Origin of the sequence: Paenibacillus sp. XY044 (assembly GCF_002257645.1) — a bacterium.
In the GTDB taxonomy this organism is placed as follows: Bacteria; Bacillota; Bacilli; order Paenibacillales; family Paenibacillaceae; genus Paenibacillus_AQ.
Window position 1 is genome coordinate 854,489 of the sequence record NZ_NQMO01000002.1, and the last position, 115,343, is coordinate 969,831.

At 54.8% G+C, this 115,343-nt stretch carries 105 protein-coding genes, 2 tRNA genes, 1 pseudogene and 2 riboswitches (2 of these 110 running past the window's edge); of the genes and pseudogenes, 67 read left to right on the forward strand and 41 right to left on the reverse strand.

Annotated elements, in window-relative coordinates; all coding sequences use genetic code 11:
* From uxaC to CJP46_RS12365, 4 genes are all read right to left on the reverse strand, one after another.
* On the reverse strand, positions 1–1,290 hold the 5' portion of the coding sequence (uxaC, locus tag CJP46_RS12350) for a glucuronate isomerase (protein WP_094595877.1). The gene continues 132 nt to the left of window position 1, outside the view; 1,290 of the gene's 1,422 nt are visible here — the first part of the coding sequence; the start codon lies at positions 1,288–1,290; its stop codon lies off the left edge, out of view.
* Between the two features lie 52 nt (positions 1,291–1,342).
* Positions 1,343–2,830: a UxaA family hydrolase gene (locus CJP46_RS12355; protein ID WP_094595878.1), complete on the reverse strand. Its 1,488-nt coding sequence runs from the start codon at positions 2,828–2,830 to the stop codon at positions 1,343–1,345.
* Between the two features lie 11 nt (positions 2,831–2,841).
* A complete protein-coding gene (locus tag CJP46_RS12360; protein WP_094595879.1) occupies positions 2,842–4,251 on the reverse strand; it encodes a tagaturonate reductase in 1,410 nt (469 codons plus the stop codon).
* Between the two features lie 103 nt (positions 4,252–4,354).
* Positions 4,355–5,368: a LacI family DNA-binding transcriptional regulator gene (locus CJP46_RS12365; RefSeq protein WP_094595880.1), complete on the reverse strand. Its 1,014-nt coding sequence runs from the start codon at positions 5,366–5,368 to the stop codon at positions 4,355–4,357.
* 160 nt (positions 5,369–5,528) lie between these two features.
* On the opposite strand from CJP46_RS12365, the gene CJP46_RS12370 reads away from it, so the two are divergent.
* Positions 5,529–7,772, forward strand: coding sequence for a helix-turn-helix domain-containing protein (locus CJP46_RS12370; RefSeq protein ID WP_094595881.1), 2,244 nt, complete (start codon positions 5,529–5,531; stop codon positions 7,770–7,772).
* A gap of 64 nt (positions 7,773–7,836) precedes the next feature.
* On the opposite strand, the gene CJP46_RS12375 is transcribed toward CJP46_RS12370, so the two are convergent.
* Positions 7,837–8,727, reverse strand: a complete 891-nt coding sequence (locus CJP46_RS12375; protein WP_094595882.1) for a carbohydrate ABC transporter permease — start codon at positions 8,725–8,727, stop codon at positions 7,837–7,839.
* Between the two features lie 316 nt (positions 8,728–9,043).
* Here CJP46_RS12375 and CJP46_RS12380 point away from each other — a divergent pair, with 316 nt between their 5' ends.
* The 7 genes from CJP46_RS12380 (at position 9,044) to CJP46_RS12410 (ending at position 17,726) form a co-directional block, all read left to right on the forward strand.
* A complete protein-coding gene (locus CJP46_RS12380) occupies positions 9,044–9,985 on the forward strand; it encodes an ABC transporter permease (RefSeq protein ID WP_094596157.1) in 942 nt (313 codons plus the stop codon).
* Positions 9,986–10,041: 56 nt separating this feature from the next.
* Positions 10,042–11,571: an extracellular solute-binding protein gene (locus CJP46_RS12385; RefSeq protein WP_094595883.1), complete on the forward strand. Its 1,530-nt coding sequence runs from the start codon at positions 10,042–10,044 to the stop codon at positions 11,569–11,571.
* A 135-nt stretch (positions 11,572–11,706) separates the two neighbouring features.
* A complete protein-coding gene (locus CJP46_RS12390) occupies positions 11,707–12,852 on the forward strand; it encodes a glycoside hydrolase family 88/105 protein (RefSeq protein WP_094595884.1) in 1,146 nt (381 codons plus the stop codon).
* Complete coding sequence (locus CJP46_RS12395; RefSeq protein WP_094595885.1) at positions 12,849–14,219, forward strand: glycoside hydrolase family 28 protein; 1,371 nt, start codon at positions 12,849–12,851, stop codon at positions 14,217–14,219. The genes CJP46_RS12390 and CJP46_RS12395 overlap by 4 nt, the downstream gene beginning before the upstream one ends.
* Positions 14,220–14,223: 4 nt before the next feature.
* Positions 14,224–15,114, forward strand: coding sequence for a dienelactone hydrolase family protein (locus CJP46_RS12400; protein WP_094595886.1), 891 nt, complete (start codon positions 14,224–14,226; stop codon positions 15,112–15,114).
* A 36-nt stretch (positions 15,115–15,150) separates the two neighbouring features.
* Positions 15,151–16,134: a pectinesterase family protein gene (locus CJP46_RS12405; protein WP_094595887.1), complete on the forward strand. Its 984-nt coding sequence runs from the start codon at positions 15,151–15,153 to the stop codon at positions 16,132–16,134.
* The gene (locus CJP46_RS12410; protein ID WP_094595888.1) at positions 16,131–17,726 is read left to right on the forward strand and encodes a glycoside hydrolase family 43 protein; all 1,596 of its coding nucleotides are present in this window, start codon (positions 16,131–16,133) and stop codon (positions 17,724–17,726) included. The genes CJP46_RS12405 and CJP46_RS12410 overlap by 4 nt, the downstream gene beginning before the upstream one ends.
* 76 nt (positions 17,727–17,802) lie before the next feature.
* On the opposite strand, the gene CJP46_RS12415 is transcribed toward CJP46_RS12410, so the two are convergent.
* From CJP46_RS12415 to CJP46_RS12450, 8 genes are all read right to left on the reverse strand, one after another.
* Positions 17,803–18,912 (reverse strand): Ger(x)C family spore germination protein, encoded by a 1,110-nt coding sequence (locus CJP46_RS12415; RefSeq protein WP_094595889.1) that lies wholly within the window; start codon positions 18,910–18,912, stop codon positions 17,803–17,805.
* Positions 18,909–20,012, reverse strand: coding sequence for a GerAB/ArcD/ProY family transporter (locus CJP46_RS12420; protein WP_094595890.1), 1,104 nt, complete (start codon positions 20,010–20,012; stop codon positions 18,909–18,911). Before CJP46_RS12420 ends, CJP46_RS12415 begins: the two co-directional genes overlap by 4 nt.
* Positions 20,009–21,463 (reverse strand): spore germination protein, encoded by a 1,455-nt coding sequence (locus tag CJP46_RS12425; RefSeq protein WP_094595891.1) that lies wholly within the window; start codon positions 21,461–21,463, stop codon positions 20,009–20,011. The genes CJP46_RS12420 and CJP46_RS12425 overlap by 4 nt, the downstream gene beginning before the upstream one ends.
* Positions 21,464–21,547: 84 nt before the next feature.
* On the reverse strand, positions 21,548–22,537 hold the full coding sequence (locus tag CJP46_RS12430) for a helix-turn-helix transcriptional regulator (RefSeq protein ID WP_094595892.1): 990 nt from the start codon (positions 22,535–22,537) through the stop codon (positions 21,548–21,550).
* 70 nt (positions 22,538–22,607) lie between these two features.
* Positions 22,608–23,105 (reverse strand): DinB family protein, encoded by a 498-nt coding sequence (locus CJP46_RS12435; RefSeq protein WP_094595893.1) that lies wholly within the window; start codon positions 23,103–23,105, stop codon positions 22,608–22,610.
* A gap of 150 nt (positions 23,106–23,255) precedes the next feature.
* On the reverse strand, positions 23,256–24,374 hold the full coding sequence (locus tag CJP46_RS12440) for a winged helix-turn-helix domain-containing protein (protein WP_094595894.1): 1,119 nt from the start codon (positions 24,372–24,374) through the stop codon (positions 23,256–23,258).
* Positions 24,375–24,683: 309 nt separating this feature from the next.
* On the reverse strand, positions 24,684–26,045 hold the full coding sequence (locus CJP46_RS12445) for a sensor histidine kinase (protein WP_094596159.1): 1,362 nt from the start codon (positions 26,043–26,045) through the stop codon (positions 24,684–24,686).
* Positions 26,035–26,724, reverse strand: coding sequence for a response regulator (locus tag CJP46_RS12450; RefSeq protein ID WP_094596158.1), 690 nt, complete (start codon positions 26,722–26,724; stop codon positions 26,035–26,037). Before CJP46_RS12450 ends, CJP46_RS12445 begins: the two co-directional genes overlap by 11 nt.
* A 326-nt stretch (positions 26,725–27,050) precedes the next feature.
* On the opposite strand from CJP46_RS12450, the gene CJP46_RS12455 reads away from it, so the two are divergent.
* From CJP46_RS12455 to CJP46_RS12500, 10 genes are all read left to right on the forward strand, one after another.
* Complete coding sequence (locus CJP46_RS12455) at positions 27,051–27,269, forward strand: DUF5957 family protein (RefSeq protein WP_094595895.1); 219 nt, start codon at positions 27,051–27,053, stop codon at positions 27,267–27,269.
* Positions 27,256–27,654: a DUF6220 domain-containing protein gene (locus CJP46_RS12460; RefSeq protein ID WP_094595896.1), complete on the forward strand. Its 399-nt coding sequence runs from the start codon at positions 27,256–27,258 to the stop codon at positions 27,652–27,654. The genes CJP46_RS12455 and CJP46_RS12460 overlap by 14 nt, the downstream gene beginning before the upstream one ends.
* Positions 27,655–27,755: 101 nt before the next feature.
* Entirely contained in the window at positions 27,756–28,658 is a 903-nt protein-coding gene (locus tag CJP46_RS12465; protein ID WP_094595897.1) for a LysR family transcriptional regulator, read from the forward strand.
* 178 nt (positions 28,659–28,836) lie between these two features.
* Entirely contained in the window at positions 28,837–29,631 is a 795-nt protein-coding gene (locus tag CJP46_RS12470; RefSeq protein WP_094595898.1) for a DUF2935 domain-containing protein, read from the forward strand.
* Positions 29,632–29,863: 232 nt separating this feature from the next.
* The gene (locus CJP46_RS12475) at positions 29,864–30,976 is read left to right on the forward strand and encodes a Gfo/Idh/MocA family protein (RefSeq protein ID WP_094595899.1); all 1,113 of its coding nucleotides are present in this window, start codon (positions 29,864–29,866) and stop codon (positions 30,974–30,976) included.
* A 52-nt stretch (positions 30,977–31,028) separates the two neighbouring features.
* On the forward strand, positions 31,029–31,781 hold the full coding sequence (locus tag CJP46_RS12480; protein ID WP_094595900.1) for a sugar phosphate isomerase/epimerase family protein: 753 nt from the start codon (positions 31,029–31,031) through the stop codon (positions 31,779–31,781).
* Between the two features lie 93 nt (positions 31,782–31,874).
* Positions 31,875–32,810 (forward strand): AraC family transcriptional regulator, encoded by a 936-nt coding sequence (locus tag CJP46_RS12485; RefSeq protein WP_094595901.1) that lies wholly within the window; start codon positions 31,875–31,877, stop codon positions 32,808–32,810.
* A gap of 33 nt (positions 32,811–32,843) precedes the next feature.
* Complete coding sequence (locus tag CJP46_RS12490; RefSeq protein WP_094595902.1) at positions 32,844–33,899, forward strand: oxidoreductase; 1,056 nt, start codon at positions 32,844–32,846, stop codon at positions 33,897–33,899.
* 27 nt (positions 33,900–33,926) lie between these two features.
* Entirely contained in the window at positions 33,927–34,751 is an 825-nt protein-coding gene (locus CJP46_RS12495) for a sugar phosphate isomerase/epimerase family protein (RefSeq protein WP_179281139.1), read from the forward strand.
* Positions 34,751–36,130 (forward strand): MATE family efflux transporter, encoded by a 1,380-nt coding sequence (locus CJP46_RS12500; protein WP_094595904.1) that lies wholly within the window; start codon positions 34,751–34,753, stop codon positions 36,128–36,130. The genes CJP46_RS12495 and CJP46_RS12500 overlap by 1 nt, the downstream gene beginning before the upstream one ends.
* Before the next feature lie 48 nt (positions 36,131–36,178).
* Here CJP46_RS12500 and CJP46_RS12505 read toward each other — a convergent pair whose 3' ends face one another.
* A complete protein-coding gene (locus tag CJP46_RS12505) occupies positions 36,179–36,835 on the reverse strand; it encodes a hypothetical protein (RefSeq protein WP_143812968.1) in 657 nt (218 codons plus the stop codon).
* Between the two features lie 466 nt (positions 36,836–37,301).
* A riboswitch (cyclic di-AMP (ydaO/yuaA leader) is annotated at positions 37,302–37,488 on the forward strand.
* An 87-nt stretch (positions 37,489–37,575) separates the two neighbouring features.
* Positions 37,576–37,739, forward strand: a riboswitch (cyclic di-AMP (ydaO/yuaA leader).
* Between the two features lie 187 nt (positions 37,740–37,926).
* Here CJP46_RS12505 and CJP46_RS12510 point away from each other — a divergent pair.
* From CJP46_RS12510 to CJP46_RS12520, 3 genes are all read left to right on the forward strand, one after another.
* Positions 37,927–38,742 carry an alpha/beta fold hydrolase gene (locus CJP46_RS12510; RefSeq protein ID WP_094595906.1) on the forward strand — a complete coding sequence of 272 codons (816 nt, stop codon included), beginning with the start codon at positions 37,927–37,929 and terminating at the stop codon, positions 38,740–38,742.
* A 178-nt stretch (positions 38,743–38,920) separates the two neighbouring features.
* The gene (gene csaA, locus CJP46_RS12515; protein ID WP_094595907.1) at positions 38,921–39,250 is read left to right on the forward strand and encodes a chaperone CsaA; all 330 of its coding nucleotides are present in this window, start codon (positions 38,921–38,923) and stop codon (positions 39,248–39,250) included.
* A 30-nt stretch (positions 39,251–39,280) separates the two neighbouring features.
* Positions 39,281–39,793, forward strand: a complete 513-nt coding sequence (locus tag CJP46_RS12520; RefSeq protein WP_094595908.1) for a DinB family protein — start codon at positions 39,281–39,283, stop codon at positions 39,791–39,793.
* A 64-nt stretch (positions 39,794–39,857) separates the two neighbouring features.
* On the opposite strand, the gene CJP46_RS12525 is transcribed toward CJP46_RS12520, so the two are convergent.
* Positions 39,858–40,736 (reverse strand): LysR family transcriptional regulator, encoded by an 879-nt coding sequence (locus tag CJP46_RS12525; protein ID WP_094595909.1) that lies wholly within the window; start codon positions 40,734–40,736, stop codon positions 39,858–39,860.
* A gap of 150 nt (positions 40,737–40,886) precedes the next feature.
* On the opposite strand from CJP46_RS12525, the gene CJP46_RS12530 reads away from it, so the two are divergent.
* Positions 40,887–42,128 carry an MFS transporter gene (locus tag CJP46_RS12530; protein ID WP_179281140.1) on the forward strand — a complete coding sequence of 414 codons (1,242 nt, stop codon included), beginning with the start codon at positions 40,887–40,889 and terminating at the stop codon, positions 42,126–42,128.
* A gap of 73 nt (positions 42,129–42,201) precedes the next feature.
* On the opposite strand, the gene CJP46_RS12535 is transcribed toward CJP46_RS12530, so the two are convergent.
* Positions 42,202–42,540, reverse strand: a complete 339-nt coding sequence (locus CJP46_RS12535; RefSeq protein ID WP_094596160.1) for a VOC family protein — start codon at positions 42,538–42,540, stop codon at positions 42,202–42,204.
* Positions 42,541–42,689: 149 nt separating this feature from the next.
* Here CJP46_RS12535 and CJP46_RS12540 point away from each other — a divergent pair, with 149 nt between their 5' ends.
* Positions 42,690–43,151: a GNAT family N-acetyltransferase gene (locus tag CJP46_RS12540; protein ID WP_094595911.1), complete on the forward strand. Its 462-nt coding sequence runs from the start codon at positions 42,690–42,692 to the stop codon at positions 43,149–43,151.
* Between the two features lie 479 nt (positions 43,152–43,630).
* Positions 43,631–44,653, forward strand: a complete 1,023-nt coding sequence (locus tag CJP46_RS12545) for a methyltransferase domain-containing protein (protein WP_094595912.1) — start codon at positions 43,631–43,633, stop codon at positions 44,651–44,653.
* A gap of 75 nt (positions 44,654–44,728) precedes the next feature.
* Here the strand turns inward: CJP46_RS12545 and CJP46_RS12550 are convergent, their stop codons facing one another.
* Positions 44,729–45,619: a LysR family transcriptional regulator gene (locus CJP46_RS12550; protein ID WP_094595913.1), complete on the reverse strand. Its 891-nt coding sequence runs from the start codon at positions 45,617–45,619 to the stop codon at positions 44,729–44,731.
* Between the two features lie 145 nt (positions 45,620–45,764).
* Between CJP46_RS12550 and CJP46_RS12555 the strand changes: the two genes are divergently transcribed.
* A complete protein-coding gene (locus CJP46_RS12555; protein WP_094595914.1) occupies positions 45,765–46,427 on the forward strand; it encodes an O-methyltransferase in 663 nt (220 codons plus the stop codon).
* Between the two features lie 4 nt (positions 46,428–46,431).
* Here CJP46_RS12555 and CJP46_RS12560 read toward each other — a convergent pair whose 3' ends face one another.
* The gene (locus CJP46_RS12560) at positions 46,432–47,034 is read right to left on the reverse strand and encodes a TetR/AcrR family transcriptional regulator (RefSeq protein ID WP_094595915.1); all 603 of its coding nucleotides are present in this window, start codon (positions 47,032–47,034) and stop codon (positions 46,432–46,434) included.
* Positions 47,035–47,246: 212 nt separating this feature from the next.
* Positions 47,247–47,990: an SDR family NAD(P)-dependent oxidoreductase gene (locus tag CJP46_RS12565; protein ID WP_094595916.1), complete on the reverse strand. Its 744-nt coding sequence runs from the start codon at positions 47,988–47,990 to the stop codon at positions 47,247–47,249.
* A 313-nt stretch (positions 47,991–48,303) separates the two neighbouring features.
* Between CJP46_RS12565 and CJP46_RS12570 the strand changes: the two genes are divergently transcribed.
* Positions 48,304–50,139, forward strand: coding sequence for an Ig-like domain-containing protein (locus CJP46_RS12570; RefSeq protein WP_094595917.1), 1,836 nt, complete (start codon positions 48,304–48,306; stop codon positions 50,137–50,139).
* 195 nt (positions 50,140–50,334) lie between these two features.
* Here CJP46_RS12570 and CJP46_RS12575 read toward each other — a convergent pair whose 3' ends face one another.
* Positions 50,335–51,084 (reverse strand): MerR family transcriptional regulator, encoded by a 750-nt coding sequence (locus CJP46_RS12575; protein WP_094595918.1) that lies wholly within the window; start codon positions 51,082–51,084, stop codon positions 50,335–50,337.
* Positions 51,085–51,238: 154 nt separating this feature from the next.
* Here CJP46_RS12575 and CJP46_RS12580 point away from each other — a divergent pair, with 154 nt between their 5' ends.
* Positions 51,239–52,468: an MFS transporter gene (locus CJP46_RS12580; protein ID WP_094595919.1), complete on the forward strand. Its 1,230-nt coding sequence runs from the start codon at positions 51,239–51,241 to the stop codon at positions 52,466–52,468.
* A 33-nt stretch (positions 52,469–52,501) separates the two neighbouring features.
* Here the strand turns inward: CJP46_RS12580 and CJP46_RS12585 are convergent, their stop codons facing one another.
* Entirely contained in the window at positions 52,502–52,966 is a 465-nt protein-coding gene (locus CJP46_RS12585; protein WP_094595920.1) for a MarR family winged helix-turn-helix transcriptional regulator, read from the reverse strand.
* A gap of 130 nt (positions 52,967–53,096) precedes the next feature.
* Between CJP46_RS12585 and CJP46_RS12590 the strand changes: the two genes are divergently transcribed.
* The 12 genes from CJP46_RS12590 (at position 53,097) to CJP46_RS12645 (ending at position 65,769) form a co-directional block, all read left to right on the forward strand.
* Entirely contained in the window at positions 53,097–54,176 is a 1,080-nt protein-coding gene (locus tag CJP46_RS12590; protein ID WP_094595921.1) for a glycoside hydrolase family 113 protein, read from the forward strand.
* Positions 54,177–54,388: 212 nt separating this feature from the next.
* Positions 54,389–54,736, forward strand: coding sequence for a winged helix-turn-helix transcriptional regulator (locus tag CJP46_RS12595; protein WP_256992309.1), 348 nt, complete (start codon positions 54,389–54,391; stop codon positions 54,734–54,736).
* 132 nt (positions 54,737–54,868) lie between these two features.
* Entirely contained in the window at positions 54,869–55,636 is a 768-nt protein-coding gene (locus tag CJP46_RS12600) for a MerR family transcriptional regulator (RefSeq protein WP_094595922.1), read from the forward strand.
* 194 nt (positions 55,637–55,830) lie between these two features.
* Positions 55,831–56,196: a GntR family transcriptional regulator gene (locus tag CJP46_RS12605; RefSeq protein WP_094595923.1), complete on the forward strand. Its 366-nt coding sequence runs from the start codon at positions 55,831–55,833 to the stop codon at positions 56,194–56,196.
* Positions 56,197–56,198: 2 nt separating this feature from the next.
* Positions 56,199–57,095, forward strand: coding sequence for an ABC transporter ATP-binding protein (locus CJP46_RS12610; protein WP_094595924.1), 897 nt, complete (start codon positions 56,199–56,201; stop codon positions 57,093–57,095).
* Positions 57,092–57,778, forward strand: coding sequence for a hypothetical protein (locus CJP46_RS12615; RefSeq protein WP_094595925.1), 687 nt, complete (start codon positions 57,092–57,094; stop codon positions 57,776–57,778). Before CJP46_RS12610 ends, CJP46_RS12615 begins: the two co-directional genes overlap by 4 nt.
* Before the next feature lie 336 nt (positions 57,779–58,114).
* Positions 58,115–59,119, forward strand: a complete 1,005-nt coding sequence (locus CJP46_RS12620) for a LacI family DNA-binding transcriptional regulator (RefSeq protein WP_143812970.1) — start codon at positions 58,115–58,117, stop codon at positions 59,117–59,119.
* Between the two features lie 245 nt (positions 59,120–59,364).
* Positions 59,365–60,777, forward strand: coding sequence for an ABC transporter substrate-binding protein (locus tag CJP46_RS12625; RefSeq protein ID WP_094595926.1), 1,413 nt, complete (start codon positions 59,365–59,367; stop codon positions 60,775–60,777).
* 146 nt (positions 60,778–60,923) lie between these two features.
* Complete coding sequence (locus CJP46_RS12630; RefSeq protein WP_094595927.1) at positions 60,924–62,006, forward strand: carbohydrate ABC transporter permease; 1,083 nt, start codon at positions 60,924–60,926, stop codon at positions 62,004–62,006.
* Between the two features lies 1 nt (position 62,007).
* Complete coding sequence (locus tag CJP46_RS12635; RefSeq protein ID WP_094595928.1) at positions 62,008–63,099, forward strand: carbohydrate ABC transporter permease; 1,092 nt, start codon at positions 62,008–62,010, stop codon at positions 63,097–63,099.
* A gap of 66 nt (positions 63,100–63,165) precedes the next feature.
* Positions 63,166–65,505, forward strand: a complete 2,340-nt coding sequence (locus tag CJP46_RS12640) for a glycoside hydrolase family 65 protein (RefSeq protein ID WP_094595929.1) — start codon at positions 63,166–63,168, stop codon at positions 65,503–65,505.
* Between the two features lie 180 nt (positions 65,506–65,685).
* Positions 65,686–65,769, forward strand: a tRNA-Leu gene (locus CJP46_RS12645).
* 238 nt (positions 65,770–66,007) lie between these two features.
* Here the strand turns inward: CJP46_RS12645 and CJP46_RS12650 are convergent.
* Positions 66,008–66,937, reverse strand: a complete 930-nt coding sequence (locus tag CJP46_RS12650; protein WP_094595930.1) for an AraC family transcriptional regulator — start codon at positions 66,935–66,937, stop codon at positions 66,008–66,010.
* Positions 66,938–67,096: 159 nt separating this feature from the next.
* On the opposite strand from CJP46_RS12650, the gene CJP46_RS12655 reads away from it, so the two are divergent.
* Entirely contained in the window at positions 67,097–68,281 is a 1,185-nt protein-coding gene (locus CJP46_RS12655; RefSeq protein ID WP_094595931.1) for an MFS transporter, read from the forward strand.
* Positions 68,282–68,353: 72 nt separating this feature from the next.
* Here CJP46_RS12655 and CJP46_RS12660 read toward each other — a convergent pair whose 3' ends face one another.
* Positions 68,354–69,043 (reverse strand): TetR/AcrR family transcriptional regulator, encoded by a 690-nt coding sequence (locus CJP46_RS12660; protein WP_094595932.1) that lies wholly within the window; start codon positions 69,041–69,043, stop codon positions 68,354–68,356.
* Positions 69,044–69,200: 157 nt separating this feature from the next.
* On the opposite strand from CJP46_RS12660, the gene CJP46_RS12665 reads away from it, so the two are divergent.
* Positions 69,201–70,553, forward strand: a complete 1,353-nt coding sequence (locus CJP46_RS12665) for an MATE family efflux transporter (RefSeq protein WP_094595933.1) — start codon at positions 69,201–69,203, stop codon at positions 70,551–70,553.
* Between the two features lie 102 nt (positions 70,554–70,655).
* Here the strand turns inward: CJP46_RS12665 and CJP46_RS12670 are convergent.
* From CJP46_RS12670 to CJP46_RS12695, 6 genes are all read right to left on the reverse strand, one after another.
* Positions 70,656–70,732, reverse strand: a tRNA-Pro gene (locus CJP46_RS12670).
* Positions 70,733–70,934: 202 nt separating this feature from the next.
* Positions 70,935–73,016 (reverse strand): LTA synthase family protein, encoded by a 2,082-nt coding sequence (locus CJP46_RS12675; RefSeq protein ID WP_256992310.1) that lies wholly within the window; start codon positions 73,014–73,016, stop codon positions 70,935–70,937.
* Positions 73,017–73,474: 458 nt separating this feature from the next.
* Positions 73,475–74,416 carry a metal ABC transporter substrate-binding protein gene (locus CJP46_RS12680; RefSeq protein WP_094595934.1) on the reverse strand — a complete coding sequence of 314 codons (942 nt, stop codon included), beginning with the start codon at positions 74,414–74,416 and terminating at the stop codon, positions 73,475–73,477.
* Between the two features lie 73 nt (positions 74,417–74,489).
* Positions 74,490–75,353 (reverse strand): metal ABC transporter permease, encoded by an 864-nt coding sequence (locus tag CJP46_RS12685; protein WP_094595935.1) that lies wholly within the window; start codon positions 75,351–75,353, stop codon positions 74,490–74,492.
* Positions 75,353–76,111, reverse strand: a complete 759-nt coding sequence (locus CJP46_RS12690) for a metal ABC transporter ATP-binding protein (RefSeq protein ID WP_094595936.1) — start codon at positions 76,109–76,111, stop codon at positions 75,353–75,355. Before CJP46_RS12690 ends, CJP46_RS12685 begins: the two co-directional genes overlap by 1 nt.
* 251 nt (positions 76,112–76,362) lie before the next feature.
* On the reverse strand, positions 76,363–77,271 hold the full coding sequence (locus CJP46_RS12695) for a LysR family transcriptional regulator (protein WP_179281141.1): 909 nt from the start codon (positions 77,269–77,271) through the stop codon (positions 76,363–76,365).
* A 197-nt stretch (positions 77,272–77,468) separates the two neighbouring features.
* On the opposite strand from CJP46_RS12695, the gene CJP46_RS12700 reads away from it, so the two are divergent.
* The 4 genes from CJP46_RS12700 (at position 77,469) to pstB (ending at position 81,118) form a co-directional block, all read left to right on the forward strand.
* On the forward strand, positions 77,469–78,410 hold the full coding sequence (locus CJP46_RS12700) for a phosphate ABC transporter substrate-binding protein PstS family protein (protein ID WP_094595938.1): 942 nt from the start codon (positions 77,469–77,471) through the stop codon (positions 78,408–78,410).
* A gap of 172 nt (positions 78,411–78,582) precedes the next feature.
* Positions 78,583–79,449: a phosphate ABC transporter permease subunit PstC gene (pstC, locus tag CJP46_RS12705; RefSeq protein WP_373557981.1), complete on the forward strand. Its 867-nt coding sequence runs from the start codon at positions 78,583–78,585 to the stop codon at positions 79,447–79,449.
* Positions 79,446–80,342, forward strand: a complete 897-nt coding sequence (pstA, locus tag CJP46_RS12710; RefSeq protein ID WP_094595940.1) for a phosphate ABC transporter permease PstA — start codon at positions 79,446–79,448, stop codon at positions 80,340–80,342. The genes pstC and pstA overlap by 4 nt, the downstream gene beginning before the upstream one ends.
* A 5-nt stretch (positions 80,343–80,347) precedes the next feature.
* On the forward strand, positions 80,348–81,118 hold the full coding sequence (gene pstB / locus CJP46_RS12715; protein WP_094595941.1) for a phosphate ABC transporter ATP-binding protein PstB: 771 nt from the start codon (positions 80,348–80,350) through the stop codon (positions 81,116–81,118).
* A 228-nt stretch (positions 81,119–81,346) separates the two neighbouring features.
* Here pstB and CJP46_RS12720 read toward each other — a convergent pair whose 3' ends face one another.
* From CJP46_RS12720 to CJP46_RS12740, 5 genes are all read right to left on the reverse strand, one after another.
* The gene (locus CJP46_RS12720) at positions 81,347–81,769 is read right to left on the reverse strand and encodes a universal stress protein (protein WP_094595942.1); all 423 of its coding nucleotides are present in this window, start codon (positions 81,767–81,769) and stop codon (positions 81,347–81,349) included.
* Between the two features lie 12 nt (positions 81,770–81,781).
* The gene (locus CJP46_RS12725) at positions 81,782–82,999 is read right to left on the reverse strand and encodes an MFS transporter (protein ID WP_094595943.1); all 1,218 of its coding nucleotides are present in this window, start codon (positions 82,997–82,999) and stop codon (positions 81,782–81,784) included.
* A gap of 107 nt (positions 83,000–83,106) precedes the next feature.
* Positions 83,107–83,553, reverse strand: coding sequence for a MerR family transcriptional regulator (locus CJP46_RS12730; protein WP_094595944.1), 447 nt, complete (start codon positions 83,551–83,553; stop codon positions 83,107–83,109).
* Between the two features lie 420 nt (positions 83,554–83,973).
* The gene (locus tag CJP46_RS12735) at positions 83,974–86,130 is read right to left on the reverse strand and encodes an ATP-dependent Clp protease ATP-binding subunit (protein ID WP_094595945.1); all 2,157 of its coding nucleotides are present in this window, start codon (positions 86,128–86,130) and stop codon (positions 83,974–83,976) included.
* Positions 86,131–86,574: 444 nt separating this feature from the next.
* Complete coding sequence (locus CJP46_RS12740) at positions 86,575–87,168, reverse strand: helix-turn-helix domain-containing protein (RefSeq protein ID WP_094595946.1); 594 nt, start codon at positions 87,166–87,168, stop codon at positions 86,575–86,577.
* A gap of 313 nt (positions 87,169–87,481) precedes the next feature.
* On the opposite strand from CJP46_RS12740, the gene CJP46_RS12745 reads away from it, so the two are divergent.
* The 7 genes from CJP46_RS12745 (at position 87,482) to racE (ending at position 92,152) form a co-directional block, all read left to right on the forward strand.
* Positions 87,482–88,642 (forward strand): polysaccharide deacetylase family protein, encoded by a 1,161-nt coding sequence (locus CJP46_RS12745; protein WP_094595947.1) that lies wholly within the window; start codon positions 87,482–87,484, stop codon positions 88,640–88,642.
* A gap of 117 nt (positions 88,643–88,759) precedes the next feature.
* Complete coding sequence (locus tag CJP46_RS12750) at positions 88,760–89,176, forward strand: phage holin family protein (RefSeq protein ID WP_094595948.1); 417 nt, start codon at positions 88,760–88,762, stop codon at positions 89,174–89,176.
* Positions 89,177–89,264: 88 nt separating this feature from the next.
* Positions 89,265–89,552: a Dabb family protein gene (locus CJP46_RS12755; RefSeq protein ID WP_094595949.1), complete on the forward strand. Its 288-nt coding sequence runs from the start codon at positions 89,265–89,267 to the stop codon at positions 89,550–89,552.
* Between the two features lie 155 nt (positions 89,553–89,707).
* Positions 89,708–90,133, forward strand: coding sequence for a DUF86 domain-containing protein (locus CJP46_RS12760; protein ID WP_094595950.1), 426 nt, complete (start codon positions 89,708–89,710; stop codon positions 90,131–90,133).
* A gap of 189 nt (positions 90,134–90,322) precedes the next feature.
* Positions 90,323–90,790 carry a hypothetical protein gene (locus CJP46_RS12765; protein WP_094595951.1) on the forward strand — a complete coding sequence of 156 codons (468 nt, stop codon included), beginning with the start codon at positions 90,323–90,325 and terminating at the stop codon, positions 90,788–90,790.
* A gap of 3 nt (positions 90,791–90,793) precedes the next feature.
* A complete protein-coding gene (locus CJP46_RS12770; protein WP_094595952.1) occupies positions 90,794–91,129 on the forward strand; it encodes a YtxH domain-containing protein in 336 nt (111 codons plus the stop codon).
* 210 nt (positions 91,130–91,339) lie between these two features.
* Positions 91,340–92,152 (forward strand): glutamate racemase, encoded by an 813-nt coding sequence (gene racE, locus CJP46_RS12775; RefSeq protein ID WP_094596163.1) that lies wholly within the window; start codon positions 91,340–91,342, stop codon positions 92,150–92,152.
* Between the two features lie 116 nt (positions 92,153–92,268).
* Here the strand turns inward: racE and CJP46_RS12780 are convergent, their stop codons facing one another.
* A complete protein-coding gene (locus CJP46_RS12780) occupies positions 92,269–92,826 on the reverse strand; it encodes a DEAD/DEAH box helicase family protein (RefSeq protein ID WP_094595953.1) in 558 nt (185 codons plus the stop codon).
* A 134-nt stretch (positions 92,827–92,960) separates the two neighbouring features.
* Positions 92,961–93,417 (reverse strand): annotated as a pseudogene (locus CJP46_RS37100) (hypothetical protein); the annotation flags it as partial.
* Between the two features lie 153 nt (positions 93,418–93,570).
* Between CJP46_RS37100 and CJP46_RS12790 the strand changes: the two are divergent.
* The 5 genes from CJP46_RS12790 (at position 93,571) to CJP46_RS12810 (ending at position 97,122) form a co-directional block, all read left to right on the forward strand.
* Positions 93,571–94,770 (forward strand): M14 family metallopeptidase, encoded by a 1,200-nt coding sequence (locus tag CJP46_RS12790; RefSeq protein ID WP_094595954.1) that lies wholly within the window; start codon positions 93,571–93,573, stop codon positions 94,768–94,770.
* Positions 94,771–94,934: 164 nt separating this feature from the next.
* Positions 94,935–95,216, forward strand: a complete 282-nt coding sequence (locus CJP46_RS12795) for a hypothetical protein (protein ID WP_094595955.1) — start codon at positions 94,935–94,937, stop codon at positions 95,214–95,216.
* 174 nt (positions 95,217–95,390) lie between these two features.
* Positions 95,391–95,693, forward strand: a complete 303-nt coding sequence (locus tag CJP46_RS12800) for an iron-sulfur cluster assembly accessory protein (protein WP_094595956.1) — start codon at positions 95,391–95,393, stop codon at positions 95,691–95,693.
* 135 nt (positions 95,694–95,828) lie between these two features.
* Complete coding sequence (locus CJP46_RS12805) at positions 95,829–96,110, forward strand: hypothetical protein (protein WP_094595957.1); 282 nt, start codon at positions 95,829–95,831, stop codon at positions 96,108–96,110.
* Positions 96,111–96,297: 187 nt separating this feature from the next.
* Positions 96,298–97,122, forward strand: coding sequence for an aldo/keto reductase (locus CJP46_RS12810; RefSeq protein ID WP_094595958.1), 825 nt, complete (start codon positions 96,298–96,300; stop codon positions 97,120–97,122).
* 91 nt (positions 97,123–97,213) lie between these two features.
* Here the strand turns inward: CJP46_RS12810 and CJP46_RS12815 are convergent, their stop codons facing one another.
* On the reverse strand, positions 97,214–99,187 hold the full coding sequence (locus CJP46_RS12815) for an LTA synthase family protein (RefSeq protein WP_094596164.1): 1,974 nt from the start codon (positions 99,185–99,187) through the stop codon (positions 97,214–97,216).
* Between the two features lie 121 nt (positions 99,188–99,308).
* On the reverse strand, positions 99,309–100,448 hold the full coding sequence (locus CJP46_RS12820) for a THUMP domain-containing class I SAM-dependent RNA methyltransferase (RefSeq protein WP_094595959.1): 1,140 nt from the start codon (positions 100,446–100,448) through the stop codon (positions 99,309–99,311).
* Between the two features lie 339 nt (positions 100,449–100,787).
* On the opposite strand from CJP46_RS12820, the gene CJP46_RS12825 reads away from it, so the two are divergent.
* Positions 100,788–101,384: an O-methyltransferase gene (locus CJP46_RS12825; RefSeq protein WP_256992337.1), complete on the forward strand. Its 597-nt coding sequence runs from the start codon at positions 100,788–100,790 to the stop codon at positions 101,382–101,384.
* 50 nt (positions 101,385–101,434) lie between these two features.
* On the opposite strand, the gene CJP46_RS12830 is transcribed toward CJP46_RS12825, so the two are convergent.
* Both CJP46_RS12830 and CJP46_RS12835 read right to left on the reverse strand, forming a co-directional pair.
* The gene (locus CJP46_RS12830; RefSeq protein WP_094595960.1) at positions 101,435–102,700 is read right to left on the reverse strand and encodes an asparaginase; all 1,266 of its coding nucleotides are present in this window, start codon (positions 102,698–102,700) and stop codon (positions 101,435–101,437) included.
* A 450-nt stretch (positions 102,701–103,150) separates the two neighbouring features.
* On the reverse strand, positions 103,151–104,362 hold the full coding sequence (locus CJP46_RS12835; RefSeq protein WP_094595961.1) for an MFS transporter: 1,212 nt from the start codon (positions 104,360–104,362) through the stop codon (positions 103,151–103,153).
* Positions 104,363–104,572: 210 nt separating this feature from the next.
* On the opposite strand from CJP46_RS12835, the gene hemE reads away from it, so the two are divergent.
* The 9 genes from hemE (at position 104,573) to CJP46_RS12880 (ending at position 115,235) form a co-directional block, all read left to right on the forward strand.
* The gene (hemE, locus tag CJP46_RS12840; RefSeq protein ID WP_094595962.1) at positions 104,573–105,613 is read left to right on the forward strand and encodes a uroporphyrinogen decarboxylase; all 1,041 of its coding nucleotides are present in this window, start codon (positions 104,573–104,575) and stop codon (positions 105,611–105,613) included.
* A gap of 52 nt (positions 105,614–105,665) precedes the next feature.
* Positions 105,666–106,616, forward strand: a complete 951-nt coding sequence (hemH, locus tag CJP46_RS12845; RefSeq protein WP_094595963.1) for a ferrochelatase — start codon at positions 105,666–105,668, stop codon at positions 106,614–106,616.
* Positions 106,617–106,769: 153 nt separating this feature from the next.
* On the forward strand, positions 106,770–108,248 hold the full coding sequence (locus CJP46_RS12850; protein WP_094595964.1) for a CapA family protein: 1,479 nt from the start codon (positions 106,770–106,772) through the stop codon (positions 108,246–108,248).
* 29 nt (positions 108,249–108,277) lie between these two features.
* Entirely contained in the window at positions 108,278–109,006 is a 729-nt protein-coding gene (locus CJP46_RS12855; RefSeq protein WP_094595965.1) for a glycerophosphodiester phosphodiesterase, read from the forward strand.
* Positions 109,007–109,075: 69 nt separating this feature from the next.
* The gene (locus tag CJP46_RS12860) at positions 109,076–109,699 is read left to right on the forward strand and encodes a fumarylacetoacetate hydrolase family protein (protein WP_094595966.1); all 624 of its coding nucleotides are present in this window, start codon (positions 109,076–109,078) and stop codon (positions 109,697–109,699) included.
* A gap of 6 nt (positions 109,700–109,705) precedes the next feature.
* Positions 109,706–110,515, forward strand: coding sequence for a DUF92 domain-containing protein (locus tag CJP46_RS12865; RefSeq protein WP_094595967.1), 810 nt, complete (start codon positions 109,706–109,708; stop codon positions 110,513–110,515).
* Between the two features lie 187 nt (positions 110,516–110,702).
* Entirely contained in the window at positions 110,703–112,649 is a 1,947-nt protein-coding gene (locus CJP46_RS12870) for an ABC-F family ATP-binding cassette domain-containing protein (RefSeq protein ID WP_094595968.1), read from the forward strand.
* Between the two features lie 196 nt (positions 112,650–112,845).
* Positions 112,846–113,241 carry a BlaI/MecI/CopY family transcriptional regulator gene (locus CJP46_RS12875; protein WP_373557991.1) on the forward strand — a complete coding sequence of 132 codons (396 nt, stop codon included), beginning with the start codon at positions 112,846–112,848 and terminating at the stop codon, positions 113,239–113,241.
* Between the two features lie 2 nt (positions 113,242–113,243).
* Positions 113,244–115,235, forward strand: a complete 1,992-nt coding sequence (locus tag CJP46_RS12880) for a M56 family metallopeptidase (RefSeq protein ID WP_094595969.1) — start codon at positions 113,244–113,246, stop codon at positions 115,233–115,235.
* Positions 115,236–115,336: 101 nt separating this feature from the next.
* Here the strand turns inward: CJP46_RS12880 and CJP46_RS12885 are convergent, their stop codons facing one another.
* On the reverse strand, positions 115,337–115,343 hold the 3' portion of the coding sequence (locus CJP46_RS12885; protein WP_094595970.1) for a M42 family metallopeptidase. Its footprint extends 1,031 nt past the window's final position; the window shows 7 of its 1,038 coding nt (coding positions 1,032–1,038); the start codon falls outside the window, past its right edge; it ends in the stop codon at positions 115,337–115,339.

Below are 115,343 nucleotides of genomic sequence, written 5' to 3' on the forward strand. Positions count from 1 at the left end.
CTCGCCAATCAGCTCGCACAGCACGCGGCGGAAGTATTCGTGCCGGGTATAGGAGAGGAAGCTGCGGGAGTCGGTCAGCATGCCGACGAAATTGGCCAGCAGGCTGTTGTCAGCGAGCAGGGTGAGCTGATGGCGCATGCCGCTGCGCGTGTCGTTGTACCACCATCCGGAACCGAGCTGCAATTTGCCGGCCGTATCCTTTTGATAGCAGCCCATCAGGGTCAGCAGGACGGGATAATCGTTCGGGTTGAGCGAGTACAGAATCGTCTTCGGCAGACCCTGGCCGCATTCGGCACGGTCGAGCAGCCGGGACAGCGGGCCGGCCAGCGGCAGGTCGTTCAGGGCGTCATAACCCGTGTCAGGCCCGAGACGCTTGAACATCGGCGTATTGTTGTTGCGGAAGGCATGGATATGCAGCTGCATCGTCCAATTTTTGCTGTAGTACAGCCCGATGAGCGCACTCAGCAGTTCCGTTCGGTAGACGGTGATTTCTTCCAGGGAGAGCGTCCCGCCCTTCAGTCTCTTCGCGAAAATCCGCTCTAGCTCTTCCGCACTGCCCTCCTGGTAACGCAGCACGTCGATCGCATGGTCCGAAAGGCGGCAGTCCTGCTCATGGAAAAAGTCGATCCGCTGCTTCAGGGCGTCCACCAGTTCGGCATACTTCGTCACCTGCTGACCTGATGCTTGAGCAAGGCGCTCCAGCCAATCGGTAAAGCCGGGAGCGTCGATATTCAGCGCTTTATCGGGGCGGAAGGCCGGGAACACGCGGAAGCCGGTGTCCTCTTTCTTCAGCAGCTGATGGTATTCCAGCGAATCGGCCGGATCATCGGTCGTGCAGACGACCTTGACGTCCGCGTTTTTGATGATGTTCCGCCGCCGGAAGTCGTCCGTGGCCAGCTTGGCATTCACCTGCTCCCAAATCCGCGGGGCGGATTCCTCGTTCAGGAGTTCGGTAATGCCGAAGAAGCGGCGCAGCTCCAGATGCGTCCAGCTGTACAGCGGATTGCCGACCGTTTTCGGGACGGTCCGGGCCCATGCCAGAAACTTGTCATAGTCGGAGGCGTCGCCGGTAATATGCGATTCCGGGATGCCGTTCGCCCGCATCAGCCGCCATTTGTAATGGTCGCCGGCGAGCCAGGCTTCGGTCAGGTTGCGGAAGTTCTGGTTGTCATAGATTTCCTTGGGATCGAGGTGGCAGTGATAGTCGATGATCGGCATGTCTTTGGCATGCTGATGAAACAGCTTGCGGGCGGTATCGGTCGTCAGCAGAAAATCGTCGTTTAAAAACATGGTCCACAGCTCCTTTGGATGAAATCGAAATGGATTTAATAGTCCAGTGATATCACAGGGTAACCCCGGTTTTAAAAATGGCCAGCTCCCGTACGTCATTTTGTTCGTTGCGCGTTTGTTGGCCGCTGGCTACCTGGATCAGGTATGCGATGAATTCCTCCAGTACCTCCTGCATCGGACGGTCGAGCAGCGAGCCGGCGTTAAAATCCATCCAGTGCTTTTTCTTGTTGTAGAGATCGTGGTTGGTCGCGATTTTGACGGTTGGGACGAAGCTGCCGAACGGCGTGCCCCGTCCGGTAGTGAACAGCACGAGCTGGCAGTCCGAGGCGGCGAGTGCAGAGGATGCGACAAGATCGTTGCCCGGGGCCTGCAGCAGGCTGAGGCCTTTCTTGCGCAGCTTCTCGCCGTACTGAAGCACGTCGACGACCGGGGCCGTGCCGGCCTTCTGCGTACAGCCGAGCGATTTGTCCTCCAGCGTACTGATGCCGCCGGCCTTGTTGCCGGGAGAAGGATTCTCGTATACCGGTTCCCCGTAGGACATGAAATACTGCTTGAAATCGTTGATCAGCGAGGTGATGCTATCGAAGACCTCGCGGCTCTCGGCACGGGCCATCAGCATGCGCTCGGCGCCGAACATTTCCGGCACCTCGGTCAGGATCGTGGATCCGCCCTGCGAGATGAGAAAATCGGAGAAGGCGCCGAGCAGCGGGTTGGCCGTGATGCCTGAGAAGCCGTCGGAGCCGCCGCATTTGAGGCCGACATTCAGCTCGCTGAGCGGAATCGGCTCGCGCTTGTCGAGACTTGCGGCCTCATACAGCTCTTCGAGGAGGGCCATGCCGGCTTCGACCTCGTCGCCGACCTCCTGCGCCACGAGGAATTTGACGCGGGATTCGTCGTAGTCTCCAAGCAGTTCGCGGAACTCGGTGACGATGTTGTTCTCGCACCCGAGACCGAACACGAGCACGCCGCCGGCATTGGGATGATGGACCGCGTCCATCAGGATGCTGCGGGTCTGGCGGTGGTCGTCGCCCAGCTGCGAGCAGCCGTACGGGTGCTTCAGGATCGTAACGTTGTCGAAGGGACCGAGATCCGGGTGAACGGCCTTGAATTCCTGCAGGATCAGCTCGGCTACGCCGTTCACGCAGCCGACGGTCGGGACGATGTACAGGTCGTTGCGGATCCCTGCCTTGCCATTAGCCCGCCGGTATCCTTCGAAGGTCATCCCTAGGTTCGGGTAGGAAATCGGGTGGAGGTCCGGTTGGTATTCGTATTCTTCCTCACCGTCCAGATTGGTCCGGAGATTGTGCGTATGCACCCAATCGCCCGGGGCGATCGCGGAAATCGCATGGCCGATCGGATACCCGTATTTGATGATCATTTCGCCCGGTTGAATCGCTGTCAGGGCGATTTTGTGGCCCTGCGGAATTTCCTGGGCGGACACGACCTTCACGCCGTCCATTTCCAGCGGTTCTCCGGCTTGAATCGGCCGAAGGGCAACGGCGACGCTGTCCCGCGGGTTCAGTTTCATCAATGATTTCATGTCAATCCTCCTCAGGTCAGTTGATGGAGCGAGGCCCGGATGCCTTCGCGTTCCAGCAGGCCGATATGCTCCCTAAGCAGTGCTTCAAGGCCCGGAATCGCCGATAAATCCATGCCCCACAGCCGTTCTTCCTTCAGGATGCCGGCAACGAACGTGTCCGGGTTGATCCAGTTCCGATCGAATGCCTCCAGCACTTCCGGCACATCGCGACGGGAGACCTGGTCGCCGCGGTAGGTAAGGAGGAGCGCGGCGAAGGAGAGCACGAGCAGGCGGGGAAGCTTCCCCTGTGCCTGCTGGTAACGAATCAGCACCGGCAGCAGGCGCGCCGCGAATTTCGAAATGCTGTTCAGCGAAATCGATGCCAGCTCGTGCCGGATCAGCGGATTGTTGAACCGCTCGCGGATGGCCGCCGCATATTCGAGCAGTTCGGCCCGCGGCAGCTTCAGAACCGGAAGGATCTCGTCTTCCATCAGTTCCTGGACGAAGCGGCCCAAATCGCTATCCTTCATCACGTCCTCGACCGTTTCAAGCCCGGCCAGGAGCCCCAGGGGCACCATGGCCGTATGAGGGCCGTTGAGAAGGTGAACCTTCCGCTCACGGTAAGGCGACAGGTCATCCGTGACGACGACGTTCAGCCCGGCTTCGGCAAGCGGGAGCTTCTCCCGCAGCCACGCCGGCCCTTCGATCACCCACAAAAGATAAGGCTCGGCGCTGACCATGAACGGGTCTTCATAGCCGAGCTTCTGCTCCAGATCGTCCGCCTGGTCCCGCGGGTAACCCGGGACGATCCGGTCCACCAGGCAGGAGCAGAACGTATTAGCTTCCGTGACCCAGGCGGCAAACGAATCGCCCAGCTGCCAGTCGGCGGCATGCTGCAGCACAAAGCGGCGCAGCTTCTCGCCGCTGTTCTCGATCAGCTCGCAAGGGAGGATAACAAAGCCTTCCTTGCCGAGCTGAAACCGTCTGTAGAGCAGCTCCGTCAATTTGGCGGGAAAGCTGGAATGGGGAGCGTCCTCCCGGCGCAGACCGGCCTCATAAACAATACCGGCCTCGGTCGTGTTGGAGGTGATGAACTCGAGTTCATCCTGTTCCGCCAGTTTCAAGTAGGCCTCATAATCTGTATAGGGATTGATGACCCGGCTTACGGTGGAGATGACCTCGCTTGAGTTGACCAACTGCCCTTGAAGCCGTCCTTTAAGCAGCACGGTATACAAGCCGTCCTGCTCCATGAGCGAGGTGCTCTTGCCGTGTGCGGTCGGCTGCACGATGACGGCGCTTCCGTTAAATAATCCCTTTAAATTCATCTGCTGCATCTGCCAGTTCACGAAAGCCCGCATAAAGTTGCCGCCGCCAAACTGGATCATGCGCTCGGGCAAGGCGGGCAGATCCGGAAACAGGCTGCGGGAAAGACTTGGTGTCATACGTATTTCAAACCTCCTTTAGAGATAATGAACATAATGCACACGTTAACATTTTGAAGCGAAAAAAACATATTTGAAATGCCACCCTCAAAAAAACAAGGCATTACAGCTGCCCTTCATTCGAAACAGCCGCAACGCTTTGCCGCACGATCAGCTCCGTTTGGACAAACAGCTGTTCCGGTGCCGAGTCAGGCTGCTCAAGCCGCTCGATCAGCTTGGTGGTGCCGAGCTTGCTGATATCGGCGATCGGTTTGCGGATCGTAGTCAGCGGGGGATACGTATACTGCGAAAACAAAATATCGTCGAACCCGATCAACGACAGTTGGCCGGGAAGGGCGACGCCCCTAGCATAGCAGGCGTTCAGCGCGCCGATGGCCATATCGTCGTTTGAGCAGAAGACCAGGGTCGGCGGATCGGGCAGGGAGAGCAGCGAGATCATGGCGTTATAGCCACTTTCGACCCCGTAATCCCCGGCAGTGAAATAGTCCGGAACCAGCGGGAGGCGGTGGGCGATCAGACTGTCCATGAATCCCTGCTTCCGTTCCGTTGTCGATTTGAAGCCGGCCTTGCCTTCGATGATGGCGATCTTCCGGTGGCCGAGGCTGATGCCGTAATCCAATGCTTCCCGGACGCCTTCGCGGTCATTGGCGACCACGTTCAGAATGCCGGGGTCATCCAGCTGGCGGTTCAGAACGACGAAGGGGATGCCGGTCTGCTTCAAGTGATAAATGAAAGCATTGTCGGCTTCGCTCTGGCTCATGACCAGCACGCCGTCGAAACGCCTTGGCGTAATCGCATCATAGTGCCGGATGCTGTCGATCCCGTGGACCGTGAGGCTGTAGTTCTCGTCGAGCACCTGATGAATGCCCTTGATTGCGTCCACGAGAAAGCTGGCCGAAGTTCCCTGGTCGATGCTGGAGAAGAACAGGCCGATCGTGTAGGACTTCTTCATGACCAAGCTCTTGGCGCTGTAATTGGGAATGTAGTTCAGTTCGGCGGCTATGCGTTCGATGCGGTCGCGAGTTTCCTTCTTGATGAGCGGATTGCCGTTCAGCGCCCTGGAAACGGTCGTGTGCGATACCCCTGCGACGCGCGCGATGTCTTTAATCGTAATCATAATACCTCGTGACATGAAATATTTGTTAACGGTTTCAGTTTAAGTTCAGAAAGGGTTCAAGTCAATACGATTCCGAAAAAATGCACACGTTAATCATATTGTCATCCTTATCATGAAAACGCTATAATTGGAAACAAGAACGGGCTAAAGGAGCATCACAATGAAAAAAGGCCGCATGTTTTATAAAACGTTTATTCCCATTCTGGTCCTCGGAATCGGTCTCGTCGTCAGTTTCGGCAGCTATATTTATGTCAATACGACCCATTCGGTGATCGACCGGGTCGCGGGCAGCAAGCAGAGCTTTATTACCCAGACCAAAAATTCGCTCGAACAGAAAATTCAGACCATTGAATACGCCTTTAATACATACAGCACGACGAGCTCGTTTGATGCCGTCGTAAAAAGGCAGATCACGGAACAGGATTTCGAGGAATACCGAAACGTCAATACACAGCTGAACTATATCGCTACGATGGGCCTGGAAGGGACCGAGTATTCACTCATCAGCCTGGTGCAGAATTGGCAGATTACGAGCGGAAAGCTGTCCTATCTGACGGATACCGACCGCCGCAAATTGTATGAGGCATACATCGATAACAAAGACAAAGGGCTGTTCTGGATTAAAACGGATGACGGCATCCGTTTCGTGAACACGCTGCCGGTCTTTTCCAAGCAAAAGCAGGCGATTGCCCTGTCGGACATTTCCCGGTCCACGCTCGACCGGATCCTGAAGACCGAGGACAATGCGCCGGTCATCATTTTAAACAAACAGGGAGAGCTGATGTACGAAACCGATCCCGGCAAGCAGTTGCTGTCCGATGACCAGCTTGGGCACATCGTTCAGTCAGCCGGGGAAGAGCATCGGGCCGGGAGGTTGAAGGTGACCGCTTCCGGACGCCAGTCGGCCGAGGCGATCTATGCCAAATCCAGCTACAATAATTGGATCTATGTGACACTGCTGGACCAGAAGGAAATTTCCGGCGCGCTCAAGACGACCAAATACGGAATCATGCTGATGGTGGCCGTCATTACGCTGCTCATTATCGTGGTGGCCTACGGCATCTCCGTTTATTTCACGAAGCCGATCCGCCAAATCCAGCGCAGCCTGCCGCGCAGCTCCCATTTGCCTTATAAGAACGAAATCGAAGGTATCCTTCATTCCATCGATACGATCGTCACCGAGAAGGAAAACCTGGAAAGCATGATGGAGGCCGAGCTTCCGCAGTTGGAAACGCAGATGATCCTGAACCTGTTCCGGAACCGCGTGTCCCCGGAGGAACTGGAACGGATGCTGCCGCGGTTCGGCTATCCGGAACTTACGCAGCCCTCGTTCGTCGCGATGCTGATTCAGATGGACAGTTACGGCGGCCGGGAGGCGTCGGACCGGGATATGCTGCTGCTCGCCATCAACAAAATGGTCGAGGAAGTCGTGCCGAAGGAAGGGCGGATGCTGCCCATTATTTTAAACGACAACACCCAGGCAACCATCCTCACATTCACGGACCAGGAGGAACAGGAAATCCGCAGGCAGGTGCTTTCTTATTCGAAAACGATTATGATGACGGCGCGTGATTATTTGAACTGCTCCGTCAGCTTCGGCATCAGCAAGACGTACCGGCATCTGTGGGAGAGCAAGGAAGCGTGCGAAATGAGCAAGCAGGCGCTCCGGCACCGGCTCAATTTGGGAAAAGAGTCGATCATTTTCTATGAAGACATCGAGACGGTCGTCTCTGGACCGGTGCTGCTGCATTATCCGACGGAGCTGGAAACCCAACTGTTCGACGCGATCCGGCTGGGCGACGAGGAGCAGGTCCCCCGGGCGCTGTATCCGCTGCTGGCCGAAATGATGAAGAAGAACAAAAACTCGATGAATTTCGAAGTGGCCCTAGTGCGTTTCGTCAACAATCTGATCCAGCTGGAACAGCTCCTCGGCGTGGAGGTGCTGCTGACGCAGGACAATCACGCGCTGTACCACCGTCTGCTCGATATCCGCAACCCGGAAGAGATCGAGCGGATCCTCGTGGAAGAGGTCATCTCACCGATGGTGCGCAGCATGAAGGAGAAGACCAACCGCCAGTTCCGTTCCCTCGCCGAGAAGATCGCCACGATCGTCCGCACGGAGTACGACCAGGAATTGTCCCTGGAGTGGATCGGCGACCGGCTTCATTATAATCCGAACTATTTAAGCAGCATTTTTAAAAAGGAGTTTGGCATGACGTTCAGCGAGTACCTGATGAATTACCGGCTGGAGATGGCCAAGAGATGGCTGGTCGAAACGGACATGACCATCAAGGAAATCGCCGAGCGGCTCCAGTATCACAATCCGCAGAACTTCATCCGGTCCTTCCGCAAGAAGGAGCTCGTGACGCCGGGAAATTACCGCAAAGTCAAACAGGCTCAATAAAAAACACAAGTCTTGCTATTCCGTCCAGCCTGCTGATGAGCGGAATGCAAGACTTTGCCGTGCGTTACCCTTTGACCGAGCCGAGCAGTGCCCCTTTGACAAAATGCTTCTGCACGAACGGATACGCGGCCAGCATCGGTACGGTCGCGATGACGATCACCGCCATTTTGATGGTCTGCGCGGGAGGAATGACGTCCACCGACGTGCCTTCGGCCTGCATGCCGCTGGAGACGATCACGATCTGGCGGAGCAGCACCTGAATCGGCCACTTGGTCGAATCCGTCATGTACAGGATCGCATTCATATAGGTGTTCCAATAAGCTACCGCATAGAACAGCGAGATAGTGGCGATGGATGGCAGGGCGAGCGGAAGCATGATTTTGAAGAAAACGCCGAAATCGTTGCATCCGTCAATTTTGGACGATTCCTCCAGTGCTTCCGGTAGTGCCTGGAAAAAGTTTCTCATAATAATCAGGTTAAACGCGTTAATGGCAACCGGCAGGATGAGCGACCAGTAGGAGTCGATCAGGCCGAGGCTCTTGACGATCAGGAAAGTCGGGATCATGCCGCCGCTGAACAGCATGGAGAACACGACGATGAAATTGACGACACCCCTGCCGTAAAGATATCTCCTGGACAGGCCATAGGCCATGAGCGCCGTCAGGAACATGCTGACGATCGTGCCCACTGCGGTAATCCCTACCGACACCCCCAACCCTTTAAAAATCGTAGGCGTCGATAAAATGTACTTATAGGCATCGAGGGAGAACGTCGTCGGAAACAAAATGAATTTTTTGGCCACGACTTCCTGAGTGGAAGCGAAGGAGCTCGCAATCACGTTTACAAAAGGCAGCAGGCAAATGAGGGCAATCAGAATGAGCAGGAGGCTGTTTACAACGGTAAACAGGCGGCTGCCGAAAGACTCTTTTCTACGCAAAGATGTGGATGGTGTCATACGCGGGTATCCTCCTTGTAATCGTTTACAGTTAGACTGTACCAAGCGTGCCGGGTTACGTATATAATCAGCTCCTGAGGTGTTGTCCGGTAAGGGGGAGAACGGGGAATCCGCGGCTGTCTGCCGGATAATCATCAGCTTAAATCCGTAATCATCATCTGAGATGCGGAAGGCGAAAATGGCGCCGTTATGCGGTTTGTCAGGCGGTGTCAATGAAATGATTATGTACGGAATACCCGAAACGGCCTAAGCTGGAGTCGTAACAGGAAACGCTTACAAGGAGGTCGACCTGGTGAAGGACACAAACACGGCCGTCATGAACATGAATGTCAAACCGGCCAGGAAGGTACGGACGGAAAGCGCTCTGGACCGTATCAAACGTCACAAGCTGCTGTACCTGATGATTTTGCCCGGCGTGTTGTATTTCATCATCTTTAAGTATCTGCCGATGGGTGGTCTCGTCATTGCCTTTCAGGATTACCAGCCGTTTAAGGGGATCACGGGCAGCCCTTGGGTCGGAATGAAGCACTTTGTCCGCTTGTTCACAGAACCGACGTTCCTCATGCTGCTGCGCAACACGCTGGTTCTGTTTGCACTCAACATTGTGATCTTCTTTCCGCTTCCCATTATATTGGCGCTGATGCTGAATGAAGTCAGGCACCGGATGTTCAAAAACTGGGTGCAGACGATCATCTACATTCCGCACTTCATGTCTTGGGTCATCATCGTCTCCATTACCTACGTATTCCTCACCGTGGACGGAGGCGTGCTGAACGAGCTGATCGCCAGGCTGGGCGGGCACAAAATCAGCTTCCTCACCGCTCCCGAATGGCTGCGCACCGTGTACATCGGGCAGATCATCTGGAAGGAGCTCGGCTGGTCCACCATTATTTATCTGTCTGCGATCACAGTGGTGGACACCCAGCTGTACGAAGCAGCCGAAATGGACGGAGCCGGACGGTTTCGCAAAACGTGGCACGTGACGCTGCCGGCAATTCGCCCGGTCATCATCACCCTGCTCATTCTCAAGATCGGCAGCACGCTTGATCTGGGATTCGAGCATATGTACCTGCTGCTCAATTCTCTGAACCGCGAGGTGGCCGAAATTTTCGACACCTACATTTATACGGCGGGACTGAAGAACGGGCAGCTGAGCTTCAGTACAACGGTAGGTTTGTTCAAAGGCTTGGTGGGGCTTGTCCTGGTCATGGCCTCCAACAGGCTGGCGAAGAAGTTCGGCGAGGACGGCGTGTACTAATCAGGCACGGCAGTGTGGGATCAATCCAAAGGATAATAGAAAAGGGGAAATGGTACATGAAACCAATGGTAAGCAAGATGGCTGCTTTTACGCTGGTCTGCGGGCTGCTGCTCTCGGCCTGCGGCGGGGGAGGCGGCAAGGGGGAAACGGCCCAGGGCTCGGGAGGCGGCGCTGCGGCAAGTGATGAAAAAACATCGATTACGTGGCTGAACATTTTGCACACGGCGTCGCCGCCGACCGATACGGTACTGGACAAGATTGAGGAGAAGACCGGGGCGGATATCAAGTTCTCTTGGATTCCGGATGCTTCCAAGGAAGAACGCATCAATACGTCGCTGGCGTCCGATTCCCTGGCGGACATCGTCACGCTCACCATTCTCGACAATTCATCCGTGCGCAACGCCCTCAAATCCGGCATGTTCTGGGAGGTCGAACCGTACCTGGACGAGTTCCCGAACCTGGCGAAAATTTCGCAGGATACACGGAGATCGGCATCGATCGACGGCAAGCTGTACGGCGTCCCTTTCCAGAAGGATCTCGCCCGCAACGGTGTCGTCATCCGCAAGGACTGGCTGGATAAGCTTGGGCTGGAAGTTCCGAAAACGACCGATGAGCTGATGAACGTCGCCAAGGCGTTCACCGAGCAGGATCCGGACGGCAACGGACAGAAGGATACGACGGGCTTCATGGACCGGAGCGATCTGATCTACGGCGCCTTCAAGACGCTCAGCTCCTACTTCGGCACGCCGAATAACTGGCAGGTGACGGATGACGGGAAAATGATCCCCGAATTCGAAAGCGATGGGTACGTCAAAACGATGGATTACATGAAGACATTGTACGAAAAGGGATACATCAACCAAGACTTCGCGGTAACAGCCAAGACCGACCAGCAGCAAAAATTCGCCCAAGGTAAAGCGGGAATTTACGTCGGCGCCCTGTTTGACGGGAAGAATCTTTTGAATATGGCCAAAGGCATTCAGGATAACATGCAGCTCGCTTTGGACAACAACATCACCTCTACAGGCAATGACAGCGACCGCGCTATTTGGGCGGCGAATAACGGAATTGGAGGACTGCTTGCCTTCCCGAAATCCGAAGTGAAGGATGAGGCGGAGCTGAAGCGGGTCCTGAAATTCGTCAACGATCTGATGGATGACGACACTTACGCCCTCATGACTTACGGGATCGAAGGCGTCCATTATACGGTGGATGCAAATGACGCGGTTACGATTACCAACACTGACTTGTGGCAGCAGGAAGTGCAGCCGTTTGCCTCTTCCCGTCCGAGCGAAACGGGCTACAAAATCCACGACGCAGATCCGCTGAAGGCTGAGGCCGACAAGCTGATCAAGGAAAATGCCAATTACGGGGTGCTGAACCCGGCATACTCCCTGGAATCCGAAACGTTCACGACGCAGGGCTCCGAGCTGCAAAAGATCATCACCGATGCGACCTACAAATACATTCTCGGGAAAATCAATCTGGACGAATTCAAAGCTGCGGTTGAAAACTGGAAGAAATCCGGCGGCAGCAAAATTATCGAGGAATACGAGACCGCCTACAAGGCTACTCAGCAAAAATAACGGCTGAGCCCGACGGAGACGGTACCAGGTCCTATCCCGCCTGCATGGGGGTTAGGACTGTGTTTTTTTCATCACGGCAGGGTACCAAAAACAATCCCCCGGCGAAACCGGGAATTTTATCCGAGGAGGATCAGCATGCAGACATTCAACGCGGCGCAGCGCATGGCCGAGTCCATGATGGCGCGGACGCCGAAGCTGTACGAGAGTAAGGGATATCAGGGCAAGTGGTCGTATGATTACGGCGTGGTGCTCAAGGGCTTCGAGCTGCTCTGGAAGCAGACCGAAGACCGCCGGTATTGGGAGTATATCCGGAACAACATGGACCATTTTATTCAGGAAGACGGGAGCATCCGCGGATACCGCCCCGAGGAATACAACATCGACCATATCAACAACGGCAAGCTGCTGTTCACCCTGTACCGGGAAACGGGGGAGGAAAAATACAAGACCGCCGCCGGGCTGCTGAGATCTCAGCTGGCTTCCCATCCCCGGACGTCGGAAGGGGCATTCTGGCATAAGGAAATTTATCCATATCAAATTTGGCTGGACGGTCTGTACATGGGCTCGCCTTTCTATTTGGAATATTTGCTGACGTTTGAAGACGGGGCGGGACTGGACGACGTGACGAAGCAGTTCAAGCTGTGCGAGCTCCATACGAAGGACGAGGCCACCGGGCTTTTATATCACGCCTGGGACGAGAAGAAAGTTCAGCCGTGGTGCGACCCGGCTACCGGTTTATCTCCGAATTTCTGGGGCCGTTCCCTTGGCTGGTTCGTCATGGCGCTGGCGGACTGCCTGGAGCTGCTGCCGGGCAGCCATCCGGATTATCCGGAGCTCAAGCGCATCCTGCGCGATACGCTGCTTGCGCTGAGATCCTATCAGGATCCAAGCAGCGGCGTCTGGTACCAGGTGGTAAATGAGGGCGGGCGCAAGGGTAATTATTTAGAAGCCTCGGCTTCCAGCATGATCACTTATGCCATCGCGAAAGGGCTGCGCCTCGGCGTGCTTGCGCCGCAAGAATGGCAGGACAGCTTAGACAGGGCGTACCGGGGACTGCTGGAGGAGTTTGTGTTGGAGACGAAGGAAGGCTGGCTGAACCTGAACAAAAACTGCCAGGTGGCCGGACTGGGCGGAGCCGACCTGCGCGACGGCACGTATGCTTATTACATCAGCGAGCCGATCATCACCAACGACCAGAAGGGACTGGGGGCGTTTCTGCAGGCTTGCGGTGAATACGAGGCCAGGATTCCGGCCGCTGCGGCGAAAGGGGAACAGCCATGAGCGTATACTGCATCACCGAGTTCGGGGCAGTGCCCGGCGGCGCCGAACCGGCGACCCGGGCGATCGCCGCGGCGATCGAGGCGGCTGACGCCGCGGGCGGCGGGACGGTGTTTGTTCCCGCCGGCATGTTCCTGACCGGGGCGATTATTCTGCGCAGCAACATCGAGCTGCGGCTGGACCCGGGAGCGGTCTTGTCCTTCAGCACCGATCCGGCGGATTATCCGGTCGTGACCTCCCGCTGGGAAGGTGTGCTCCGGGAGGTGCACGCCTCTTGCGTATTCGGACACGGGCTGAAGAACGTGTCCATTACCGGCAGCGGCACGCTGGATGGCAACGGCCAGCCCTGGTGGGACAAGATGCGGGGCCGTCCGGAGGAGCTGACCCATCCCCGGCCTAAGCTGATCAGCCTCGACCGCTGCACCCGGGTGACGATTCGTGACGTCACGCTGATCAACTCCCCGAGCTGGACGGTCAATCCGATTCTCTGCGACAACGTGACGATCGACAACGTCTCGATTTACAATCCTGCGGATTCGCCGAATACCGACGGCATCGACCCGGAATCGTGCAGGAACGTGCGGATCAGCGGCTGCCACATCGACGTCGGCGATGACTGCATCGCCATCAAGGCAGGCACGGAGGATACGGATGAGCGGGTCTCGTGCGAGAACATCACGATCACGAACTGCACGATGATTCATGGCCATGGCGGCGTCGTGCTCGGCAGCGAAATGAGCGGGGATATCCGGAACGTCGTGATCAGCAATTGCATTTTTAAGCACACCGACCGCGGCATCCGGCTGAAATCTCGGCGGGGTCGCGGAGGAACGGTGGAGGATATCCGCGTCAGCGGCATCGTCATGGAGGAAGTCATCTGCCCGTTCATCCTGAACCTGTATTATTTTTGCGGACCGCGGGGCAAGGACAAATACGTCTGGGATAAGCGGCCTTACCCGGTCACCCGGGAAACGCCGACATTCCGGCGGATCCACTTTTCGAATGTTACCGCAAGGAACGTACATGCGGCGGCAGGGTTTATCTATGGTCTTGCGGAAAGGTATATTTCGGAATTAACGTTTGCCGATATCGACATTTCCATGGCGGAAAACCCGGTTCCGGGGCGCCCGGCCATGATGTCCGGCATCCGGGATATGAAGGCGCGCGGCTTTTATTTAGGCAATGTGAGGGACATTCGGTTTGATCGGGTCACGGTTGGCGGCCATGAAGGGCCTGCATTCTACGTCGAGAACGGGGAAGATGTGGAATGGCAGCAGTGCCGGTCGAAGGATACGAAGGTGCCGGAACAGCTTGTAAAACAGGTAAGCGTGGTTCCGCAGGAGGAGGATCTCAGCGAAGAGGAGGTTTAAAAAAATGATGAGGGAACGGCTGGAAAAGCTGCTGGGCGATCTGCCGGAGGACCGGCCTATACAGGCGGAGCTGTTGATGCAGGAAGAGACAGACGGGTACCGGCTGGAGACGCTGCTGCTGGATTTAAACGGACTAGAGCGGGTGCCCGCTTATGTCGCATTGCCTGCAAAAGGGGAGGGGCCCTACCCACTCGTCGTATTCAATCACTCGCATGGCGGCAATTACGCGAACGGCCGCAGGGAGCTGATCGGCGGCAGCTCGTATTTGCAGCAGCCTTCTTTTGCCAGAACGCTGACCGGCATGGGCTATGCCGTCTGCTGCATCGACATGTGGGGCTTCCATGAGCGGTCGGGCAAGACGGAGAGTGAAATCGTCAAGGAAATGCTGTGGCAGGGACGCGTTATGTGGGGCATGATGCTGTACGACAACCGCCGGATGCTGGATTATATGTGCTCCAGGGAAGATATCGACGCCTCGAGGGTCGCGACCCTCGGCATGTCCATGGGAGGGATGATGGCCTGGTGGCTGGCGGCGCTGGACGAGCGGGTCAAGGTGACCGTGGACATTTGCGGACAGGTTGACGCGCATACCTTAATGACGAAGCGCGGACTGGATCACCACGGCTTCTATTATTACGTTCCGGGCTTGCTGAAGCACTTCACGACGCTGGAAATCCAAGCCATGATCGCACCGCGCCCAAGAATGAGCCTGACCGGTCGCAGCGATCGGCTGACCCCGGAAGAAGGCGTCGTACTGCTGGCCGAGGGCCTGCGGGAGGTGTACCGGGCTGCAGGACAGGAAGAGCATTGGCAGACGGTCATGACCGGCGGCGGCCATATGGAGACGGCCGAGATGCGGGCCCGCTGGCAGCGCTTTTTGGCGGAACACCTGTAAGGAATGACCGCAGCCCGAAACGAAAGGGGGAAGGTCATGATTGTAGGAAAGCTGGATTACTGCGATTACTCGACGATTCAGGCGGCCGTGGACGCCCTGGAGAGGCAGCATCCGCAGCGGCCGGAAACCCTGTACATCCTGTCGGGTGTCTATGAAGAAGCGGTACGGATTTACCGGTCCGACCTGGCCGTGATCGGCATCGGATATGTGGAAATCACGAAGGGCCGGTATGCCAAGGAACTGGATTCAGACGGGAATGAGATTGGCACGTTTGCGACGCCGACGCTGTTCCTGGGCGGCCGGCGGCTGCTGATCGAGAATTTGGTCGTGACCAATTCGGCCGGACAGGGCGAAGACATCGGACAGGCCGTCGCGGTCTCCGCGCACTGCGACGAAACGGTGTTCCGCTATTGCACCTTTAAGGGGCATCAGGACACGCTGTTTACCGGTTCGCTTCCGTCCGCGCCGAAAGATGGCGGTGTGTTTGGGGGGATCCCGCTCCGGGAGCATCACCGCGAGTACCGCCAGGTCTACGAATACTGCCGCATCGAAGGCACGGTGGATTTTATATTCGGCGGGGCGGCCGCCTTCTTTAACCGCTGCGAAATCCGCAGCCTTCGCCATGCGGGCGGACATGCCGGTTACATTACCGCGGCTTCCACCCCTGAGGGGCAGGAATACGGGTACGTCTTTAATCTATGTTATTTGACGGCGGAGCCTGGCGTGTCGGGGGTATACCTGGGGAGGCCGTGGCGCGAATACGCGCGCACCGACTTTGTGGACTGCCGGATGGGTGAACATATCGACCCGGTGGGCTGGGACGACTGGAACGATCCGAACCGGCGGCTGACGGTCAGGTACCGGGAATTCGGCACCCGAACCGCCCCGTCCGTCCCAACGCCTGCAGGACAACGGGCGGAATGGGCGGTGTATCAGAAAACGCTGGACGGGGCTCCGCGGAAGGATCAGATATTGGCCGGAACGGACTTTTGGAAACGAAAAGGAGAGGGAAGCGCATGACCATATCCACCCAAACGGGAACCATCCAAAACCCGGTGCTGCCGGGCTTTAATCCGGATCCCTGCATCGTGCAGGCCAAGGACACTTACTATATCGCGGTGTCTTCCTTCGAGTGGCTGCCTGGCATAAGGGTATATGCCTCCAAGGACTTGGCCGTATGGGAGCACTGCACCGACGTGCTGACCGATCAGGTCGACCTGCGGGGAAATCCGAAAAACTGCAGCATCTGGGCTCCGCAGCTCAGTTACCATGACGGATTGTTTTACCTCATTTATACCGATGTAAAGAGCACCAAGCGCCCGTTCAAGGACGTTCACAATTATTTGATAACGGCGCCTTCGATTCACGGGCCATGGTCTGAGCCGGTCTATCTGAACAGCAGCGGATTCGACCCGAGTCTGTATCATGACGAAGACGGACGGAAATGGCTCCTGAACGAAATTTGGGATTATCGCATTCCGGAGGGGAATAAATCGAGCGGCATCGTCATTCAGCAGTATGATCCGCAGCAGCAAAGGCTCGTAGGCGACCCGTTCAAGCTGTTTGACGGCACGGATCTAAAGAAGACGGAAGCGCCGCATATTTATAAACAGCAAGGCTATTACTATCTGATTACGGCCGAAGGCGGCACCGGGAGCGGCCACGCCGTTACGGTAGCCCGTTCCCGCAGCCTGATGGGCCCTTATGAAGTGGACCCCCGTAATCCGATGCTGACCTCCAGGGACAACCCTGAACTGCCGCTGCAGTGTGCCGGTCACGGCAGCCTGATCCAGACGCCGCAAGGGGAATGGTACATGGCCCATTTGTGCACCCGTCCGATTGAAGGACAGTACGCGCTCCTTGGCCGGGAAACGGCATTGCAGCAGGTGTACTGGGACGAGGAAGGATGGCTTCGCCTGACCGCCGGGGGGAACTCTCCGCAGATGGAGGTCCCGCGTCCGAAAGGGATTACGCCTGCAGAGGCTCAATCGGCCCCTGAAAAGAGCTTGTTTGAGGATTCCTTTGACGGACCGGAGCTGGCGAGAGCCTGGAATACGCTGCGCATACCGGCGGCTGAATCCTGGTGCTCGTTGGCAGAGCGGGCGGGGCATCTCCGTCTCCATGCCGGAGAATCGCCGCAAAGCTTGTTTCACCATCATATTCTGGCCGTCCGGCAGAGAGATGTCCGTTTCAGGGCCGAGACTTCGCTGGAGTTTGAACCCGCAAGCTATTTGCAGATGGCCGGTCTGATGCTTTATTTAAACGATGAAAATTATTTATACGCTTATGTGACGCAGGATGAAGAACAAGGCAAGGTGATCCGGCTCATGCGCTGCGCGGACGATGTGTTCACCGTTGCTCCGGACATGGCTGCGGCCGGTGACGGGGAAGCCGTTCAATTGGCTGTGGAAGTCCATGGAATCCGCGGACGGTTTTACTTCCGGTTCGGCCCGGGGCAGGACTGGGTCCCATTGTTTGAAGAACAGGACATCCGCTTCCTCTGCGGCGGCTTTACCGGCAACTTTGTCGGCATTGCCGTCCATGATATGCAGACTTTTGGAGGAAGCTATGCAGACTTTTCCCATTTTCGCTATACCGGGATGGATGCATAGAAGAGAACCGGGTACGATCGGCAATGATGAAAAAAGGGGGCTGCTTCTCTAGGGAAGCAACCCCCTTTTTAGTTCCCTATTCATCTTTGGACGGATTAATGAACGGCCTGCGTCTCAACTGAAGACCCGTGTTTTTCAGCTCGGAGTCCAGCTTGAATTCCAGGGTCGCTCCCGAGTAAAGCTTCGGCCACCGGTTGTATTGGTCAGGCGGAATCTTCCCTCTGTAGCGGTTGCCAAGACCGAAAATATCGGATTCCTTCTCCTGGGTCAACCGGAACACCTTGTTTGCCCGCTGCTCGATGAGCCGGTTAATGGAGGCTTCCAGATGTTTCGCCTTAATATCGATCCCGCGGGCGGAATCCATCAGGGTCATCGTGAGCTTGGCATGAATGCGGATGACGGGCTTGCCGTTCTTCATGTCGGTGTCTATGTTGGCGCTGGAATCCAAAATTTTAAGATTCATTTTCTCCGCGGTCTCGATTTCGAAAGGCGACATCTTGCCGGAAATGATTTCGTAGATCAGGGTTTCCTCCGGCGAAATCATGCCGAGCATGGTGTCATGCTTGAAATAGGCGTTGCCCGCAACCCGGAATAAGGTATCGGAATCCGCAGCCAATACAGGCACGAGGCATTCTTCGAGCGGGTTGTAGTATCCTTTGAAAATTTCCCATAACGATACGACATTTTTCTGTGAGGTTCCGCCGGCGTAGCGTTCAAAGAACAGTTTGGTATAGGTGCCCGAGAGTTCGCCTGTCGGGTTGGAACGTTCAAATATCGACTTCATGCCGCCTGTTGTAACCGCGATTAACGTATCCAGAGGAACGGTGCGGTCCCTGATGGTGAACTCCAAATAAGGCATGAATCCTTTTTTCGCTAACGCTTGATCCAGAAAGATCGACTGGTTCTGCGACATATCCAGACTTTTGGGCAGCCTTAACCGAAGCTGGTCTATGGCTTCGATCACGGTGCCGCCCTCCTGCCTGATGACGAAAAAATCTTTATGGGCTCCGTCCTGCGACTGGGGGAGGGGGAACCTCATCCAGACCTGTACCCGGTCGCTGCCGGCCGGCTCAATACCGATAGCGGTCACGAGGAGCCGGTTGTCGATATCTTTGACATCCCAGCAGCCGGGGAGGAAGAGAAGCATACATAAAATGGCCAGATATCGGGCTGCGCGTCTACTCATCGGCGTGCCCTAATCTTGTTTGAAATCAAGGACATGGCCAGTACGGCAAGTGGAAAGCAATACATTAAGTAAAGCCGAAGAACCGTGTCCCACTCCACAGCTCTTTCGATCCATTCCCATGAAGGAATGAGCCGGATGGCGGTGTATGCCGTGATTCCTGACAGCAAATACAGCCATTTCTCGTTCCATTGTGGAAATACCGCCCGGATTGCCGTAACGATGCAGTTCATGATCAGAGCAAGCATTAAAAACAGATAAAGGATGGAGCTTACGATAAATACGGCGGTTAAATTTTCGATCAACAGCCAGTAATAGCTTACCGAGTCCATTTTGCTGATATAAGGGAGCGTCAAAATTCTTGTCATTTCCGGGCTGAACGTCAGCGCCGGCTGATAGACGGAAGCGGCCAGCAATGGCAAAAAGCAGAGCGCTGCCACGGTATACGGTCTCCACAGCTTCTTCGGATTTTTGGCGTATCTGCCGCTAGCCGCGTAGTAAAGATAGCCTGCCCAGACGAAGGAAGTCGTGTAGAACTTTGAGCTGGTCAGAAAGTCGCCGTTGGTATGGAGCCACGGTTTACCCAGATTAAAATTGAGATCCCCGAAGCCGAGCAATACAAGCCCAACGGACAAGGGAAAGCTTACGAGCAGAAAAATGACGGAAGCGCGGATGATCGAACCGATCCCTCCGAATGCCAGAAAGACGCCAATAAAGATCATCCCGTCCAAAAACCATTGCGGCGTGCTATGAAGGATCGTCATGGAGATGATCTCGCTGTGAGCCCGGACGACGATCACCATGGCACTCCACATAAACCAGAGCAGCGGAAGGATAAAGAGAATGACCCCCGGCCATCCCAGAACGCGCTTCGTAATCGTATATGCGTCTTCTCCCTGATGCAGAGCCAGCACTCGGCTGAACAGCCAGGCGCCCAGCACTCCGAGCAGCATCCAGGTCAGGATCGGAATCCAGTAGCTCTGGGTGGTCGATTGGAGTACAAGCCAAGGATACACATGGGAGGAGATCGCTCCGAATACCATCATCTGAACGACACAGTATTGGGGCATGGAAATGTTCAGTTCCTCGTTTGAATGCTTCATCTTCTCGTCCCTCTTCCGAAGGTAATCCAGTAAGTGAGCGAAAAGTGGCGGGATCCGCCGATCAGGCCGAGGCTCATGGACCGGATTCGGGCACCAGGCCCGATAGGGGTCAGATAGGAAACGCCGAACGAATTGATGCGTGAAAGATAGATGACGAGAATGCCAAGGCAGACGAAAATGCCGAGAACACCGATGATACTTGCCCCGGCCAGTATGAAGTATTTTAGTATTCGCTGAACCAGTCCCATTTGATAATCCACGACGATAAAATTGGTCAGCGCCGTCGTCGCGACAATGATCACCAGAAGATTGCTCACGATATTCGCTTGAATGATCGCCTGTCCCAGCACCACCCCGCCAACCATCGTGACGGTGGAGCTGATCGACCTGGGCAGGCGAATGCCGGCCTCCACGATGCAATCGAGAAGGAACAGCATGATCAGGGACTCGATCCATACGGGATAGGGCACGCCTTCCCGACTGCCTGCGGCAGCCAGGCTGATTTCCAGGCGGTTGAGGTCAATGTTCACCGAAGTGATGGCCACATAGAAGGCGGGCAGAAATAAATTGATCATTAAGGCGATGAACCGCAGCCACCTTAAAAATAATGCGATCAAGGGCGTCATGTATTGATCTTCGGGGGATTCCCAGAAATCAAAGAAAGACCCCGGGGCTATGATCGAAAACGGCGTTCCGTCCATCACGACGATAATTTTTCCGTTTAATAGGGAGGCCGTTACCCGGTCGGGGCGTTCCGTTGTGACGGCGGCAGGGAAAAGTCGGGAGGATCCGGGGTTCATTAACCGCAGCAATTCTCCGGAGTCCTGGATTCCTTCCTCTTGGATGGCGTTGATTTGGCCGCATGTGTATTGGACGAGGCCCGGATCGGTTATCCCGTCCAGATAAAGCACGCCCACCTTCGTGTTGGTCACTTCACCGACGCTGGTCTCCCAAATTTTCAAACGGGAGGTCTGCATCCGTTGGCGAATGAGGGCGATATTGGTTTGATAGTTCTCGATAAAACCGTACATCGGACCTTGAATCACGTTCTCCGTTTGCGGTTGCTGGAGTCCCCGCTTCTGCGGGTTTCCCGTTTCCAGGATCAGGCCGTTGGCGGATTCCGCACCGCACAGCACCGTCTTGCCGCCGCATATCGCTTTTTCGCAAGCGGAAAAATCACCAGCCGAATAGCTGGTGCCGTAGTAGCTCTGAAGCGTGGTCAGAAGTCCGTCCTGCGGCTGCCGGCCAATATTGAACTTTAAATGATCGGAGCCGGCAAGCGTCGTGAAGTACAGCAAATACAGCTTGCCGGAGTCCGATCCGCTGATGCAGAGGGCCTGAAAGTCGGCCGCATGCTGAAAAGCCTCTTGAAGCCGGGGGAGAAGGAATTCAGATTCAGAGGATGTATGGTTGAGCTGCTGAAGCATCGATGTGTCTTTGCCTGGTTCCACGGGTTAATCATCCTTTGCATGCCACTTTGCCTTCAAGTCCCCCTAATTATTCCAATTTGTGCTTCGAATTATGCAGGAAGCAGCTTATTCCGAAGGCAGTCCCGACAGCATGGACCCGTAGTGCTCCGCGATTCCCCGGCTGATTTCTGCCATGCGCACCACCAGGGATTCCGGCTCGGCGATGGTCAGCGCTTTTCCGTAGGGAAGAAGAAAGTAGGGGACGTATGAATGCAGGGAGGAGGGATCAAGCCGGTATACCGCCTCCCCTGGGCTTCGCTCAATCAGTGCATGACCGAGCAGCCAGTGCTGCTTCAGCTCGTTCAGGACATGATCGTGAGCCTGGATCCGAACCGTGACCAAGGAAGGATCGCCAGCCGGGTCAGGCAGCAGCTGTTCCAGCAGAACGTCCTTGGCCGAAAAGTTCTCGGGGCGCTCAAAACGCTGATCCGTCACGTCCAGGCTCACAATCCGGTCGACCCGGAAGTTTCGCAATTCCTTGCGGAGATGGCAGTATCCGGTGGTGTACCATTGTCCCTTCCAGTGGATGATGCTGTAAGGATCGAACTCCCGTACCGACCCGGTTTCGAGATCTCCATTGGAGCCGTACACCATCCGGAGGGTCTGCCTTTGTCCGGCGGCTTCCTCGAGGCATTGCAGCCGTCCTTTTTGTTCGGCGTCGATAGGCGGCTGAAGGACGGACAGCCCGCTGCTGTGGCGCTCAATCTGCGTGAGCTGCTTCTCGTTCGTATACCGTTTCAGCTTGTCCACGGCTCTGCCCAGCGCATCGGTATGAGGATACCCCGCTTCTTGGGCAAACACCGACGCATGGACGAGGGCCTTCTGTTCCTCCGCATCGAACACAAGCGGCGAGTCGGCAAAGGTTCCAAGGATCTGGAACCCGCCGTTCGGGCCGGAGTCGGCAATGATCGGGACACCGCTTGCGCAGAGCGAATCAATACACCGGTACACCGTGCGGACATGGATCTCCAACTCATCGGCGAGCTGCTGTGCCGTCATTCTCTTGCCGGACCGGAGCATCCAGAGGATCGAAAGCATGTTATCGGCTTTGGACATTGGAGCAATCCTTTCTGAAAGAAAGTTTCCCGGGAAAACGATCCAGGGTATCAGCTCCATTGTATCGCGTCTAGGCGAGCGGTTCCATTCCTTGTTCCACCCATGAATCGTAAGTCGGACCATACAAATCCGGCAGCCTCAATCCCGCCTGCCGCATCAGGACGGTCATCTGTCCGCGGTGGTGGGCTTGATGCATCATGGTAAAGCGCAAAGAACCTCCGTTGCTCCACTCCTGGCCGGCGATAGTTTGCGTTTCCAGAAGCTTGGCGTCCGTCCATTGCGTCTCAACCGCTTCGAGAATGGCCCGGCTGATCCGCTCATACTGACCGGCAAGCGCGGCGGCCGATTGTTTCACTTCGTCACTGTTTTCGGGTCCGTCAAACGCCAGCCCGAGCGATGTCATATAATGAACGGATTCCACGAGATGCCATGCCAGCCCGCCCAGGGTCCGGTGCTTGTCCGTTATTGCCTGCCCGAGTGATTCATCGGTCAGTGCGTTCATGATCTTTTGGGTCATTTCCGCTTCGGTTGTCCATTCCGCAGCAAAATCTTTAATGTTTGTAAACATAATGCATACCTCCATTTTTTTTGGTCTTGTTCGGTCTAATGGCAGTATACATAAAAATCACTGACAGATTCGGTCAGTGATTTTTGATTAACCAAAAAACAAGGAGATCGCCATGGTCCATGACCTCAATAAGAGGAGGGATGGCAACACTCATCCAGCGTAAACGGCAATGTTTAACGAGGGAAATGACTGCTTCAGGACGTTAACTTGCTGCTCGATCTGCTCCCGTTGAAAAGTGGTTCTAAACAAGTCGGGCTCTGGGGTGAAGGTGATGCTGGTTCCCGTTTCGCTGGTCCTTCCGATCATAAGCGGCTCGCTTCTTGGAATGCCGTGCCGGTATTCCTGCCGGTGGATGCTCCCATCCCGGCGGATTTCCACCTGAAGCGAATCCGATAGCGCATTCACCACCGCCACCGTGATTCCTTTTTTGGCTCCGGGGGCCATGAAGGACAGCTCTGGGCTCTTAAAAAGATCCAGCTTGGTCATGACGGACTGCACGGCCGGCTGTCCAGTTTTGGTAAGCAATCCGACAGGAATGCCTCTGCCGTTATCGGCAACGGTAACGCTGTGGTCGCCATGAAGAAATATGCTGAGTTCCGTGCAGTAGCCGGCTTCATGCTCCAGGATGGAGTTGCGCACCACTTCCCAGAGGAGCAGATGAGGGTCGTATCCATTATCGCCCACCGCCCCCAAGTATAAGTGCGCTTCGTCCCGGGCTTCAGTCAAGTCGATATAATCGCTGGTATCGATTAATCCGGACATGGCGGCGAGCAGAAGCAGTACCGGCAGACGGCGGTGGGAGGGGATGGAATAGCGCCCGCCGCGCTCTTCCTGGACAAGCAGGTCCGCGCCGGTCAATGCTTTCAGATGGTGGTACAGCTGTCCGGTTGTTCCCATACCCAGCCTTTCTACCAGTTCCGTGCCGGACAGCGGTTCATTCCAAACTTCGAGCAGGATGTCAAGCCGCTGCTTGTGCCCGAGCGCCGAAAGAACCTTGGCGGTTAGGGACTCGGACAGTCCGAACAAATCGGATGATTGTTTCTCTTGCGGTTCCCACCGGATAAGTTGACCACCATTTCGGAAATAACCAGCATAATACACGGCGCAGTCAGCACTTTCCGGTGAAGGGGCGTCTATCACTGCAGCGAGGTTATTTCTTTCCTCTTTTGGCCTTATTCCGCTGACCCCCTCGCTGCTCCGAATCAACTCTTCAAGCGCTGCCAACCTGGCGGAAACGGAGTCCAATTCTGCTCCAAAGTCCCTACTCACAATAACTTCACTCTCCTTGGTTCTATAAAGTGATACGTAAAGATAAAACGCACAATAGGAAGTTTGTGATTATGAATTTACGTAATTACGTGTTTACATATATTATATCATAAGCCTTTTGGATGTATATGGGAAATCATAAAAAAACGCCTCCGCGAAAAGCCGATCAACTTCCCAAGAAAGTTCAAATGGCTTTTCGAGACGCGCAGTTATTCGAAAGAGAGGTGTCTTTGTCTTTTATATCCTCCCATCGAAAAGGTAACTCACCCCCAAATCACCTAACGAAAAAGGAAAGTTTCGATCGTTTAATCACAGCCGGTCTTCCCTGTCATAAGGCAGCCGGACCCTAAACGTCGTCCCCGTGCCAGGCGAGCTTTCGGCATCGATGGTGCCTTGATGGGCGGCGACGAATTCCTTGGCGATGGCGAGCCCAAGCCCCATCCCGCCGCTGTGCCGGGAGCGGGAAGCATCGGCCCGGTAGAAGCGGTCGAAGAGGTTCGGAAGATGCTTGGCATCGATGCCGGTACCGCTGTCCTTCACCGCAATCTCCAGCCATGGCCGCCCGTTTGCATCCTGTACCTCCGACAGGATTACCCGGATCGACCCGCCGTGCGGCGTATGCTGAATGGCGTTGGTCAGCAGGTTGAGAAAGACCTGGGTGATCCGGCCGGGATCGACCATGATCATCGTGGAGCCGGCTTGGCTGGTCAGCGTCATGGAAATGCCGGCATCCTGCGCGCGAGGCATGAGGCGTTCGAGCGTCTGCTCCAGCAGGGTACGAATGTCCGTCCTGCTGAACTCAAACGACAGCTTGCCCGCCTCGGCCAGCGAGAGCTGATGCAGATCGTCCACGAGCCGGGTGAGCCGGATCAATTCATCCTGCAGCGGAAGCAGGTGCTCGGGTTCAACCGCTTCGCCTTGCTGCTGCAGCATCTCCATCTTTCCCCTCATGATGGAGAGGGGAGTTCGCAGCTCATGCGCGACGTCGGCCACGAGATTGCGCCTTGCTTCCTCGGCCCGGCCCAGCTGCAGCGACATCCGGTTGAAGGCGGAAGCGACCTCGCCGTACTCATCTTTGGTCGTGACCGGGACCTGCACCCCATGCCGGCCTTCCTTAATCTGTTCGATTGCCGAAACCAGCCGACGAAGGGGGGAGGTAAGCCGGCGGGAGATCCAATATGCAGCCAGCAGGGCATCAACAATGAACACCACCGCGCTAACGATCAGCAGGAAGCCGACGCCGTGCGAAATGCCCAGCTTCACCTTGGAGATCACGCTGATCTCCGAGTCGTAGTAGCGGAAAGATCCGATGACCCGCCCGTCCGCCTCAATACGGTATTCTGCCCCGAGCCCCCTGATCAAGGGCTCGGCCGCACTGCCGTAGATGGCCAGCTTCCTGTCGTGGTCGTCGTACAGGATCAGGCTGGCGTCTTGAACCCCGTGCAGTAAGTCGCTGGGGGCGAGCTTCTCAACGCCGTTCCAGGAACCGCCGTGCTGCTCATAATAATCGGCGAGCGTGCGCGACAGGGCGCTGATGTGCTCTTGGTTGGAGGACGGCGTCAGCTCGCCCAGCAGCCCGCGCACGACGGCGCTTGTAATCAGCATAAACGTCAGGCTCATGACCACAATAAACGCGGCCATAGCCCAAAATATTTTTCGGCTAACGTTCACGGCGGTCACCGAAACGGTATCCGAATCCGTACACGGTCGTAATAAACACCGGGTCGGACGGATCGTCCTCGATCTTTTTGCGGATTCGGCTAATATGGGCGTCCGCGGTTCGCTCGTCGTTCAGCAGGTCGTCATCGACCGCAGCCAGCAGCTGCAGGCGGCTGTATACAATACCCGGCCGTGAAGCCAGGGTGGCGAGCATTTTGAACTCGGTCGGGGTCAGCTGGACCTCATCTCCGCGTTTCCACACCCGGCACTGCGCCTCGGATATCGTCAAGTCTCCCCGCACAATCCGGTCGTCCGGAGCTTCGTCTCCGTGGATTCTTCGGAGGACTGAACGAATCCGCGCGACCAGCTCACGAAGGGAAAAGGGCTTCGTCAAATAATCGTCGGCGCCGACCTCCAGCCCGATGATTTTATCTGTTTCATCCACTCTGGCGGTCAGCATGATGATTCCGAGCTTCGGCAGCTTCCGCAGCTCCCGGCACACGTCAATGCCGCTCATTCCCGGCATCATCCAGTCGAGGACGACCAGGGACGGCTTACGTTCGGCCGCGATCCGCAGCGCTTCACGCCCGGATAAGGCTGTGATCGTTTCGTATCCTTCCTGCTGGAGAAAGGGCTCCATAAAGGCCAGCACTTCCTTTTCATCATCGACAAGCAGCAGAGTATGCGTCATGTGTTCATTCTCCTTTTTCTCAAGCAGCCTCAGGCCATTCCAACCCATTCCGGCTTGTAGTCCCCCTCATTATATACCGCAACTCCCGGCTGCGGGGACAATTCACCAAAGCCGTAAAGGACCGTAACAAGTTCGCAACATTTGGCCTGGAAACCCCGGCGATCCCGTAATTAGGCTGGCAAAAGTCCGGATGTATTTTCTTCAGAGCGGCAAGAAACCTTCACAGGTTCACAACATGTCATTGCTACAATGAACTCCAGATGGCAAAACACGGGATTCACCGCAAACAAACGCAATTTGAGCGTAATCGAACGGAGGAGAGGGCGATGCTGAATCAGCACCATGTGATCAAAGTACTGCTGGCTGCGGTCGGCGGCGGTGCCTGTGGCATCTTTCTGTCAACCATTATTGCCGCTCTTGGTTATCTGATCCATGACCGGCCGGCCGGGACGCCTTATCTTCCGCTGATCTTGGCTGCGGTGTTTGCGGGGATCGCCGCGTTTACGTCCGATTATAAGGGAGGAAATCCACATGACAAGCATTGATCATAACTCATCTCAACATAAAATTTCAGGGGGCAGACGGATATCCCGAGGCATTTTTCTGGGCCTGTCCTGGATTTTGGTCGCCTGCATCACGGTTCAGGTGTACATCGCAGGATCAGCCGTGTTCCAGAATCCGGTAAACTGGCGACTCCATGAAAACTTTGTTCATTTCTTTGGTTTTGCCCCACTCCTGATGATCGTTTTCGCAATTACGGGAAAATGCTTTAAAGGCAGCGCGTGGCTCAGCTTAGCCTTGTTCGTCCTGATTGACATGCAGTACATGACGGCGCATGTGCCTGCGCTGGGCGCGATGCATCCGGTCATGGCCCTCGTGCTTATCCTGCTGTCGCTGTACACTGCGCTGCGCAGCACGCGGCGGCAATAACGAGGATTGTATGCCCCGAACAGTTGTGGAGGGGACCGGAGCCCGGGTATACTTTGAAATAAGTTCGCGATCACACGTTTTTCAAAGAGAGGGCTGTAGCATTGACCTTACAACAGTTAAAATACGTCATCGAAGTCGCCAACCGCGGGTCCATGAACGAAGCGGCCAAACGGCTGTTTATTTCGCAGCCAAGTCTGTCGAACGCGATCAAGGATCTCGAGGAAGAGCTGAACATTACGATTTTTGAACGGACGAACAAAGGGATTACCCTGTCCAAAGAAGGCGCCGAATTTCTCGGCTATGCCCGCCAGGTGACCGAGCAGGCGGAGCTGCTGGAGAGCCGATATTTGAACGCCAAGCCGTCGCCGCAGCATTTTTCCGTATCGACCCAGCACTATGCGTTTGCCGTCAATGCGTTTGTTCATTTGGTGAACGAGTACGGGCAGGATGAATATGAGCTGGCGCTGAGAGAAACGAAAACCCATGAAATCATCCAGGATGTCAAAAGCCAGCGGAGCGAAATCGGCATTCTGTATCTCAATGAATTCAACAGCAAGGTCATCAACCGGCTGCTGAAGGACGCCAATTTGAAATTTACGAGCCTGTTTACGGCCCGGCCTCATATTTTTATCAGCATCCATAACCCGCTCGCCAAGCAGTCCATCGTGACGATCGACCAGCTGAAGGACTATCCCTACCTGTCCTTTGAGCAGGGGGAGTACAACTCCTTTCACTTTTCCGAGGAAATCCTGAGTACACTGACGCATCCGAAAAGCATCGTGGTCAACGACCGTGCCACGCTGTTCAACCTGCTGATCGGACTGAACGGCTATACGATCTCAACCGGCGTTCTCAGCGCCGACCTGAACGGAAATGAGATCATCCCCGTGCCGCTCGACTGCGACGAGACGATCAATGTGGGCTGGATCTGCCATCAGAACGCGGCGTTGTCCAAGCTGGCCCTGGAGTACATTGAAGCGCTGCACCAGGCGACCTCCGATTGAACTGGATTTGGATGTAAGGACGGTGTGATGAGACGTCGTCCCAGAGATCAGTTTCATCCAGCCACCCTTGCCGCTCGATGCGGTGAGGGTGGCTTTTTTTTCTGACGCATAAGTTCGGCGCCCCACCTCATATATTGTCCAGTGACGGATGGTTACTGATGGGAGGGATCAGCCTTCGATGAACGAAGAGGCGCGCTTTGAGCACAGGTTTTGGCTGCAGGTTTTGGGGGATCATGCACGGTTTATTTACAACGGTCTGTCTTCCAAGGAGGTCAAGGACGTACAGACGGCGGCTTCGTTCGTTCAATGGTTCGACCGGCTTCTGGGGCAGGCGCGCTCGTTATCTGAGGGACAGCCGCTCACGGAGCTGAACGAGCAGGCGAACCAGGCGGTGCACGAGCTGCGGACGTTCAAGCTGGATCTTCTCGACCGGGTGCTGCAGCGCAAGGTGGTGATCGGATTATCGCCGACGTTTATCAACCATATGTTGAACGAGCTGGAGGAATATGAGCGAATTCTCGCCGAGCTGCTGAAGGGAAATCCGGTTCCCCGCTATCACCCGCTGCATCACGATCTGCTGTGGCTGCCTGATGCGGCCTTTCACTCGGCGGCGATCGCTTCGGATCTGGACGGAGTTGAGCGGAGGCTGATCCAGAGGAGCAAGGAATTCGAGCAGCATTTCAACGAATTTTATTTGAAGGCGCTTGAACTCGTAGGGTATTTGCGTACGCTGCGGACGACATATCCGGCCGTGAAAAAGTTCCACAGCGACGTGGACCTGGAAATGTCGGCGTTCATGAACTTTCTGCTGGAGGTTGAGGAGCTGGACATCAGCGCCGAGCTGTTGAGCCGGCTGAACCGGCTCGTGCCGGACCATATGTTCCGGGAAGAATGCTATTATTTGCAGAAGCTGTCCCAATTCGGCGAGGTGCCGCGGCCCGATTGCGACCCGGCAAAGCCGAGGGTGGAGTAACGCGCCCGGGATTGAAAATAAGCCTGCTTCAGTATGCCTCTTTGCCGTTCGGCTTCGTCCTGGGCGGCGGGAGGTTTTTTCCTGCTGGGAACTTACCGGCTTGATCCGGACGGCCGTGGATAATATCAAATAAATCCAGTTTATTTGCGCTGCAGTCCATTGAGTTCAACCGGGCGATGCGTGATAATGAGGGCACAAGATCACTACCAAACGAAAAGAGGTTGATGTATTCGTGCGTAAAATCAAGGTTGGCGTCATCGGAACCGGCATGATCAGTACCGTATATTTGAAAAATCTGACAGGCATGCTCGACAACATCGTCGAGGTCAAAGCCGTAGCGGATATGGTTCCGGAGCTCGCGCAGAAAAAAGCGGAAGAGTTCGGCGTTCCGAACGTGTACACGGTGGAGGAGCTGCTGGCCGATCCGGAAATTGAAATCGTTCTCAATTTGACGGCCCCCGCCGCGCATGCCCCGCTGAACCTGCGTGCCCTTCAGGCCGGGAAGCATGTGTACACGGAAAAGCCGTTTGCCCTTAACCGCGAGGATGCCGATGAGGTTCTGGCTCTGGCCGAATCGAAAAATCTGCTTGTCGGCTGCGCGCCGGACACCTTCCTCGGCGCCGGTATCCAGACTTGTATCAAGCTGATCAATGACGGATGGATCGGTACACCTTACGGTGCGAGCGCTACCATCATCATGGGGAACTCCGCGGGTGGCATGCATCCGAACTTCCGCAACTTCCTGAAGCTGGGCGGCGACCCGATCATGGATATGGGACCTTACTATCTGACGGCACTGATTGCGCTGCTCGGACCGGTGCAAAGAGTAACAGGATCCGCACGCCAGCTGCAGCAGGAGGTGGTAGTGGCCAACCCGAAATCCCCGGCATTCGGCCAGACAGTGCCCGTGGAGGCGCCGACGAACGTATCGGCGGTGCTCGACTTCCACAATGGCGCGGTGGCAACTCTGCAGGCGGCCAAGGAGGCGTTCGGCTATTCTCCGCGGCTGGAAGTGTACGGCACGGAAGGGATTCTGTACGTTCCGGATCCGAACTTCTTCGGTGGCGCCATATCCATCCAGCTCCCAAATGGGCAAACGAAGGAAATACCTCATTCCCATCCGTATGCCGAGGAAGGACGCGGCATGGGCGTGGCCGACATGGCATATGCGATCCAGTCGGGACGGCCGAACCGGGCAAGCGGCAGGCTGGCGCGCCATGTGCTGGACATCTCGCTCGGCATTTTCGAATCGTCCCAGCAGGAACGCCACATTCACCTGGAGTCCACGGTGGAACGTCCGGCTCCGCTGCCGCTCGGCTTGAAATACAACATGCTTGACCTGTAAACGCCGTACGCAGAATCTATTCCATTTCAAAACTAGAGAGGATGCATAGATCATGTCCAAATTTCCTGTCGCCGTACAACCTTATACGGTTCGTGAACAATTAAGCAAGGATTACATAGGCACGCTGGAGAAAATCGCCGCTATCGGCTATCAGGGCATTGAGCTCGGACGCCCGCCGGAAGGCATCACCGTGGCGGAACAGAAGGCGCTGCTCGATCGAATCGGACTCAAGGTCATCGGTACCCATGCCGGATTCGATACGTTTGACTTCAACCCGGACGACATCGCGGATTATCTTGAGGAAGTAGAAGGCGGTAAATTCGTGGCGCTGTCCCTGCGTTTTGCGTCCCGGGACGAGGTGCTGGCCAAGGCTGCCAAGCTGAACGAAGCGGGCGAGAAATTCCGCCGGCGCGGGGTTCAGCTGCTGTACCATAACCACGACTGGGAGTTCGCCAAATTCGACGGCGAATACGCGCTGGACATTTTGCTCCGCGAAACCGATCCTTCCTTGGTCCAGATGGAGCTGGATACGTATTGGGTTAAGCGGGGCGGCGAAGATCCGGTGTCGTACCTCGGCAAGCTTCAGAACCGGTGCCCGCTGCTCCATATCAAAGATGTGGAAGCCGGTGAGGAGCAGTTTTTCGCCGAAATCGGGGAAGGCATTCTCGATTTTAAAGCTATCGCCCAAACGGCACGGGAGGTAGGAACCGGTTGGCTCGTCGTCGAACAAGATCAGAGCCGGCGTGATCCGCTGGAGAGCCTGGCGATCAGCTACCGCAACCTGCAGGGGCTCGGACTAATCTAATATCGATTGTCATGTTAGTATTGACATCCAAAGGACCTGAAAAGGAACCGAAGCAAAGACTCCACTTCGTGGGGGATGAGGAAGGGAACTGCCATGAATACAACGGAAAGCCAATCCAGCCGGGCGGCCTCGCATCTTGTGAACCTCCCGAGGATCCATATCGTCGGGGACATCGTCAAGAAGCCCGGCACCTCCCTTGGTCCGCGGCGGATTCACGATTACGAACTGCTGTATTTTCCGGACGGGACGCGCAGCGTCTACAGGGTGGAAGGGCAGGCGTTCGTCTTGCAGGAACCAAGCTTTATCGTGACCAGGCCGGGTGAATACCACGCCTATGAATACGACCCGCAGCAGCCGGCGCGCCATCTGTTTATTCATTTCGGGTTTTCGGAAGATGCCGGGACGGAGGCTGCGCTTCCGCTTCTTTCGCCAGGCGGCCCGAGCTGTATTCCGCTGGACGAAGAACTTCCGGTCGGCATGATGAAGCAAATCATGCATATTGCCCATGCCCACACGGACCGGATGCAGAGCCGCGGGAGCTCGCTCCTGTGGTCGCTGCTGACGGAAATCAGCGGTCACCTGTACGATGAGCCGCTGACGACGCCGGCAAACCGGATTCCTCCACAAATCGTCAAGGCGCTCGACTATATCGACAAGCATTTGGGGGAGACCATTTCGGTGGAAATGCTGGCGAGGCGGATCGGCTGGTCGCATGAGCATTTCTCCAGGTCTTTTGTGCAGTATATGGGCCGCACGCCGCGCGATGCGATTATCCAAAGGCGGATCGAGCGCGCCTGCCAGCTTCTGTTGTACGAGGAACACAGCATCAAGGAGATCGCCTTTGCAGTCGGGTTTTCGGATGAAAATTATTTCAGCAGGGTGTTCAAGGCCGTGAAGGGTCTGACCGCCAGTCAGTACCGCAAAAAATATTACAATCCGATGTACCGGGATTTGGTTCCGGTCAAGGAGTCGGAATCGCTGTATCCGGTCAACCGGATTCTGTATAACATCGGGGCCGGCGAAGGCTAGACATTTGCCAGGCCCAAAAGGAGAATGATGCGAATGAAGGAGAAGGTGAGGACAGCGGTGATCGGATACGGGTTCGCCGCAAGGACGTTTCACTGCCCGGTCATCACGGCCGTAACGGAGCTGGAGCTGGCGATGATCGTCCAGCGAAGCGGCGATTCGTGCCTACAGGCTTACCCGTCCGTCCGAGCGGTACAGGACGTCCGGGAAGCCTATCAAGATCCGGACATCGACTTGATCGTCATTACGACGCCGAGCACGGCGCATTATTCGTTTGTCAAGGACGCCCTGTTGGCCGGCAAGCATGTCGTCGTGGAGAAGCCGTTTACGGCGACGACGGAGGAAGCGGACGAACTGATCGCGCTGGCCCAGGATAAGGGGCTCGTGCTCAGCGTGTTCCATAACCGCCGGTGGGACGGCGATTTTCTGACGCTGCAGGAGGTTGTCCGCCGCGGCCTGGTCGGCCGGATCACCGAAGCGGAGCTCCGCTGGGACCGCTTCAGCCCGAATGCCGATCCCAGCCGCTGGCGTGATGCAGGAGCCGAAGGGTCGGGGACGTTCTACGACCTGGGCGTTCACCTGATCGACCAGGCGCTGACGCTGTTCGGGCTTCCGGACAGCGTGCAGGCGGAGGTGCGGACGCAGCGGGAGAGAACGCTGGCCCCGGATTATTTTGACGTATCGATGGGGTATCCGGAAGGGCTGAAGGTGTCGATTAAATCGACCCTGCTGGCCCGAGATCCGGCTCCAAGATACCGGCTGTACGGGACGGCTGGCTCCTTCGTAAAATACGGGGAAGATCCCCAGGAGAACCTGCTCAGGGCCGGCAGGCTGCCCGGGTCGCCTGGATGGGGCGAAGAACCACCGGAGATGTGGGGAAGCCTCGTGGCCAGCCAAGACGGGCTGCAATTTACAGGGCAGCTGAAGACGATTCCCGGATGTTACGATGCCTATTACCGCAACGTCGCGGAAGCCATCAACGGTGTTTCGGAGCTTGGGGTGAAGCCGGAGCAGGCCCGGATGGCGATCCGTGTCATCGAGCTGGGCATGCAGAGCCATGCCGAGCAGAGAAGGGTACCTTTTACCCCTTAACTACTTATGGAAAGAAGGAGATCAAGCTTGTTTCCTTTCAAATTGTCATTGAATACATCAACACTTTTGCCTTACGGACTCGACGTCAAAGAGCAGGTCAGCGTAGCGGCGGAAGCAGGTTATGAGGGTATCGAGCTGTGGGTGCGGGATATTGAAGCTTACCTTGCGAAGGGCGGCAATCTGCAGGAGCTCAGACGGTATATCGAAGATCATGGGCTGAAAGTGGCGAATGCCATCGCTTTCTGGGCTTGGGCCGACCGTGACCCTGAAGCAAGAAAGCGCGGCTTCGATCAAGCGGAGAAGGAAATGGAAATGCTGGCGGAGCTGGGCTGTCTCGCGGCGGCGGCACCGCCCTTCGGACAGGTTGCGGACGTAACGCTGGACGATTTTGCCGCCTCCTTTGCCAAGCTGGCTGAATTGGCACGTAGAATCGGCATTGAGCCCTATCTTGAATTTTGGGGAAAAGCGGCCCGACTGAACGGTCTGAAGGATGCGATATACGTAGCTCAAGCCAGCGGGGTGGCGGAGGCCAAAATTTTGATCGACCCGTTCCACATGTACACCGGCGGCAGCGAGCTTCAGGACCTTGATGGCTTGTCCGGGAGCCGGATCGGCATCGTTCATGTGAACGATTATCCGGCGGCTCCGGCCCGCTCCGAGATCCAGGACGCCCAACGGGTATTCCCGGGAGACGGCATCGCCCCGTCCGGAGCGCTCGCCAGAACGCTGGCGGATGCGGGGTACGAGGGCTACCTGTCGCTGGAACTGTTTATGGACAGCTACGGCGGGGCGACCGCCCTGGAGACCGCGAAGCTTGGCATCGCGAAGATCCGGGAGGCTTACGGGCTGTAATGTCTAGATCCATCGCGGGAGACAACCCCGTAAGCAAGCTGTCGCTGCTTGCGATCACCTGGCCGATTTTTGTGGAATCGGCCCTTCAAATGTTTCTCAGGACATCGGACACGTTCATGCTGAGCAAGGTGTCCGACGGCGCGGTTGCGGCGGTCGGCGTCGCGAACCAGATCATCATGTTCGCGGTGCTGATGTTCAATTTCGTAGCGCTCGGCTCTGCGGTGGTCATCTCGCAGTATTTGGGTGCCCGCAGGCAGCATGAGATCGGCCGGCTGGCCGGGTCCTCGCTGGCGCTGAACTTCCTGTTCGGCCTGCTCGTGAGCATCATCGTTATGATGCTCAGCGGGCCGCTGCTGCGGATATTCGACCTTGACCCTTCCCTGTTCGGGCAGGCGAAGAAGTATTTGCTTATCGCCGGGGGCGCCCTGGTCATTCAGGCGCTGCTGACCGCCGTCACGGCCATGATCCAGTCTCATGGATTAACCCGGCAGACGATGGTCGTCACGATCGGCATGAACGTGCTGAACATATTCGGCAACTACCTGTTTATTTACGGTCCCGGGGGCTTTCCGAAGCTGGGCGTCGTCGGGGTGGCGATCTCGACCGCCTTTGCCCAGTGTGTCGGGCTGGCCGTCAACCTGGTGCTGCTCCGTAAGGCGGCGGGGGTCTACATCCGCTGGAACGACCTGTTCGTATGGAGCCGTGAGCATATCGAAAAGGTGCTCCGCGTCGGCGTGCCATCCTCGGCCGTTTCCTTGTCCTACTCCGCCAACCAGTTTGTGACCACAGCCTTTATTTCATCGCTTGGGGCGAGCGTGCTGGCAACGAAAATTTACACGCAGAACATCATGTTCTTCGTCATGATCCTGGCCGTCTCACTGGGCCGGGGCGGGCAGATTATCGTCGGGCAGCTGGTCGGCGCGGGCCAGAGGGAAGAGGCCTACAAGCAAGTGATCCGGAATCTGATCCGGAGCGAGCTGATCACCCTGGCGGCCGTCGCCGTGCTGACGCTGTTCCGGCAGCCGCTGATGAAGCTGTTCACGACCGACCCGGACATTATCGCGATGGGAGCGGCTTTGCTGCTGCTAAGCTTCCTGCTGGAGCCGGGACGCAATTTCAACGTCATCCTGGAACGGTCGCTGCAGGCCGCCGGGGATGCCCGGTCCGCGATGATCGTATCCATCACGGTGACCTGGCTCTTCAGCGTGCCGCTGACCTATCTGCTCGGCATCCATTGGGGATACGGACTGTACGGCATCTGGGCGGCCTTTATCGCCGACGAATGGCTGCGGGGCATCCTGCTCTGGGTTCGCTGGCGGAGCAAGGCCTGGCAGCGAAAGGCTCTGGTGCAGCTTCGCAGCGAAGAGCAAGCGCTGTAGCACTTCTAACCGGCTGCACAGGCAGCACAAAGAACCGCCACTCGGGTATTAACCGGGGTGGCGGTTCTTTGTGCTGACGCCGAACAGGGATAAATATGCCGAGGAGCGGCGGATCAAGGCGTGGGTATCCGTGGGGAAGTTCGGGCCGAGCAGCGGGAGACGGTTAACGGGTGCTTTCGCCCGGACTTCCGTTTCGGCGGCAGCCGTCTGGTTGAAAATCGCAAGCGACGTTCCTCCCCCGACGCGCAGCGATGCTGCGGCTCCTTCGGCAAAAGCCGTACGGTTCAGTTCAAGAAGGCCGGCATCAATAGCCTTTCCTTTGTCATCGGAGGTTGTGCGCGCGGAATGCTGCTCCAGGCGCGACCTGACATCCAGCAGTGCCATCAGCGCCAGTGAGTATTGGCTGTGGTCCGGCTGCTTCAGAATGTTCATGGTCGTCGCGGTGATGGCCTCTTCCAGCGTTAGGCCGCAAATATAGCGCAGGCAGCAGCCCCACCGTACCAGGTCGAAGGTTTGCTTTCCTATGCACATCAGGCCCTCGGCAAGCCCTTCCTCTCCCAGGTAAGACAGCTTCAAAATGCCGATACGGCAGTTTTCCAGCCAGCCCAGGCTGTCGTGCCGGTACCTTGGAAGATCGATTTCAAACAATTCGATGGTGGAAATCAAAGCCCGGTTCATCGTGACATCCTCCTTGACTGTGTTCATGGATGCTCCCTGCCGCTTTTTCTCGGATGGTTACGGCAAAATGGGGTTCCATACGTGTGTCCGATTGATAAACTATCCGCATCATACGTCCAAGGGATATCTCTTGGCAAGGAGACGCGGCGTTTTTTTTGGATTAAAACCAGCATCTTTCCAGCGCTATGTCCAAAACCCCGGCAAAAAGCTGCTTTTTTTCAGAATAGCGGCTTCGGCCATATTCAGGCATTATTTTCCTTTCCAAACGGGCGGGCCCAGGCATTTTGATGGTTTCCACCTCCAGTTAGCCAGCAAAGCTAAGGAAAGCTAAGGAAAGCGGTAGGAGAGGCCGTAAAACAATGATACTTATGGTTTAGGACCCGTTTTCCCATGAGTTCCACAGATAAAGCTGGGAATCGTATCGTTTCCCTGCTTTACAGTTCGCCGTCCCAGGCGTATATTCATTTCATCATCCAAACCAATCAGATTAGCGACTTGATAAACGCTGAATTTTCTGATGAAAAGCGGGGGAACCAATCGCAGTCCTCGTCCCAAGGATCTTTTCGCTGGGGCTTGCGGCTTGCAGGGGTGAATCGGAGGCAGGCAACGCCTGATTCCGTAGGGCTACTCTCACGGCCCGAATCCGTCAGCTAACCTCGTAAGCGTAGTTGAGAGCGGAGGAAACTGTGATTTGACGCAAAAACACAGGGTATCTGCTCTGTGTTTTTCTGTGCGCTCATTTTGAAGGATGAAGAATGTACATTGAATATGTCTATTCGCTGAATTTCCGCCGAAAGGGCGGAAAGCGGGGGAACCGGTCGTGACTGCAGCATCCGCTGCGGCCATATGGGGTGAATCTCAAATGTTTGAGTAGGGCTACTCTTGGGCCCGAATCCGTCAGCTAACCACGCAAGCGTTTAAGAGAGGCAGCTGTTATTCATGCAGATGGCAAGGCTTATTCGGCCTTGGATTTGGAAGCATGGAAGAGTGTCCTCTTTCCGGTGCTTCTTTTTTTTGTTGTTTAACAAGGAGAAGCATCCATTCCCTGGCGGGCGGCGCCCCGCCATTTTGCACAAATAGAGAAAACAGGTTATTTGGGAGAGAGGAGAACGGATGAAGTGCCCCAGATACAAGTAAACGGAACCACACTATATTATGAAATCCACGGCAGCGGTACGCCCATCGTGTTTATTCACGGGCATTTGTCGTCCCATCATATGTTTGAGCCTCAGGTCGAATATTTCAGCAAGCGGGCGAAAGTGATCGTGCTCGATCTCCGGGGATACGGCAATTCGGGGAAGCTTGACGTGGAGGTCGGGCACATTATGGAAACCCAATGCAGCGATTTGTGCGAGCTGCTGGATAAGCTGCATATTTCGCAGGCGACGCTTGTCGGCTGTTCCAGCGGAAGCGTGCTTGCCCAGACGTTTGCCGCCCTTCACCCTGAACGGGTCAGCGCGTTGGTGCTCGTAGACAGCTATTTTGCCGGGTGCTTCGGGAAAAAGAACCATTTGCTGAATATTTGCGAGGCGTGCAGTTGGCTGTCTTATTATTTGCCTGCGGAGTTTTTCCTCCGGTCGCTGCGGGTGACGTATAACCGGTGGAGACCGGTCTACAGCATCCTGCGCAAGGAGCTGTACCACAAGCGGCCGACAGAATCGATCAAGCAGCGCATGGAGCTGCTGCGCATGGAGATGCCGACTAATATGGCGCGGCTGCCGATGCCTGTGCTGTGCGTCGCGGGCAGCCAGAGCGAGTGGTTCGTCAAGCAAATGCAGCGGGCGGCCACCCTGTTCCGGCATGTGCAGCTGGCAACGATCGAGGATGCGATGTATCCGACCCATTTATGCCAGCCCCATGCATTCAACCGGATGCTGCTGGACTTTTTGATGGACCAGCATATATACCGGACCCGGGAAGCCTATGGAGGATAGGATCCCGTGCCCATGGGATTTTGACCCCCTAGAAAATACGTTATGGGAATCTGGGCTGCGGTGTGCAGCCTTTTTTTAGATGCTTGTGTCATTGACAGGCGGGATATAATGGAAAGATACATCAGATTCATGACATACTGCTTCGCACAAAACGATGGCAGGAGAAGGAGGAAACGTGGTGGCAACCATCGAAGATTTGATGAAGCTGGACATCCGCATCGGAACGGTGGTCAAGGCGGAGCCTTTTCCGGAGGCCCGCAAGCCGGCGATCAAGCTGAGCATTGACTTCGGAGAGCTTGGGGTAAAGCGTTCCTCGGCCCAGATTACGAGAAGGTATACCCCGGAGCAGCTGGTCGGCCGCCAGGTGGCCGCCGTCGTTAATTTCCCCGTGCGGCGGATTGCCGGATTTGAATCCGAGGTGCTGGTTCTCGGCGGAGTTCCGGAAGAGGGCGACGTGGTGCTGCTGGCGCCCGATGTGCCTGTCGGCAACGGCACGCCCATAGCGTGATCATTTTACAATACGAAAGGATGGTTACCGATGCTTTTGCGCCCAACGAAGGAAGACTACAACGAAGGTTTCGAGAAGTATGTCCGTCTGGTACCTGAGGGGAAACTCGAGGAGATTCTAAATGGTTCTTTGAACCGTACGACTGCGTTTTATGCCGCACTGACGGAAGAAAAGGGGAATTACCGCTATGCGCCGGGCAAATGGAGCCTGAAAGAGGTGCTCGGCCATATTACGGATAATGAGCGCATCATGAGTTACAGGCTGCTCCGCATCGCCAGGGGGGATACCACGCCTTTAAGCGGCTATGACGAGGAATTACTTATGGAAGGCGCCGCCTTCGACCGTTTCTCCATCACCGAGCTTCTCGGGGATTTCGCGACCGTTCGCCGCTCCACGCTGACGCTGCTGCGGAGCATTCCGGACGAGGCATGGACCCGCAGAGGTATCGTGAACGGTTATGAATCCACCGCCGCCGCTTGGGCATATATCCTGACCGGGCATGAAATCCACCATTATAACGTGATCCAGGAAAGATACATTTAACGAACTTCCCAGCACTCTTCGAAACTTTACCAATTGCAGCCATGCTGCGCGCCTCCTGCCCGCGCTATGATTTGAGGCTTTCCTCGGCTAGATGAATAAAAGCTTGCGCGGCATGGCCCAAATATTTATCCGCCCGGTAAATGATGCTCATTTCCCTGTAAGGCGGATCATCATGGATGGGCAGGAACCGCAGCTTCGGATCGCCGATGGCTTGGGTGAGCGTAGGCGTCTGAACGGTGACCCCCATGTTTTCCCTGACAAACCGGAAGAGCGAAGGGTTGGACGTCGTTTCCACGACGATATCCAGGTTGAAACCGTGCTTCCGGCAGTATTGCTCGACAAGCTCTCTTCCCCAGAACCCCTTCGGATACATGATGACAGGCAGGCCATTCAATTCGGTCAGGGATACCGAATCCCGGCCGGCCAGCTCGTGATCAGCAGATACCACCACGCCGTACTCCTCCCGGGGAAGGCTTCGGACTACCAGCCGGTTATCGTAAAGCGGCTTGAGCGAGATGCCGATATCGATCTCCGTACTGAGCACCAGCTGTGCTACATCGACGGCCGAGACGATCTTGAGCCGGATATTCGGATAGCGGTTGCGGAAATCGATGAACATCGGTGTCAGGCGGAAATCAAGCTCGGAAGGCAGCGTCCCGACGCCGAGCGTTCCGCCTTGATGGTGGCGAAGCTCGCCGATCTCCAGCATGGCGTTCTGCAAATTCTGAAATATTCCCCGTGCCTGCTTGAGCAGGACCGAGCCCGCGTCGGTCACCGCGATCCGTTTGCCGATCCGGTCAAACAGGGGCATGCCGACCTCTTCCTCCAGCGCCTTAATCTGCAGGCTTAAATTCGGCTGGGAGATGCCGAGCTTATCTGCGGCCTTCGTAAAATGCAGCTCCTCGCAAACGGCCACAAAATACTCCAGTTGTCTCAGTTCCACCTGATTTCCTCCATTTCATGAACGATATATCGAATGCCGTGTGACATGGGTTTATCATTTGTATAACAAATCATTATCATAATTTCAATATAATTGATAAATAATCCCTCTCCAATTAAGATGTGTTCAAATCGATCTGAGGGAGAGAGAATGATGAGAAAACCTTCCATGTTCATGATGGCTGTCGCCTTCATTTTGGCTTCTTTAAATTTGCGCCCCGCGCTGAATTCCATTTCGCCAATGCTGCAAGCCATCCAGCGGGATTTGGGCATGAGCGCATTGACGGCAAGCCTGCTTACATCCATTCCGGTGCTGTGCATGGGGATTTTTCCGGCCTTTGCGGTCAAGCTGGGCCAACGCGCCGGGCTGGAGCGCGTGATCGGCTGGTCGATTGCAGTCATCGGCATCGGTACGGTGCTGAGATGGTTTACCGGGTCGTCAGCGTATCTGCTTCTGACCGCCGTCTTGGCCGGACTCGGAATTGCTGCGGCAGGACCGCTGCTGTCCGGTTTCATTAAGCAGCACTTTCCCACAAAGGTGCCTGTAATGATTTCGCTCTATACGGTGTCTATGGCGGTCGGAGCTTCGCTTGCATCGGGATTATCCCTACCGCTGTCGGTCCGGACCCGCTCGTGGCACGAATCGCTGGCGGTATGGGCCGTCCTGGCAGCCGTTGCCCTGCCGGTATGGTGGTGGTCGGTACTCCGTCATACCCGGCGGCCCGTCGGAGAAGCGCGGTCGCAACGGACGATCGGGCTTCCCTGGAGCAGCAAGAAAGCTTGGGTTCTCACGCTGTCCTTCGGCCTGCTGGCCGTTCTGTTCTTCTCGGTCACGGCATGGCTGCCGCCGGTCGTGGAGCATATGGGATACGGCAAAGCTTATGCCGCGAACATGCTCGTCCTGTTTTCCCTGACGCAGATCCCCGTCGGCCTCCTGTTTCCGCATCTGCTCCGGCGTTTGCCTTCCCGCCGTTTCTGGCTGGCGCTGGGATCGCTATCGCTGGCTGCCGGTTTCCTGATGCTCTGGATGTCTGTGACGCCATGGCTTGCGGCGATTCTGATCGGCATCGGCCCCGGCGTGCTGTTCCCGGTCAATCTGATGATGCCGATCGAAGCGGTAAGCGATGCGCAGCAGGCAACAGCCTGGTCCGCCATGACCCAATCGGTCGGGTACGTGATCGGCGCGCTGGGGCCGATGCTTCTGGGCGTAATCCACGATGCTGCTGGCAGCTATACGCTGCTCATCCCGGTGCTGCTCGCCGTCACGCTGGTCATGGCGGGGGTTCAGCAGCTGGCTGCGAAGCCCAAAACGGCGGAGGCACTAAACAAGCCGCTGGGAAAGGAAAAGGAAAAGGAAAAGGAAAAGGAAACGGCCCTTCCCTTAGCAGAGTAAGAAAAGGGCCGCCTTAGGACGCCAGCAGCTGCATCAGCCTGCCGGCTGGCCGTTTAGATCCGGCCGGAGATGCTCAGCAGAGGACTTCGACCGTAAACCCGCCCGGCGCCTCGACGTAGAACGTATACCCGTGTGCATGCTGCGGAGGTTTGACGTCGTAGCCGTCATCCAGGAGTCTTTGGTTGATGCGGTCGACCTGCTCCTCGGTTTGCTGGGGGAAGCCGACGTGGAACGTTTTAGGGTACTGCACCTCGCGGCCCTTCATCAGCGTCAGGACAAACCCGTCATCGTCAAAGAGCACCGCGAAGTTGTCGCCGCGGGTCGCCCGGCATTCCAAACCGAAATACGTTTCCAGAAAGGCCTGTGATGCCGCCACATCGGTCACCGTTAAATTTAAATGATTGATTTTCATCATTGCCGCCGTCCTTTCAAAATGGGATGACTTCTCGGCTTACCCCTTTATTATATGACCTTTATGCAAGTGATAAGGTTTCGGTATAATGGGGGGTAAATAGGGTGACGTTTACGATAAAACCCCGTCACCTGGCAGGAGGCATCGCTATGGAAATTCAGCTTGAAAAGGTGACAAGGGAAAATTGGGAGGAGGCCATTTCCTTGCGGGTTGCAGAAGAACAGGCCGGCTTCACCCCGCCGGTCGCCGTGTCCCTGGCAAAAATATACGTAAAACCCGATGGGGACAACGTCGACTATATCCCCTTCGCTATATATGACGGGCCGCGAATGGTTGGATTTATGATGCACGCATGTGAAGAAAACACGGTGGATAGTTACTGGATCAACGGTTTTTTGATTGATGAACGCTACCAGGGCCGAGGATTCGGCCGGGCCGCCTTGATGGAGATGATCCGCTGGATCGTAAACCGGCGGGATCGCTGCCGGGAAATCCGCTTGACCGTCCATGGGGACAACAGTGTCGCCAAGCGTCTGTATGAGTCGGCAGGTTTTAAGCCAACCGGTACGGTATACGGGGAAGAGGAGGTATGGAGGCTGCCTGTTCGGTAATGGTTGGTGCTCCTGCCCGAGAAGTTAAACAGCTGCACAGGGATTGCGGAACCTGTTTTCGCCAGTTCTCTTGCGGCAGACGGCGGTCTGTAATATAATGGGGAAAATTTCGTACTTGATGGAGGTTTGAACGATGATGATGATGACCGTTTTCTTGACCATTCATTCAGTGAACTAAACTGAATAGCATGCCGGAAGCATGAGGTATCTACGCCAGAAAAGGGCTAGGTATATTTGACATGCAGCTTCCAGGGATGCAGTGAATGGCCATGAAACGGAATTCCTAAATCACGTTCTTATGCAGGCAGCCTTAGGGCAGTCTGTACCTTTGCATAGAAGACGCGAATGGACTTTGGTTCATTCGCGTCTTTTTTTGTTTCCGGGGCTCATGTGCACAGCACCTGAACCGACGCCGGAGCAAAAGCCGCGCTTTGCGGGCTTCATTCTATGCTTACCATCAATGACGAGGTGATCGATATATGCCACGCTACTTTTTTACCGTACTGCCCGGATTGGAAGAGATTCTCGCCGATGAGATGCAGGCTAAAATTTCCGGTGTACGCATTCGGAACAAGGTCAGGGGAAAGGTTTATTTTGACTCGGACTTGCCTGAGGAGCACTTCCAGGTGCTGCGGACCGCCGACAATCTGTATCGTTTCATCCACCGGTTCCCGGTGGGTCCCCATAAATTGCATCTGCACGATATCGAAAACGAAATCTCCCGTTTGGATTTATCCATGATTCTCTCAGCCTCCTCGGGAACGATCAGCTTCAAGGTCAATGCCAGCCGGACGGGAAACCATACCTACAGCAGGTTCGATGCGGCAGAGGCCGCGGAATTGGGAATCGTCCGGCGCAATCGTCTATACAGACAAGATCATAGCGGCGGGCATCAGCTCGAGTTTCGGTTAGATCTGGTACAGGAAGAGGCTGTCTTTGCCGTCAGGTTGACGGATTCCGCGTTCAGGTACCGGGGGAAGACGCGGGAATTTACCCCGGCCGCCCTGCGGCCGACCGTGGCGCATGCGCTCGTGTGGGCATCCCGTCCAGAGACGGACGACATCTTCGTTGATCCGTGCTGCGGATCAGGGACCGTGCTGTCCGAGCGCTGTGCGTATTCTCACGCCCGCATTCACGGCGGAGACCTCTCCGAGGAAGCCGTCAAAGCTGCCCGGGCGAACGTAGGCCACCCTTCCTGCGTGCATATTAAGCCATGGGATGCGCAGCGTCTGCCGCTGGATTCGGGATACGCTGGGAAAATAGTGACCAATCTTCCTTTTGGTAGGCAGATTTCGTCCATAGCATGTATTCCCGGATTGTATGAGGGAGTACTCAGAGAAATGAAGCGGGTGCTGAAACCGGGAGGGCTGGTGGTATGCTTAACCGATGCCGGGGCTCCTCTCCAAGCGGCTGCCGAGAAGGCCCAGCTCCGTTTGACCACTCTAGCCGCGCTCCGGTTGAAGGGGCTGCACCCGTCGATCTTTTTGCTGGAAAAAGATTAGTCCGTCCCTGGCGTGCAGTCGAAACGGGCTTGTGGCGAAGCCTGCTGGAATGCAGCAGTCCAAGAAAATGCCGCATTAAACCGGGCTGCTGCGGATCAGCTCGACTAGGTTCGCGGCAGCCGGAGACAGGGGTTCATCTTTGCGAGTGCAGATGGCGATGACGTTCGTCAAACTGACGTCATCCACATAGACCCGGCACAGTTCACCCCGAGCCACATATTCGCGTACGACCAATGAGGAGACAAAGTTGGCGCCATATCCGGCAATGACGGCGGTGATGGCCTCATGCAGGCCGTTAAACTGCAGCGCTACCTTGGGGGCGGGGGTGTTGTAAGTACGGCATAGTGCGAACAGCCGCTCTCGCGTGGAACTGCCTTCCTCGCGCATGACAAACGGCTCGCTCATCATCTCGGCGAGCGACAGGTGCCGGTTCGCAAATTTGTGATTCGGGGCGACGACGAACCAAAGTTCATCCTGGAACAGCTCCTCGGTCTGAATCGTGTCCGGATATTCTTCCGGCAGCCCGCCGTAGATCGCCAGATCGGCTTCGACGCTCAGAAGCTGCCGGAGCGCCCCGCTGGAGTTAGTGGTGGTAATGCTCATCTCGACCTGCTCGTACTGCTGTTTGAACCTTGCCAACCAGGTCGGGAGGAGAAAGTGCGCAGGCAGGTAGGTCGCCGCCAGACGGATATGTCCGGCCGTTCCCTGCCCGTAATCGCGGGCCAACTGCTCGATCTGCTGCTCGACGGCGAACAGCCTCTTGGCGAGCGCCGCGATTTTTTCCCCCGTATCGGTCAGCCGAATGCCCCTTCCATGCGGCGCAAGCAGCGTCAGGGACAGCTCTTTCTCGAATTTTTTGATCTGGGCGGTAATTGCGGGCTGGCTGATATTCAGCAGCTCGGAAGCCCGGGTCACGCTCCCGGTGGAAGCAATCACATGGAATAAGCGCAGGGCGTGCAGGTTCAAGGTCATCAGCTCCTAGTCAATTCATATCTTAAATGTATGAAAACCGGTGAAAGATATATTATTCATATCATTATAGACGATCTACAATAGAACCAGAAGCGCTTCTATTCTAAAGATTGCATCAAATGATGAGGAGTGATGGGGAATGAATCCTGTATGGGAACAAGTAGATGAGTATATTGTCGATCAGCTTTGCCCGAATGACCGCATTTTGGATGAAGTGATCGTTGCCAACCGGAAGGCGGATCTGCCGGAAATCGATGTGACGGCGAATCAGGGGAAATTTTTGCAGCTGCTTGTGCAGATCAAAGGGGCGAAACGAATTCTGGAAATCGGGACGCTGGGCGCCTACAGCACGATTTGGATGGCTGGAGGCTTGGCCCATGGCGGAAAGATCATCACGCTGGAGCTGAGTCCGCATCATGCCGAAGTCGCCAAGGCAAACATTGCCCGGGCAGGGCTGGAGCAAACGATTGAAGTGCGAACCGGGGACGCGCTTGAGCAGCTGGCCCAAATGGAGAAAGAGGAGGCGGAACCGTTCGACCTCATTTTTATCGATGCGGATAAGCCGAATAATCCGAACTATCTCCGCTGGGCGCTGCATTTTTCCCGGCCCGGAACGGTCATTGTCGGAGATAACGTCATTCGCAGCGGCGAAATCGTGGACCGGCACAGCACCGACCCGCGGGTACAGGGGGTCAGGTCGTTTTACGATATGCTCAGCGGGCATCCGAATATTTCGGCCACGGCGCTGCAGACGGTAGGGAGCAAGGGGTACGACGGGTTTATGATCGGCATCGTGAAATAGGTTGTTACTTATTCCACAGAATCGGGTTTTTGTATGGCCCGTGGAAGGAGATTTCGAGCAGTTTGGACGCCATGGTGACAGCGGAATATTTATAATTGCTGCGGACCCACCAGACGATGCTTTCCAAATACGCGCCTGTTGTATAGGAAATGACGAAGGACTTCTCCATTCGGAGCCCTTCTTCGGGCGGTTGGGATACGCGAATACCGTCTTCAACGTAATGCCTAATAATGTTTTTCACTTCCTGAATGAATAAGTCGTCCGGTTTATACACGAGCATGACTTCATAGGCAAGCTGGTTTTGAATGATATGCTCAAACAGGGCAACCATGTTCTCCGGCAGGTCCTCGGAACGCAGCTCTTCAATCCTTTTGGGATGGGTAATGGTCAAGGACTGCCTTAGATCGTTTAAAATCGCATTGTGCAGGTCGACACGCAAATCCAGGATATCTTTATACAATTTATAAAATGTAGGCCGAGTCACATGGGCTTCCTGACATATGCGCTGAATGGTGATGCTTTTTTCATTTTCTTTCAGCACTAACGACAAATAAGCCCGTTGTATTTTTTTCATCGAATGCACTTGTCTTGGATCTTTTCTTTCCACCCATATCACACCTATCTTTTGGTAACTCTATAGTAGCATAAAAAAGTCGATCAACGTATTATTCAAGGCAGCCGGACCGCATTTAACGGATGTTTATCTTGCGATATAAGGATGCCGAGTGACCAAATCAAACAGGGACTGTCTCAAAGGTTCGCACCATTTGAGAAGCAGTCCCTGTTTTTTTGCATGCATGGAAAAAATTCGCTCTCAGCTTATAGCGCCGTCCAGCCGCCATCGATCACGAGTTCCGCACCCGTCATAAATCTGGATTCGTCACTGGCCAGGAATACGACGCCATAAGCAACGTCTTCCGGCTCGCCCATGTAAGGAAGCTGGGTGTGCGCCTCATAATAAGGCATCGCGGATGCCATCGATGGAGCGGTCATCGGCGTGACAATGATGCCGGGATGTACGGAATTGACGCGGATGTGATCCTTTCCGTACTCGACGGCGGCTGATTTGGACAGCGCGCGCAGCGCCCCTTTTGCAGCCGTGTAAGGGCTTGATCCCGCCATGCCCACAATGCCGCCGATGGATGAAATATTAATGACCGAACCGCCACCGGCTTTTTTCATTTCGGGGATGCAGTATTTCATGCCAAGGACACAGCCGTTCAGATTGATATCCATGACCTTGTTCCATTCGTCCATGTCCATATCGGCCATGGTTTTGGGGCTTGCGACGCCGGCATTATTCACCAAAACATCCACTTTGCCGTATAGCTCAACCGTTCTCCCAACGATTGCCTTCCATTCCTCCTCCGAGGTTACGTTCTGCTTCAGCGCTACTGCTTCGCCGCCGTTTGCTTTAATTTCGGCGACGAGTTCATTCAGCTTCTCCTCGTTTAAGTCGGTTGCAACGACCTTTGCGCCTTCTTTGGCAAACAACTTCGCTTCGGCAGCACCCATTCCGTTTGCTGCTCCGGTGATGATCGCCACTTTGCCTTGTAATCTCATGCTGGATTGCCTCCCCCATATAAAGTGTAAACGAATGCTCCTCTTCGGGAATTTCGTTTACATTGTGTAAAATAGTTCATATAATTAATATCATACTTTCATGACGAATGCAATCGAGCTAAAAGCGGGCTCATTCCAACGGACTAGGTCCAGAGGGTCGCAGAGGACCTTGATCGACGAACGGAAAACCGTTCATACGGCACAGGGATTTATGAGCTTAGGGGGATACCCACCCGGATGATTTGAACCCATAATTAGAGCAGATTGAAATATTATGGAATTCGAATCAGACAAGACGTGAGGGGTGCACAATATGTCCAGATTTCTACTTCGTTTTACAAGCATGATGTTGGTTCTGTTTATTGTGATGCCGGGGGTAAAGGCGGGGGTGGTCCGCGCCGAAAGCGACAGTCAGACGCATATCGAATGGTCGCGGGAATACGGCAGCTGGTCTGCCGGTGAAGGGATCCTTCCCACTTCAGACGGCGGATACCTGGCTTTGGGAAGCTTTACGGAGGTCGTGCCTGCCGGAGAGTGGGACGATTATGTCCAAAAAGCCTATATCATGAAGCTCAGTTCGGAGGGAGACGTGAATTGGGAGCAAAGGCTGGACTACGGCGGTTCAGGCACCAATGAAGCGCTGTCCGCCATTGAAACCCGGGACGGCGGCTATCTCGTGTTCGGAACGTCCACCAATTCGGCTGGTGAACCGTACAGCCAGATGTACTTGGCCAAACTGAGTGCGGATGGAGGTCTGCAGTGGGACCGGGCCCAGGACGATCCTTATATTTACAGCACGCCGAAGGCAGCTGTGGAACTGGAGGACGGAAGCTTCGTAATCGGCGGCAAAGGCATCTCCAAGATGGGATACGAGTCCGCGTACGCGCTTAAGGTCGATGGGCAGGGACAGGAGCTCTGGTACAACAAATACCGTTACGCGGAGAGCCAGTATTTTGACGATTTGATTCCGGCGGTAGACGGCGGACTGATCGCGGTGGGGGCGGTGAATACCCCGGAATACGAGGCTGGGGATCCGGACGCGCTGCTGATCGTCAAATTGAATGAGGCAGGGGAGGAAGTCTGGTCCAAGCAAATCAGCGATCCCCACACGGACCGGGGGGCTTTTGCGGTCATTCCTGCTGGAGACTACGGTTACCTGATCGGCAGCCAGCGGCTGGTGGACCAGCAGCGCATCACGATTCTGACGAAGACGGATCTGAACGGGGAGCCGCAGTGGGAGAAAACGTTCAAGACGGAGGGCTCGGACTATGAGGTGTTTAACAATCTGATCTCCATGGGCGACGGTTACGCCCTGCTAGGGGGGCACTACTCGGGAAGCCCCTCGAACCGGAAGATCCAGTACGATGTGCTGACCGTGGACCAAGACGGTAACCTTTTGAACCGCCACTTGTTCAAGGAGGCTGCTTTATCCCGCTACGGCATCGGTGCCGCCGGGCCGGATGGAGCCGTCATCGTTCCCGGCACGGTGATGCGGGAGGAAACAACGAAATTCCAGCTGATCAAACTCGCCGCTTTTCAGGAGCAAGGACCTGCCGATGACCGCAAGCCGGCAAGCATTGCGTTCTCCGGCAAGGAGCTGAAGCTGAAAGAAGGGGCAACGGCTCCTTCCGTGCTTGAGGCGGTATACGAGGATGGAACACGCAGCGATCTGTCATCGGCGGCCGAGTACAAGACAGAAGATGCGTCCATTGCCGAGGCGGACCCATCCGGACGCGTAACCGGAGTCTCGCCGGGAGAAACCTACCTGCTGGCGGAATACCAGGGCCAGAGCGCCAGAATCAAGGTTCAGGTGCTGCCGAAGGACAGCGACGAATTCGATAAGGTCAAAGGGCGGCTTCAGCTGGATTCGGAAGAGTATTCTTTGGCCGCGGGAACGAAGATCGATATCCGTCTGACACTGGTGGACTACTTGACCGGCAAGGAAAAGGATGTGACCAAGGAGGCCAAGTTCCGCAGCGAAAACCCGGATATCGCCGATATTGATGCGAAAGGGAATTTGGTCGGGAAGCGGGCAGGGAACACGACGATATATGCTTTTTATAAAGGCAGTCACGTCATGGCAGACGTGCAGGTGATGCGCTCGGCCGGTTCGGGCCATAAGGATAACGAATCTGGCCAAAGTAAGTAGCAGCTGCCAGAGGGAGCGGGGATTCCCCCATTCATTCTTCTCCGCGTATGAACCCGGGGGAGAAACACAAAAAGACGGATCAGCTGCTGCTGGTCCGCCTTTTTGCGTCTTTCGGCTTTTATGCTTTCGGCTTTTATGTCTTACGCTCCTTATCGATGCGTGGTACCTGAAGTATGCACTAGGACAATGCGCTCGTTATGCGTTCCGGGCAAATGCCTCAGCTGCGGTGCGCAGGTAGTACGACAGTCCGGTTTGCTGGGACTCCAGCATGTTCCGGTGGAAATCGTCCTGCAGGAAAAACTGCGCCTGCGCGGCAAAGGCGTCCGGACCCGCGTCATGGCCGTGCTTCTTCAAGGTGTCCAGATGCGACGCAATCAGCTGCTGAATCTGATCGTCGTCGTACTTGACTCCGTCCTTCAGCGCATGCGCCATCCCGTTCATAAATCGCACCGCCTCCGCAGCCTGTTCGTTCATCTCGACCGGATCCACCGGGTTTTCCTCCAGCATGTCGTATCCGTAATTCTCCTGAACATGGCGGCTTTGCTCCGATAAAGCTGCTCTCCATTCCTCTTCGCTTTGAAACCCTTGGAACATATCTTTCGTATTCATCGCTTTTCCCTCCCGTGTATGTTGGATGGACTCATCCAGCGTATGGATGAGCCGCTCAAGTCGGCCCATGCGGCCCAGAAGCAGTTCCCTCTGACCGGACAAAATATCGGCCCTGCCCGGTTGATCCTCCAGCAGCTGCTTGATTTGCTCCAGCGGAAAATCGAGCTCCTTATAAAATAAAATGTGCTGCAGCCGCTCCAATTCTTCCATGCCGTACAACCGATATCCCGCCTCGGTAATTTCCCGTGGCATCAGCAGGCCGATCTTGTGGTAGTGATGCAGCGTCTTGATCGTGACATTCGACAGCTCCGATACTTCTTTGACGGTATACACCAGGTCATTTCCTCCTTTTGCGGTTAGTGTATAGTCTCCCCTAAGGTCAGAGTCAAGCGGGGAACTCGAAAAAAATATGCATTGACTCTCCCCTTGGAGGAGGCTGCATCATGGAAGCCGCACACGAGAAATCCAAACCAGGAAGGGAGTCAATGATATGTTTGCTTCGTTAAAGCTGTTACGTCATCCTTGGATTCGCATCATTCTGATTTCCAATCTGCTGACGCAAACCGGCATTTGGGTCCGGAATTTCGCGGTACTGCTCTATGTGGTCAGCAAGACCGGCGGCGACGCCTTCGCCGTCTCCATGATCTCGGTTGCCGAGTACGCTCCGATGTTGGTGTTTGCATTGGTCGGAGGCGTGTTCGCCGACCGCTGGCCGCCGCGCAAAACGCTGATCTGGTGCGATGCGCTCGCCGCCGTGTCCATCTGGATCGTCCTCGCGGCCATGAAATCGGGTACATGGGAGGCCGTATTTTTCCCGACCCTGATCTCTGCCGTACTGTCCCAATTATCGCAGCCTTCGGGGATGAGGCTGTTCCAAGAGCGGGCCGCGGCGGATTTGATCCAGCCGGCGATGTCCGTGCTTCAGACGATGTTTGCCGTGTTCATGGTGCTTGGCCCGGTTCTGGGAACATGGGTTTACCAAACCTTCGGCATCGGCGTATCTATGGGCTTGACCGGGACTGCTTTTCTGCTGTCGGCCGCCGTGCTGGGATGGATTCCTGCGGATTCCAAGGCCGAAGGCTGCGGAGGAAGAAAAGGAGCCTCGGTATTCCGGGAAATGAGGGACGGCATCCGTTATGTCGCTTCTAACCGCGTGCTGGGGTTGCTCAGTCTCTGTTTTGCGGCCGTGGGTCTGGGGATTGGCCTCATTTCGCCGCTAAGCGTCTTCATCGTGACCGAAAGGCTCGGTCTTCCCGCCGATCACCTGAAGTGGCTGTCCATTCCGTACGGCGTCGGCGAGATTGTTGGAGGAATCGCCGCATTTGTGCTGGCCAGCCGCATGGCACCCCAGACCATGCTGATGCTCGGCCTGATCGTCAATGCTGCCGGGATTGCCGTCACGGGATGGTCCGGCATGCTGTGGCTCACGATGCTGGCCCAGTTCGCCATCGCCCTGCTGCAGCCTGCAATATTCATCGGAAACCAAACGCTCGTCATGCAGCATACGGAACCGGAATACATCGGACGGGTGACCGGGATCCGCACGCCGCTGATGACCGGCGCCATGCTCGCGATGATGAGCCTGTCCGGCGTGCTCGCCGGGCACCTGCCGCTGGGAATCATCTACGGCTTGGCCGGGCTGTGCCTGTTCATCGGTCTGCTGACCGTGCTCCCGCTAAGCCGAAAACGGGAATCCATACCCGCCAGCCGCCCAGAGTAACGCATAAATGCTTGCTGATAAGGAAAGGTAAGGCTAATCCTGCTTGGCCGTATCCGGATCCAACCGACGCAGGATCCGGGTCATCTTCTCGAGGCAGAAGCCGAGGTCGCTCAGGTCCTCCTCGCTCAGCCGGTCCAGCTGATGGCTTAGCTCCCGGTGAAAGGACTCCCAACGGCTGCTGACGATTCGCCGGCCCTTCTCGGTCAGGGACAATCCGATCTGACGCTTATCCTGAGGGTCGGGATGCTTGGTGAGGCATTCCTTTTCTTCAAGCTTGGCGATCAGAGGCGTCAGCTGCTGCTTGGATATATGCATACTTTTGGCCAGAAGGCCCATCGAATAGCTAACCGGTTGATGATATAAAGCTTCCAAAACGTGATACTGCAGATGCGTCAGCTCAGGTAATGTTTTCCGCGCTGAGGGCATGTCAAAGCCGCGGTGCAGCAGCGGGATCAGTTGGATATAGGCTGCAGCGAGCCTGGAGTTGTCTGGATTCATGGCGCTTTCTCCTCATTCCTGTTTATTTGACGAATAGTAAATATTTATTTATATTATTCACATATTACTGTAATTAATCAATAATAATGGTAAATAAATATTAAATATATAGAACTAAGGAGGAGCGGAAATGATCCAAGGCTTAGCAAATGATCCGGGGGAACGCAGCAGTCGCGGTCTTCGCCGGAGGGGGATCAATTATGATGTCGGCACGTATACCCGGGGGGCGAATCAGCCCTCGTCGAGAGAACTTTTCGATCCGGAGATCGTCCGGAAGGAGATGGAGATCATCCAAAGCGAACTGCACTGCACCAGCATCCGCATATCGGGCAGAGATGTGGACAGGCTGGTGGCCGCCTCGGAATGCGCTCTCCATCAGGGGCTCGAGGTGTGGTTCTCCCCGGCTCTAATCGATGAGGATGAAGAAGCGATGCTCGACTATTACAGGGAATGCGCACTTGCGGCGGAGGCACTGCGGCGAATAGGGCCGGACGTCGTGTTTGTGGCCGGCTGCGAGCTGAGCCTGTTCATGAAAGGAATTCTGGACGGAGCAACGACCTTCGACCGGATCGGGGTGCTGATGAATCCTTGGCGGCTGCTTAAATATACGATCCGAAAAGGGTCTTTTCATAAGCGTCTGAACGCTTTTCTGAGCAAAGCCGTCAACGTGATCCGGGAGCATTTCCACGGACAAATCACCTATGCATCCGGTACATGGGAAAACGTGAATTGGTCACTCTTTGATATCGTTTCGGCGGATCATTACCGCGATGCGCATAACCATAAGCGCTACCGGGAGCAGCTGCGCGCTTATTTCAAGCATGGGAAACCGGTCGTGATCACGGAATTCGGGTGCTCTACCTATGAAGGGGCGCAGGACCGGGGAGGTTACGGCTGGAACGTCGTAGATCATAGGCAGTCGCCAAAACGGCTCGAGGACACCATCATAAGGGACGAACAGGTTCAGGTCCGATACATGCGGGAGCTTTGGGACATATTTCAGGAAGAGGGGGTGGATGGAGCCTTTTGGTTTACGTTTGTCATGCCAAGCTATCCATATGACGAAGAGCGTCTCTTTAACTTGGATACGGCGAGCTATAGCGTCGTGCGCACATTAAAACACGGCCAGACAGGGACGGCATATCCCGGAATGCCATGGGACACGAAGGCGTCTTTTGCGGCGCTGTCCGGGCTATATAAGCAGCCATAATGCGAAAAGCCCGCCTCGGCTGCCTTTTAATGCGATGGTGCTGCATAAACCGCACGGGCGGAGCGAGGCTCCATGACGGCAATGTCCGACAAGCGGTTCCATTCGCTCATTGACACGGGTGCACCAAAGCTATATATTCAGGGCAGCATCCTGCCGGCCAGGCGGGAAAACGACAGTACTGTTTTTCTAGAACACGAGGGAGGTGAAGCGGTTTGGAAGATCATGCTTTGAAATACGATCCCGAAGAGTCAAGCTCGAAAATTTGCGAGGTTCTGCAAATTCTGAAGACCAAATGGGCATTTCTCGTTCTGGATGAGCTGCTGAAGGGCCCGCAGCGGTTTAATCAGCTTCAGCGCAATGCGTCCGTGATCAAAACCCAGTCGCTGACGGATACGCTCCGGCATCTTGAACGGATGGGACTTGTGAACCGCAAGGTGTTCCCCACTGTCCCGGTGACCGTCGAGTATTCGCTGACGGAGAAGGGAGCCGATTTTCAGCTCGCCTTAAAGGAAATGGAGCGGTGGGTGGATAAATGGGGCGGACGGAACCCGGCTGAGTAATGGAATATGGATTTTGAATAGGTCTTATGTTATTTCAAGGGCTGTAGGTAAGCCCTTTTTGTTTTGTGCAAAATAGGGTTTGACATTGACGCAGCGTGAAGGTGTACAGTGAAATCGTCAGGAGGTGACCGCATGGAATACACCGTACAAAAGTTGGGACGGCTCGCGGGCGTCAGTACCCGGACCCTGCGGTACTATGACGAAATTGATCTTCTTAAGCCGGCAAGGATCAATTCGTCAGGGTACCGGATTTACGGGGAGAATGAAGTGAACAGGCTGCAGCAAATTTTATTTTTCAGGGAGCTGGACGTAAGCCTGGACCGCATTAAGGAGCTGATGTCCTCGCCTTCTTTTAACAGCAGCGACGCTTTGAAGGAACATCATGAGAAGCTTCTTGACAAACGCAGGCAGTTGGACCGGCTGATTGCGAACGTGGAACGAACGATTCAGTATCAGGAAGGGAGAATGACCATGACGGATCAGCAGAAATTCGAAGGCTTCAAACAACAATTGATCGACGGTAATGAGCGGAAATACGGCGAGGAAATCCGCGAGAAATACGGGGAGGCGGCCATTGAGCGTTCCAACGCCAAGGTGAAAAACATGACTAAGGAGCAGTACGAGGAGTTGTCCCGGCTGACCGACGAGGTGCTGTCCACGCTCGGGCAGGCCTATCAAACCGGAGATCCTGCCAGTGAGCTCGCCCAGAAGACGGCTGACCTGCACAAGCAGTGGCTGACGTACTACTGGAGCGATTACAGCAAACAGGCGCATGCCGGGCTGGCTCAAATGTATGTGGACGACGAGCGCTTCAAGGCTTACTATGACGCGAAGCAGCCGGGAGCGGCGGAGTTTTTGCGGGATGCGATTCTCGTTTATACAGGCATGAATAAGTCCTGACTGGGATGGACTGCGAAATGACGAAATTAAAAGAATCAAGTACGAAATAAGATCGCCGAAGCGGCCTGGGAGACCAGACGGAAGGCGGTCTTATTTTTTTTGAAAAATATGGATTCGCCCGTTGACAAGGAATGGGGTGATCTTATATAGTGAGGTTAGTTACTCGAGTAATTAACCAGTTAGGTGGTGAAGATATGGGGCCGATTATCGATGACGGCCGTCCGATCTTTATGCAAATTGCGGAGAAGATCGAGGATGACATCATTGGAGGCGGGCTGCCGGAAGAATCCCAGGTCCCGTCCACAAACCAGTTCGCATCCTTTTTTCAAATCAACCCGGCGACAGCCGCGAAGGGAGTCAATCTGCTGGTGGACCAAGGGATTTTGTATAAGAAGAGGGGGATCGGCATGTTCGTAGCGACAGGGGCGAAGGAGAAGCTCGTCGAGAAGAGGAAGGAACAGTTTTACGAGCAATACATCGTCACAATGATCCATGAAGCGAAGAAGCTCGGTATCACGATAGATCAATTGACCGATATGGTGCGGAGAGAGGATGAGTAGTTATGAACCGAATTGTAGAAGTCAATCGGCTTACCAAGGAATATGGCCGGGAAGCCGCAGTGAAGGATATCACCTTTGCGGTGGACGAAGGTAAAATCTACGGGCTGCTGGGAAGAAACGGGGCCGGCAAAACGACGATTATGCATATGCTTACCGCGCAGTTGTTCCCTTCCAGCGGCGAGCTGAAGGTGTTTGGAGAGAATCCGTATGAGAACAACCGTGTGTTGAGCCAACTCTGCTTCATCAAGGAGAGTCAGAGATACCCGGACAGCTACCGCGTCATCGATGTGCTGGAGGTGGCTGCGTCCATTTACCCGAACTGGGACCGGGCTTTTGCCTCGCAGCTGCTCGAGGATTTCCGGCTGCCGCTGAAGCGGAGAATGAAGAAGCTGTCGAGAGGGATGTTGTCCTCCGTCGGCATCATTATCGGGCTTGCGAGCCGGGCACCGCTGACGATCTTTGACGAGCCCTACCTGGGGCTGGATGCCGTTGCGCGCAGCCTGTTCTACGAACGATTGATGCAGGACTATGCGGAGAACCCGCGAACCATCATGCTGTCCACGCACTTAATCGACGAAGTAAGCAATATGCTGGAGCATGTACTTGTAATTGATCAGGGCCAGCTTCTGATCGACGAGGAAGCCGATGACCTCCGCGGCAAAGCGTATACGGTTCTTGGCCCTGCGGCGGCAGTCGAATCGTTCACGGCGGGTAAGAAGACGATTCATCGGGAATCGATTGGAGGCATGATGTCGGTAACGATGCTTGAGCGGCTGGATCCCGGGGAAAAACGCCGGGCAGAGGCACAGGGGCTGGAGATCATTCCGATATCGATGCAGCAGCTGATCGTGCATTTAACCCAAAGTAAGTCAAACGGAAAGGTGGCGGAATTTCAATGAACCGAACTGCAGGCGTCATGAAAATCCATTTGCGGGATAAGTGGGTATGGATGTACGTACCTTGGGTGGTCATGTTGTTCAGTTTCGCTGTGAATTTGGTGATTGGTGTTCTGACCAGAGGGGAGGAGCCGATCAATTCAGGCGGGGTCGTCACCATTTACGTGTATATGTTCGTCGCGATCCTGATCGTGCAGGCGCAGACGTTTCCGTTTGCGCTGGGACTTAATATAAGAAGGACCGATTACTTCGTGGGAACCACCGCGATGGCGCTGCTTGTCAGTGCAGTCTCATCCGTGCTTTTGCTCGGGCTGGGCACGATCGAACAATTAACGAATGCCTGGGGAGTGCAGCTTCATTATTTTCACCTGCCGTTTCTGAAAGAAGTTTCCCCTCTGGGCAGGCTCGGCATTTATTTTATCGTAATGACCCACATGTTCTTTATGGGCTTTGTCATCTCGAGCATTTTTCGCCGGTTTGGGCGCATCGGCATGTTCGTTTTCTTCATCGCCTTGATCGTTCTTTCCAGCATTGGCAGTTTCGCGATGACGTATTACGGCCTCTGGCTGGACTTCTTCCGCTGGATCGGAGTGCATTATATGAACCTGTTCCTGTGGATGATTCCGTTAACTTTGATATACGCGCTGTTGTCTTACTTGCTGCTTCGCAGAGCAACGGTATCCTGACAAGCAGAGTTTGGCCACGTCAATGCGCCTTGCATCCATGAAGCAAATATACTAATCCGGTGCCGGAGCATCCGCCGGGTCAGAAGTACAGTTTAAGTTCGGGATCGTTATTGACGGCATGCTGTTTGGCGCGAAATGCGAAAGAAGCCCCTAAGGGCTTTTTTTGTTGTGAGTTGTCGATTGGGATATTGGCAGGGAACACGAGAGCGCGGGAAGAGTAAAAACGTTTCGTTGAAAAAAAGGTAATGTAAGCGCTTAAAAAAAGTTATTGCCAACTCGAAATCCCCTTGCTATAATCGCCTTGAAAAGGTTTTCTAAAAAAGGAAGTTTGCCCACATGAAACCAACAATTAGAGATGTTGCCAAGATGGCCGGCGTCTCCATCAGCACGGTCTCGCGGGTCATGAACTCGCCCGAATCGGTGGTGGAGGCCAAGCGCTCGCGCGTGCTCGAGGCGATCGAGAAGCTCCAGTATCAGCCGAATGCCTTTGCAAGGGGACTGATCTACAGAAAATCCTTTACCCTCGGGCTGCTCATCCCGGATATCGAAAATATGTACTTTGCCGGGATCATCCGAGGGATGCAGGACGCCTGCGTCAAATTCGGGTACAGCCTGATGATCTGCAACACCGACCGTGACAAGGACCGTCTGCTGTCGTACATCGACGCCTTCCGCGAGAAGCAGGTGGACGGCATCGTCTTCGCCAGCGATATCCTACATCCGGAGTATTACGAGAAGCTCACAGCATGCCGCATCCCGTTCGTGCTGCTGTCCTCGCATTCGGACGAATTCGAAGTTCCGAGCGTTGAGGTCGACGACGAGGAGGCCGCTTATGAGGCCGTGAAGTTCCTTATTGAACTTGGCCACCGGGATATCGGCATGATCGGGTTCAACCATGTGAACTCGGTATCGGGACCGCCGCGGTACGAAGGCTTCGTCCGGGCTATGACGGAAGGCGGGCTCACCCAGAACATTGAGAAGGTAGCGTATGCGGAGCACCGGTTTGAGCAGGCCTACCATGCGTCTCACGAGCTATTTTCCGCCCACCCGGGAATTACGGCGGTATTCTGCGTGGCGGACGAATTCGCCATGGGGACGATCTCGTACCTGAAGGACCGCAACATTCTCGTGCCGGGTCAGGTATCGGTGATCGGGTTCGACAATCTGCGGATGGCGAATATGTTCATTCCGAAGCTGACGACGGTAGCCCAGCCGATTTACGAGCTCGGATACCGCGCCGCGGAGAAGCTTCATGAATTGCTTACGACCGGCACGGTGAAGGTCCAGAAAGAGATGATGAAGCATAAGCTGATCGTAAGGGAGTCATCCAGGCAGAGGTAAGCAGCTCTTTTTTTTTGGACGACGCTGAAAAGCTTTTCAGAGGAAGTTTTTCCTCCTGGATTTATGTAAGCGTTGTATTTAACGAATATGTTAATTTGCGTATGAATTGGATGTTTCAGGTTGATGGCGCATTAAACTCTGTGAAGGAGGTGAGGGGCCGCTAAGCTAGGAATCCCGTGTTGCATCCGTAACCTGAGTATGGAATCATGAATCGTTTCTAAATGAAGAAAAGGGGATGTGTCAGTATGAAAAAAACATCAAAGCCCAAATTATCGCTGCTGATGGTGCTGGGCCTGTCGTTTACGATGGTTATGAGCGCCTGCGGAAGCAGCAAGGACGCAGGTCCTTCGACAGAACCTGCCGGTACAGCGTCTAACAACGGAGGTTCAACAGCGACGACGACCGAGCCTGCGGCCACTCCGGGTTCGCCGCTGGAAGAGGCGCTGCAGGGCAAATATAAAGGCACCAAGGTCACGATGTTCGGGCCGTTCGTGGATGCGGACCAGAAAAAATTCGAAACCAGCATCAAAGACTTTGAGGATAAAACGGGCATCGATATTCAATATGAAGGCTCGAAGGAGTTTGAGGCGACCATCAACGTCCGCGTGGACGGCGGCAACGCGCCGGATATCGCCGACTTCCCGCAGCCGGGCCTGTTGGCCTCGATCGCTAAGACCGGCAAAGTCGTGGATCTGACCAACGTTCTGGATCAGGAGAAATTGAAGAAGAACTACAACCAAAGCTGGCTCGACATGGGAACGATGGACGGCAAGGACGGCAAAATCATGGCCGGCATCTGGAACCGCAGCAACGTGAAGAGCTTGGTCTGGTATCCGAAAAAGCAGTTTGAGGAAGCCGGCTACAAGGTTCCGGAAACCTGGGACGAAATGATGGCCCTGACCGAGCAAATCGCCAAGGACGGAGACCCGGCATGGGCGATCGGTATCGAGAGCGGTGCGGCGACCGGCTGGCCGGGAACCGACTGGATCGAAAATATCATGCTGCGCACGACGACGCCTGAAAACTACGACAAATGGGTCAAAGGCGAGCTGCCTTTCACTTCTCCTGAAGTAAAGAACGCATTTGAACTCATGTCCAAAATCTGGATGAACAAGGATTATGTCTATGGCGGCACCAAATCGATCGTGACGACCGCCTTTGGCGACGCGCCGAAGCCGATGTTCGAGAATCCTCCGAAAGCCTGGTTCAACCTGACGGGCAACTTCATCACCAGCTTCTTCCCTGAAACCGCGAAGGTCGACCAGGACTACGACTGGTTCTACCTGCCGCCGATCGATTCGCAATACGGCAAACCGGTGCTTGTGGCCGGAGACATCTACGCGATGTTTAACGACCGTCCGGAAGTCCGCGCGGTGATGGAATTTTTCACGACCGGCGAATCGATCAAGTCGTGGGTGCAGTCCGGCGGCGTGATCGCTCCGATGAACGACGCTTCGCTCGACTGGTACACGTCCGAGTCCGACCGCCGCATGGCAAAGCTGGTCCAGGATGCGACGACTCTCCGCTTTGACGGTTCCGACCTGATGCCGGGCAAAGTGGGCGCGGGCACGTTCTGGAAAGGCATGACGGACTATGTCAGCGGCACTGCGACGCTGGATGAGGCGCTGAAGCAAATCCAGGCCGGCTGGAACAACTGACGGGAGCACCAAGCTTTTGGCGGGTGGAAATGCAGAAATTGGGCTGCAAAAGAGGCTGATCGGGTTTTACGATCCGTCGGCCTCTCCTTTCCCCTGACCGTTGGGTGGGGATTGACCCATGAAGTCGTCTGTTTAGGAGGATACTTATGAATACACAAACGAAACGGGGATTCAGCACCAAGGCGCTGTTCATCTTTCTAGGCGTCCTGATCGCCAATATCGTCGTCAATGGCCTCATTTTCGTCTTTTTCCGGGATTCGACCCTGAACCCGCTGCTTACCGCAGTGCTGGCCGTTCTGTGGGGAGTTCTGGGCGTTTACTTGATTTACTATACGTTTACCTGGGCGGTGGAGAAGTTTCCCGACCAGATCAGCCGCAGGGTGCTCCCGTACGTGTTTGTCGGGCCGGCGGTTCTGGTGCTGGGCTGGCTGCTTGTGCTGCCGGCGCTACGCACGCTGTACCTGAGCTTTTTCAATGCGTCTTCTGATAAGTTCGTCGGTCTGGGCAACTATATCGCCATTTTCAGCGACCGGCTGCTCGCAACCGCGCTGCGCAACAACCTGCTGTGGGTTTTCGTCGGAACACTGGCGTGTGTCGCCTTTGGGCTGCTGATTGCCATTCTTGCAGACCGGAGCAGTTATGAGCGGATCGCAAAATCGATCATTTTTATGCCGATGGCCATTTCCTTCGTGGCGGCCGGCGTGATTTGGAAGTTTGTGTACTATTACCAGCCGGGCGATGAGCAAATCGGCCTTCTGAACGCGATCGTGATGGCGCTCGGCGGAGAGCCACAGGCTTGGGTCAGCATGCTGCAGCCATGGAACAACTTCTTCCTGATCATCATCCTCATCTGGATGCAGACGGGCTTCGCCATGGTCATCTTTTCAGCGGCGATCAAAGGCGTACCGGACGATATTCTGGAAGCGGCCCGCGTGGACGGAGCCGGCGAAATCCGCATTTTCTTCCGCATCATCATTCCGTTTATCTCGACGACGATTCTGACCGTGACGACGACGATCATCGTGTTCACCCTGAAAATTTTCGATGTGGTCATGGTCATGACGGGCGGACAGTACGGCACGGAAGTGGTAGCGACCCAGTTCTACCGGCAGTTCTTCATGTACCGGAATTTCGGCTACGGCTCGACGCTGGCCATCGTGCTCCTGATCGCCGTCCTGCCGGTCATCATCATCAATTTGCGCCAGTTCCGCAAGCAGGGGGGATTCTGAGATGGCAGGCAAAAAGAAGAGAAAAAGCAAAAAGTGGATCGTCAACATCGTGCTCGGCATCATCTGTTTCGTATGGCTGCTTCCGACGCTGGGACTGCTGATTTCATCCTTCCGGCCTGCCGCCGATATTTTGGAGACCGGATGGTGGAAGGTATTTCCGCATCAGGAGTGGAAAACGAAGGACACGATCCAGCTGTCCAAGGATGTCGACCTGCGCGGGCCGATCGAAGTGAACGGCAAGACGTATACGGACGACCAGCTTAAGAGCGGCGTCATGCAGGACGGAAAGCGCCTGACTTGGGAAAACCGCCGTGCCCGCGAAATCAGCGTGCAAGATCAGGGCTGGGTCGGCTCGTCCGAGCTGACACTCGATAACTATAAAAACGTGATCACCGGCAAGGAATACACGATGAAAAATGCCGACGGCAGCGAGACGAAAGAGAAAGGAACGGGCTTATCCCAGGCATTCTGGAATACGCTGACGATTGCGGTGCCGGCGACGGTCATTCCGGTCCTGATCGCTTCCTTCGCCGCCTACGCCTTTGCCTGGCTGCGGTTCCCGGGGCGCAAGACGCTGTTCGTCGTCATTATCGCGATGCTGGTCATTCCGATTCAGGTGGCGCTGATCCCCGTGCTGAAGGATTACACCTCGCTCGGCCTGAACGGCAGCTACCTCGGGATCTGGCTGGCGCATACGGCGTTCGGTTTGCCGCTGGTAACCTATTTTATGTATAACTTCATCAGCCAGCTGCCGAAGGACCTGTTCGAATCGGCCTTTATGGACGGGGCAAATCACTTCACGATTTTCAGCGGGCTGATCCTGCCGCTGTCGGTGCCGGCGCTTGCTTCCATCGGCATCTTCCAGTTCCTGTGGGTATGGAATGACTACCTGGTATCCCTGATCTTTATCGGCAATCAGCCTGAAGTGCAGGTCATGTCGATGAAAATCGCTGATTTGGTCGGCTCCCGCGGTAACGACTGGCACCTGCTGACCTCCGCCGCCTTTATTTCGATGCTGATGCCGCTCGCGATTTTCTTCCTGCTGCAAAAGTATTTCGTCAGAGGGCTGATGGGCGGATCGGTGAAAGGTTAACGCTCCGGCTGGGTAAGATGAACATATAATGAAGCCCTTGCGGCGTAAGGAGCTGAAGACGAAGAGATGAGAATGGAAACGTATGTGAGGCCGCAGCCGCTGTACCCTTACGAGGCATGGAGTTTATCCGAGAAGGCGTATGATGAGGAGAACAACCAGCGCAGCGAAAGCCTGTTTGCCATCGGCAACGGTTATATCGGCATGCGCGGCAATTTCGAGGAAGGTTACTACGGCATGCGGGGATCCTCCGTAACCGGCAATTACTTGAACGGGTTCTATGACTCAGAGCCGATCGTGTATCCCGAAGGGGCGTATGGGTATCCGGAGCGCAACCACGCGATGCTGAACGTAACCAACGCACAGCGGGTGGAACTGCGGATCGAGGGTCAGCTGTTCCATCTGAACAGCGGTGTCGTCCGCAACTACCGGCGGGAGCTGGATATGAAAAAGGGGATGCTGACGCGCCAGATCGAGTGGGAGGCGCCCGGCGGCCAGCGAGCCCGAATCAGGATCCGCCGGTTTGCCACCCTGCGGCACAAGCATTTGGCTGCGATCCATTATGAGGTCACCGCGCTTAATTTCAGCGGCGCCATCACCTTGACCTCCGCGCTGGACGGCAAGATCGCGTCGCAAGACAATAACGGCGACCCCCGCCTGGGCGCAGCGAAGACCGAACCGAGCCTGGTGCTCGAAGATGCGGGCCGTTATGGAGAGCTGTCCTGGTTGAGGCAGCGCACGCGGCATTCGGGATTCGTGCTCCTGACGGCCATGAGCCATGATCTTCGGACGGATCAGCCATTCCAAACTTCGGAGTGGTCGGAGAACGAGTATACGGCGTCCGAATTTACGGCTTCGCTCCGGCAGGGGGAGAGCGCTGCGCTCACCAAATACATCACGTACCATACGTCCAAGGATTATGCGGAAGGGGAGCTGATGGTCCGGGCTGAAGAGGTTCAGCGGATGGCGCGGCAATCGGGATTTGACGTGCTCGCCAGGGAGCAGCAGTCCTACCTGGAACAATTCTGGAAAACCGCCAACGTGGAAATTGCCGGCGACCCTGCGCTTCAGCAGGGTATCCGCTTCAATGCATTTCAGCTGCTGCAGTCCGTCGGCCGGGACGGCGTGACCAACATCGGCGCCAAGGGACTCACAGGCGAGGGATATGAGGGCCATTACTTCTGGGACACGGAGATGTATATGCTGCCGTTCTTCACTTTTACCCGGCCGGATATCAGCAGGGCGCTGCTGCATTTCCGCTACGCCACGCTGGACAAAGCCCGCGAACGGGCCCGGGTCATGTCACAGAAGGGGGCGCTGTACCCTTGGCGCACCATCGACGGGGAAGAGAACTCGGCTTATTATCCGGCCGGGACGGCCCAGGCCCACATCAACGCGGATATTGCTTACGGGATCAAGCAGTACGTGACTGCGACTGGAGATATCGATTTTCTGCTGAATGAAGGCGCCGAAATATTGTTTGAGACGTCGAGGTTCTGGCTGGACCTCGGTCATTTCAATCCGGCCCGGGAGGGTAAGTTCTGCATCGACGGCGTGACGGGTCCGGACGAGTATACGGCCATCGTCAACAACAACGCCTATACGAATCTTATGGTGCAGGATCAGCTGCGCTATGCGGTGCAGGTGGCCGGTTGGTTGACGGAATCGTATCCGGCGGAAGAACAGCGCCTGCGGGCGGCGATCAGCCTGACGGACGAGGAAATCGCGCGGTGGAGGAAAGCTGCGGAGAACATGTTCATTCCGTATGATGCCGACCTGGGCATCTACGCGCAGGACGATACGTTCCTGACGAAGGCCAAATGGGATTTCCAGAACACGCCGGCCGACAAGTACCCGCTGCTCCTGCATTTTCATCCGCTCGTCATTTACCGCCATCAGGTGCTGAAGCAGGCCGATCTGGTGCTGGCGCTGTTTCTGCTCGGCGGCCGTTTCACCATGGAGGAGAAAATCCGGAATTACCGGTACTACGAGCCGCTGACGACGCATGATTCCTCGCTGTCGCCGTGCATTCACAGCATCGTCTCGGCGGAGATCGGCGAGCTGGACGAAGCTTACGCTTATTTCGACCGGACGGTGCGCATGGATTTGGATGACATCAACCGAAATGCCAAGGACGGGCTGCATACGGCGGCCATGGCCGGGTCCTGGATGTCGATCGTATATGGGTTTGCAGGCATGCGTTTGGTAGACGGCATGCTGGGATTTGCGCCGGCACTGCCGGGGCAGTGGGACAGCTACCGCTTCCGGGTCATGAACCAGGGCCGGCTTCTGGAGGTGCTTGTCGACGCCAAGGGAACGGCATACGTGCTCCTGGAGGGAGAACCGCTGCAGATCCGGCACAAGGGAGAAGAACTGACCCTGGAGGCCGGGAGGACGGTCAGCCGGTAATGGAAACGGAGTTTTGGAACGAAGCACACCAGGGTGAAACCCGGCAGTTTCGTGACAGAACTCCGCTTTTCTTATTTTCTGAAAAAGTTTTAATAAAATGCTTGACGGTAATGATGAATCCGTGGTAAGATCAATCTTGTCGCTAAGAAAAAAACATTTCGAACGTGACCAACTGAATATGCGGTCGTGGCGGAATTGGCAGACGCGCACGGTTCAGGTCCGTGTGGGCTAACCCCCGTGGAGGTTCGAGTCCTCTCGACCGCATCGTTGATAGGATCATGTGATTGCTGAGAAGCAATGCATGATCCTATTTTTCTAATTATGACGCCGATAGGCGTTTTTTTTAGATTATAGAATTTAAAAAATGTTTAGCGGAGCTGAACCATTCTATAATCGCAAGAAAAACTTCCTCTAGACGTGGTCTGTCTTCTTAGAAGGTACGTCGACAGACGTTTTTTTATTGTCTTCAAAATTGTAATTTACAGTCCAGGATGCTCTTTGTTTAGAGCACCCTGCCTAGCTGCTCCCGAAGCCGCGTGATGTCGCTGATCGGCGGAAGGCCGAAAAGTCGGGCATATTCACTGCTGAACTGGGACGGACTTTCGTATCCGACTCGAAAAGCAACGTCCGCAGCATCGGCAGATTCGGACAGCAAGAGGCGGCGGGCTTCCTGCAGCCGCAGCTGTTTCTGATACTGCAGCGGGCTCATCGCAGTGACCTCTTTAAAATGACGGTGCAGGGAAGAGGGGGCCATATGGGCGGCAGCTGCCAGCTCATCGATTCGCAGTGGCTCCATGTAATTCCGCTTCAGCTGCTCCACCACCCCTGCAATACGATTCGAGCTGCTTCCACTCAAGGCTATTTGCCTTAATACATCCCCTTGCGCGCCCTGCAAAACCCGATATAAGATTTCGCGTACGATGAGCGGTGCCAGCACCGGCACATCCTGCGGGTTGTCCAGCAGTCGGACAAGCCTGACAGCCGCGTCCAGTAGAGGTGCACTCGTTTGTTCCACAAATAAACCACGTTTCGAACGCTGCTTCGTCCGGGATGCCGGATTCGCCTGGTTTAATAAGTCCAACGCATCTTTGGGGTTGAATTTAAGCCGGAAGCACAAATAAGGCACCTCGGGAGTCGCTTCAATGATCTGTGCGGAGACGGGCAAATCAAGGGAGACCACCAGATAGCTGGATGGCCCATACGTAAAGCTCTCGTCTGCAAGCATGACCACCTTGGAACCTTGAGAGACGATGCACAGCGCAGGTTCATGGACTGAAAAAGAAGGGAACGTCGTTTTCGAACTGCGAATCAGGGCCAGGGAAGGAATGGGCGTCTCGTGAACGCCGTCACCGTTCGCATAGTTTTCGATGAATCGGGACAATTCCTCCTGATATGGAATCAAGGAATCGGCATGATTGGATGAATTCCGCATGAAGTGTTTCCCCCTCCTTATCTTTGTCCATTATACATCCTGGTTGACACCGGGATGCATCGTTTTGAGAGAATCAGGCAATCATTTGCGATTTTTAGACTACCTCTGCTTTTTTCGGCTGGTTCATAATCAGGTTGAAAGGAAGGAGAGGAAAATAAAATGGATAAGCGCATATTCATTCTGGCGTTGGCGTCCTTTGTGGTAGGCTCGGTTGAACTGGTCATCGCCGGGATTATGGATATGATCGCCCAGGATCTGCACGTTTCTGTCGGTGTGGTTGGTCAGCTGGTTTCGGTGTATTCTCTGGTTTTTGCCTTAGGATCGCCTATTCTGATCACTTTAACTGCGAAGGTTGAGCGCCGAAAGCTGCTGGTCATCGCCATGCTGGTATTCACGGCTGGAAATATCATGTCCATGCTAAGTCCGAATTTTACGGTGCTGCTGCTGTCCAGGATCATTCTGGCGGCAAGCTGCTCCATTGTTGTCGTGCTGGCGATTACCCTGGCTTCGGGGATCGTCACACCTGAGGCCAAAGGACGTGCTATTGGGCTGATCTTTATGGGAATCAGCGCCGCCCTCGTGCTCGGCGTTCCGCTGGGGACATTGATCGGCGAGGCCTGGGGCTGGCGGGCAACCTTTGCTTTTATTGGTGTGCTCTCGTTCGTCGTAACGATATGCATCATGAAATTTCTGCCCCAAGCGGCTTCTACGCCTAGGATTCCGATGCAGGAACAGCTGCGTTCGATGGGAAATTCAAAAGTGGTGTTCGCCCATCTTGTTTCCATCCTGCAAATGACGGGCCAATTTACGATCTATGCCTATATCACGCCATTTTTACAGACCATGCTGAACTTGTCTGTCGGTCAAATCAGCTTCGTGTTGCTGGTCTATGGGCTGGCCGGCATTGCAGGGGGCTGGATTGGAGGGTGGGCGTCCGACCGCTTTGGGACAGCCCGGACGATGATCGTCACGCTGCTGCTTCACGCCATCGCGATCCTGCTTCTACCCTGGGCAGCCGCCTCTATGATGCGCTTGCTGCCCGTCGTCATCGTCTGGTGCGCGTTTAACATGGCGCCAAGTCCGGCTATTCAAAGCTACTTGGTGCGGCTTGCACCAAAGTCGGCGGACATCCAGCTCTCCCTCAATACCTCTGCGCTTCATCTCGGCGTAGCTGCGGGATCTGCCGTCGGCGGCGTGGTGATCAGCCGTTATGAGGTTACGGCAAATGCCTGGATCGGAGGTCTGGTTGTCATCCTGGCCATTGTGTCATCCATCGTTTCCCTGTACAGAGGCAGGGGGGTATATAGTAAAAAAGACAGCTCCCTTCAGGAGAATCCCTCTTGAGGATATTGTCTTTGCCGTGTAAACGGTAAACCTTAGCGAAATCGCCCATCCGATAACCGGATGAGCGGTTTTTCACATTTTCTCCTGCTCCTTGATCACCTGTTCGGTCCCAAGCAGAATCAGCTTCAGTCCGAACTCAAACGCCTTGTCGGTCCCCATCAGCTCAAACAGCCCGTTCGTGAACATTCTTCGAAACAGTCCCGAATCCGTCTCGCTCATGGTATTCAGAAGGCTAATCATTTCCTCACCCGGTAGTGCTCCCGCTCCATGCTCCTTAAGAATCGCGGAGACATTGCGCTGGTGCTCATAATCGTCCAGAACGAAGTTGAAGACATAATTCATAAGCGTAAGAACCACTTGCATTTTCTGATCTTGCTCAAGCGGCGTCGATTCCACGCAGAGCAGCATACGGTTGGTGAACCGGATGATGTCCGGTTCGTGGGGCAGCGTCGACATCATGAGCTGCGTGGAGCAGGGATACCGGCCGAGCACGCTCCGCACCGTTACCGCAAGCCCCGTTAACTGCTCCTTCCAGTCCCCCTCGGAGTGGTACTCCTCCAGAATGATTTTCGATACCTGGTTGGCCAGCCGCTGGTAGAGATTCTGTTTGCTCTTGAAGTACCAGTAAAGAGAGGGAGCCTGAATTCCGAGCCGGTCGGCCAATCGTCTCATGCTGAATTTCTCGATGCCCTCCTCTCCAAGAAGCTCCCAAGAGGCTTCCATAATCTTATCCTCCGATATTTGAGGCTGCTGTTTTTTCATCGATATCCGTCCTTTTATCTAACAGTGTAAGTTTATGCTTTACAAGTTTATAGGTTCATGATAACATCTAACACTGTAAGGCACAACCTAACACTGTAAGGTTCGGTCTGGCATCGTAGACTGAGGACCCAAATAAATGTAGAAAGTAGTGATCCGCATGGATACAGAAAACCTCTATTACTTTGAAAAAGCGCCTGTGGCCAAAGCCGTAGCTCACTTCGCTGTACCGATGATGCTAGGCACGTCAATGAGTGTCATCTATTCCATCTTGAATGCCTATTTCCTTGGTACACTGGGTAATACGGCTATGCTAACCGCACTTGCGTTAACCTTGCCATTATTCGCGATCATTATGGCGCTAGGCAATTTGATTGGTATGGGCAGCGGTACCTTCATCTCCCGTTTGCTGGGCGAAAAAAAATATGATGATGTAAAGCATGTGTCTTCATTCGCCTTTTACAGCAGTTTAGTTCTCGGTCTCATCGTGATGGCTGTCGGCATCCCATTGATCGATCCAATCGTTCATGGACTGGGGGCAACGCCTGATTCCTTCGGATTTACGAAGGACTATGTCACGATAATGCTTATTGGTTCACCATTCGTCGTCTTATTTTTCACGCTGGAGAATATCGTGCGCTCAGAGGGTGCCGCTGTTACATCGATGATCGGTATGATTCTTAGTGTCGTCGTAAATATTATTCTCGATGCCTTAGTCATCTTCGTGTTCCATTGGGACGTGATTGGCGTTGCGTCGGCTACGGTCGTTTCCAACTTGGTCGCGAGTGTATTCTACGCCTTCCATATGGGATATAAGAGCCAAATTTTAAACGTCTCCATAAAATGGTTCAAGGCTAACAAGGAAATTCTGAGCAATGTATTCAAAATCGGAGTTCCCGTCTTTATTATGAGTATCTTTTTGGGTGCCATGTCGCTTATCTTTAACCGTTTTCTGGTCGAATATGGGGATCAGGCCGTAGCGGCTTACGGAATTTCATCTCGTTTATTGCAGTTTCCTGAGTTTATTCTGATGGGTTTATGCGAGGGAGTCGTGCCGCTCGTTGCCTTCTCTTTTACAGCGAATAAATTACGCATGAAGCATACCATTGGATTTACGATCAAAGCGATTGTGGCGTTAGCCGTCGCGTTCGGCGTCATCGTCTATCTGATTTCCGACCACTTAATTGGTCTATTTACAAATGATCCGCAATTAATTGAAATGGGCAGCTACATTCTGCACGTGACGTTCTTATCCTTGTTCATTACTGGAATGACCACGTTGTTTACGGGGATCTTCCAAGCAACAGCGCAAGGAACCGCCGCGTTTATGATGTCCGTTATTCAAGGAATTACTCTGATTCCTGTGCTCTATATCGCCAATCGAATGAACGGCTTCCACGGGGTGGTCTGGTCGCTCGTCATTGCAGATGCCGTCGCGTTTCTTGTTGGGGCCATCATGATCATTATTCTGCGGAACAAATTGCAGCCGGATTTGGAGAGTTTAGTACAGTAGAGAACATAGGGTCATCGTTCGTAAGGAAATTGCATTACACAGTTGGTGTTTTTGAACACAAAAAAGCTGCGGTCAAACACCCCGCAACCGTTGATTTCATAATGGTCGAGACGACAGGATTTGAACCTGCGACCTCTTGCTCCCGAAGCAAGCGCTCTACCAAGCTGAGCCACGTCTCGTTAATAGAAAGCTTATACTATAGAATTTACTCCGATTTTACATTTTGTAAAGAGGGAATATGAAAAATTCACAATTCGTTTAACGATTGGACAAAATGATCCTAATCTGCCAGCAAACAAAAGACCGGGGGAATCGCATTGATTCCTTCCGGTCTAATTTGATTTTATAAATAGCGAATATAAAAGACTACATAGTGGAGTTTTATTTGCCTGCAGCATCATCCGGCTTGGACGGTGTTCCCGAAGCATTCGCAGGGGTGGTGCTGTCGGCCTTGCTGCCCGCGGGTGTACTGCCTGCCTTGGTATCTGCTGGAGTGCTGCTTGCTTTGGCATCCGCCGGCTTGGTCCCATCCGTCTTGGTCGAACCAGCAGGAGGGGAGGTTACATCTGTATTCGCATCCGTGATTGCATGCTCCTTCTCCTGATCCTTCCACTCTGGCAGCGACGCCACGTAAGCGTCCGACATGCTGATCAGCTTGTGCGCCCGCTCGTACGTTTCCTTGGCATCCAGCGGTTTGGTGACCTTGCCTCCGTTCAGCGGGTAGGTCACCCCGTCCGCGTAACCGGAGCCTGGTACGAACGCTCCATTAGCCGAAATGAATGAGCCTGAAGGGAGGTAGTACCGCTGCGGCAGCACGGGGCTGTTCTGATTGAGCAGATCCTGGCCGAAGTGCACCTGGTTCTTCAGCGAGACGCCGATCAGATTGGCCATCGTCGGGAAAATATCCGACTGCCCGCCGACCTGCTCCAGCGTCTGGGCTTTTTGATTCGGCACGGAGATGACGAGCGGGATGTTCATCATATCGGGGAGGGTATATTCCCGTCCGTAAATTTCCTTCATCAGTTTTTTCTCTTTGTTATTCAGCGAATAAATCGGAAGTCCCTGATGATCGCCGTACAGGACGATGACGCTGTTGTCCCAAACGCCGTTTTTCTTCAGCTTGTCTACGAACTGGCCGAGGGCGTAATCGGCATAGTTCTGGGCCTGGATGTAATCCCCGACGAGGGTTCCTTTGTAGCGGTCGGGAAGCTCCATCTTGTACTTGCGTTCCGGGATGCGGAACGGGTGATGGCCGGACATGGAAATGACCTGTACGTAGAATGGCTTGCCGGTTCCCTGCATCTGAGCCAGTTCGTCCGCCGTTTTGGCATAGAGCAGCTCATCCGAGGAACCGAATGAAACGAGATCGTCTTTGCCGAAAAACTTGTCGTCGTAATATTTTTCCCATCCGAGCGCTTTATACAGCTGATCCCTGTTCCAGAAAACGACGCTGTTCGTATGGAACGTCGCCGTCTGGTAACCGCTCGCGGCAAACGTCTTGGGCATGCTCGGCAGCGCCTTATCCGCATATATCTCGGAAGCCGCCCCATTCGATGGAACGTAGAGGGAGGTGTTCACGACGAACTCGGCATCCGCCGTATTTCCCTGTCCGACCTGCTGGAAAAAATGCGGGAAATACAAATGATCCTTAACCAGCTTGTTCATGTTCGGGGTAATTTCCTTGCCGTCGATTTTCAGGTTGACGAGGAAATTCTGGAATGCTTCGAGCTGAATGATGATGACGTTTTTTCCTTTGGCGGCACCCCAGTATGCCGGCTGCGCCGGCTCGGTCGTTCCCTTCACCTGGGCAACCGCCTCCGGCGTGACCGACTTGGCATCGACCTTAACGTTCTTGGAAGGGGCAAAGCCCACATACGCTTCGTAGTTGAGAATCCCCATGTCCCGGGCCTGCTGGAATTCGTTCATCCCGCTTCGGAACGGAAAAATACACACGCCGCAGGCGATCAGTGCCAGGACGGCTCCCCCGGCAAACCAGAGGCGGCCCGTTCGGACGGACAAACTGCGGCCAAAGGCGCGGAACCGCCGGCTGGAGCTGATGAGGACGAACAGCACGACGATGTCGGTGAAAATGAACAGGTAGTACGGATCCATAAGAGAAAAGACGCTGCTGTTAACCTCCGATACCTGGTTCACCTGGCGCAGCTCGTGATACGTGACGATAACTCCGAAATACTTATAGTACATAATGACGGCAAAATAAATAATAGTCAGAACCAGGTCCACAATCAGGTAGGTGACCAGCTTCTTGCGGTAGGCCAGCGTTTCGATCAGGCAGAAGAGCAGCCATACGGTTGGGATGCCCGTCAGCAGCATCATGCCGAAGCCTCCGGCATTTTCCCTGAACACGACCGTCCAGACCAGAAGCATTTTTAAAATCATGACAATGGAGAAGAAGATAAAAGGTTTACCTATCAGCGCTCTCCATGAAAAACGGTTATGCAAAATCAATCGACGCCCCTTTCGTAATGTTCCACACAGTTCGCCAAGCCCAGCCAAGGGCGCATAGGAAAAACGGCGTACAGTCTATGATTCGCAGGTTGTCCTGCGAACGGCCGTCCGCGTTCCTCCTTCAGCTTAATAGGATTACCCCTTATCAAAAACGCCATCAGGCCGCAGCAAACACAAGGCTTGTACACCTGTGCTAAGCCGGGCCGCATGCGGGACAATGAAGTTAATAGTAACTATTACACTATTGCAATTTAAGCACAGGGCCCAGGGAATTGCAAGAATCGCCCGGGGTGCGAAGAAAGGGGATGGACCCGGTTGGGCAAAGCCTCCCGCACCGGGCCGATGATTGATGAAGAAGGGATGTCATCACTCTATTATATATAGGAAGAGACAGGATCATTCCATCGGTGAAAATGAGGTGATCATGCGTGGAAGCAGGGCGGTGAATTGCGTTATTTCGTCAGTCCGGCATGAATCGTATCGAGATTCCATTTCATCATGGCGAGGTAGCTGTCCCCATCTTCCCCGGGCTTGCCGGTGGAATCAGTGAACACCTTGCCGGCTATCGGAACCTCGGTTTCCTTGGAGACGCTCTCCATACTGCGCGGGTCCACGCTGGTTTCTACAAACAACGAAGGCACTTGCTCCGCCTTCACGATATCGATAATCCGCTTCATCTGCTCAGGGGTGCCCTGGTTCTCCGTATTGATCTCCCAAATGTACTGGGCCTTCAGCCCGTAGGCCGTGGAAAAATATTTAAAGGCTCCTTCGCTCGTAACAAGAATCCGGCGTTCCTCGGGAATGTCGGCAAAGCGTGTCACGGCGTCGTCATGCAGTTTTTTTAATTCTTCTATATAACTGCCGGCATTCTGCTCATAATATTCCCGGTTAGCGGGATCTGCCTTCGTGAGGGCCGCAAGGGCGTTCTCCGCATAGCGGGTTCCGTTCTCGATGCTCAGCCAGGCATGCGGATCTTGCTCGGATTCCTTGCCGGCTGAGGTTAGATACATGGGTTCTACGCCTTCGCTCAGTGCGTAGACAGGCGCGTCATCTCCCGATTTCCCCGACGTTTCCAGCAGTTTGGCAAACCAGCCGTTACCCGTCTCCAAATTAAGCCCGTTATAGAAAATGACGTCGGCATCGCTGGCATGCTTGAGATCCGCCGGCAGCGGATCATATTCATGGGGGTCTGTGCCGACCGGCACGATCGAATACAGCTCCACGCGGTCGCCTGCAACCTGCTTTACGATGTCGTACAGGATCGAATAAGTGGTCAGCACGACCGGTTTTTCCGAAGAGCCGGCACTTTTTTTAGATTGACCGGAACAGCCCGCGGTAAGCCCCAGGACCAGTATGAACAAGGCCCCGAGCCAAACCTTCCTTCGACGTTTCATACGATTCCCTCCTTTTAAAAGATTGGATGATAGCAGCGTGGACGTGAACCTTGCTGCCTGCCGGCAGCCGGCGTCAAAGTCCTTTCAGTGCGGCCTTTTTCCGCCGGGTACGGAAATGCCGCCATAGGACGCCTTGTTTCGGCGAGAAGGCCAATGCCAGAATGAACCAGATGGCCGACGCGAGCACGATGGCAGCCCCGGAGGCCAGGTTGTATTTCACGCTGAAGTACAGTCCAACGACGGCCGATAACGCGCCGAAGCCGGCAGCCAGATAAATCATCACCCACAGCCGGTTGGTCAGCAGATAAGCGGTGGAGGCCGGGGTGATCAGCATGGCGACGACGAGGATGATACCGACGGTCTGCAGGGACGCGACGGTTACGAGCGTGAGCAGGGTCATCAGCAGGTAATGGATCAGCCGCCCCGGCAGCCCGTACGCGGCGGACATGACCGGATCGAACGAACTGACCAGCAGCTCTTTGTAGAACAGGTAGACGACCGCGACGATCACGATGCCAATGATCAGCGTGATCCACATGTCGGAGGCGCGGACCGCGAGCACGTTGCCGAACAGGATGTGGTACAGGTCGGTCGAGCTTTTGGCAAAGGTGATCAAAATGATGCCGACGGCAAAAAAGGACGTAAACACGATACCGATGGCTGAGTCGTTTTTGATTCGGCTGTTTTGGCTGACGTATCCGATGCCGAGCGCCGTCAGCACGCCTGTAACCACGGCGCCGAAAAAGAAGTTGATGCCCAGCATGTAGGACAGGGCGACGCCGGGGAGAACCGCATGGGAAATCGCGTCACCCATGAGCGCCATGCCGCGCAGAATAATGAAGCAGCCGATAATGCCGCAGATCATCCCGACCATGACCGATGTCAGCAGCGCCTTTTGCAAAAAGCCGTATTCCAGGATTCCGCCAAGGAATTCCATTACACACCCACTCCGTTCTGTTCAAGAAAGGTCAGCTGCGCCGCATAGGCCCGGCTTAGAATTTCCGGACGGCAGACTTCGCGGGCCGGACCTGCTTTCACCAGCTCGCCGTTAAGCAGGACGAGACCGTCGAAATAACTCTCCGCCTTGCTCAGATCGTGATGAACCACGAGCACCGTCCGGTTCTGATCCCGCAGCTCTTTCAAAATGGCGACGATGGTCTCCTCGCTGGCGGCGTCCACGCCGACGAAGGGCTCATCCAGACAGAACAGCTCCGCCTCCTGAGCGAGCGCCCGGGCCAGAAATACGCGCTGCTGCTGTCCGCCGGACAGCTCGCCGATCTGCCGGGAGCCGAAATCCTCCATGCCGACCTTCTCCAGGCAGTGATAGGCCAGTTCTTTATGCTGCCGCCGGGGTCTCTTAAGCAGACCGAGCTTCGGGTAGGTGCCGAGCAGAACGGTATCGATCACCGTAATCGGGAACGTCATGTCGATTTCGCTGCGCTGCGGAACGTAGGCGATGCGGGTCCGGGCTTCCTTAACGCTGCCGCCGAAGATGCGAAGCTCGCCGTGATCTCGCGGAATCAGTTCAAGGAGCGATTTCATCAGCGTGGATTTGCCGGCGCCGTTGGGTCCAATAATACCGGTCATGCTGCCGGGAAGAAGCGTAAAGCTGACGTCGCGAAGGGCATCCTTGCCGTGATAGGAGACGAACAGGCTGTCGACGGACACCGAAGGGACGCGGTGACGGGGAAGCATAGCATAAACCTCCTTTGGATTATGAAAACTTTGACATAAGTTTCCCTTGGGACAAATTAATGCACATATATAAAAGTTTTTACCTAAGGAAACTTTATTGAGTATAGGCTAAAACAGATGGGGAGAAATGTAAAGTGTTTTTTTGCCAGGGATGTCCGATTTTCGGAGGGTAAAACGAGGGCGAAATAGCGTTAGAATGCGGGGCGATAATAGGGGCCGAGCCCAAAAAAAGAAGCCCCGATTCCGCGGAATCAAGGCTTCATATCCTGGTCGTTGATGTGCTGCTTGGCGAACTGCTTGAACTGCTCCCTGAGCGGTGAATAGGGCTGGTCGGCGTGAAAGGCCATATAGGCCTTGACCGATTTGCCTGCAGAGCCGGGGGCAGCCAAGTATTGAAGACTCCCGGAGGCGAGCTCGCTTCGGATGCCGGACAAGGGGAAGAAGGAGATGAACTCTCCGTCCTCCACCGTATGCTTGACCGACTCCGGCGAATTGATGATCATGCGCTCCCACAAGTGGATCCCGCTCTCGATCGCGTAGGATCGGGTGAAGTCCCGCATAAAGGAGCCTTCGGCATGCTGGATAAAGAAGTGTTGGGCGACCAGCTGGTCGCTCAGCGATTTCAGGCTGGAGAAAGGATGCTCGGGTGCAAAGATGACGACAAGCTCATCTTCCAGCAGCAAATCTTCCTTGATGCCGGCAGCCGCAACGTCCTGCGAATAATAAAAGGCCAGGTCTACCTCATGGTTGTAGAGCAGCTCCTGGACGGTCCGGCTGGGCTGCACGGTCAGCTCAATCTGGATGCCGGGAAACTGCCGGCAGAACCGGTTGACAAGTCTAGGCAGGTGAATCGTCCCGATTAGGCTGTCAGCCCCGATATGAAGAATGCCCTTGCCCAAATCGGCGTAGTCCTGCACGGCCTTCCGGGCCTCGGCGGCCAGCCCCGTCATTTTGACGGCGTAGGGGTACAGCGCCTTTCCGGCGTCGGTCAGCAGGATGCGGCCCCGCTTGGACTCGAAGAGGGCGATGCCCATCTCCTCCTCTAAGCTTTTCATATGAAAGGTGACGGTCGGCTGTTTCATATCCAGCTCTTTGGCTACGTCAGTCACTTTCTTATATTTTTCAATATAAACAAGGATTTGCAATTTTAACAAATTCAACGATGATTCCCCCTCGGTCACGTCCGATTCTCTTTCATTATAGAATTAATCTATGGAGTCATAAAGATTATATTCTGATATTTATCGTTCTTTTTACAAAACGCATCATTTTACAAAATGATAGAGAACTACAATGAATTTGTCGGTAAACTTCATAGAGTTACACGGCAAACCAAAATGGGGGGAAACATTAGATTATGAAATTCAAAAAACCGTTACTTATGTTTTGTACGTTGGTCCTGGTTCTTATGCTGGCTGCCTGCGGCAGCAAAAACTCGGCGGATAGCGGCAGCGCTACGGGTTCGGGAACCGCAACTGAAGATAAACCGGCTGCAGAGGAAACCCTCAGCGGATCCGTTCTGGCCGTAGGCTCCACAGCACTCCAACCGCTGGTCGAGCAAGTCGCACAAAAATTCATGGGTGAATCCCAATACTCCCAAATCCAAGTTCAAGTACAAGGCGGCGGCAGCGGCACCGGTTTGACGCAAGTATCCGGCGGCCAAGCCAACATCGGCAACTCCGACGTATTTGCTGAAGAAAAGCTGGATGCTGACAAAGCTAAAGAACTCGTTGACCACCAAGTGGCCGTTGTGGCCATGGCGGCTGTAACGAATCCTGACGCAGGTGTAGACAGCCTGACGAAACAGCAGCTGGTTGATATTTTCACTGGCAAAGTCACGAACTGGAAAGACGTTGGCGGCAAGGACGAAAAGATCGTTATCGTTAACCGTCCTGCAAGCTCCGGTACTCGCGCAACGTTTGAAAAATATGCACTCGGAACGAAAACTGAAGACCTGCAAGGTTCGATTCAAGAAGATTCTTCCGGTACGGTGAAAAAGATCATTTCCGAAACGCCTGGCGCCATCGGATATCTGGCTCTGTCCTACCTGGACGACAAAGTGAAAACTGTAAAATATGACGGTGTGGAAGCAACGGAAGAGAACGTAGCATCCGGTAAATATCCGGTATGGGCTTACGAGCATATGTACACGAAAGGCGATCCTACTCCAGAAGTGAAGGCATTCCTGGACTACATGACTTCGGACACCGTGCAAAACGGCGACGTGGTTGAGCTCGGATACATTCCGGCTTCCAAAATGGAAGTGAAACGCGACAAGGACGGCAACATCACGCAATAACATCAGGTTCCTTGAGCTCTCACGAAACACTGAATATGTATGACAAGAGGCGGAGAGACCAACTTCTGCCTCTATTTTCACTTTAGAAAGAAGGACAACGATGAAAGCTATAGATGAAAGGCCTGTAGGCATCGCTGATAACCCCCGTCCCGGGCGGATAAAAAAACATCATATGGAAGATTTCGCGGGACGCGGCTATACGACGATATGCGCGATTCTGCTGATCGTCATTATTTTGTCCATCATTTATTTTGTCGCTTCCAAGGGACTGGCGACTTTCTTCAGAGACGGCGTAAGCTTCAGCGAGTTTCTGTTCGGCTCCAAGTGGGATCCGGAAGGCAACCATGGCGAGCCGCAGTTCGGCGTCATGCCGTTTATTTTCGGTTCATTCGCGACGTCGATCCTGGCAGCGCTCATCGCCAGTCCGCTCAGCATCTGCGCATCGCTCTTCATGACGGAGATCGTGCCGGGCTGGGGCAAAAAGCTGCTGCAGCCGGTCATTGAACTGCTTGCCGGAATTCCTTCCGTCGTATATGGATTTGTCGGCCTGACGGTCATCGTTCCGGCCTTGCGTGACCTGTTTCCCGGTCAGGGGATCGGTATCGCTGCGGGTTCGATCGTGCTGTCGGTGATGATCCTGCCGACGATTACGAGCATCGGTACCGACGCGCTGTCCTCGCTGCCGCGCGGCTTGAAGGAGTCCTCGTACGCACTCGGTGCAACGCGCTGGCAGACCATCTACAGAGTTATTCTGCCAACCGTGCTCCCTTCTATTCTAACCGGGGTCGTCCTCGGTATGGCTCGTGCCTTCGGGGAAGCATTGGCGGTACAGATGGTTATCGGGAATGCGCCGCATATTCCGCGGTCGCTGTTCGAATCCGCCTCGACGCTGACCAGCGTCATCACGCTGGATATGGGCAATACTGTCATGGGTACCCCACACAGTAACGCGCTGTGGAGCATGGCGCTGGCGCTCATGTTCATGACCTTTATCTTCGTCGTTATCGTTCGCCTGCTGGAAAGGAGAAATCGGATTTGAAAGCTAAAGCCGCTGACAAAATTGCAACAGCCATTATTGTGGTGTTATCCCTATTGATCGTAGCGGTTCTGCTCGGACTGCTCGGATTTATTCTGTACCGAGGACTCAGCCACATCAGCTGGCACTTCCTTACTTCGGTGCCTCAAACGATCCGGGAGGGCGGCGGCATCGGTCCGCAGCTGTTTAACTCCTTGTTCCTGCTGGTACTGACGCTAATTATTACGATTCCGCTGGGCCTGGGTGCCGGCATCTATATGGCCGAGTACGCCAAGCCGGGCAAGATCACCGGAACGATCCGCCTCGTCGTCGAGGTGCTGTCCTCGTTTCCGTCCATCGTCGTCGGCCTCTTCGGCTTGCTCTTGATTGTCAACACGTTCGGCTTTGGCTTCTCGCTCTTCTCGGGCGCGATCGTCCTGACGATCTTTAACCTGCCGCTCATGGTCCGCATCACGGAGCAGGCCTTCCGCAGCGTGCCGAAGGAGCAGAAGGAAGCAGGGCTTGCGCTTGGATTATCGAAATGGAAAATCATTACGTCCGTGCTGTTTCCGGTCGCCCTGCCAAGCATTGTCACAGGTACGGTTCTGGCTGCTGGACGGGTATTCGGGGAAGCGGCGGCGCTCCTGTTTACCGCGGGGATGTCCACGCCGCGTCTAGATTTTACCAACTGGAACCCGCTGAGCCCGACGTCGCCGATCAATCCATTCCGTCCGGCAGAGACGCTGGCCGTGCACATTTGGAAAATCAACAGTGAGGGCATTGCGCCCGATGCGGCGGAAATTGCTGCCGGCGCTTCGGCAGTACTCGTGATTCTCGTGCTTGTCTTCAACCTGTTTGCCCGCTGGTTCGGCAACCTGCTCTACAAAATCATGACGGCATCCAAACGAATGGGATAGGAGAAATGAGCATGCAACAATCATCGACTACATTCCGCACTGAAAACCTGAGTGTGTTCTATGGAACGTACGAAGCCGTGAAGAACATCAGCCTGAACTTCCCGGACAAGAGCGTTACCGCGCTCATCGGCCCGTCCGGCTGCGGGAAATCGACGTTTTTGCGGTCCCTGAACCGAATGAACGACGAGATCTCCCAAGCCGTGATCAAAGGGAAGATCTGGATCGGCGGGGAGGACATCAACGATCCTTCCACCGATGTCATTCAGCTGCGGCAAAAAATCGGAATGGTATGGCAGAAGCCGAATCCATTCTATAAATCCATCTACGAAAATATCGCCTTTGGCCCGAAATACCATGGCGTGAAAAATAAAAAGGCGCTCGACGAGATCGTCGAGTCCAGCTTGCGCAAAGCGGCGTTGTGGGACGAAGTGAAGGACCGCCTGAAGCAGTCCGCCTTGTCGCTCTCGGGCGGCCAGCAGCAGCGCCTGTGCATTGCGCGCGCTTTGTCGGTCAACCCGGGGATTCTGCTCCTCGATGAGCCGGCGTCGGCTCTCGATCCGGTTTCGACGTCCAAGGTCGAGGAACTGATCGTCGAGCTCAAGAAAGAGCTGAGCATCGTGATCGTGACGCACAACATGCAGCAGGCCGCACGGATTTCCGACTATACGGCGTATTTCTACCTCGGCACGCTGATGGAGCATAACGATACCGAAATTATTTTCACCAACCCGGCCAATGCCATGACCCAGGAGTATATCTCCGGACGGTTTGGTTAAGCCGCCGTTTGTTTGCACAGCAAAAAGCCGTCTCCCCAGAGATGAATGGGGAGGCGGCTTATTTAATTATAGAAGTTGAATTAAAGAATAGGATGCAGGGCAAGGAAGTAAAACGATTCGGAAGAAACGAAAACAAGAGCGATCGTAGGAACTTTTTACGTACTTGCCCCTATCATCGATTTCAATAGTTCAACTTATATAAGCAAAAGCTCCACTTTGTGGGGAGGGTTAACGGACGATCATGACCGGGCAGTGCGCATGCTGAACGACGCTGTGGCTGACACTGCCGATAAGCATTTCCGACACGAGGCCCATGCCCCGGCTGCCCATCACGATCAGGTCAGCCGACTCTTCCTTGGCCGTCTGGCAGATAACCTTGGCCGGATCGCCGGTTTTGCTGACCGTACGGAAGGAGACTCCCGAGCGGCTCGCTTCTTCGGTAGCCGGGATGAGAATTTTTTCGCCTTCCTGGCGGATGTGTTCGTCCAGGTCTACGCCCACCGGCGGTTCATTGATGGACACGGTGGGGTTGACGTGCAGGACGACGAGCTCGGGAGCGTTATTCAGGCTCTGTGCGAGCGACACGGCGGAATCCAGCGCATGCCGGGCATGCTTGGATCCGTCAACGGGTACGAGAATACGTGAGTACATATAAGAACCTCCTTAATGGCCTTCTGCCCGGTCAACATGGGCAAGCTTGCGGCGGGATACGAGCAGGGCGACGACGCCCAGGAAGACCATGACCGCGCCGAAGTAGAACGGCGTCTCCGCATGGTACCACTCGGACAGCTTGCCGGCGAGCCAAGGGGAGACGGCGCCGCCAAGGAAGCGGACGAAGCTGTAAGCCGCGGAAGCGACGGAGCGTTCTACCGGAGCGGCCTGCATGACGGCCGTGGTGATCAGCGTATTGTTGATGCCCAGGAAGATCCCGGCCACGATGACGCAGACGATTACGGTCTGAGGCGAGTGGTTATACGTGCCGATACCCATAATGAGGAGCACGATTGTAAACAGCGTAAGCACTGTCGCAATGGACGACACGACGCTGAAGCGCTTCTGCAGCTTCGGAGCGACGAATACCGACGTAAAGGCAAGCAGAATGCCCCAGCCGAAGAAGACATAGCCCAGACCGTGCTCATCCAGGTCCATGACGTACGGCGAGTACGCCATCAGGGTGAAGAAACCGAAGTTATACAGGAATGCCGTAATCCCAAGGATCAGCAGTGCCGGATAAGACAGCGCCTTGAACGGGTCGGCCAGTGTGCTGGCTTTCTTCGGCTTAGGCACGTTCGGGAGCATAAACGTAACGAAAATAAACCCGATGGCCATCAGAACGGCCACGCCGAAGAACGGTCCGCGCCAGGAGATGGAGCCCAGCTCGCCGCCCAGCAGCGGTCCGACGGAAATCCCGAGACCGAGTGCGGCTTCGTACAAAATGATTGCTTTAGCCGTGCCGGATGTGGACAGCCCGACGATCGCGGACAGCGCGGTGGCGATAAAGAGGGCGTTGCCGAGTCCCCAGCCGCCGCGAAAACCGACGATACTGCCGATGGAGTTGGACAGACCGCCAAGCGCCGCGAAGATGACGATGAGCAGCATCCCGGTCAGCAGCGTCTTCTTGATGCCGATCCGGCTGGAAATGACGCCGGTAATCAGCATTGCTACGCCGGTTACCAGATTGTAGCTCGTAAACAGAAGCGAAACCTGGCTCTTGGATGCGTGCAGCTGCTCGGCGATGGCCGGCAGAATCGGGTCAACCAGGCCGAGGCCCATAAAGGAGATGATACAGGCAAAAGCGATTGCCCATACCGCCTTCGGCTGGGACAGCAGTCCCCCTTGTCGCTGTTCCGGCTCCAGGGGCTGCGAAGCATTGGTTTTCATAAGTAACATTACCTCCATTTTGATGAATCATGTATTTTCATGTTTTCATGAATCTCCACAACAAAAAAACGTCTATCGACGCACTTGCATAACGGCCGCAGCGGCTTTTAGCCTTCCAGGGAATCGGTTTCTTCGTCGAATTTGCGGATGAAATCATCCAGCCGCTTCTGCGTCTGTTCCAATTCCTGCTGCATAAGGCGCATTTTCTCGACTTTGGTACGCAGCATTTGAAGCTGTTCTTCCAGCATCTCGCTCATATGGGTCAATTGCTGTCTCCGATGGGCCCGGCTGGTCATATCGTGGTAAGTTTGGTGATGCAGCTTATAAGCGTCCGATACGGATAAGTACTGAACCAGCTCCTGCAGGCTGAAACCGAGAATTTCTTTGGCATTCACGATCTTCTTCAAATACTCGATGTCCTCGCGGGTATAGAGGCGGGTGCCTCCCTCGCTCCGTTCAGGGGTCGGAAAGACGCCGATCTCTTCGTAGTAGCGGATCGTTCGCTTCGTCAAGCCGCATTCTCTGGCGACATCGTCGATTTTATATTCATCCATTTCCTTCCTCCCTCAAAGTTTCCCGGGTAACATTAATCATTGTAATCCTGACTAACGTTAACGTCAACGTTAAATTTTATGAAACCCAAAAAGATAATTATTACGTGGAATCCGGTTGTGGCCTTAGTATGCCCGGCATCCACCGTTTACGTACGGGGGTTGCCATAGTGCTGTGAAGCGATTTTCATTGAAAAGCTCCCCATGTTCAGTGGCCGTCAGGCAGTCTGTGCGGAGTCCTCAGAGGGGGATATGGGAGAACAGCGATGCGGTTTATTACGGTCATCGTGAACGGAGAGGGGAGAGCTGGCCGAGTGGTGCGATTCCTGATTGTCTGCACAAAAAAAGCTGTCCCTAACCGTATGACGGATTAGGGACAGCTTTCAAAATTAAGGGCGTAAACGCTGGTGTATTCGGTGAACATTAAGCGCGAACGACGCGAACCTGGTCCTCTTCGAGCTCGACCCGAATCGCCTTAACATCCTCGTCGTCCAGCAGCAGATCCGTGATGCCGTCTTCCACATGCTGCTGAATGACACGGCGGAGCGGACGGGCACCGAAGGCCGGATCGTAACCCAGTTCGGCCAGCTTGCGTTTCGCTTCGCCAGACACGTCTAGCGAGATGTCGTGCTCCGAGAGGCTGGCCGTTACTTCACCGAGCATGTTGTCGACAATCGTTACAAGATCTTCTTCTTTCAGCGAGGCGAACGGTACGATACCGTCGAAACGATTCAGGAATTCAGGCCGGAAGTAGCTGCCGAGCGAATCGAGAATCGAGCGGGTCTGCTCGGACTTGGCGGTAAAACCGACCATGATTTTTTTATCGGCGGCCGTGCCGGCGTTAGAAGTCATAATGATGACTGTATCCTTGAAGCTTACCGTGCGGCCCTGGCTATCGGTCAGGCGGCCGTCGTCCAATACCTGCAGGAACATATGCTGCACATCCGGATGCGCCTTCTCAATCTCATCGAGCAGGATGATGCTGTACGGATTGCGGCGCACGCGTTCCGTCAGCTGACCGGCTTCTTCATGGCCGACGTAGCCCGGAGGCGAACCGATCAGCTTGGAGACGGAATGCCGCTCCATGTATTCGCTCATGTCCAGACGAATCATCGAATCGGTGCTGCCGAACAATTCTTCGGCCAGCGCCTTGGACAGTTCGGTCTTGCCGACGCCGGTCGGTCCGACGAACAGGAAGGACGCGATCGGCTTGGAATCGCTGCGCAGCCCGGCGCGTCCGCGGCGAACGGCTTTGGCGACCTTGCCGACGGCTTCGCTCTGGCCGATGACGCGGCTTTCGAGGCGGGCGGCGAGATTTTTCATCTTGCCGCGCTCGTCCGCCTGCAGTTTGCCGACCGGGATGCCGGTCTTGCGCTCGATGATGCTCTGGATGTCCTGGACGGACACTTCGAGCACCTCTCCGGCATCGGCATCGCCGTTCGAGCGCTGCAGCAGGGCGGCTTCTTCATCGCGCAGCTTGGCGGCGCGTTCGTAGTTTTCTTCGCGGGCAGCCGCGTCCTTCTCGGTCTTGATCTGTTCCAGACGGGCGCGGATTTCGTCCGTACTGCTAACCGGAGCGCGCAAGTTCAGCTTGGCGCCGGATTCGTCGAGCAGGTCGATCGCTTTATCCGGCAGGAAGCGGTCTTGGATATAGCGGCTCGACAGACGCACGCACGCTTCGAGCGTTTCGTCCGGGTAACGGACGCCGTGGAACTGCTCGTATTTCGGACGCAATCCTTTCAGTATTTCGATCGTTTCCTCGGCGGTCGGCTCGTCGACCATTACCGGCTGGAAGCGGCGCTCGAGCGCGGCGTCTTTCTCGATCTGACGGTACTCCTTAAGCGTCGTGGCGCCAATAACCTGCAGCTCGCCCCGCGCCAGCACCGGCTTTAGGATGTTTCCGGCGTCCATGGAGCCTTCCGCCGAGCCCGCACCGACCAGCAGATGGATTTCGTCGATGAACAGCAGAATATTATGACGCTGCTCCAGTTCGGCGATCAGCTGCTTAATCTTGTCCTCAAACTGTCCGCGAATGCCGGTTCCCGCTACGAGGGAGGCGACGTCGAGCGAATATACTTCCTTGTTTTGCAGCTTGGCCGGTACTTTGCCTTCCGTGATGCGCAGCGCCAGCCCTTCGGCGATAGCCGTCTTGCCGACGCCCGGTTCGCCGATCAGCACCGGATTGTTTTTGTTCCGGCGGTTCAAAATTTCGATGACACGGTCGATCTCTTCGTCGCGGCCGATGACGTTGTCGATCTTGCCGCCGCGAGCCGCGTCGTTCAGATTGCGTCCGAGCTGATCCAGCAGCCCGCCCCCACGACGTCCACCGCCTTGAGCGGCTGCTCGCGAAGGTTGCTGCCCCGCGCCAGAAACCGGCTCGCCCGGCTGCATGAAGCTGCGGAACAGATCTTCCAGCGGAGAAGAATCATGGCCGGAAGAACCGAAGCCTGCCGCAAACGGCACGCCGCCGTTCACTTTGGCATAGCATTCTTCGCATAGAAACATTTTCTCGGATTTATGGTTGACAGTGAGGCTCAGACCTACGGTTGCCTGGTTTTGATTACAATGTTGACAGCGCATGAAGGCATGCCCCTTTCATTAATTAATGGATGATTAATCTGTGGATACTGCATTTGGATGCCCCAATTGATACAACGGCTGCCCGCGCCTTTCGGAAGCAGGCCGCCGGAATGGAGGAATGAAAGCCAGAATCCCGTCAGGACGAAGACCGGTTAAGCCGAAAGACAAACTCGTTAAGAGGTTGTTCATCAGGCTACAGGTTTGATCTTCCGCTTCTGACTTTGACTTTCTTTGACCATCATTATACCTCACTAGAATCGCTTGTCAATAGTTTATTCGTTATTTTTAGTAAGTATATAGAAAAAGGTTCAAGCAAGTGCGTTTCGGCATGCTACGCGCAGGAAGTTTCGGCCCGCAGACAAGAAAAAAGCCCTGCCGTCCGGAGTGTCTCCGTAACAGCAGGGCGTACCGTGTATTATCAATGTTGTGAATGTTCCAGAAGTGTCATGATTCCTCGTTTTGCAAAATGCAGTCGGCAAACAAAATGAATTTCGGGATGCGGAAAAATTGTTCCGCCCGGTCCTGGAAGCTGGCTGACGGAAGCGTTCCTTGGTGCAGCCATTTCCGGAAAGTGCCCGGATGAATGTCCATCCATTCGCTGACGTCGCTGACGGACAAGTCGTGAACCATGCACAGTCCCGTTAGTATTTTGTTGCTGACAGGCGACCGGGTCAGCGTCCGGCGCATGAAGCGCGAAGAGGATGGCTGACAAATGATCGGACTTGTGGATGTGACGGTATGATTAAACAGAATGTGGTGCGGATAGCCCAGGTATTGGCATACCTTGTCCAGGTTCTTTTTTCCCGGGATCCGTCCTTCATACACCCAGGCGCTTACGCTTCGAGAAGAGACCGATATCTCCTCAGCCAGTTGGGAGAGCTTGATATCATTCGCCATCAGTACGGCCAGCAGCACGCGATTGCGGATTTGGCAGCGGGATGGCTTCCGGAAGCGTTTGACGCGGATTCCTTTTCCTAAGTATTTGCGATTGATCAGAGACCACGCCTGAATGGAATGCGGTTCTTGTTGTTTAGGCATATTTCCTCCGATGATTTTTCTTAAAATTCTACAATAGTTTCGGCTCCATTTTCAATAGTGCTATCGCCTGTTTCTATGAGGTCCCGGTTTTCGGCCCATTTTCCCGGGAATTTACGTTATCCCGTTGTCAAGTGAATAATAGGAACTATTTTTACACTTCAACCCCAAAATGCTTCCAATTCAGTCATCAAACTGTTACCGAATTGAAATTGAACTCGCCAGCCGAGAAGGGTACAATGCAAGGGTGCTAGATTACTAGATTCGCGTATCTACGACATCTTAGCCAAATCCGAGAGAAAAAGGTTGGTAGATTATGTTGAAAAAGAAGTTGCAATACTCGAAATGGCTCTTATCGTTCCTGATGATCTTTGGCACCGTCCTTTCGGCAGAAGGAGGGCTGGCTACGGCCGCGGGCAGCACGGCATCTTCCGTCAAGGCTTCTGTCTTCGTCGCCGTCAATGACAAACTGATCACTTACGACCAGCCCCAGCCGGTTATACATAACGGTACGCTGTTTGTACCCGTCGCATCTACCGTTCCCCAAATGAACGCTTCGGCGAAGTATGCCGCAGGCAAGCTGACCATTTCGCGCGGAAATCAAGCGCTGGTCCTGACGGTTCCGGGGAAGGACGCCATCCTGAAAAACGGAAGAACGCTCGTTTCCCTGCGCAAGCTGACCGATAAGTTCGGTTACCAAATTTCCTACAACGCCGCCCAGTCGCTGTACCGTGCGGTAAACAGCTCCGCCTCCTTGACAGATCATCAGCTGGCGCTGAAATATAGCACGTATATCAAGGAACACAAAATGACGGCTGCCCAGAAGCCTTCCACGGGGTCTGGCACTACGGCGCAGCAAGGCAGCAAAGTGATCTACATTACGTTCGACGACGGTCCGAATGCAGGAACGACCCGGCTGCTGGACGTGCTGGACCGGAATCAGGTGAAAGGGACCTTCTTTATGCTGGGAAATAACATCGCATCCCATCCGTCCGCAGTCCGCCGGATCGTAAGCGAAGGCCATGGGGTAGGACTGCACGGCATGAGCCATCAGAAGAACACGTTCTACGCTTCGCCTTCTTCTGCGCTGGGTGAGATGAACAACGATAACGACAAGCTCCACGCAGCCGCCGGCGTATACACGAAAATGATCCGTCCGCCTTATGGAAGCAAGCCGTATTTTACCCAGAGCTACCGGGATTTGACGGCCTCGTACGGTTACCATCTGTGGGATTGGAACATTGATTCGGACGACTGGCGCTACAAGAGCAATCCTCAGACGATCTATAACAACGTGCTGAGAGATGTGAAGGCCATGAAGAAGAGCGGGGTTACCCCGGTCGTGCTCTTCCATGACCAGACGGCGACCACGTCGATTCTGGACAAGCTGATCAAAGCACTGAAAGCCGAAGGCTACACCTTCAAGCCGCTGACCAACAGCACGCCGCCGGTCAACTTCTGGAATGACAAACGGTAAAGGCCATTCGCCCTGCAAATCTATGAAATAGGCTCCGATAGAAGATATCCGGCTTCGCAGAATCCTTTCTCCTTTCATACTCATATAAGAGATGGTAGGAAAGGAGGGGGCTCTGAGATGAATCAACTGGCTGTTAACGGCATCAGTGCGGTCGCTGGCGGAATTGTTACCGTTGCTCTAGGAGGGTGGGATCAGCTGCTTATGGTATTTCTGATCACCATACTCATCGATTATGCAACGGGGGTTCTGGCCTCCATCAAGGAAGGATCCGGCTTGGACAGCCAAGTCGGATTCTGGGGTCTCACCCGGAAAGCGCTGATGCTGCTCGTCATTGTCCTCGCGCACCAGATGGACGTGCTGATCGGCAGCGGAAGCGACGTCATCAAGACCGGAGCGATCTATTTTTACATGTCCAACGAATTAATATCGATAACGGAAAATTACGGACGGCTTGGCTTACCCCTGCCGGATAAGATCCGTCAGCTCATCGCCGTTTTGCGAAATAAAGATAAAGATGACGGGTCCGATATGTGACGGTTCTTCATGTTTCCTTTCCCTAAGGGGGAGGATATGGTATATTTTTCTCAGTACACTTTTCGAATGGGACAAGGAGCATGATACCATGATTAAGCATATCGTCTTCTTTAAATTAAAGGACAGATCACCGGAAAGTATTGAACGCACCGCCGCGGTCCTCCGTAATATGGAGGGGAAGATCCCGCAGCTCGTATCGATTGAGGTTGGACTCGACGTCATCCATTCGGAACGTTCTTTTGATATCGCGCTGGTGACGGAGCTTGCATCGTTAGAAGATTTGCAGGCTTACACGGTTCATCCCGAACACCAGATCGTGATCCGCCACATCAACGAAGTGAAAGACGTATCCGTGAGCGTGGACTACGAATTCTAAAGAATAGGAAGAATGGGACATGAGCGATTTAGAATATCCAATGGAGACCTTATTCCTGCTTATCGTGTTTATTGCGGCCTTGTTTGTGATGTTCTTCTGGCTGAAGCGCCGCGGAAAACGGGACAAATAAATTTCCACATCATGGAGGTAAGGCCGTGTATTACGTGAACCAGGAACAAATTCAGCGGCGTCTGGAAGCGATTCCGGACATCGTGGACGCATTGAAGCAGGCTGTTGGGAATTGGGATGGCGGGATCGTGTCCGGTTTCGTTCAGGAACGGGCGCTGCATTTGGCCATCGAGGTGGTGACCGACGTCGGCAGCTATTTAATCGACGGATTTATTATGCGCGACGCAAGCAGTTACGAGGATATCGTGGAAATTACGCATGAGGAGCGCGTCTTTGACGATGAAGTTTATGCCGTCCTGGCGGAACTGGTTGGTCTCCGCAAACCGCTAGTTCAGGAATATTATGAATGGGACCGGAGAAGTCTGCACAAGCTGACTCCGATTTTGCCGGACATTCTCGATAAGTTTTCCACGCAGGTACGTGATTATCTGAAGCAGGAGCTGGGTGTGTAATCCGGATTCCCGCCGCAGCGCCATAGTTTTAATAACAGGCCCGTCCATGGGAATGGACGGGTTTTTTAGTTTTTTCGGCAAGTTTTTTTAAAAATAGCGCCCATTTTGTGTCAAGACAACCTCGCCCTGCTTATAATACACCATCAACTAGGCATTAGCCCGGCTGGGGGCGAAGGGAGTGAAATTTTCATGGCGGAATGGGGCTATATACTCATCGCTTGCGGATTTATCATGTTCGCTGTTGTGGCAATGATCCTTCTACATACGCTGAGAAGAGTACTGCTGCGGGCGGAATCCGTTCTGGGAAAGGCGGGAGCCGACATGACACAGCTGGCTGCAGAATCGAAGGAGCTGCTGACTCAGGCAACTTCAACGCTGTCGCTTCTGCATGAGCGGGTGGAAGACATCGAACCGTTCAGCTCATCGCTGCGGCTGGCGGGCGAAACGCTAACCGGCACGCTGCAGCGGGTGGACTCGATTTCGAAGCTCGTCACCGATTCCGCCATGGAACGCCTGGAGAAAGCCCACCGCGAAAACGAGCTTCGGCTCGCGGAAGCGTTCCGGTGGCTGGATGTGGGACTGTCGGTATGGCAAACCTGGAAGCAGCAGGAGGCCTACCCGCCGGGATCGGTGCCTTCAAGCGAAAAGGAGAGATGAGACATGAAGGAAACAAATAAAAGCTTGCTGTGGGGCGCATTGGTCGGAAGTATTGTAGGTTCGGTAACCGCGCTGCTGCTCGCGCCGAAATCCGGGAAAGAACTGCGGCAGGATATTGCGGAAGGTGCACGCACGGTTGGCGGCAAGACCCAGGAATGGGCCGGCAAGGTGAAAGATACCGCAGGCAACGTCATCGCCGATATCCAGTCCTGGCGTAAATCCAATGCGGACGAAGCCGGCGAACTGGCCCAAATCTCCTCTTTCTCTGAAGAAACTGCTGGGGAGACCGGTGAGTTCGAAGACCTGGATTTGACAGGTGCTGAAGCGAAGCGGGACTAATCTGGAAGCAGACCATTCATTTAGGAACATTAGAGCGCAGGCCCACTCCTTGTGTTATCCGGGGAGCAGGGCCTGTTTTGTCATATTCCGGATGCTTCTTTTCGCGGTTGTCCGATAAATCGAAATGGGTTAAGATATGAGGTACGTTTTGTTGACGGTTGTCATATGGTACCAACAGAGAGAAGAAAACGAGAAGGAAGCGGTGTGTTCGTGCAGCAGGCAATTGCAATTTTAGACTCGGGTGTTGGCGGGCTCACCGTGGCCAAAGAAGTCATGAGACAGCTCCCACGGGAGAAAATCGTTTATTTTGGAGACACCGCCCGCACCCCTTACGGACCCCGTTCGTCCGATGAAGTGAGAAAATTTACGGAACAGATTGTCGACTTTCTGATCCAATTCGGTCCAAAGACGATCGTGATCGCCTGTAATACGGCTACAGCCGCGGCGCTTGACTATATTTCCGGGAAAGTGTCGATCCCTGTCATCGGGGTAATTCATCCCGGAGCCAGAGCCGCCATCAGTGCGACCAAAGCCGGGCAGGTGGGCGTCATCGGGACCGTCGGCACGATCCGCAGCGGAGCCTATACCACCGCGCTGCAGCAGCTGTCGCCTTATGTCAAGGTGGTCAGCCAGGCTTGTCCGGATCTGGTTCCGCTCGTGGAGCAGGGCTTGTTCCGCTCGGAAGAAACGACGGCGATCGTGAAGAGGTCGCTCGCGGGAATCAGCCAGACCGACATCGACTGTCTGATTTTAGGATGCACGCATTATCCCTTTTTGAAAGAAACGATCCAGGAAGTGATCGGCGGCAGCGTCAAGCTGATCAGCTCGGCTAACGAGACGGCCCGCGAGATCAGCACCATTTTGTATAATCAGGGGCAGCTTGCCAGCCGGGAGGAGAGCCCGGTCCATCAGTTTTTTTGCAGCGGCGACCCGGAAATGTTCAAACGGATCGCAAAGCTGTGGCTGGGAGAGCAAATTCGGCGGACGCCGGTCGTATGGCAGGTTTCCAGATTTGATGATTAAGGATTTCGGATGGTTCAAAATCCGTAAGCCACCTTCAGGGTGCCTTACGGATTTTTTAGTACGGCTATGTTAAATTCTAATGTTGATATTTGACCAAAAGAAAACCGCCTTCGTCATTATAAAGCGAATCTGTTCTTAATGATTTCAGCAACCTCACCAGCACTTAAATTCGAGTTGTTAATTCTGATGTAGTTTCCTCTTTTAATTTCTCCCTCGAAGGAGTTTAATCGATGTTGCTCCATTGTCTGTAATAGATCCTGTTCAGAACGAGTAACATTCCTTTTTGTTGGTTTGTGTTCAAGTCTGTGAGGAGTCTTGTTACGCTCAATTCTTTTCTCAAGATCGGCTTCAAGCTCAACAAAATACACTTCGCCAACTTTATCTTCGATTGTTTTGCAAATTTTATCAACGTAGTCCCAATCCTCATGCAAATCGAATCCCCATACATAAGTGAAAATCATTCCATACATATCACTATCAGCGGCGGCTTCAAATATGTCTTGACGAAATTTATTTACAAATCTCCACATTTCATGATTAAAACCGAATAGGGGAGCTAACATTTCAATTGTTACGTGATTGTGGAACAACTTTAGTTCAGTTACCTTCTCCAATTGATGTCCTACTGTCATTTTTCCTACCGCCTGCGGACCAAATATTATAACAAATTTCATTAAATCATCCCCTTGGAAGATATTTCAACAATACTATCACAATTTGAACAAGATTCGGAGCAGTTTTATTGAATTAGACTGCCCGTTAGCTTAACAAGAATAAGCAGAAAGCCGAAGTTTGGCATTCGTGTCGGTCACAGTAAATAGGCATGATTTGACCAACATATTTTTCTTATTTGATGCGGTATTCTCATATTCCCTGCTGTCTAAGTAACGAAACCAAGCCAAATAATGATGCGAATATTTAGTTGCAACACCGTTAAATCGATCCAACCATTTTTTCAAACGGCTGTGGTAGGCTTATACCACGATATTTCGCTTTGTCACCACGTTTACGTGGCCTGCGTTCGGTGATATTTCGCTTGCCTTTTTCCGAGTACAGAAAGTAAGTCTCATCCATCTCAACAATATCTTGAAATGCTTCGGTTGGAATCTAATTAGAGCAGAAAGAATCTTATGCCGCCAGTAAAACAAGGTGACATGCGTGACTTCATCGTTTAACTGCTCTGCACATTTTCTCGGAGAAAAGCCCTCAATCATGCATTCAATAAAACGAACCCAAATATGAGGACTTCTCGTGCGTTGCAGAGGGATCCATTTCAATTTATATAGACATTTTTTTTCGAAAAAGGAAGCAGGGAGTAATGGGCCACTCTTACCGCATGGGCCAAGTTCATTGAGGCATACAATGTTACGGATGGTGATGATGACTGCGGTCCGAGTCCCGCGGAAAGGAACGATGCCATGCAGCAATATATCGTGAAGAAAGGCGACACCCTGAAACGCATCGCCGCAAGCAAGGGGTTATCAGCGAGTCATATTATCAATGCCAACCCTTGGGCGTCCGACCAGCCCTATTTAATCCCGGGGCAGATGCTCTACCTTCCTTCTTCTCCGCGGAGAAGGTATGCCATTCAGGCCGGCGATACGCTGGATCGCATCGCTGCAACTTTTCAAACCCGGGAAGAGGCGATCATGGATATGAACCCCGGCATTTCACCGTATGTTCTTCCGGAAGGGCGCGTCCTGGTGCTTCCATCGGCCGAACGGACCGGGATCGTCCAGATTATGGGAGAGTACGGTTACCGTCAGCTGAAGGATGATATCCGGCAGCTGGCGGCGTTCTATCCAGCAATCGAAACCGGGTCGATTGGAGAGAGCGTGTTGGGGAAACCTATTCCGTACCTGAAAATCGGGGAAGGCGAAAAACATATACATGTGAACGCTTCCATTCACGCGAATGAATGGATTACGACGCCCTCCGTCATGCGTTTTGTCGAGGAATTCGCCTGCAGTCTGCAATCCGGGCAGCGCTGGAACGGCTACGATCCCGCGCAGTGGTTCCAGCAGTGCACGCTCTGGGTCGTCCCGATGGTCAATCCGGACGGCGTGGAGCTGGTACAGGAAGGGATTCATCCCGGCCATCCGTATTACGGGCAGCTGACGGAGTGGAACGGCTGCCGCCGCGACTTCCGGCACTGGAAGGCCAACATCCATGGCGTGGACCTGGGCGATCAGTTCCCGGCCCATTGGGAAGAAGAGGTTCAAAGGCGGGGCAAGCGGTCTCCGTCTCCCCGGGATTACCCTGGCACGGCGCCGCTGACGGAGCCGGAAGCAGCGGCACTGGCGGCTTTCACGCTGGAGACGTCGCCCGATGCCGCCGTATCCCTACACAGCCAAGGGCAGGAGATTTACTGGAATTACCGCAATTATGAGCCCAAGGAGAGCCGGGAGTGGTCACGCCGCCTGGGCCAGGTCAGCGGCTACCGCCCCGTGAAGCTGGAAGGCAGCGACGCCGGCTATAAAGATTGGTTTATCCAGCATTTCCGGCGTCCGGGCTTTACCGTCGAGGTCGGTCTGGGTAAAAATCCGCTTCCGCTTGAGGATTACGATCAAATCAGCCTGGATGTGGGTTTGGTTCTGGCTGAACTGATGTCAATGTGAAAAAATAATGAAACATTTTCTGCAAGATTACGTATGATATGATTAAGGGAGCGGACGCTGTGTTAGTTTTAAAGAGACCGGCGATCGTTTCCTTTTTGCGTGAGAGCTCGTCCCTGTTTGGATGGATTCGTCACCTATGTACACAAGAAAAAGGAGGGAAAGGCATGAAATGGAGAAGATTGCTGTCGCTGCGGCGCTGGTCCCATATGTTCTCCCGGATTTGGCGCTATCTGATGTCGCCTCATGTGGGCACCTTGGACAAGCTGCTGTTTCTCGTCCCGGTGGTGCTGTATTGGGTGCTGCCCGACGTTATGCCGTTTATCCCGATTGACGATATTGGTGTCACGATGCTGATGACGGGATGGTTTGTCTCCCGGATGGATAAGAAATACCCCGGTCTGCTGGACGGTGGTGTGATTCATCCGCCCAAGGGCCCGACGCGCTGAGGCTTCTTGCCATCCTAAATCTGATACAGTACAATTTATAGTTACAGATAGAATGAACTCAAGAAATTCATGTTGAAGAGCTTGGAGTAAGCTGTTACAACAGGGTTCAATTCGGAACTTGAGTTCAATCTATACAGTATGAAAAACTGACCTTACCTATAGGAGATGTAGCCGATGAAATGCAAAATTACCCGCAATGCGGCCAAGGTGCTTAAAAAGGAACTCGAGAAGGATGAAAACCGCGATCTGAAGCTTCGCGTACTCGTGACGCATGCCCACGGCGACCATGCGCATTACGGCCTGGATATGGACAAGGCTAAGGACCAGGATGAAATCGTGAGCACCGATAAGGAAATCGATGTGCTTCTGGACAAGAACGAGCCGCTTCTTGACGGTGTCAAAATCGACTATTTGTATTTCCCGCAGGAAGGCTTTGTGATCACCAACCCTTCTAAAGGTAATCACGGCGACCACTAAGGCGGTCAATTTCCGAACCATCGGACAGGTAACCGGTGGAAAATGGTGGATTTCCGGATCGCTGCATAGTTCCGCTGCTCCCATACCATTCTAAGGACGGGTAGGAACTTTGTAGTGAAGGGAGAGCAACTGTTCATGACAACACGTTACGATTCCAGTCTGCAATCACAAAATTCGGTTTCCCAGGCTCAAAATGCGGTGGAGAAGCTCCACAATGCGGTTTCCTCGGCTTTGTCCCATCCGACGGAGCAAATGGTCGAGCAGGCGCAGAACCGCCTGGCTCACACGGAACAGGCCGTGCGTCAAGCCGGCCTGGCGGATAACCATCAAGCCGTAGAATTGGCTGAAGAAATGCTGGCCGAGGAGAAGGGCCGTTTGGCGTCGCTGGCGTCCGAACATGGGAAATCGAAGGCGTAGGTTCCTGTCAGAACCCGCGAAGCGCAGCTGCGCTTTGCGGGTTTTTTTGTATACCCGTCTTTGCGGCAGGTCAATGGATTCGCCCTTGCAGCATGCATAGGGCTTTTTTGGGACTCATCCCTGATTATGCTATAATGGGGCGAAGTCTTCTTTAGTGCTCATTATTTCATAGGAAGGTTGTGAGAGTATGAAACACATTACCGATTGCACCATCCTGAATAACGGAGTTACGATGCCATGGCTGGGACTGGGTACCTTCAAGGCCCAAGGGGACGATGTGTACAAGGCGGTAAAGCTGGCGCTGGAGATCGGCTACCGCAGCATCGATACCGCGAAGGCATATGGCAACGAGGAAGAAGTGGGCCGCGCCATAGCAGAGAGCGGCATTCCGAGAAGCGAGATTTTCGTCACGACCAAAGTGTGGAATGACGACCAGGGCTTCGATTCAACGCTCCGGGCCTTCGAAGGCAGCCAGAAGCGGCTCGGCCTCGAGGTGATCGACCTGTACTTGATTCATTGGCCCGGCAAAGACAAATTCAAAGATACGTGGAAGGCGATGGAGCGCCTGTATAAGGAAGGTCGGATCCGCGCCATCGGCGTCAGCAACTTCCTCGTTCACCATCTGAAGGACCTGCTGCAGGACAGCAGGACTGTCCCTGCCGTGAACCAGGTGGAGCTGCACCCGCGGCTGATCCAGCAGGAATTGCAGGATTTTTGCGGCGCTCAGGGAATCCAGCTCGAGGCATGGAGTCCATTGATGCAGGGTAAGCTGACCGAAGATTCGACGCTGGCGGGCATCGCGCAGAAGTACGGCAAAACGCCGGCACAGGTCATCCTGCGCTGGAATATCCAGAACAAGATCGTCACGATTCCGAAGTCGGTCACCCCATCCCGAATACGCGAGAATGCGGACATCTTTGATTTCGAGCTGTCGTCCGACGAAATCAGGAAGATCGACAGTCTGAATCAGGACCGCCGCGTCGGCAGTGATCCGGACAAGTTTCTTTTCTAAAAGGGACAGGCTTAGACAGGATTAACGAATCTTTCAACATAAGCATTGCTATCATCTTTTGTATACGATAAAACAACAAAACCCGGACTCCTTAAGGAGTTCCGGGTTTTTCACTTTGCTTAAGCTTAGGGACCAGGTCGTACTGGACGATTTCATCGGAAATGTGCAGCTCGTTCTTCGCTCGGTCGTATCCGGCACGGCAGGCGCTCACATCGACTGTTTTGCCGGTCCCCAGATTATAGCAGCTGCCATCCTTGAACATGCCGCTTTGGGAGGGGATGTAAAACCGTTTGCCGTCCGTATACGCTCCACTGCGCAGGGTGACGAACCGGTCTTTACCGTCAAACAGGTCATTTCCCATCATGTACTGCGACTTGGCAGATATACCCAGCAGGTGCAGGAGTGACGGCGCCATGTCGAGCTGTCCGGCGGGTTTGTCATACACCCCTGCGCCGTCACCGTCCGGCAGATGAACGAGGAGAGGCACTTCGTTCATGATCTGCTCCATGTCCAATTCGTTCAGGCTTTTGCCCAGAAACTTCTCATAGAGGGCTTTGTCCTTCACCGAATTATCATGATCCCCATAGATATACAGGATGGTATGATCCCACAGTCCGTCCTGCTTCAGCCGTTCCACCAATTGGCCGAGCGCTGCGTCCACATAGTGAATCGACTGCAGGTAATCCCCAAAGACGGTTCCGTCGAACTCGCCGACATTCAGCTCCTGCACATCGTCCGGTAGCGAGAACGGATGGTGGGAGGAGAGCGTGATCAGAAACGAATAGAACGGTTGCGGAAGCTGTTCAATCTTGCTCAGGGATTGCCCGAAAAAAGATTTGTCTCCTAGCGACCAGCCGAGAGGCTCGTCGATGTCGTAATCCTTTTTGCTGAAAAACTGGTCGTAGCCCAAATTGTCGTACATCGCGTTCCGGTTCCAGAAGCTGCCGTCGTAGGCATGGAATGCATTCGGCGTATAGCCATGCTCCTTCAGGATCGCCGGAAGTGAGTTAAACTGATGATTGGCATAGCGGATAAACACCGAGCCGTACGGAACCGGATGCAGCGAAGTCTGGGATGAGAAATCCGCATCGGAGGTTCTGCCCTGGCCGGTTTGATGATAATAATGGCTGAAGTACATGCTTTCCTTCATCAGACGGTTAAAATTCGGCGTGATTTCCTGACCGCCGATCTGCTTGCCGATCATGAAATTCATAAATGCCTCGGTCTGTATGACCATGACGTTGCTACCCTTGTACTTGCCGAACATGGCGTCGTTCTCCGAACGCGACCCATCTTTGTCATCGAACCAGTTCTGCACTTTGTCGACTTCGCCCTGGGCAAGCACAGGTTTGGGTCCCAAATGCTCTTTTCCGAAGCGGTAGGCATCGTATACATGAAATCCGAGCAGCCCGGTTACGTTATAAAGTGATAAGTTCCACCAATTTCCGGTAAAGAGACCGACAGCGTAGTAATCGATATAGAACTTCAGCGGGGCAAAGGTTACGACGCACCCGATCACCAGGGCGACGATTCCGGATGAGAAACGGCGTGCAAACCCGGCTTTCCGGGTTGACGGTTTGCCGATGGTGTAGTTCAGCGCCCCATGTGCCGGACTTCGCAATCCTAGAGGCTTCCATACCGTGAAGACAGCCAGCAGCAGCCAATCCGCGGCAAACGACAGATCACTCCAATGAAGCAGCGTCATGATGCTGTCCCCGAGGGAGTCCACTTGACCGGCCTGCATCATCACCGTGACGGTGACCAGATCCTGAAAATAACGGTAGTACACCAAGTCGGTATACATCAGCGCTGTAAGCACCAGATTAACGACGATAAGTGCGATCCGCTGCCCGCGCCGCGGAAGCCATAAGGTCCAGAACGAAACGAGAATCAGGGAGCCGAGGCCGATAAAAAAGTCCAGCGGGTTGAAATCGATTTTGCTGATATGAAGTTTAAAATGGAAAAGAAGCAGCTTATACATCATGAACAGTATAAACAAGCTGTATACGAAGTAACGGGAGCGGATAAACCGCCCGAAGCCGCCATTTGAAGAGTGTCTGGACATGCTGTATGAGAAATTCAAATTGGACAACCTCCTGCTGTAGCATGTATTGGATGATGATAGGGCGTAAAGCCATATAGGAGCTGTCCAAGTGGACAGCTCCTGACAAAGCGGCAGCGGATTTTTAGGAACGGCGGGGCGGAAGAGGCCCTAAAAATTGATAATACTGGCATTCGATGCGGCCATTGTACAGCTTCCGCCGCTTGTCGGCCTTCCGGCCAAAGTAATGCTCGAACTGTTTGGTCGGGCTTATGGCAAAGAACGACCACGTCGGCAGCTGATTGGCTGTATGCCCCAACGTGCGGATAAGCTTCTCGACTTCGGTCTTCTCGCTGAGCCGTTCCCCGTATGGGGGATTGGTGATCAGGCAGCCATACTCCCCTTCTGGATGCGCCTTGGCGGCGGGGAGGACCCGGAAATCGATCTCGCCTGCAAGGCCTGCGCTCTTGGCGGCCGCTTGGGCCACTTCAATCGCCTTCGGATCGATGTCGCTGCCCGTCAGCTGGAGCGGCTCATTGTCCTGCACCGAATCGAACGCTTCCTCGCGTGCCTCACTCCACAGCTCCTCGGGAATGATCGGCCAATGCTCCGAAGGGAAGGACCGGCGCAGACCCGGCGCAATGTTCCAGCCGAGGAGGGCCGCTTCAATCAGGATCGTGCCGGAGCCGCAGCACGGATCATACAGCGGCCGCGAAGGGTTCCACCGGCTCAGCTGCAGTAAGGCTGCGGCCATCGTCTCCTTCAACGGGGCTTCGGTGACCAGCTTGCGGTATCCCCGCTTGTGCAGGGCTGGCCCGGTCGTATCCAGTGTCAGCAGCGCTACGTCCTTGAGCAGATTGACTTCGATGACATACCGCGGACCGTTCTCCTGGAACCACTCGGTATGGTAGCTTTGCTTCAGCTTTTCAACGATCGCTTTCTTGACGATGCCCTGACAGGCGGGCACGCTGCTGAGCTGGGAGTGATGGGAGCGCCCTTCCACGGGGAACTCCCCGTTCGCCGGAATCCAGTCCTGCCAGGGCAGCGCTTTGGTCCCTTCAAACAATTCGTCAAACGTCTTGGCTGGGAATTCTCCCAACTTGACGAGGATGCGGTCGGATGTCCGGAGCCATAAGTTGCAGCGGCAAATATCCTTGTAATCTCCGGTAAAAGTAACCCTTCCGTTCTCGACGATAACGTCGTTGTAGCCTAATTCCTTCAACTCGCGCGCGACGATGGATTCGAGGCCCATCGGGGCGGTTGCAATCAACTGCAGTTCTGGCATGGTGCGCGTTCAACTCCATTATTCTTGTAGACCACCGTAAAAACTCATACAATGATGGTAGATCCTGCAGCAGCGTGCTGATGCGGATCTTTGTTAAGATATCAGAAAGGAAAAAACTTCGGAGACTCGATACTTCTTTATATCGCAAGAAAAACTTCCGATAAAAGCGGTCTCTCTTCTAAGAATGTACGTCGATAGACGTTTTTCTCATCATCCTCACATTATAGGATAATGTAAAGTTAATCACAAACATTTGTGTTCATTACGTAAAAATTGCCGGGTTCGGTAGGGAAAAGGGGAAGTAGGAAATTGAATCCAGAACAATACGCAGACCATTTTATCGAAAATGACGAGGTCCTGAATCGGGTCAAGCAGATGACCGCCGAGAAAGGCATGCCCGAAATCGCCATCGCACCGGGCTACGGACGGCTTCTGACGCTGCTGGTCAAGGCGACTGGGGCGGCCCGCGTCCTGGAAATCGGGGCGCTGGGCGGGTATAGCGGCATCTGTCTCGCCCGGGGGCTTGCGCCGGAAGGGACGCTCACCTCGCTGGAGCTCAAGCAGGAATTCGCGGACGTCGCGCGGGCCAATTTGAGCGAAGCCGGATTCGGCGGCCAGGTGGAGTACCGGATCGGACCGGCGCTGGACAGCCTTGCACAGCTGAAGGCGGAGGGGCAGCGGTTCGACTTTTTCTTTATCGATGCCGATAAGGAGAACTATCCGAACTACCTGGAGTATGCGATCGAGCTGGCCAATCCGGGTGCGCTGATCGTGGGCGACAACACCTTTCTGCGGGGGCGGACCCTCAATTCCGACAAAAACGGTCCTTCGGTGCAGGCGATCCGCCGCTTCAACGAAACGATGGCGACCGACGACCGGTTGATCGGAACCATTCTCCCAGCTTATGACGGGCTGGCGGTGGCCATGGTCAAATAAACAGCAGGAAGCCCGATCCAAAGGCAGTTTTGGATCGGGCTTTTGCATGCTTATTCGATTTCCGTGACTCCGTAGGTCGTAAACCACGACTTGACCGCTTCAAAGTCGCTGCTGAAGGACAGGCAGAGCATCAGCAGAATCCGAGCCTGTTGTGGACTTAAGTTGTCCCCGGAAATGATTCCTTTGCCGCCGCCGTAGACGCTGCCGGAACCGGTACGGGTTGTGGTGACGAAGACCACGCCCTGCTCTATCGCTTTGCTGCGCGCCTTGCTCATACCGGATGAAATGCCTCCGGCTCCGGTGCCGGCGGTAACGATGCCTTTGGCCCCAGCGTCGGTGAATCCTTCGATGGCCTCACCACCTGCGTCTTGATAGGAATAGGCGATTTCTGTTTTCGCCAGATCGGTCTTTTTAATTTTGGAGAGGTCGAAGATCGGCTTGCCTTTGCCAACTCCAAGCAGGGCCCGCTCCGGAGCCCGATAAATGCGGATGGTCGATTCGTCGATATAACCGACGGCTCCAAGCATCGGCGTCTCAAAGGTGTCGACGCGGTAATCGTTCGTTTTTGTGACCCCGCGGGCGAGGTTGATCGTGTCGTTCAGCATGAGGACGGTGCCGAATGAGGCGGTCCGGCCGCTGGCCGACAGCTTGATGGCATTGTACAGGTTGGCTTTGGCATCGGAGCCGACGACCGTCCATGGCCGCATGGAGCCTGTAATGACGACTGGCTTGTCGCTTTGGACGGTCAGATCCAGGAAGTAGGCGATTTCCTCCATCGTGTCGGTGCCGGAAGTCACGACGACGCCGTCGTAAGTTTTGAGCGCTTCATCCACGGAGCGGGACAGATCGTACAGATCGGCCATCGAATACGCGGAGGAGCCCGAGTTGCCGAATTGAAGCGTTTCGACGTCGGCGATTTTTTGCTTGTCCGGAAGCTCGCTTACCATTTGCGCGATGGGTATGCTGCCCGCTTTGTAATTTTGAAAGCTGGTCTGGTCGACGGACTGCCCGGCGATGGTGCCGCCCGTGGCAATGACCAGCACGTTTGGCAGCTTGGAAGCCTTGTCGGCATCCGTGATCGGCGGGATGGCCGTGTTGCGTGCCGGGGCGGTTGTTCCGGTTGTCGTTGTGGTCGTGGTTGCAGGCAAGGTTGCCGCTGCAGGAGTGCTAGCTGTTGCATTCACCGCTGCGGTTACCGAATTTGTTGCCGCTGCCGCGTCAGCGAATACGCTGCCTGCCGGTGCGGCGAAGAGGGATAGTGCCGCCAGCGCAGATGCATGAACCAGGGACCACTTGCCGAGTTTTCTTTTCTCCATCAATCGATCAGCTCCTTAATTACATGTAATGGTTATGTAATGAAATCTAAGCTGATCATAATTCGTGTTAGAATATATGACAAATCTAACAATGGAATGTGTAAGCGTTTATTTTCAGAGGAAATGGTAGATAATAACCTGTTTTATTGAAAAAATGTCGAAGTTTATGGTGGATATCGGAATTCTAATTCAGCAAAAACAGCGTAAAATTGGTCCTAGGAGCATTGGTTTATGTTAAATTATATTACATTAATCGGAAGTGGGACTATTGTTAGGGGAAACGAAAACTTGCCAGGGGAGTTCGTCGTGGAGATTTCTTTTCCGGGTTAGGCCTGCGGAACGTTTTTGGTTAGCGTTGGTTACTTGCGGCCATTCGGCTGGAAGAAAAAAGACGGCCGCAGGTCACTCGTGTGACTCTGCAGCCGTCCCTTTCCCGCCAACGCCGGTAGTTCAGCGGTACTGCGGCGTGTTGCTGCGCTTGTACAGCTTCAGCCGCACCCAGACCATATTAAGCAGCAGCAGGCTGCCGGAAATGATGAACAGTCCTTCGATGCCGATAAATCCCGACAGGAATCCGCCGACGAGCGCGCCTAGCATATTGCCGAGCGCCAGCGTGCTTGTGTTGAAGCCGAACGCCCGGCTTTCCATACCTCCCGGCGTGTAGGAGCGGATGAGGGCATTGACGCTGGGCAGCAAGCCGCCCATGAAGATGCCCATCAGGAAGCGGACGAAGATCAGCTGCCATACGCTCTGCACGAACGCTTGCGGGATCAGGCACAGTCCCGCGCCGATCAGGGCGTAGGTCAGTATGCGGTGGGCACCGACCTTGTCGCTGAAGCGCCCGAGGATCGGGGAGGTGATCATATTGGACAATCCCGTTACGGCGCTGACTACGCCTGCCCAGAAGGCGATGTCAACGGAGGATCGGTGCAGCTTCTCCACGTACAGCGGCAGGAGCGACATGGGGCTCATCATTGCGAACTGGAGCAGAAACGTCACCGCGAACAGCGCGGGCAGCTGCGGTATGCGGACCAGCTCCTTGAAGCCTTCAAGCACCGATACCTGCGGCGCATGGGCGGCCTTTTCCCGGTTGAAATTTTCCTTGACGAGGAACAGCGCCAGCAGGGAAGCGGCGAAGATGAGCATGCCGATAATGTAGAAGATCGGACGGAAGCCGATCAGGTCGGCCAAGCCTCCGCCGATCAACGGCCCGAGAATCGTTCCGGCGACCGATCCCGACTGCATGATCCCCATTGCAAATCCCATCCGTTCCTTCGGGGTCGTGCTCGACACGAGCGAGATGGATGCCGGATTGAAGCCGGAGATCGTGCCGTTCAGCAGGCGCAGCAGCAGCAGCTCCCACGGATTCCGGGCAAAACCCATCAGCACGATGACGATGGCCATCCCGAAGCCGGAGCGCAGCAGCATGATTTTTCGGCCGTACCGGTCCGACAGTTTTCCCCATAAAGGTTGAAAAATAAATGAGGTCATGAAGTTGGCCGCAAAAATAAAGCCCGCCCAGAGGCCGATTTCGTGCTCACCCTGCACCCCCAGATCTTTAGCAAGATACAGGGACAGGAACGGCGTGATCATCGTCATCCCGGAATTGACCAGAAATTGGCCGAACCAAAGCACAATGAGGTTGACCTTCCACGGTTTCAATGTGCTTGCACTTCCTTTCTAAGTTGACTGAAATGAATGATAGAAAAAAATTGAAAAAACACAGTTTTACCAGTATAGCACATTTCGAAAATGTCTTATGTTAAAGATGTCATACGATTGTCATCAGATGTCAGGGTACGGCGGTTGTTACTTACTTTTAAAAAGGGCATAATAGAAATCAGAGAATTTTATAGATATGGAGGCCTATTCGTGACCTATAATGATACGTTGATCCGCGCCAGTTACAAGCAGGAAGTCAGCCATGTTCCTGTTTGGTACATGAGACAAGCGGGTCGCTATGATCCGGAATACCGTAAGATTAAGGAAAAGTATTCGCTCTTGGAAATTTGCCGTCAGCCCGAGCTTGCGGCCGAAGTGACGATGATGCCCGTGCGCAAGCTTGGCGTGGACGCGGCCATTCTGTATTCGGACATTATGAATCCGGTCGCATCCCTGGGAGTCGATTTTGACATCGTTAAAAATATCGGGCCGGTCATAGATAATCCAATCCGGACTGCGGCCGATGTGGAGCGTCTGCGTCCGATCGACGTGGACAAGGATCTCAGCCACATTATGGAGACGATTCGCATCCTCGACAAGCAGCTGGACGTTCCGCTGATTACGTTTGCGGGAGCTCCGTTTACGATTGCCAGCTATCTGATTGAAGGGCGTCCTTCGAAGAGCTATATTCTCACGAAAACGATGATGTACAGCCAGCCCGAGGTTTGGCATCAGCTGATGAACAAACTGGGGGACATGGTTATTACTTATGTGCGTGCGCATATCAAGAACGGCGGCAAGGCGTTCCAACTGTTCGACAGCTGGGTGGGGGCGCTCGCGCCGAAAGATTTCGAGAAATTCGTACTACCTACCATTAACCGTATCTTTGCCGAACTTTCGGATTTACATGTACCTAAAATCTATTTCCCGGGCGTCAGCTCCGGCGAGCTGCTGCCGACGCTGACAGAGCTGCAGGCGAACGTGATCGGGCTTGACTGGAGAGTATCGATTGCCGAGGGACGGAAGCGGACCGGCGGGAAATTCGCGGTTCAAGGTAATCTGGATCCTTATGTGCTGACCGCGCCGATGGACGTCATCAAGCGGTATGCCAAAGAGATTATCGATCAAGGCGTTCAGGAGCCGGGTTATATTTTCAACCTGGGTCACGGCCTGTTCCCCGAAGCTTCGTTGGATAAGCTGAAGGAATTGACGGATTATATTCATGAATATTCGGCAACCCTTCTCCGCTAGGAGATCTTTTCTTCATGGAAGAACCGATATATAAAGAAGAGGTGAGCGTTTCGTGAAAAATAAAGTAGGCGTACTGGTGATGTCCTATGGCACACCGGAGAGCATGGAAGGCATTGAGGCATATTACACGCATATCCGCAGGGGGCACGCTCCTTCGCCGGAGCAGCTCAAAGAGCTGGCCGACCGTTATGAGGCGATCGTGGGCGGCGTATTCCCGCTCCGGGAGAACACCAACCGGCAGGTAGCAAGCCTGCAGGAAACCCTGAACCGGGACGGCCGCCATTCCGACGTGGAATTTGTCTGTTATCAAGGTTTGAAGCATGCTTCCCCGTTCATTGAGGACGGCGTGGAAGCGATGGCCAAGGACGGCATCAGCAAGGCGATCGGGATCGTATTGGCGCCGCATTATTCGACCATGAGCGTCGGAAGCTATATGAAGCGCGCCAAAGCGAAAGCTGACGAGGTCGGGGTGGATATGACCTTTGTGCAAAGCTACCATATGCATCCGCAGCTGATCGAAGCATTTACCCGCCGTGTGAACGAAAAACTGGCTCTGTTCGAGGAAGCCGGTGCGGACCGGAGCAAAGTGCGCGTGCTCTTCAGCGCTCACAGCCTGCCTGAGAAAATTTTGGAGCTGGGCGATCCGTATCCGGAGCAGCTTCTGGAAACTTCCCGCGCGGTGGCGGAGAAGGCCGGCATCACTTCCTGGCAGTTTGCCTGGCAGAGTGCGGGCCGGACCGCCGAGCCATGGCTCGGACCGGATATTCTGGACACGCTCCGCAACCTGAGCAAAGAAGAAGTTGAGGACGTGCTGGTCGCTCCGATCGGTTTCGTGTCCGACCATCTCGAAGTGCTGTACGATCTGGACATCGAGGCCCAGCAGGTAGCAAAGGAGCTGGATCTGCGGCTGATGCGGATCGAATCGCTGAACAGCGATCCGCTCTATATGCAGACGCTGTCCGATGCGGTGATTGGGCAGTTGGAAATGGCCCAGGCGGAGTAAAACTTTCAGAAAATCGCAGTATCTCTATATTATGAAATAGAGCCCCCGTGTCACGGACCGGGGGTTCTATTTGTTCCCGGGAACCTGATATAATGGAGTGGGCTTTCAGGGGAGGGCCGCATATTTTAGAAAAATCGTTATGAGGGGTGAATAATGTACCCGCCAAGATCACAGAAACACCAGGCTGGAAAAAAAGCCAGGAAGAAAAAGCAGGGGCGGATGTGGGGGTTCGTGAATCTCATCTTGCTTTCCGTCATTGTACTACTTGTTGGATATTATTTGGTGACGCAAAAGGAGCAAACGGGCGGCTCCGCACCGGACTCCCGCAATACTGCACAGCAATCCGCAGATCAGCAGCCTGCTGACCCGAAAGGAACCGTGTCGGGGAGCGGAGAAGAAAAGGGAAGCTCCGGTTCGGAGCCATCTTCGGAAGAAACAGCGGAGGAAAATTCAGATCCGCCTTCATCGGGACAATCGGAAAATCCGCCGGATCAGGAGACAGTCGATGCGGAGCAGGGCCAGCCGGCAGGAAGCGGGAAGGACGGGAAGGACCAGGCCTCGCAAGAAGGAAAGCAGGAGACGGGAAAGGATTCCGCTTCCGGCAAAGCCGATCCGCAGCAGGATCAAATTCCGGAAAAGCTGGCTTCCGGAGGAGCGTCGAATGCACCGTCGGGTCAAGCAATTCTTATTCATTTTGTGGGCGATATGATTTTTTCGGGCAAAGTGGAAACGCTGCTTGAAAGCAAAGGCTATTCATACCCCTTTACATATTTGGGGGATCTGTTAAAGAAGGACGACCTGACGCTGGGAAATCTGGAGACACCTGTCACCACCCGCGGCGTCGGGGCTAAAAACAAAACGTATGTGTTTAAATCTTCCCCTAAGGCGCTCGATGCGCTGCGCGCCGCAGGTATGGACGCCGTCACGCTCGCCAACAACCACATTCTGGACCAAGGGGAGGAAGGGCTGCTGGACACCATTACCCATTTGGGTGCCAGCGGCATTAAGTATGTCGGTGCAGGGAAGAACGCAGCGCGCGCCTATGCGCCAGAATACTTCTCCATCAAGGGTATGAAGGTGGCGCTGGTCGGTGCCAGCCGCGTGTATCCGGAATCAAGCTGGGCCGCGGGTACCAATAAACCGGGCGTGGCCAGTGCCTACGGGCAGGCCCCGGAGGTGCTGAAATCCATCGCCGAAGCCCGCAAGAGCGCCGATTTGGTCATCGTCATGGCGCATTGGGGCATCGAGCGGCAGAGCACGCCGGATGCCAACCAGAAGGCGCTGGCCCACGCTTTCATCGATGCGGGAGCCGATCTGATCATCGGAGCGCATCCGCATGTGCTGCAAGGGCTGGAGCAATACAAGGGCAAATGGATTGCTTACAGCACAGGCAACTTCATTTTCACCAAATCAACCGTACCAGCGACCTGGAAAACCGCGGTGTTTCAAGCATCCTGCCGGCCGAACGGCGGGTGTGACATGAAGCTGATTCCTTACAAGACGGAGCTGGGACAGCCGGTTCCAATGACCGCTGAAGAAGGGAAGAAGCTGATGCAGGAAATGCAGCAGCTGTCCATCGGAGGCGTTCGGGTATCCGGGGACGGGACCGTAACGGCGGGCTCGGCACGTTGATCATAACTTAGGAGAGCGAGGGAGAGGGAATGAACAACCTGTGTATGGCCCATCGGGGCTTTTCAAGCAAGGCGCCGGAAAACACGATGGCGGCTTTTCGGATGGCAATGGAGGAGCCTTACGTCCAGTGGATCGAAATCGATACGCAGCTGACCGCTGACGGGATTCCCGTCGTCATTCACGATTTCAGTCTGGACCGGACGACCACCGGCAGCGGCAAGGTCAAGGCCCATACGTGGCAGCAGCTGCAGCGGCTGGACGCAGGGAGCTGGAAAGGGCGCGATTTTCAAGGAGAACGCATTCCCTCCCTGGACGAGGTGCTGCGCCTGAGCTGCGGCAGGGTCCGATTGGACATCGAGCTGAAAACATCCGGCAATATGTATCCGGGACTGGAGCAGGCGGTGCTCGAACGCGTATCGCGATATCATATGGAGCAGGACGTGGTGATCACTTCGTTTGACACCGGTGCGCTGCAGCGGGTCAAGGAGATCAACCCGGCGATCCGGACGGGGCTGATCATCGACGGCAGGCCGAAAGATCTGCCTTCGCGCCTCAAGGCGCTGCAGTGCTCGTTCCTGTCGATCGGTCACTCCAATCTCGACACGGGGCTGGCGTCATTGCTGATCTCCGAAGGCATTACGGTCATGGGTTGGACGATCGATGACGCCAAAGGCATGAAAAGGCTCGCAGCGATGTCCCCCGAAATCATGATTTGCACCAACCGGCCGGACGTTTGGCGGAAAACCTTTCCCGGCTGATTCCGCCGCCGAACAATGCTTTCGTAACACAGCTGTTCGACGCAACAACCCAATCCATCATAGCAAAGGATGATCGAGATGATTCGTAACGTATACTGTGTTGGCCGAAATTACAAACTTCATGCCGCCGAGCTTGGCAACGAGGTTCCGACCGAGCCGATGATCTTCATGAAACCGTCCCATGCGGTCGTTCCGCTTGAGGATGCCGTGCTGGTGCTCCCGAAGGATCAGGGAGAGGTTCATTACGAAGGCGAAATCGTCATCCGCATCGCGCGGGATTACGAGCCTGGAGCCGTGGTGGATGACCTGGTGGACCAAATGGCACTTGGCATCGATTTTACGCTGCGGGATGTGCAGACGGTCATCAAAAAGAAAGGCCACCCGTGGACGGCGGCCAAAGGGTTTAAAAATTCCGCACCCATCACGGGCTTTCTTCCTTTTCCGGGAATCGGCAGCGTGACGGAGAAGGATTTCACCGTCTTGAAAAATAATGAGGAAGTGCAGCGCGGCAATGCGCGGGACATGATTTTCTCCCTGCAGGAAATCGTAGATTATATCGGCGTGCATTACGGGCTGGGAGAAGGCGACGTGATTTTCACCGGAACGCCGGCCGGTGTCGGCCCGGCATCCGATGGCGATACGTTTGCTCTAAACTGGGGCGAAGAGCAGCTCGGAAGCTGCCGCATCGGCTAAGCCGCCATGATGTGGATCATCGGGGCGCTGTGCGCGCTCATTGTTGCAGGGGCTGCGTACTGGAAGCGGTCGCTCACCATATCGGGAGCGATTTGCGCCTTCGGCATGGGAACGATTTATTTCGGAGCGGGGAATTTGCTGTGGTTCGGCACCCTGCTCGTCTTTTTTATCAGCTCCTCAGCGCTGTCTAAGGTGAAGGCGGGCCGGAAGGCCGAGCTGGAGAAATCATACGCTAAAACGGGCAACCGTGACGCCGGACAAGTGCTGGCCAACGGGGGCGCCGGCATGCTGCTGTGCGTGCTGAATGCCCTTTGGCCGCATGAGGGCTGGGTGTTCGCCTTCATCGGCGTCATGGCGGCGGTAACGGCCGATACCTGGGCCACGGAGCTGGGCAGCCTCAGCCGCAAGCCGCCCCGTTCGGTCCTGAACGGACGCGTGCTCCCTGCCGGAACGTCGGGAGGGGTATCCCTGCTGGGCAGCACGGCCGCTGCGGGGGGAGGAGCGCTGATCGGCCTCTTCGCCTGGCTGTTTGAACGGTTATCCGGTGCGGCTTCCCATTCGCTAGCTCTGGACTTGGTGCTTGGGATTGTCGGCGGATTGGCCGGGGCTTTCGCCGATTCCATCCTTGGCGCATCCGTGCAGATCATGTACAAGTGCCCGGTGTGCGGCAAAGAGGTCGAGGTCATGACGCACTGCGGGAGCCCGACCCGGCGCATGGGAGGATGGCGGTTCATGAACAACGACGCCGTCAACATTCTCTCTTCCTTGATCGGAGGGGGAGCAGCCCTCGCGGCCGCGCTGTTGCTTTTCCCATGACCTGAAGGCTCAGCAAAGTGAGTTAAAGCGGTCCCGTCTAATCCGATTTATAGGGAGCGTAAATCGCCTTCATATCTCGACCTTAACATCTGACAGAAGCATAGCGTGCATGCCGCCCAGCCTTTGGGCGGTTTTTGTGTTAATATAAAGGAATTAGAAAATCGCTGGATGAGTAGGGGAATTAGCCATGAACATAATGACAGTTGAACATATCTCCAAAAGTTACGGAGAGAAGGTATTGTTTCAGGACGCATCCTTCGGGATGGCGGATCAGGATAAAATCGGGATTATCGGCGTCAACGGCACCGGTAAATCCACTTTTTTGCGGGTCATCGCCGGGCTTGAGCCTCCGGATGAGGGCCAGATTTCCATCGGTAACAGCGTCAGGGTGCGCTATCTGGCCCAAAACCCGGATTTTGACCCGGGCATGACCGTACTTCAGCAGGTATTCCAGGGCCAGGACCCGCAGATGAGGGTCGTCCGTGACTATACGGAGACGATGGAGCGAATCGAGCTGAATCCTTCGGACGATTCTTTGCAGCAGAAGCTTCTTAAGCTGAATCAGGAAATGGATGCCCTTCAGGCATGGCAGCTCGAGAGCGAAGCCAAGACTATTTTGTCCAAGCTGGGGATCTCGAGCTTCGATGCGCTGATGGGGGCGCTGTCCGGCGGCCAGCGCAAGCGTGTCGCTCTGGCATCCGCCTTGATTCAGCCGTGCGAGCTGCTCATTCTGGACGAGCCAACCAACCATATCGACAACGACTCGGTCGCCTGGCTGGAGCAGTACCTCCAGAAACGCCGCGGCGCGCTGCTGATGATTACGCATGACCGGTATTTCCTGGACCGCGTCGCGAATGTCATGCTGGAACTGGACCAAGGCAGGCTGTACCGCTATGATGCCAATTACTCGGCTTTTCTGGAGCTGAAGGCCCAGCGGGAAGAACGGGAGGCGGCTTCTGAACAGAAGCGCCAAAACCTGCTGCGGACAGAGCTGGCCTGGATCCGGCGTGGAGCCAAGGCGAGATCGACGAAGCAGAAGGCGCGCATCGACCGCTTTGAGGCGCTGAAGGATCAGAAAGGGCCGCAGCGTGCCGGAAATGTGGACATCGCCGCGCTTTCGACCCGGCTCGGCCGGAAAATTCTCGAGATCGAGCATTTGGCCAAAAAGGCCGGTGACCGGACGCTGATCCGCGATCTGAGCTATATTGCCGTCCCCGGCGACCGCGTCGGCATTGTCGGCCCGAACGGAAGCGGTAAATCGACGCTGCTGAACCTGATCGCCGGCCGGCTAGAGCCCGATCAGGGCGAAATCGTGGTAGGACCGACGGTCAAGCTGGGGTACTTTACCCAGGAGCATCAGGAAATGGACGGCAATATGCGGGTGATCGAGTATATCAAGGAAGAAGCGGAAGTGATCCGGGCCGATGACGGCAGCCAGATCACGGCTTCCCAAATGCTCGAACGCTTTCTGTTTCCGCCGGCTATGCAGTGGACGCTCGTTTCCAAGTTGTCCGGCGGGGAGAAGCGCCGCCTGTATTTATTGCGGGTGCTGATGTCGGCTCCGAACGTCCTTCTGCTCGACGAACCGACGAACGATCTCGACATCCAAACGCTGTCCGTGCTGGAAGACTATTTGGATGACTTTCCGGGCGTAGTCTTCGTGGTCTCCCATGACCGCTTCTTCCTTGACCGTACTGTGGAGAAGATTATGGCTTTCGAAGGCGAAGGGAGAATCCGCGTCCATGTGGGTGCGTACACGGAATATGCGGAATGGATGAGCAAGAATGCACCATCTGCTGCCGCAGGCGGCTCCTCCGCGGAGGATTCGAAGAAGGGAAGCGCCTCCCAGGAAGGGGCCCAGTCCTCGACTCAGGCGAAAGAAGCGCCGCGGGAGAAGCTGAAATTCAGCTATAAAGAGCAGCGGGAGTTCGAGCAGATCGACGGCCTGATCGAAGCTTGCGAGCAGAAACTGGCGGGCATACAGAAAGAGATGGAGGCTTCGTTCACCGACTCGGCTAGACTGCAGGAGCTGTTGCAGGCGCAGCAGGAAGCCGAGCAGGAGTTGGAACATTTGATGGAGCGCTGGACGTATCTGAACGAGCTGGCGGAGAAAATTGAGCAGAGCAAAGCTTAGATTTAAACGGCTCGAAGAGTTGATGAATGATTACGTTAGGGCGTTCCCGTAAATTTACGGGAACGCCCTACCTATTTTAGTGAACTTTTTTAGAGGACGTTATTTTTACGGGCAAAGGACGGATTGACATCCTGGATTACATGTGTAATATTGAAGGCATGCGATGATTACAAATGTGATCACAAGAAAGGAGAATATGCCGGTGAAATCACTTCCCGTCATTTCCGATGCCGAATGGGAGGTCATGAAAGTGCTCTGGGCCGGCTCGCCGCTGACGGCGGGCGAGGTAATTGACGTTTTGTCCGGCCGCATGGACTGGAACCCCAAGACGGTCAGAACGCTGCTGAACCGTCTCGTTGCAAAGGAGGCTGCTTCGTTTGATCCGGGCAGCCGCCCCTACCGTTACCATCCGCTTGTCACGGAGGAAGAATGCCAGCGGGCGGAGACGAAGAGCTTTTTGCAGCGCATTTACAGCGGTTCCTTCAAGCCGCTGCTGGTGAACTTTCTCAAGGAGGAGAAGCTGTCGCCGGAAGAAATCGCCGAGCTGCGCCAACTCTTGGATGAGACAAGCGAACCGGAAGGGAGAAGATAAGCATGAAGGGAAACCTGTACCCCCAGCTGAGCGAGTTATTTGCCTGGATGATCCATACGACGCTGCTGGCCGGTATGATGGTCGTCCTCATTTTACTGATGAAGCGTCTATTCGGCAGATGGCTGAAGCCTGAATGGCATTACGCCTTGTGGCTGCTGTTAATTCTCAGATTGGTCATCCCGGCCGGACCGGAAAGTTCATTTAGCATGGGGAATCTTTTTTCCATGGTGGAGCAGGAAAGCGCCTTGTTTGGCCAACATGCTCCGGCAGTCCCTTCTTCCGGCCAAGCGCAGACGGTGCAGGAGGGGGATGCGGCCGATTCATTCCCTGGCGAACTGACGGGTATCCATGAATCCGGCACTTCAACGCTGACGCAAAAAGATAGCGGGCTGTCCGTCCGGTCGATCCTGATGACAGTCTGGCTGGCCGGCGCCGCGCTCCTGCTGATCCGGCTCGTCATCGCGAACATCCGTTACGCACGGCTGCTCGTCAGGCAGTCGCGAGAAGCAGACCCAGGCATGGTCCAAATGCTGGGGAAGGCCAAGGCCAGCATGGGCGTTTCGCGAAGCATCGGGCTGAAGATATCGCCCGCCGTTTCCGCGCCTACGCTGTTTGGGGTGCTGCGTCCGCGGATGATCATGCCGCCGGGCATTGCGGAACTGAATGAGGCGCAGCAACAGCATATCTTTTTGCACGAATTGGCGCATGCCAAGAGATGGGATATATTGATGAATTGGGTCGCCCAGATCCTCCTCGCCTTTCATTGGTATAACCCGCTGCTGTGGTACGGGTTCTACCGGATGCGGGAGGATCAGGAACTGTCCGCCGATGCGCTGGCATTGAGACGGATGGATCCGAACCAAATTGCCCAGTATGGGCATACCATTCTGACCCTTTTGGAACAATACCGGACGGATGCTTATGTTCCGGGAACCGCAAGACTATCTGCTTCACGCAAGCAGCTGAGAAGGAGGATACTGATGATTAAAACGTTTAAACCGGCTTCCATCCGCTGGACGGTGATCGGTTTGGTGCTTGTACTGGCCTTGGGCGGATGTGCCTTGACCGATGGGAAATCCACACAGGATCAGGCGTCTCCGCCAGCAGGAAGCACCAATACGGATTCGGGCACAACACCTTCGGATGAGGGGGGCGGATCGAATGGACAGAACCAAAACGGGGAGGGTCAGAACGAACCCGGGGACCCGAATGCCTCTGGATCTTCCGATACCGGTAATGGCACAGGCACTGGCTCATCCACCGGCGAAAGCACGGATTCTCCGGGAGGCGGCTCTTCCGCATCCGGGACTGGCAATACAACTGGCGGACACCAGAAACAAATCAAGGATATGGCTAGCTTGGCCAAGCAAGGCAGGGTAAAAGGTACTGACTTTGTATCGGGCAAAACAACGATTGAGGATGTGCATGATGCGTGGGGCGAGCCGGACCGGCCATGGCAGCCGACCGACCGTTATGCCTATGATTCCTATTCTCCGGGAGCGGGGCGTGGAAGCTACGCATTTGGCATCGGGCAGGGTGAAGTGGTGTATGACATCCGTTATTTCGGATCGGGTATCGACGAGAGCACGGATCTAAGCAAAATCAGCTTTCAGGAAATCGAGAATACCTTAGGTAAACCAAGCTCTGTCAAGACAAGCGGAACGGATGATGTGCTCACTTATAAAGAGGGCGATTACGAGCTGAAATTTGTCGGACCGCATGCCAGCAAGCGTTTGGACCACATTTCGGTCTATTCACCGAAAGCGGCCCGCTCCACGATGGGCGGTGACGCGGCCGCGGGTTCGCAATCCGCCGCAAGCGGGAACGCCGCTTCGGTCCGCGCGCAAGCGCCGGTCAACGCACCAACAGATGCGGTCCGGGTTGAGGCGGCAGGAAACGCTTCGGGGTCAACCCAGCAGACAGCGCCCGGAAATAGCAGGGTCACGGCATCCAGCCCCGAGCAGGCCGTCGTGCCCGCCGGCGGCGGACGTTGACACAGGCATACGACATCATACAAGAACAAACCGGCTGTCCCTTCGGACAGCCGGTTTGGCGTTTCATGGGCACTGGTCCGTTTATGAAGACAGTTGGGGTGTTATCCG

What these genes read in the sequence shown, in the direction of transcription:
- CJP46_RS12355 (WP_094595878.1), bottom strand. Translation starts at nt 2,830, where the DNA reads ATGAAATCATTGATGAAACTGAACCCGCGGGACAGCGTCGCCGTTGCC.
- CJP46_RS12360 (WP_094595879.1), bottom strand. Translation starts at nt 4,251, where the DNA reads ATGACACCAAGTCTTTCCCGCAGCCTGTTTCCGGATCTGCCCGCCTTG.
- CJP46_RS12365 (WP_094595880.1), bottom strand. Translation starts at nt 5,368, where the DNA reads ATGATTACGATTAAAGACATCGCGCGCGTCGCAGGGGTATCGCACACG.
- CJP46_RS12370 (WP_094595881.1), top strand. Translation starts at nt 5,529, where the DNA reads ATGAAAAAAGGCCGCATGTTTTATAAAACGTTTATTCCCATTCTGGTC.
- CJP46_RS12375 (WP_094595882.1), bottom strand. Translation starts at nt 8,727, where the DNA reads ATGACACCATCCACATCTTTGCGTAGAAAAGAGTCTTTCGGCAGCCGC.
- CJP46_RS12380 (WP_094596157.1), top strand. Translation starts at nt 9,044, where the DNA reads ATGAACATGAATGTCAAACCGGCCAGGAAGGTACGGACGGAAAGCGCT.
- CJP46_RS12385 (WP_094595883.1), top strand. Translation starts at nt 10,042, where the DNA reads ATGAAACCAATGGTAAGCAAGATGGCTGCTTTTACGCTGGTCTGCGGG.
- CJP46_RS12390 (WP_094595884.1), top strand. Translation starts at nt 11,707, where the DNA reads ATGCAGACATTCAACGCGGCGCAGCGCATGGCCGAGTCCATGATGGCG.
- CJP46_RS12395 (WP_094595885.1), top strand. Translation starts at nt 12,849, where the DNA reads ATGAGCGTATACTGCATCACCGAGTTCGGGGCAGTGCCCGGCGGCGCC.
- CJP46_RS12400 (WP_094595886.1), top strand. Translation starts at nt 14,224, where the DNA reads ATGATGAGGGAACGGCTGGAAAAGCTGCTGGGCGATCTGCCGGAGGAC.
- CJP46_RS12405 (WP_094595887.1), top strand. Translation starts at nt 15,151, where the DNA reads ATGATTGTAGGAAAGCTGGATTACTGCGATTACTCGACGATTCAGGCG.
- CJP46_RS12410 (WP_094595888.1), top strand. Translation starts at nt 16,131, where the DNA reads ATGACCATATCCACCCAAACGGGAACCATCCAAAACCCGGTGCTGCCG.
- CJP46_RS12415 (WP_094595889.1), bottom strand. Translation starts at nt 18,912, where the DNA reads ATGAGTAGACGCGCAGCCCGATATCTGGCCATTTTATGTATGCTTCTC.
- CJP46_RS12420 (WP_094595890.1), bottom strand. Translation starts at nt 20,012, where the DNA reads ATGAAGCATTCAAACGAGGAACTGAACATTTCCATGCCCCAATACTGT.
- CJP46_RS12430 (WP_094595892.1), bottom strand. Translation starts at nt 22,537, where the DNA reads ATGTCCAAAGCCGATAACATGCTTTCGATCCTCTGGATGCTCCGGTCC.
- CJP46_RS12435 (WP_094595893.1), bottom strand. Translation starts at nt 23,105, where the DNA reads ATGTTTACAAACATTAAAGATTTTGCTGCGGAATGGACAACCGAAGCG.
- CJP46_RS12450 (WP_094596158.1), bottom strand. Translation starts at nt 26,724, where the DNA reads ATGACGCATACTCTGCTGCTTGTCGATGATGAAAAGGAAGTGCTGGCC.
- CJP46_RS12455 (WP_094595895.1), top strand. Translation starts at nt 27,051, where the DNA reads ATGCTGAATCAGCACCATGTGATCAAAGTACTGCTGGCTGCGGTCGGC.
- CJP46_RS12460 (WP_094595896.1), top strand. Translation starts at nt 27,256, where the DNA reads ATGACAAGCATTGATCATAACTCATCTCAACATAAAATTTCAGGGGGC.
- CJP46_RS12470 (WP_094595898.1), top strand. Translation starts at nt 28,837, where the DNA reads ATGAACGAAGAGGCGCGCTTTGAGCACAGGTTTTGGCTGCAGGTTTTG.
- CJP46_RS12480 (WP_094595900.1), top strand. Translation starts at nt 31,029, where the DNA reads ATGTCCAAATTTCCTGTCGCCGTACAACCTTATACGGTTCGTGAACAA.
- CJP46_RS12485 (WP_094595901.1), top strand. Translation starts at nt 31,875, where the DNA reads ATGAATACAACGGAAAGCCAATCCAGCCGGGCGGCCTCGCATCTTGTG.
- CJP46_RS12490 (WP_094595902.1), top strand. Translation starts at nt 32,844, where the DNA reads ATGAAGGAGAAGGTGAGGACAGCGGTGATCGGATACGGGTTCGCCGCA.
- CJP46_RS12500 (WP_094595904.1), top strand. Translation starts at nt 34,751, where the DNA reads ATGTCTAGATCCATCGCGGGAGACAACCCCGTAAGCAAGCTGTCGCTG.
- CJP46_RS12505 (WP_143812968.1), bottom strand. Translation starts at nt 36,835, where the DNA reads ATGAACACAGTCAAGGAGGATGTCACGATGAACCGGGCTTTGATTTCC.
- CJP46_RS12520 (WP_094595908.1), top strand. Translation starts at nt 39,281, where the DNA reads ATGCTTTTGCGCCCAACGAAGGAAGACTACAACGAAGGTTTCGAGAAG.
- CJP46_RS12530 (WP_179281140.1), top strand. Translation starts at nt 40,887, where the DNA reads ATGATGAGAAAACCTTCCATGTTCATGATGGCTGTCGCCTTCATTTTG.
- CJP46_RS12535 (WP_094596160.1), bottom strand. Translation starts at nt 42,540, where the DNA reads ATGAAAATCAATCATTTAAATTTAACGGTGACCGATGTGGCGGCATCA.
- CJP46_RS12540 (WP_094595911.1), top strand. Translation starts at nt 42,690, where the DNA reads ATGGAAATTCAGCTTGAAAAGGTGACAAGGGAAAATTGGGAGGAGGCC.
- CJP46_RS12545 (WP_094595912.1), top strand. Translation starts at nt 43,631, where the DNA reads ATGCCACGCTACTTTTTTACCGTACTGCCCGGATTGGAAGAGATTCTC.
- CJP46_RS12555 (WP_094595914.1), top strand. Translation starts at nt 45,765, where the DNA reads ATGAATCCTGTATGGGAACAAGTAGATGAGTATATTGTCGATCAGCTT.
- CJP46_RS12565 (WP_094595916.1), bottom strand. Translation starts at nt 47,990, where the DNA reads ATGAGATTACAAGGCAAAGTGGCGATCATCACCGGAGCAGCAAACGGA.
- CJP46_RS12570 (WP_094595917.1), top strand. Translation starts at nt 48,304, where the DNA reads ATGTCCAGATTTCTACTTCGTTTTACAAGCATGATGTTGGTTCTGTTT.
- CJP46_RS12580 (WP_094595919.1), top strand. Translation starts at nt 51,239, where the DNA reads ATGTTTGCTTCGTTAAAGCTGTTACGTCATCCTTGGATTCGCATCATT.
- CJP46_RS12585 (WP_094595920.1), bottom strand. Translation starts at nt 52,966, where the DNA reads ATGAATCCAGACAACTCCAGGCTCGCTGCAGCCTATATCCAACTGATC.
- CJP46_RS12590 (WP_094595921.1), top strand. Translation starts at nt 53,097, where the DNA reads ATGATCCAAGGCTTAGCAAATGATCCGGGGGAACGCAGCAGTCGCGGT.
- CJP46_RS12600 (WP_094595922.1), top strand. Translation starts at nt 54,869, where the DNA reads ATGGAATACACCGTACAAAAGTTGGGACGGCTCGCGGGCGTCAGTACC.
- CJP46_RS12605 (WP_094595923.1), top strand. Translation starts at nt 55,831, where the DNA reads ATGGGGCCGATTATCGATGACGGCCGTCCGATCTTTATGCAAATTGCG.
- CJP46_RS12610 (WP_094595924.1), top strand. Translation starts at nt 56,199, where the DNA reads ATGAACCGAATTGTAGAAGTCAATCGGCTTACCAAGGAATATGGCCGG.
- CJP46_RS12615 (WP_094595925.1), top strand. Translation starts at nt 57,092, where the DNA reads ATGAACCGAACTGCAGGCGTCATGAAAATCCATTTGCGGGATAAGTGG.
- CJP46_RS12620 (WP_143812970.1), top strand. Translation starts at nt 58,115, where the DNA reads ATGAAACCAACAATTAGAGATGTTGCCAAGATGGCCGGCGTCTCCATC.
- CJP46_RS12625 (WP_094595926.1), top strand. Translation starts at nt 59,365, where the DNA reads ATGAAAAAAACATCAAAGCCCAAATTATCGCTGCTGATGGTGCTGGGC.
- CJP46_RS12630 (WP_094595927.1), top strand. Translation starts at nt 60,924, where the DNA reads ATGAATACACAAACGAAACGGGGATTCAGCACCAAGGCGCTGTTCATC.
- CJP46_RS12635 (WP_094595928.1), top strand. Translation starts at nt 62,008, where the DNA reads ATGGCAGGCAAAAAGAAGAGAAAAAGCAAAAAGTGGATCGTCAACATC.
- CJP46_RS12640 (WP_094595929.1), top strand. Translation starts at nt 63,166, where the DNA reads ATGAGAATGGAAACGTATGTGAGGCCGCAGCCGCTGTACCCTTACGAG.
- CJP46_RS12650 (WP_094595930.1), bottom strand. Translation starts at nt 66,937, where the DNA reads ATGCGGAATTCATCCAATCATGCCGATTCCTTGATTCCATATCAGGAG.
- CJP46_RS12655 (WP_094595931.1), top strand. Translation starts at nt 67,097, where the DNA reads ATGGATAAGCGCATATTCATTCTGGCGTTGGCGTCCTTTGTGGTAGGC.
- CJP46_RS12660 (WP_094595932.1), bottom strand. Translation starts at nt 69,043, where the DNA reads ATGAAAAAACAGCAGCCTCAAATATCGGAGGATAAGATTATGGAAGCC.
- CJP46_RS12665 (WP_094595933.1), top strand. Translation starts at nt 69,201, where the DNA reads ATGGATACAGAAAACCTCTATTACTTTGAAAAAGCGCCTGTGGCCAAA.
- CJP46_RS12680 (WP_094595934.1), bottom strand. Translation starts at nt 74,416, where the DNA reads ATGAAACGTCGAAGGAAGGTTTGGCTCGGGGCCTTGTTCATACTGGTC.
- CJP46_RS12685 (WP_094595935.1), bottom strand. Translation starts at nt 75,353, where the DNA reads ATGGAATTCCTTGGCGGAATCCTGGAATACGGCTTTTTGCAAAAGGCG.
- CJP46_RS12690 (WP_094595936.1), bottom strand. Translation starts at nt 76,111, where the DNA reads ATGCTTCCCCGTCACCGCGTCCCTTCGGTGTCCGTCGACAGCCTGTTC.
- CJP46_RS12700 (WP_094595938.1), top strand. Translation starts at nt 77,469, where the DNA reads ATGAAATTCAAAAAACCGTTACTTATGTTTTGTACGTTGGTCCTGGTT.
- pstC (WP_373557981.1), top strand. Translation starts at nt 78,583, where the DNA reads ATGGAAGATTTCGCGGGACGCGGCTATACGACGATATGCGCGATTCTG.
- pstB (WP_094595941.1), top strand. Translation starts at nt 80,348, where the DNA reads ATGAGCATGCAACAATCATCGACTACATTCCGCACTGAAAACCTGAGT.
- CJP46_RS12720 (WP_094595942.1), bottom strand. Translation starts at nt 81,769, where the DNA reads ATGTACTCACGTATTCTCGTACCCGTTGACGGATCCAAGCATGCCCGG.
- CJP46_RS12725 (WP_094595943.1), bottom strand. Translation starts at nt 82,999, where the DNA reads ATGAAAACCAATGCTTCGCAGCCCCTGGAGCCGGAACAGCGACAAGGG.
- CJP46_RS12730 (WP_094595944.1), bottom strand. Translation starts at nt 83,553, where the DNA reads ATGGATGAATATAAAATCGACGATGTCGCCAGAGAATGCGGCTTGACG.
- CJP46_RS12735 (WP_094595945.1), bottom strand. Translation starts at nt 86,130, where the DNA reads ATGCGCTGTCAACATTGTAATCAAAACCAGGCAACCGTAGGTCTGAGC.
- CJP46_RS12740 (WP_094595946.1), bottom strand. Translation starts at nt 87,168, where the DNA reads ATGCCTAAACAACAAGAACCGCATTCCATTCAGGCGTGGTCTCTGATC.
- CJP46_RS12745 (WP_094595947.1), top strand. Translation starts at nt 87,482, where the DNA reads ATGTTGAAAAAGAAGTTGCAATACTCGAAATGGCTCTTATCGTTCCTG.
- CJP46_RS12750 (WP_094595948.1), top strand. Translation starts at nt 88,760, where the DNA reads ATGAATCAACTGGCTGTTAACGGCATCAGTGCGGTCGCTGGCGGAATT.
- CJP46_RS12755 (WP_094595949.1), top strand. Translation starts at nt 89,265, where the DNA reads ATGATTAAGCATATCGTCTTCTTTAAATTAAAGGACAGATCACCGGAA.
- CJP46_RS12765 (WP_094595951.1), top strand. Translation starts at nt 90,323, where the DNA reads ATGGCGGAATGGGGCTATATACTCATCGCTTGCGGATTTATCATGTTC.
- CJP46_RS12770 (WP_094595952.1), top strand. Translation starts at nt 90,794, where the DNA reads ATGAAGGAAACAAATAAAAGCTTGCTGTGGGGCGCATTGGTCGGAAGT.
- CJP46_RS12780 (WP_094595953.1), bottom strand. Translation starts at nt 92,826, where the DNA reads ATGAAATTTGTTATAATATTTGGTCCGCAGGCGGTAGGAAAAATGACA.
- CJP46_RS12790 (WP_094595954.1), top strand. Translation starts at nt 93,571, where the DNA reads ATGCAGCAATATATCGTGAAGAAAGGCGACACCCTGAAACGCATCGCC.
- CJP46_RS12795 (WP_094595955.1), top strand. Translation starts at nt 94,935, where the DNA reads ATGAAATGGAGAAGATTGCTGTCGCTGCGGCGCTGGTCCCATATGTTC.
- CJP46_RS12800 (WP_094595956.1), top strand. Translation starts at nt 95,391, where the DNA reads ATGAAATGCAAAATTACCCGCAATGCGGCCAAGGTGCTTAAAAAGGAA.
- CJP46_RS12805 (WP_094595957.1), top strand. Translation starts at nt 95,829, where the DNA reads ATGACAACACGTTACGATTCCAGTCTGCAATCACAAAATTCGGTTTCC.
- CJP46_RS12810 (WP_094595958.1), top strand. Translation starts at nt 96,298, where the DNA reads ATGAAACACATTACCGATTGCACCATCCTGAATAACGGAGTTACGATG.
- CJP46_RS12815 (WP_094596164.1), bottom strand. Translation starts at nt 99,187, where the DNA reads ATGTCCAGACACTCTTCAAATGGCGGCTTCGGGCGGTTTATCCGCTCC.
- CJP46_RS12820 (WP_094595959.1), bottom strand. Translation starts at nt 100,448, where the DNA reads ATGCCAGAACTGCAGTTGATTGCAACCGCCCCGATGGGCCTCGAATCC.
- CJP46_RS12830 (WP_094595960.1), bottom strand. Translation starts at nt 102,700, where the DNA reads ATGGAGAAAAGAAAACTCGGCAAGTGGTCCCTGGTTCATGCATCTGCG.
- CJP46_RS12850 (WP_094595964.1), top strand. Translation starts at nt 106,770, where the DNA reads ATGTACCCGCCAAGATCACAGAAACACCAGGCTGGAAAAAAAGCCAGG.
- CJP46_RS12855 (WP_094595965.1), top strand. Translation starts at nt 108,278, where the DNA reads ATGAACAACCTGTGTATGGCCCATCGGGGCTTTTCAAGCAAGGCGCCG.
- CJP46_RS12860 (WP_094595966.1), top strand. Translation starts at nt 109,076, where the DNA reads ATGATCGAGATGATTCGTAACGTATACTGTGTTGGCCGAAATTACAAA.
- CJP46_RS12865 (WP_094595967.1), top strand. Translation starts at nt 109,706, where the DNA reads ATGATGTGGATCATCGGGGCGCTGTGCGCGCTCATTGTTGCAGGGGCT.
- CJP46_RS12870 (WP_094595968.1), top strand. Translation starts at nt 110,703, where the DNA reads ATGAACATAATGACAGTTGAACATATCTCCAAAAGTTACGGAGAGAAG.
- CJP46_RS12875 (WP_373557991.1), top strand. Translation starts at nt 112,846, where the DNA reads ATGCCGGTGAAATCACTTCCCGTCATTTCCGATGCCGAATGGGAGGTC.
- CJP46_RS12880 (WP_094595969.1), top strand. Translation starts at nt 113,244, where the DNA reads ATGAAGGGAAACCTGTACCCCCAGCTGAGCGAGTTATTTGCCTGGATG.